The sequence below is a fragment of the Paraburkholderia sp. SUR17 genome (assembly GCF_029536165.1).
Classification (GTDB): domain Bacteria; phylum Pseudomonadota; class Gammaproteobacteria; order Burkholderiales; family Burkholderiaceae; genus Paraburkholderia; species Paraburkholderia kururiensis.
This window is the reverse complement of the sequence record NZ_CP120508.1, coordinates 1,660,105-1,775,447: the sequence shown is the minus strand read 5'-3', so window position 1 is coordinate 1,775,447 and position 115,343 is coordinate 1,660,105. Positions and strand designations below refer to the sequence as shown.

Here is a 115,343-nt window from a genome sequence, read left to right as displayed (position 1 = left end):
AACCGTGGCGCGCGTCGCCCTATCTGATGGCCCACGCAGCGCGGCCCGATATCCCTACCGCGCGAGAGGCGTTCAGGGCATCGGTTACCATAGCGGCACTTGCCGATGTTCGCTGGATCTCCCCTGAATTCTTCCCGATGACCTCCAATCTGCACGACCTTCCCGACAGCCCCTGCATCGGCGTCTGCTCGACGCTTTTCGACGAGGTCTGCAAGGGCTGCGGACGCACGGCCTCCGAGGTCTCGAACTGGGTCTTCATGAGCCGCGACGAAAAGCGCGCCGTCTGGGAACGCATCCAGCGCGAAGGCACGGCAATGCGCTTCAAGTACGACAAGCTATAGGCGCCTGTCGCCTCAGCAGAAACAAAAAAACGCCGGGTTTCCCCGGCGTTTTTGTTCCCCCCTGAACGCGCTCTGTGGCGCGTTTGCGTTGCGCCTGTCGGTCAAAACTTCATACCGACGCCCACGCCCACCACGAGCGGGTCGATGTGGAGCGTGCCAAGCGACGCGCCGTTGAGCGACGCATCCGTCTTCATCCAGATCTTCTTGATGTCCACGTTGGCGAAGATCTTCTTCGTCACCTGGATGTCGATACCGGCCTGCAGCGCCGGACCGAAGCTGTGGTTGCCAACGGAGATCTGCGAGCCGCCCGCATGCAACCCGTTGTTGTAGAAGAGCGTGTAGTTCACGCCGGCGCCCACGTACGGGCGAACCTTGCCGGCATGGTTGAAGTGGTACTGCAGCAGCAGCGTGGGCGGCAGCACGCCGACGCCGCCCAGGTTGCCGAGGCTCGACGTGACCTGATGGCGCGACGTGCCGAGAATCAGCTCGACGCCCAGGTAGTCACGGATCATGTAGGTGAAGTCGAGTTCCGGCACGATCGCGTTGTTCACATCGACGTTCAGCGCGGAAAGCGTATCGCTCGTGCGTGCATTCGGTTCGATGCTGATGGCGCGCAGACGTACCAGCCAGTCGCCGGCATGAATGCCGCCGCTGGTGGCGTCGGACACCGCGTCCGGCGTGGTGGTGGCGGCGTCTGCCGCGTTGGCCGCCGGGGCGGCGAATGCCGCGCCAAGCACACAGGCTGAAGCGGCAAGGGTCTTGATGAGCTTTTGCATGTCTTTCCCCGTGGTCAAAATGCCCTTGCATTCTGTAGGGCTTATTGCCACGGAGATTTGACGTTTATCAAGCCAGCGCAAACGCCCCCGATCGTGCGACAGCCGGTCGCGCCACGCCCGTCAGCAAGAGTTCAATGAGCTCGCGCACGCTGCGAATGGCGTTGCCGAACGGCAGCGACTCGCGGCCGCGGAAGAAGAGCCCATTGGCGACGTCGCCGCGCAGCGCGGCGGCAAGACGCGTGTCGATACAGAAGTGGCCGAACTTTTCCACGCCGTCGCGCAGGCCACACACCGAGAGGCATTCGAGCGCCGTGGGGCACGCATTCTTGATGCTGCCGATCTTGGCGCGAATGCGCGACTCGTTGCGCAGGTAGCGCGCGAGCCATGGCGTCTTCACCGCGCGCGCAGGCAGCCCCGTCACGCTCACGAACTCGACGATGTCTTCGGGACGCGCATCGGCCAGCACGCGCTTGAAGTTCGGATGCGCGTCGCCCTCCTCCGTCACGGCAAAAGGCGTGCCGACCTGCACGCCGTTCGCGCCGGCCGCCAGCCACTTGCGCACGGCCTCGTGGCTATTGATGCCGCCCGCCACGATCAACGGCACGTCTTCGCGACGCAGACCGAGCGACGTGAAAACCGGATCGAGCTCGGCGAAAATCCGCTCGAACGAGAAACGCTCGTCGTTCATTTCGGAAAGATTGGTCACGCCGAGGTGGCCGCCCGCGTGGGCGGGATGCTCGATGACGACCGCGTCCGGCAAGCGGCCCTTCTTCATCCACTTCTTGAGCACGAGCGCGATGCCGCGAGCATCCGAGAGAATGGGGATCAGCGCGATGTCGTGACCCTGCGTGAGGTCGGGCAGATCGAGCGGCAGACCGGCGCCCATCACAATGGCGTGGGCGCCGTTCTCGCAGGCCGCGCGCACGTAGTCGGCGTGCGCGCTCACCGCTTTCATCACGTTGACCGCAATCATGCCGTGGCCTTCCGAGAGCCGCTTCGCGCCTTCGATCTCGCGGGCGAGCGCGATCAGGTTCGCGCGCTCCAGCGTCTCGCGCCGCGGGTCCGCACGGCACATGTCGAGCAGATCCGGGTGATGGTGGCGCAGGTCGATGCTCGCAATCGTGCCGACCGCGCCTTCGCGCGCCACGCTGCCGGCGAGCCGATGAGCCGAAATGCCGACGCCCATGCCGCCCTGCACGATGGGCAACAGCGCGCGGCCGCGAATTCTGAGCGGCGCGAACGGGTGAGATGGAAACATGAGGGGTGCCCGCTTCTTTGGTGACGAAGCCGCCATGATCGCGTGACGCGACAGACGCGCTTTGCGCAAAATCAACGACTCATGCGGATGGGCGGAAAAATCGCCGGTTGTTGATCGACGTCATGTCGGCAACGGCGGCGAAACGGCGCGCTTGCCAGCTTTTTGGTGTATTGGAAGGCCGGGCGGCGCCCTGTGAGCGGCCGGTTCAGGCCGCCGGCCGCATCGTCGGAGACCGCTCCGCAGTCACCGTCGGCGCCGTGAGCGACGCGGGCGGCCGGATGGCCGTCACAGGCGCCAATACACGACGTTCACCTTCGCCAGGCCTCGATTTCCAGCGTGCGGTCCGCCGCCACCAGCCTCACCGGATCCGTGTTCTTCCACTGCGACTTCGGCACCAGCACGGACCATTCGCGACTGCCCGTGTCGCGGAAGAACGCCGCCACCCCCACGTAGTTCGCCGCATCGCCGATCGGTTCGGACACCTTGACCGTCTGCCACGGCCCGAGCGTCACGTCCCGGCTCCAGAGTGTTGCCGCCGTCAGTGCCTCGCTGCCTTCGAGCATCTGCGCGGGTGTCGCCGTGGCGAATGCCTTCCCGTCCTTCAGTTGGACGATGCGCAGCACGACCGGCAGCGGCACGCCGTGCGCGTCCGGGTTCAGCGCACCGCGCGCCGTGATCTCCAGGTTCATCTGCTCGACCTTCGTCTCGAACACCGCGCGTGTGACACTCACGGCGCCCCCCTTCACCGACTGCCACGTCCCGCATGCGGAAACCGTCAGCGCCAGGATCACGCCGGGTGTGTATCGCCTGATTGAAGTTGTCATCAGAATGCGGCTCCCTTCCAGTCGGTGCCCGGCCAGAGCGTTTCCTCGCCATCGACCGTCAGCACCAGTTGCACGGAATGCTGCAGGCTCGCGTAGCGCCCGAGGAAATGGGCCAGCACGTCGCCGAACAGCACGACATCGCCCGGTCCGTCGAAACCACCCGCATCGAGTTCGACATGGACGCGCACGACCGGCAACACGTCCCTGCGCCGGGTGGTCTGCTCCTGAGAGAAACGCACCGACCGGATCGCATCGATACGCCGCGAGATCGTGTCGTCGGACGCCCAGTCGTAGAGTTCGAGCACCTCGCGCAGCACCGGAGCGCCCTCCACGAGCATCCGGTTGAATTCGTTCGCGCCGTTCGCGGTGTAGTGGCCCAGCACGCGCCAGTCATAGCCCGGGTAGTCGCGCGGCGGGTACTGCGGCAGGCTGGGCGCGGTCAGGTTGCGTACCGATGCGATGCCGGTAAAACCGGTGACGGTCTCCGTGATCGTCACCTGCGCGAGCGCGAGGCGCGGCAGGCGGCCGTTGTTTGCGAGCGCGCGCACCATCACGTGGTGGTCGGGTTGGGGACGGTCCTCATCGCCGTGTGCGTCGCCATACGTCCCCGCCCACAGCTGACCAGCCAGCGTCACCCACAGCTCGCGTCCCACCGCGCCGTGGCGCGTCGCGGTATGGAAGTACCGCTCGGGGTTGTCGTAGCGCAGCATCCAGCCGCGATGCCGGAAGCTCGTGAATGGCGTGTAGGCATGCCGGGCGCTGCCCTCCGGGTCGGCGGCGGTCACCGTGAGCAGGTCGTAGGGCTCGACGTGATCCTCCAGCGCCGGATGCACGCGCACGCGGTGTTCGGTGTCGTGCCAGCCGGCGGGATGCAGCGGCAACGCGTCCACCTCGAACAGGTTGATTACCGGCGTGCAGAAGAGCCGGAAGCTGTCGCGGCCCACCGGCTGGTCGCAGGGCATGCGACCGTCCAGTTCGAACTCGAAGGTCAGGCGCGTTTCGTTCGCCGGCACCATTGCACTGTCGAAGCCGCACAGGTCGACGAAGTGGAATTTCTGCGGGAACACGAAATACTCGAGCAGTGTCTGTTCGCGATCGAGTGCCTCGTTGCGCGCGGCGTCCATGACTGGCCACAGCCGCGTGGGCGGACCGAAGCCTGACGGCTCGAAACGCACACCGTCGAGTGGCTGAAGCTCGCCGTCACGCACGGACGGCAAGCGCAGGCCGACCGACGCAACCTGGCGAGTAAGCGTCGCGTACAGGGCCGCGGCGGCCGCGCGCTCGCCGTGCAGATAGAAGCGGATACGCGACAGGTCCGCATGTTCGCGCTGGTCCCCGAACCAGAGGCCCAGCGTGAGGCGGATGACCGTGCGCCCGTCCGCACGGACCGCCACGGTTGCGTCCTCGATGGAGAGCGGCAGCAGGTCGACCGCCTGTGTCGTGCGGAACGGGCAGCGCACCCCGTCGGGCCCGACCGGCGCCGAGCGCACCACGGCCCCGGCCGGAATGCCCGCCGTCATCGAACCGCCGCGCTGGAGGGGCAAACACTCGATGATGGACAGCGACGGAACCGGGCGCGCCATGTGCCCGTAGAGATTGTCGAGCAGCCCTTCGGTGACTTCCGGCATCCCGTCGTCGAGCTTCATGCGCAGTCGCGCGACGAGCAGCGCGAAACCTTCACTGACTGCCCGGACCGGTCCGTCCTCCTCGCCTCGCGCCTGGCCTGGCTGCATGCCGAGACGTCGCGCCGCGTCGGGCTGGGCGCGTGCGAACTCGCGGCCAGCCTCGCGCAGATAACGCATCTCGGCATCGAAATAGCGCAGCAGCGGACTGGCCTCTTCCTGCTGGTGCGGTTTCCACGGCGCGCTCACGGCTGCAGCTCCGGTGGCAACGGCGGCAGCGACGGCAGGCCTGCGATCACGCCCGCACGGCCCGTCACGAAGATCCGCTCCGGCATCCGGAAGCCGCGCAGCTTCAGCAGTTCCAGCGGCCCGGCGCCCGCCTGTACGCGCAGCAGGTAGCGCAGTGGTGGAGGTGCATCGGGGTTCGTGACAGCACTGGCCACGCGGGCGACACTCGCAGCCGATGCGGCCTTCGCGTCATCGCCACCTGCCGGGCTGTTCCAGACCAGTTCGTAGCGCGTATCGTCGAGTGCCCTCACCTGGGCTTTTTCCAGCAGGCGCAGGAAGGCCCAGTCGCCGGTACTGTCGAACGCGATGCGCACGCCCGCGTTCAGCGTCTGCCACGTCAGCGACGCCTGGCCGTGCAGGCCGTCGCCCGGCCAGGCAAACGGCGTCCATGCTTCCTGCTGGTTGAAGTAGGCGACGCGGTGGCCGTCGACGGAAAGCTCCGTGCGCGTCACGCCCGGCGTGGACTGCGGCATGAGCGCGAAGCGGTAGCTGGCCTCGCCCTGCGCATAGAGACGTGCCCCCATCGGACCGGTCAGGCGCAGCATGGCGAGAAACTTCGGATCGAACTGCAGCGACTGCGGCGCGAGTTCGTTCGGCACCCACTGGTCGCCCTGCCGCTTCAGCACACCCGACAGCTCGACCTGGATGAAGCGGTTGACGAGCCCCGTATCGGGCCGTACGTAACGGCCAAATTCCGCAAACGATGCATCCGCCGCCGTCGGCGAGAACGGATAGCGCGAGGCGAACGTCGAGGCGAACGGGGCCGCGACACCCGCGCGCCATGCCTCGTTCAGGCTCGCGGCCGCGGGCTGCAAAACGGCCTCCCATGCCGCGTCGAGCGGCTGCACGAACATCGTCTGCCCGAACCCCGCCCACTGCGCGCCGAGACTCGCGGCGGTCAGCGCCGCGTCGTCGCGTGCCTGCGTGAGATCGGAGAGCTTGCCCTGGAACACGGCCTGCGCAAGCGCACGCGCCATCGCCTGCGCGTCCGGGCTCGACTGGATCTGCTGTAGCTTCAGGCGCACGGTCGTGTCGGCGGTCAGCACGCGCGGGAGGCTCACGCCGCTGAACGCGGCGGCATTCGTGCCATTGGCCGCCTCGCTATTCCCCGCGGCTGGCGGCGCCGCGTTTGCCGCGCCCATCAGCGCGAGCAGCGGACCGAACGTGCGGTCCAGCGGATTCACCACTGGCGCCTGCGTCGCGTTGCTGTCGCCGCCGTCGAACAGACCCTGCGCCCTGCGCACGAGCGTATCGGTGAGGGCCTGCGAGGGACGGCCCGCCTCGCCCTGATACTGCACCGACTTCATGACCGCGAGCAGCGGCGAGGTCTGTGCGTCGGTCAGGCGCGTGAGCTGGTCGATCACCGCAGAGAAGCTGTTGGCGGGCAGCCACTGGAAGCTGTTGAGCATGCCTGCCCATGCGGTCGTGTAGTCGGTGAAATAGCGCTCGCGCAGCCGCTTTTTCAGGGCGACCGCGCCCTGTCTTGCTTCCGCTTCGGCCTGCGCCGCCCCGACCGCGCCTTCCACGGTGGTGGCATTGACGCGCGCGATCGGCTGTTCGCCGGTCAGTACCCAGTCGCCTTCGACATGCTGGCCTTTCACGGCGTCGTCGATGGCCTTTTCGACCACGCCTTCCCAGGCCGCGCGCGTGAAGACGCCCGGCACCGTCTGCGTGGTCGTGAAGAGGCCGTGTGCGTCGGCGCCGGCCAGCAGCGTGGCGAGCGACACATCGGCGTACCGGCCGCGCGCATCGCCGAGCACGCGCTGGTAGAGCGCGTCGTCGCTGGCCGCGAGGCCGATCTGGTTCACGAGCGTCGAACGCATCTGCGTGACGAGCGGCGCCGACGCGTTGAGCCGCCACTCCGGATGCACCCTGAGGTGAGCGGACCAGAAGCCCGTGAGCTGCTGCGAGACGTCGAGCCATTCGCCCGCGCGCATGCCGGCGACCGCGGGCCACACCTCGAGCATCTGCGCCTTGAGGAATGGCGCGTCAGTGCGGGCTGGCGTGGCGAGCATGAGATAGGCCTTGAGGCGGCTGTAGGCGCGCTGTTGCGCGTCGTGGCTCTGCTGCTCGTCGGCACGGACCTGCGAGAGTTGGGCGAGTTGCCCTTCGAGCGCCTGCGCGACCGGCTGGCGCAGGTTGCGGATGGCGACGGTCTGGTAGGGCTGCCACAGTGCGGCGAGCAGGTTGTCGTTGCGCGAAAGGCCCGCACGCAGGTACCACGGGGCGCCGTGCTGCTGGCGGTATTCGAGTGTCGCTATGCGGTTCTGGAGGGCGAGCTGGGCACGCAGCGCATCGGGTGTGCCGGGGGTGGCCGCAAGTGCGGCCTCCGCAGCCGTCTGGGCGTCATGCACCAGCGCCCGGTTGCCGAGACCGGACACCATGAGCAGCACCGTCCACACAACGGCGGCGGCCAGCACGCATGTCGCGAGGACGTTGGGCCAGTACAGCCCGGTGCGGCGGCCGTGGTAGGCCGGCATCGAGGCGGCAATCTGTTTCCACACCGGGACCAGCGCCCGGGGCTGGAGCGGCGTGACGAGGCTCACGGGCGCGGGCTGGGCTGCCGGGGGCGTCCCGGTTCCCTGTCCGGTCGGATTCTCGCGATCAACGACCGGTACCGGCACGGGCGACGTGCCTTCAAAGACAGGCGCGAACACGACACCTGCCAGCGGTGCGCGCAGCCAGTTCGATGAGGCCAGTGCCCCGAGGCTCGCGGCGATGTGCCCTGCGTGGTCGCCGACATACTTCGAGACCTCCAGCGTCCACCTCATCCAGAGCGGCGCGCCTGCCTGCGACACGCCGATGTCGGCCGTCCTGCGTTGCACCTGGCCCAGCAACGCAGGCGCGCGGCCAGCCGACGCCTGTGCCTGCCTACGTGAACCGCCGGGCAGAAACGTACCCACTGGCTCGAACTGTTCAGGCGGGTGGCCCTGCGCCTCGACCGGATGCAGGAACGTGACGGGCGCGGCCCAGCGCAGCGCCGTGGCGATGGCCGACAGCCTGCGCGGCAGTTCGGTGTCCGGATCATTAGCGTGCGCGACATGCACGATGCCATCGACCGGCCGGTGCCAGCGCAGCCGCCGGATCTGGTCCAGCCACTTCGCTGGGTCGATGCCGTCCGGTGAGGCGTGCACGAGAACCGTTTCGCCTACCTGCATGACGGCCGCCTGCTTCAGGCCTGGCGCGACCTGTTCGACACGTTCGTCTGTACCGTTCACCAGCAGCCAGCGCAGGCGGCCGCGCCAGAACCAGCCGTGCGAGACGCGCAGTTCCTCGTACAGGCGTTGCAGACGTGCGTCGCGCCTGAGTGGCTTCGCGGCCTTCGTGTAATCGCCGGTCTCTCTCTCGAAAAGCCGTCCCGCGAAACCGTACGTCCCGGTCGCAAACAGTACGAGATGAATCACGACGACGATAGCGAAGATGGCAAGGATGGCAATGATCGCCTTCAGCTTCGGCTCGCCGGCGGCCACACCCACCATGTCGCCACGCACCGAGACGATGCCGATCGCAAGCAGGGCGACAACGAGAGCCGCAACGGGCAGGCCCCAGATCGCGAGGCGGCCCCGTGACGCCGGTTGCTCCATTGACGCTGCCGCCTCAAGCGGTTGCAGGGAAAGCCTGGGGTCTGTCATCGGTAATCCGGTTGTTATCGGTTGTTGCAGGCATGACGCGCAGGACTACGGACTGCAGGCCGTCGACGATCAGTTGCGGGCCATCGGCCGCACCGGCCTCGACAGCGGCGGCAACCGCCAGCCAGCCGTTCGCGTCGCCCATGTCGCCCACCACGCGATCGGGCCGAAGTTGCGCGTCGTCTTTCGCAATCGCGTCCATATGGGCAGCACTGAGCGCCCTGTCGCAGCCTTCGACGGGCCGGGCGATCCATGCGCGCACGAGCGAGGCAGAACCAGCCTTGCCCCAGACGGCAGCATTGGCAAAGCCGTATTCAGCCTCGCCATCAATCGCCCGGACAGGACGGTGCAGCAAGGCTGCGACCGTCACGGCTTCCGGTAGCCTGAAATAGCCCGGCGAGAGCAGCACCACGACGCAGCCCTCGGTGCTGCCCTCGGGCGGTCCCTTCTCATGCCAGGCCGTCGCCACCACGAGCAGCGGCCTCGCCTCCTTCGCATCGAGCCAGGCATCGGCGACCATCAGCCCGTTCGTAGCCGGCGATGCCAGCACAGCGAGCGGCGGCAGACCCCCGATGCGCAGGGCGTCGATGACCCGCGCAACATCCGCCTGCTCGCTGCCGGGGACACTCAGCACGCGGACCTGCGGCCACCATTGCCGTTCGTAGCACGCGAGCGCGCGCAGGCTGACTGCAAGCGGCTCCAGCGCCCTTGCGATCTTGAGCGTGAGAAGGGAGACCTGTGCCGGCACAGCTGGATCAGCGGTCTCTTCTTCTCCAGCAAAGCGGTCGATAACGACCGGCTCGTCAACCAGCCAGTCCGCCTCCTCGAAGCGGGCATGTTCGACAGGTTTCGAGCCAGCGCGCGGCACCTGTGAAGCGGGCAGCCGCATTTTGCTGGCCATGGCTTCGGCGAGCGTCTGTTCAACTGCTGCGCCAAGGGGCAGGCAGTACCCGATGCCCAGTACCTGGAGGGGCGTCTGTGCGGCGCGCAGCCGCTCTGCCAGCCACCGCTTACGAAACTCATTGCGCCAGTGGACGCGGTACCACAGCGCCTCGAAGCCGGCCCGTTCGATGGCAAACAGAAGTACGAACGCACCGTTAGGAAAACCAGCGAAACAGAGCCAGAACCAGGCGCCGCGCGCCGGTTCCCCCTTCGGCCAGAGCACCATCGCAATGGCAACGCCGGATACGTTGCAGGCAAGCCAGATGCAGAACCACCAAGGCCAGAACCTGGGGCGGCGGGGATAGGCACCCGGGCGTCCGGCAGCAGAAAGATCGACAGGCATTACGCGACGTTGAAGTTCATCAATGATGAAAGCAGCCTGCAGCCGCATGCACAGCGATAGTGGTGGAAGGCGACGACCCTGCCGTCCCGGTCGGGAAATTTCTCGTAACCCTCGGCAATCGTAGTGGGTCCGTGCTGCTCGCAGATCGCCTCGTCGCCCTTGCGGGCGAGCGGGCGGCCCATCACCTCGAACCACGGTGAGCCTTCTGTGACTTCGCCACCGTTTTCCAGCTTGTCGCCCTTGCGGATGGGGGATTTCATTTCGAAACCCAATTGAACAGCTTGCTGCACGCCTCATTGTCAATTGCAATTGACCTTCCAGTTTTTATTTCAATTACATCAATCTTAGAATCCGAGCCGCACTGACGCCGATCCACCGAAATATATTTTCCGTCAAGCGATATAACAGGGTTCATATCCGACGAACCCTCCTCTTCCAACGTGGACTTGCTGACCGCAGTTCTATAAAAACCTGGTTTTTTCACCAGATTTCTGTCGCTTCCAATTTTCGCGACAACCGCCAAAAAACACACGGGCGAAGCACTAACAGGGACCATGGACGCATAAATACCAGCTTTGATATTTATATCCGATAGAAATCCCACGTGCGGAGCCGCTCGCCGAACGTGAATAGGTACATCAGCCTTACAGTGGCTTAACTCAGCAACAGGAACGTAGGCAGTACCTGAGACAATAACTGCCTTGCCATCCGAGCTCAGCGTGACGTCAATCGGCTCTTCATCTATCAAACAATGAAAGTTCCCTGTCTCAGACTGCACAGACAAATTGAAATATCTCGCTCTGCTCGGTACACTACTATTGCAGTATGCGTACGCCGAGACAGTAAATAGAGCGATAAAGAGAAGAAAATTGTTTTTCACAGAAGAACCCCCTTGATCATGCGCGTAAACTTGATGCGATCGTCTATTCCAATAAGCCCGCCGTTGATACCTCTTGTCACCCCTCTTATCACATTTTCTTCTTTTGCCAGTTCAGCCGTAGTTTTCGGCATACTAAAACTATCACCGTCAATGGCACTGACAACTTCAGGTTTAAGGCAGGTTATGTACCATGCCCCAGAATCCAGGCAATTCTCCGGCACCGCCGCGACAACCTCAGGGTTATCAATACGGGCGGGAACTTTGGTCATCAGTACGCGATGTTTCGCGCGATATTGCGGATCACTCCACCACGACGCGGTAAAACTCGACTTGCGAATCCACGCTCGATAAACCCAGTAATCCGCGTAATTACTTCTGAAAGTGAGCTGTTTAAACCCACGACCCCTGAATTTCTGTGCATCCTCCTTATCACAATTACCACCCCTCCAGTCATATGAAGAAGCGATTAGACGACCAATTGAATTGTATTTGGCTGATCGATACCATGGATCGTCCTCAGATGGTATCGCGCCGTACCAATGACCAAGATCCCCCTCTGATTTCACCGACATTGGGTTTTTATGGGTACCGTAAACAGCAACTGACGTCACTTTACCTACCATGCTCGACTCCTGCATAGAACAGAGGAAACTTGATTCCACCGCCCCCTGCCCCAAAAAGTGCGCCTGCCTAAGGTAATTAGACATCCCGTATTTTCGCAGAGAAAAATTCAGCGGTTTTCTGTACTTTTCTCGGATGACGTCCGCGTTGTGAGACATGTGGTTGTTTGAATAAACCAATGCGAACTCGTCCTTCGAGAACCACGCACACTTCCTGAAGTGCCGGATAAACGCGAGCGGATGGAAAAACCAGAGCTTCTCTCCAGCAGGCAACCCCGTCACGTCCCAGAACTGAAGTTCCTCGAGGTACTTCAGAAAATCCTCGTAGCCCTTTCGGTTGCCGTGATAGAACCCGCCCTCGTCGAGCAGCTTCGCGAAGCGCGTCTCGTTGTGCGTGCTATCCCATTCGCTCGGTGCGTTGCAGATGAATCCGCGCAGGGCTCGACGTACCTCCTCGTGGCCCTTCACGTAGTACGAAAGCGCGTCCGCCTTCTGGACTTCGGTGGCTTCTTTCACTACTGCGGGCTGCTCGTTGGCCGCAGCGTCCCTGACGAGCTTCTTCAACATGTCGACATCGCACAACCCGTCACTGCCGAAGGGCGTGTTGCCGTCGCTGATCTTCTGCCAGCCCATGAAAGACGGGAAATCCGCATCGGACAGCTTTCCGATCGCCGCATTGTTGATATCGATATAGCCCGACTGCCCCGCCGCGTAGGTGATCTGCACCCACGTGGCACACGCCGCCCCTGAGAGGGTCGCAGGCACTGAAAGAATGCGCCCGAAGCGCAGCATCTCGTATCCGTCGCTGGGGCAGGCTTCGTAGAGCGCTATCGCGCGATGGTACAGATCGTATTCGTAGTCCTTTTCCTCGACCGGCTCTGGCGTCAGAAGCGTGCGCGAGCCGTCCGCCGCCACGCTCCAGACATTGGTGTACTTCGCTCCCTTGCTGAAGTACATCTCGACGACCAGCGGCAGCGGGTTTCTGTCCGTTCGCCCCGCCTTGAAAGCGATGCCGTGGAGTTTGCCGTGCGCGTCCGCCCCCGGCGGCAAGGCGTAAAACTGCTGCCCCGCAGGAATGGTGAACCAGGTATGCCCCCAGCAGTCCTGGGTTGTCGCCGCCGCTGGCGACGCCACTCCGAGTTGCGTGTGCCCGAAATACGCATCGAAATCGCCCGGCGTCATGAATATCTCGAAATGCATGTAGGTGACGCCCTGATAGCGGCCGAGAAAACCCAGCACATCCTTGCGCCGCACCTTCTGGCCATTCCCCTTCGCCGCAGGCGTGACCTTGCCCCGGGTATCCGGCCCGGACGACTTTTGCAGGAACGCCGGTAGCCGGGCTCCGTCGTGTCCGAACGTGTGGTATTCAGCCAGCGGCAGCAGGTGCATGTAGAGCGAATAGAACGTCAGCGTGCGTCCGTCGCCGGTTTCGCTCGAGTGCCTGAGCAGCACGAAACCCGCATTGCCGTTGCCGTCATCCATCGCGTGCTGGCAGACGCGGTATGCCACCACCTCGCCGTCGGCGATGGCATGGACCGGGCCGTGCATGTCCGGCGCAAGATGGGCGCCGCAATGCCAGCTCCGGTCGGCTGCAACCGGATAGATGCCGTGCGCCAGCTCGAATTTGTCGACGGCATCCATCATGGGGTCAGGCCTGGACGCGTCACTGGACGTCAGGCCCGATGCGGGCAGAAAGGGTGGGCTGATGATCATGACGTGTCAGTTCGTATGGGGAGGACGGTCGTTGACCTTGAGGTCGCTTTTCGGCAGGACGGGCAACTGCGCGGGCACGTTATCGGGACCAACAAACGTGAACGACGCCGCCTTGACCGTGAACGCACCGGGGCAGTGGAACGTCATGTTGCCGCCCTCGATCACGAGCGAAGCGCCGCCGCTGTTGAGCGTGATCTTCGATTTCGCCGCCACCTGCACGTCCGCGTTCTCGCTGGCAATGCGTAGCTGCTTCTGCGCGAAGAGATCCATGCCGTCGGTAAGCGCGGCTGCCGTGAACCTGCCTTTCGCTGCGGTCAGATTGATACCCAGCTTGTGCGCGCACAGCGAGATCAGGTCGCCCGCTGCCATGCGCAGACGCCTGACGACACTCATGTCCATGTCCCTGCCCGCCGTGACGATCACGCTTTCGCCCGCCGAGTGCTGCACCGATTTCGGCGTCACGAACACCATGCCGCCCGGCGCGCTCGCGAGCAGCCCCGCGTCGCGAAGCTGGTTCAGTCCGTCAAGCAACGCCGTCTGCGTGGCACGGTCGGCCGCATCAGCGCCGGCCTGCCTGGTCGCCATCGCCAGATCCGTCACGCGCTGCAGCGCCGCCTTGAGCTGGGCGATGGCAGCCGGCATCTCCAGGTGCGGCGTATCCGCCCCGGCGGCCGCGTCCGCCGTGAGGAACAGACCCTTCGCCGCGCGCACCGTGCCCCAGCCTTTGGTCGTGATCTCGAAGCCTTCGCCACGCGGAAGCTTTTTGCTGTTGAGCAGATACCCCTGGTTGAACGCCGCCTGGCTGTACACCGTTGCAATGCGCGCGCTCTCCTTGCCGCGCAGGTCGTTGAACACGATCTCCGCGCCGAGCAGCGGCGAGCGCCAGATGGCATAGCTGAACAGGGCATCGTCGCCGCGCACCACGTCTGGATGCGAGTAGTCGTGCAGCGCGCCGCTGATGTGCAGCCGGTCCACGTCCCCGTGAGCCGCTTCGAGCATGACCTCCGTGCCGGGCAGTAGCGGCGAGTGGAAACCGCCCTGGTACGACGACGAGGGACGCAGCAGTCGCAGGTGCAGCAGCCTGGTGCGGGCATTCGCCGGTCCCCGCAGGAACTTCGGCAGAACCGGATAGCGGCCATACTCGTCGAGAAACGCGTAGGGGGCAGAGTCCAGGGTTGTCACGACACCGACCACCGGGCCGTTCAGGAATCGCCAGTCCCGCTCGTAGTCGAAGCGCGGACGGTAGGCCAGATGCCCAGGCATCGCCTTGAAGCGGGTATAGGCCGGGTCTGTGCGGCTGCCCTTCATCCTGAACGACGTCACCACGAAACCGTACCCGGCGCCCGGCATCTTCGTGTTGGTCAGCCTGATCACCACGCCCGGTGCGATGCCTTTCGCGTCGCTCGCGCCGGCGAACGTCACCTGACGCGCGATCTGCTCGTCGCGCCGCGTCTGCGCGAGCGCTTCGCCCTGCTGCCGGGTGAGATGAAACTCCGCACTGCGGCTGATCCGGCCGAACACCGACTGGTCGCCGTCTCCGGAAGAGATGTTCCCCGTGGCCTGCAGCGGGTCCTCCGGCGTGCGGTAGTTGCGCTCCCACAGCTCGATCGTGGCCGGTACCAGCGTGCGCTGCCCGTGGACCTCCTGGGCCGCCTCGTGCCAGTTGCTGTGCAGGCCCGAACCCGCCAGCAACGGCAAGTTGATCGAACGGATATAGGCGCGCGGATTGTCCGCGAACACGAGAATGTCGAGCAGCCCGTTCTCGCCGCGCTCCTGCCGGTAGAACCAGAAGATCCCCTTGCGCTTCGCGTGACGTGCGATGAAAGCCCACACCGACTCCTCGTACATCACCACCTGCTGCATCTTTTCCTGGGGACCGTCCAGGTGGAACTCGACATCGAAGGCATCGATGTTCTGGCCGTCGACCAGCTTCGTGCGGACCAGCTCCTCGAACGTGACATCCTGAAGCACATCGGAGTGCACCATGCGCTTGCCGAGCGCTGCAAAGCGCGGCTCGATGCGCAGTTCGTAGGCCGCCTCGTCGCGGCTCGTGCGGATGCGCTTCCAGCGCGTCACCACGCCGTTGAAGGTAGCCGCGGCATGATCGACTGGCGTGGCCCAGGTGGCCGACGGCACTGCTGCGCGCTCGTCGATCTGCAGGCCCGCGCGCCGGCCAACGTAGTCGCTGCCGTCGATATCGAGCCGCGGCGACGTGACCGTCACACTGACCACGTAGTCCTTGCAGAAGCCGCCGCGCACCTTGAAGTCGAGCACATCGAGATCGTGCTCCTGAGCGCCGATCCACAGCCTGAGATGCTGGGTCAGCCGCGCGCTGGGGTGAAGCAGCGCATCGGTAAAACGCTTTGCGGGAGTATTCATTCCGCGCATCCTCGTCCGGTTTAAAAGAGCGATGCGAAGCAGATTAATTCGCACGCTATTAAGCCGGATAACCGTATCAGAAGCGGACTGAGATATTGTCACTAATGGTCAATAAGCTCCGCCGGCATTTAAAGACGCGTAGCGATTTCTGGCGCAGCCGTGCTCGATGCATAAAAGAAATGCATTCTTCTGTGATGGAGCAGTTGCCCGGCCCCGACGTGGCGCCTCATGGCGGCCTCAAGCCGCCTCGCGCCGATGCGCAACGTCAGCCACGGCGTGGCAGCGCATATCGGCCTATCGGCGCGCAACAAGATCGCGCCTGAAATAAAAATGGGCACGCAAAGCGTGCCCATTTTTTATTGGTAGAAGTTGGCGCGATGGCCTGGCATTTCGCCGGCGCCGTAACGCTTACTGCACACCCTGACTAGCGAGGAAATCCTCGTAATTGCCGCCGAAGTCATTCAGCTTGCCGTCCGTACGCACTTCGATAATGCGGTTCGCAAGGCCGCTCACGAATTCGCGGTCGTGCGAGACGAAAATCAGCGTGCCTTCGTACTGCTCCAGCGCGATCTGAAGCGACTCGATGGACTCCATGTCCATGTGGTTGGTCGGCTCGTCCATCAGCAACACGTTGTGACGGCCCAGCATGAGCTTGCCCCAGATCATGCGACCCTTCTCGCCGCCCGAGAGCACCTTCACGGACTTGCGGATGTCGTCGGCATTGAAGAGCAGCCGGCCCAGCGTGCCGCGCACGGCCTGGTCGTCGTCGCCTTCCTTGCGGTACTGGTCGATCCACTCCATGAGCGTGACGTCGTCCGGGAACTCCTCGTAGGTGTCCTGCGGCATGTAGCCCACGTTCGCGTTCTCGGCCCACTTGATGGAACCGCCGTCGAGCGCCAGATTGCCCTGCAATGCGCGCAGCAGCGTGGTCTTGCCCGCGCCGTTCTCGCCGATGATCGCGATGCGCTCGCCCGGCTGCACGCTCAGACTGAAGTTCTGGAAGATCGTGCGGTCGTACTTCTTGGTGATGCTTTCGGCCACCACGACGATGTTGTGCAGCTTCTTTTCGAACTCGAAGCGGATGAACGGGTTCTGCCGCGACGACGGCTTGAATTCCTCGATCTTGATCTTGTCGATCATCTTCAGGCGGCTCGTGGCCTGGCGTGCCTTCGACTTGTTGGCCGAGAAGCGGCGCACGAAGTCCTGCAGTTCGGCCACGCGCTCCTTGGCCTTCGCGTTCGCGGCGACCTGGCGTTCGCGCGCCTGGGCCGAGGCCAGCATGTAGTCGTCGTAGTTGCCCGGATAGATCTTGAGCGTGCCGTAGTCCATGTCCGCCATATGCGTGCAGACCTGGTTCAGGAAGTGCCGGTCGTGGGAGATGATGATCATCGTCGAGTTGTACTCGTTGAGGATGTCTTCCAGCCAGCGGATCGAATTGATGTCGAGGTTGTTGGTCGGCTCGTCGAGCAGCAGCACGTCGGGCTTCGAGAACAGCGCCTGGGCGAGCAGCACCCGCAGCTTCCAGCCCGGCGCCACGTTGCTCATCGGGCCGTTGTGCAGGTCGCCGGCAATACCGATGCCGAGCAGCAGTTCGCCCGCGCGCGCTTCGGCGGTGTAGCCGTCGTATTCGGCGAACTTCGCTTCGAGCTCGGCGGCGTGCATGTAGTCGTCGTCGGTGGCTTCGGGGTTCGCGTAGATCGCGTCGCGCTCGGTCATGGCGGCCCACATTTCGGTGTGGCCCATCATCACGACGTCGAGCACGCGCACGTCTTCGTACGCGAACTGGTCCTGGCGCAGCTTGCCGAGGCGCACGTTCGGCTCGAGCATGACGGTGCCGGAAGACGGCTCGAGGTCGCCGCCCAGGATCTTCATGAAGGTCGACTTGCCGCAACCGTTCGCGCCGATCAGGCCATAGCGGTTGCCTTCGCCGAATTTGACCGAGATGTTCTCGAACAAGGGCTTCGGCCCGAATTGCATGGTGATGTTGGCGGTAGACAGCACGGCGTGTCCTTTGGTCCTGTGGTGCTCAGAAAATGCCCTGGGAGGGATGCCCCGGGAGGTGCTAGATGGGGTGTTACAGCAGGGTGATCGACGGATTGATCACGCGTTCGTCACGGGTCTATCACGGCTCTACCACCGTCCCCGGCCCGTTTCAAAGGGCAAACGAGGCAGATCGACGAAAAACCCGTGATTTTAGCAGGTTATGGGGTCGTGGGGTGCCGTGGGCGGCGCGCCCGGTTTTCCTGGGGGCGGATGTTCGCGCGATTCGCCGACCCGATTCGCCGACCCAATTCCCGCCCTTGATCCCCACCCTTGATTCCCGCCCTCGATTCACGGGGCCGGATGCGCTTCCGGCTGCGTCGCGGCCCGCCCCTTTTAGCGGCGGTGCCGCAGCCTCATTGTGGCCCCGTGGCCCGCCCCCTGCCCGCCTTCACATGGTACGCGGCGTCTGCAGCACGTCGATGAATGCCGACAGATCGGCTTCTCCCAGCCCCATCGCCGCACCCAGCCTCAGAAGCTGCTGCACCGTCCCCGAGACCGGCATCGGCGTGCCTGTGGCCGCCGCTGCGGCGGCGATCGTCTCCACGTCCTTCTGGAACGTTTTCAGCGCACCGATGGGCGCGAGGTCGCGTTGCGTCATGCGTGGCACGAAGGTCTGGAGCAGCGCCGAGTCGGCCCAGCCGCCCGCAAGCGCTTCGGCGAGCTTCGCGGCCTCGATGCCGCTGCGCTGCGCGAGACTCACGGCTTCTGCGATCGCGGCCACCGTGGCGGTCACGATGGCCTGATTGCACAGCTTCGTGGTCTGCCCCGCGCCGCTGCCGCCCATGCGCGTGATGCGCGCCGCGTAGGTCGCGACGAGCGGCATCACAGCCGCGACGTCGGCCTCGTCGCCACCCGCCATCACGGCGAGCGAGCCGGCCTGCGCGCCCGCCACGCCGCCTGACACGGGTGCATCCACCCAGCCCACGCCGGCCTCTCTCGCGCGTTCGGCAAACGTGCGGGTGGCGGCGGGCGGAATGCTCGAATGGTCGACGATCAGGCGTACGCGTGAGGCTGCTGACCCATGCGCCCGCAGGGCGCTTCCACTTTGTCCCAGCAGAGCGCTTCCACCCTGCCCCGGCAGGGCTTCCCCGCCTTGCGCCGGCAAAGCCGCGCCCCGGCCGCCCCGCGAACCCGTGTGGTCAGCAACGGGCACCAGTCCCAAGGAACCGAGCACGCCTTGCTCGCCGAATACGACCGCCTCCACGGCCGCCGCGTCCGCGACGCAGAGCAGCACGACTTCGGCGCACGATGCCAGTTCGCGCGGCGTGGCGACCACCTGCGCGCCCTCAGGCGCAAGCGCCTCGGCCTTTTCGCGCGTGCGGTTCCAGACGTGCACCGCGTGCCCCGCACGCAGCAGATGACGAATCATGGGCGCGCCCATCAGCCCCGGGCCGCAAAAACCGATGTCCACGTTCGAAGTCCTCCTCAAGTCGATCCCGTATCAGCGGGCGACCATCATACCGGCGCGACATCGCGGTCGCACTCGGTGTGCGGCCGCGTCTCCCCGCGTCTCCCCGCGTCTCGCCGTGTGCTCGTGGTGTGCTCGTGGTGCGCAGTCTTGCTGCTCCGCCTGCCGCCCTGCCAGCTCGTCCCGCGACGCCGTTCGAGGTCCCCCGTGTCGAGCCGGGCCCGGGCATGCGTCCTGCGCCAGTCGCAAAACGCAACACGCGAACGCGCAAGGCACAAACACGCAAGCCCGCCTCGCCATCATTCCCCGTTGCCTATACTCGTTTTGAACCGACCGCGAGGAGCACACCATGGACGATCATGTCTACAAGCAGATCGAGCTGACCGGCTCGTCGACCACGTCGAGCGACGACGCCGTGCGCTGCGCCATCGAGCGCGCATCGAAAACGCTGCGCAACCTGCACTGGTTCGAAGTGACGGACACGCGCGGGCACATCGAGGGCGACCGCATCGTGCACTGGCAGGTGACGATCAAAGTGGGTCTGCGCATCGAGGAATGAACGGCAGGAATGGTACGAATGGCGAAAGAGAAAACGGCTCGGCTGGCAGGCAGCACGCCGTTTGAAGCGTTCGCAAACGCCGAGGGAAGCGGCCATCCAAGGCTGGCCGGTGGAAAGATGCCAGCCTGAGCGACCCGGCCGCGTCGCCGGCCTGATTTCGCGGGTCCGCGCCCGGCTAAAACGGGGCGCCTTGGGCCTGTCCGGTCAGTCGCTGCTCACGGCTCCGCTGCCGAGCTCCCCGGCCCGCAGCGGAGTCCGCGCCTTACGCCGATTTACTTCGGCAACGCCCCATCCACACCCTCGACATACCAGTTGAGCCGCTGCAGGTCCGCGTCGCCGAGCGTCTTGCCCGCCGGCACCTTCACCGCGCCCGACTGGTCCTTGATCGGGCCCGTGAACACGTCCCACTTGCCGCTTGCCAGCTGGGCGCGCTTCGCGTCCACGTCCTTGATGGCATTGGCCGGAATCGCGCCCGTGTTCAGGTCTTCGAAGTTGACGGCCTTCTGCGGAATGCCCCACCAGACCGGATCGTTCTTCCACTTGCCGTCCAGCACCTGCTGGATCGCCGCCGTGTAGTAGACGCCCCAGTGACCCACCACCGAGCCCAGGTGCGCGTCAGGCCCGAACTTCTTCATGTCCGAGTCCCAGCCGAACGCGTGGACCTTTTTTTCCTCGGCCGTGGCGAGCGTCGCACTCGAATCGGTGTTTTGGAGCAGCACGTCGGCGCCCTGCCCGATCAGCGTTTCGGCGGCCTGCTTTTCCTTGCCCGGATCGAACCAGCTGTTGATCCAGATGACCTTCGTGTGGATCTTCGGATTCACCGACCGCGCGCCGAGCGTGTACGCGTTGATGTTGCGCACCACTTCGGGAATGGGCACCGAGGCGACGAAGCCGAGCGTGTTGGTCTTCGTCACGTAGCCCGCGGCCACGCCGGCTAGATAGGCGCCCTGGTACATGCGCACGTCGTAGGTGCCGAAGTTCGGCGCCTTCTTGTAGCCCGTGGCGTGCAGGAACACCGTGTCGGGGAAGTCCTTCGCGACCTTCAGCTCGAAGTCCTGATAGCCGAAGCTCGAACCGATGATGACCTTGTTGCCCTTCGAAGCGAGGTCGCGGAACACGCGCTCGGAATCGGCCGACTCCGGCACATTCTCCACGCGCGTCACCTTGATCTTGCTGCCGAACTTCGCTTCGGCTTCCTTGGACCCCTGGTCGTGCGCGAAGGTCCAGCCCGCGTCGCCTGGGTTGCCGAGATAGACGAAGGCGACGCCGGGCACGTCGGCAGCCTGCGCCGGTGCCTGCAGCCCCACGGCGCCGACGAGCGCCGCAGCCGATGCGAATGCGGTCAGCAGTGTTCTTTTCATCTTGTTTCTCCTGTTGTGTAGCTGTCGTTCAGATTCAAAACGGTGAAAGCGGTCAGAACCGTAAAAGCGGTATCGCCGCGCGCCTCATCCCGCCGCAAAAAAGGGCTTGCCGAGCGAGGCCGGCGCGTTGAGGCGAATCGTGGTCGGGTTACGCGAAATCAGCACGAGCACGACGATGGTCGCCACGTAAGGCAGCATCGCGAGGAACTGGGTGGGCACCGCCACGCCAACGCCCTGCGCGTAGAACTGCAGCCCGTTCACGGCGCCGAAGAGCAGCGCGCCCACGAGCAGTCGCCCGGGTCGCCACGTCGCGAACACCACGAGCGCGAGCGCGATCCAGCCGCGGCCGGCCGTCAACTGCTCCTGCCACAAGTGCAGTTGCACGATCGAGTAGTAGCCGCCCGCGAGCCCCGCCATCGCACCGCCGAAGAGCGTTGCGCCGTAGCGCACGCCGATCACGGGAAAGCCGACCGAATGCGCGACCTGCGGCGACTCGCCCACCGAGCGCAGCACGAGCCCCGCGCGCGTGCGATAGAGGAACCAGGCGACGAGCGGGAACATCAGGAACGCCAGGTATTCGAGCGGACGCAGGCTGAAGAACGCCGCGCCCAGCACGGGAATCTTCTCGAGGCCCGGAATGGGCCAGGCGGCAATGGTCGCGCTCACCGCAGCCGACGTGTAGGGCTTGCCGACGTAGGCCGAGAGCCCGATACCGAAGATGGTCAGCGAAAGCCCCGTGGCCACCTGGTTGGCGAGCATCGTGAGCGTGAGGAAGCCGAACAGCAGCGCCATCGCCATGCCCGCGCCAACGGCCGCGAGCACGCCGAGCCAGGGCTCGCCTGTCACCGTGGTCACGGCGTAGCCGCTCACGGCGCCCATCAGCATCATGCCTTCCACGCCCAGGTTGAGCACCCCGGACTTTTCGGTGACGAGTTCGCCGATGCCCGCGAACATGAGCGGGATGGCGGCGAGGACGGCGCTGGAAACGAGTGCGCTGGCTTGTGGAATGTCCATGACGAATCGCGTGGCAAAAGCGGGTTACGGAAGCGGGTTACGAAAGCGTGTTGGGGTTATCGGGCGATGCCGCATTGCGCGTTGCTGCCGGCTTCACTGCGCGTGCGTCACCGCATGGCGGCGCCGCACCACGCGGTAGTTGACGAACAGGTCCGCGCCCAGCAGGCAGAACAGCAGCAGCCCCTGGAACACGCCCGAAAGCGCCTGCGGCAGCTGCATCGAGGTCTGCACTGCCTCGCCGCCCAGGTACAGCAGCGCCATCAGAAGACTCGCGAGCACGATGCCGAGCGGATGCAGGCGGCCCACGAACACCACGATGATCGCGGTGAAGCCGTAGCCAGGCGACCACGTGGCCTGCAACTGGCCGATGGGCCCGGCGATCTCGCCCATGCCCGCAAGGCCCGCCAGGCCGCCGCTCGCGAGCAGCGTGGTCCAGATCGCCTTCTTGTCGGAGAAGCCCGCGTAGCGTGCCGCGAGGGGCGCGAGCCCGCCCACGTCCATGCGGTAGCCGGCAAAGCTCTTGCGCATGAAGAGCCAGACGAGCGGAATGGCTGCCAGCGTGACGAAAATCGATGCGTTCAGGCGCGTGCCGCGCAGCCATTTGATGTGCCAGTCGCCGCCGAAGGTGGGGTACAGCGCGTCGCCGCTGAACATCTCCGAGAGCGGGAAGTTCATGCCTTGCGGGTCGCGCCAGGGGCCGCTCACCAGAAACACGAGCAGTTGCGTCGCGACATAGGTGAGCATGAGGCTCGTGAGAATCTCGTTGGTGTTGAAGCGGGTCTTGAGGAACGCGGGAATCGCGGCCCACAGCATGCCGCCTGCAATGCCCGCGAGCATCATCGTGGGCAGGATCCACCAGCCGCTCGACTGATCGAAGTAGATCGCCACGCCGCTCGCCGCGATGCCGCCCAGCAGCATCTGCCCTTCCGCGCCGATGTTCCAGACGTTCGCGCGATAGCCGAGGGCGAGCCCGAGGCCGATCAGACACAGCGGCGACGCCTTGAGCAGCAGCTCGCACCAGCCGTTCACGGACGAGATGGGCTCGATGAAGAAGGCGCGCATCGCTTCGCCGGGATCGCGGCCCACGAGGCCGAAAATCAGAAAGCCGATGGCGAGCGTGAGCAGCGCCGCGACGAGCGGCACCGCGAGCTGCATGGCGCGCGACGGCGTGGTACGGGCTTCGAGTCGGTAGGCAAACGTCATGGTGCGTGTGGTGAGGCGTGGTTCTGTGTTGTTGTCGATGCCCGCATGCCGCGGCGGATGGCGCGCAGCCTGCGAGGCGGGGTGCGCCGCGCCGTTACGCGTGCGCCGGTTCGCCCGAGCCGCCCGGCACCGCGTTCGCGCGCTCGCCGAAGAGCCCGGCCATCCAGCGGCCAATCTCTTCCGCATTGGTGTCGCCCGTGCGGCGCACCGGCGACAGGCGCCCACGCGCGAGCACGGCGATGCGGTCGCAGATGTCGAACAGTTCTTCGAGTTCCTCCGAGATCACGAGGATCGCCACGCCGCTTGCCGAGAGATCGAGCAACTGCTGGCGAATGAACGACGCCGCGCCGACGTCGACGCCCCACGTGGGTTGCGCGACCACGAGCACCTTCGGCACCTGCAAGATCTCGCGGCCCACGATGAACTTCTGCAGATTGCCGCCCGAGAGACTTTGCGCGAGCGCGTCCGGGCCGCCGCAGCGCACGTCGAACGAATCGATGCAGCGCTTCGCGAAGTCGCGCATGGCACGCGTGCTGACCCAGCCCGAGCGCACCATCTTCTGGCGGTGCGCCGTGAGGAGCGCGTTCTGCGCGAGCGACATCGCGGGCACAGCGCCGCGCCCCAGCCGCTCTTCGGGCACGAAGGCGAAACCGAGCGCGCGGCGCGCACCGGCCGAAAGCTTGCCGGCAGCCTTGCCGCAGATCGTCACGGCGTTCGCGTCCACGCCGCGGCGCTCGCCCGAGAGCGCCGCGAGCAACTCCGCCTGGCCGTTGCCCGACACGCCGGCGATGCCGAGAATCTCGCCCGCGTGCACGGCGAACGACACGTCTTCGAGCGAGGTGCCGAACGGGTCGTCGCTGGCCGCCGTCAGGTGCTTCACGTCGAGCAGCACGTCGCCTGGCGTATGCGCGCGGCGCGTGTAGTCGGGCAGCGAGTGGCCCACCATCAATTGCGCGAGTGATGCGTGCGTTTCCTCGCGCGGTTTGACGTGCCCCGTTACGCGGCCGCCGCGCATCACCGTGGCCGTATCGCAGAGCTCCTGGATTTCGTCGAGCTTGTGGCTGATGTAGAGAATGCTGCAGCCCTCGGCCGCAAGGCGCCTGAGGGTTTCGAAAAGCTTGCGAACAGCCTGCGGCGTGAGCACGGAAGTGGGCTCGTCCATGATGAGCAGACGCGGGTTCTGCAGCAGGCAGCGCACGATCTCCACGCGTTGCCGCTCGCCGACGGTGAGGCTGTGCACGTGGCGCTGCGGATCGATGTCTAGCCCGTATTGCGCCGACACCTCACGAATGCGACGCGCGAGCGCCTTGAGATCGAACGGCTCGTCGAGCGAAAGCGCAATGTTCTCGCCCACCGTCAGTGTTTCGAACAGCGAAAAATGCTGGAACACCATGCCGATGCCGAGGCGCCGCGCCGCGGCCGGGCTCGCGATCTCGACGCTCTCGCCTTCCCAGCGGATCTCGCCCGCATCCGGGCGCACAGCGCCGTAGATGATCTTCATGAGCGTGCTCTTGCCGGCGCCGTTCTCGCCGAGCACGGCGTGAATCTCGCCGGGCGCCACCGTGAGCGTCACGTCGTCGTTGGCGAGCACCGCGGGGTATTGCTTCGTGATGCCCGCGAGCGCAAGCCTGGGCGGGGTGGCCGTGACGGTGGCCGCGCCTGCGGGGCCGCGTGAAGATGAATCGCTCATGTGTTTCCGTATTACGTAGTGACTACGAGGCGAACCGGGCTGCAAACTGGCTGCGAACCGGCTGCAAACCCGGGCTGCAAACCGCGCGGCCGGCTGGACCAACGGCCGCGCGGCACGCCGTGCCGCCGGTGACGATACCCGATCAGGCGGGCGCCAGTCGAGCCTTCAAAAATGCCGGGAGACCGCGCCAGCCGTGCCTTTGCGGGTAACTCTCCCTTGACGGCCTTTTCTGTCCATACTAAAAACGATATACCCACCCCACCGTTCGATCAGCCAGCCCATATAGTCCGGAGAGTCCATGAGTCAGCAACGCGAGGCGATCGACACGTACCTGTTGCGCGTCCTGCACACCCTCTTGATGGAGCGCAGCGTCACGCGCGCGGCCGTCAAGCTCAACCAGTCCCAACCCGCCATCAGCGCCGCGCTGCGCCGCCTGCGCGACATCACGGGCGACCCGCTGCTCGTGCGCGGCAAGTCCGGCATGGTGCCCACCGAGTACGGTCTGCGCCTGCTCGAACCCGTGCAGAACGCGCTGCGCGAAATCGAGCGCATCCGCTTCCAGCAGCACACGTTCGACCCGGCCACGTCGATTCGCTGCTACCGGATCGGCTGCCCCGACTACCTCAACGTCCTGTTCGTGCCCACCGTGATCGAGCGCTTCCGGCTGGCCGCGCCCAATGCGACGCTCGAATTCCACTCGCTCGGCCCGGCGTTCGACTACGAACTCGCGCTGGAAGACGGCAAGCTCGACATCGTGGTGGGCAACTGGCCCGAGCCGCCCGAGCAGCTGCACCTCTCCAACCTGTTCGTCGACCAGATCGTGTGCCTCATGAGCAACACGCACCCGTTCGCGCGGCGCGGCACGCTCACGCTCGACCAGTACCTCAACGCGCCGCATCTCGCGCCTACGCCCTATTCCGTGGGCCAGCGCGGCGCGATCGACGTGCATCTGGCCCGCGAGCGGCTGAAGCGCCACGTGGTCGTCACGCTGCCGTACTTCAATCTCGCGCCCTACGTGCTCGTCAAGTCGGACCTGATCTTCACCACCACGCGGCTCTTCGCGGACCACTACGCGAAATTCCTGCCGCTCACCGTGGTGCCGGCGCCGCTCGACTTCCCCCCCATGCAGTACTACCAGCTCTGGCACGAGCGCTGCCATTACTCCGACGAAGTGCGTTGGCTGCGCGGGCTTGTTGCCGAAGCTACGCGCGCGTTGATCGAGAAGGCTTGAGCGGGGCGGCCGGCGTTCTGTCGCCGGTTTCTGCCGCGCTTTCTCTGCGCTTCGTCTGCTTCGTCTCGACTGTCTGCTTCCTCTCGTCTGCCTGCTTTCGCCGGCCTTCTTTCGCCGGCTTCCCTTCTACCCAGCCGCAGCCGCCAGTTCGGCGGCCAGCCGGTTGTGCCGCTCGATCACGGGCCCCAGCTCCACCGTCTGCAGCACGCCATCCTTCACGACGATGCGTCCGTCGATCACGCTCAGCGCCACCTGCGACGGCGCGCAGAACACAAGCGCCGCCACCGGGTCGTGCAGCGCGCCGGCAAAGAGCGGCTGGCGCAGGTCGAACGCCACGAAGTCGGCAGCCATGCCGGGTGCGAGCGCGCCGATGTCATCGCGGCCCAGCACGCGCGCCCCGCCCAGCGTCGCGATGTCGAGCGCCTCGCGGGCCGTCATCGCGTCCGGCCCGAAGCCGACGCGCGCGAGCAGCAGCGCCTGGCGCGCCTCGGCCACCATCTGCGCGCCGTCGTTGGAGGCGGAACCGTCCACCCCCAGCCCGACCGGCACGCCCGCGCGCCGCATCCTGCCGACCGGCGCGATGCCCGACGCGAGCCGCATGTTCGAGCACGGACAATGCGCGACGCCCGTGCCCGTGCGCGCAAAGAGCGCAATGCCCGCGTCGTCGAGCTGCACACAGTGCGCATGCCAGACGTCGTGGCCCACCCAGCCGAGGTCTTCCGCGTACTCGGCCGGCGTCATGCCGAATTTTTCGCGGCTGTAGGCCACGTCGTTCACGTTCTCGGCCAGATGCGTATGCAGCGAGACGCCGTAGTGCCGCGCCAGCGTCGCGGACTCGCGCATCAGATCGCGGCTCACCGAGAACGGCGAGCACGGCGCCACGACCACGCGCAGCATCGCGTAGCGCCCGTCGTCGTGGTACGTCTCGATCAGACGCTGCGTGTCGGCGAGAATCGCGTCTTCGCGCTCCACCACCGCATCGGGCGGCAGACCGCCGTCTTTCTGCCCCACGCTCATGCTGCCGCGGCTCGCATGAAAGCGCATGCCGATCCGTTGGGCCGCGGCGATGCTGTCGTCGAGCCGGCTGCCGTTCGGGTAGAGATAGAGGTGGTCGCTCGACGTGGTGCAGCCCGAGAGCAGCAGTTCGGCCATCGCCGTGAGCGTGGACACCTCGATCATCTCCGGGCTCAGGTTGGCCCAGACGCGGTACAGGCTCGTGAGCCAGCCGAACAGCTCGGCGTTCTGCGCAGCCGGCACGGCGCGCGTCAGGCTCTGATACATGTGGTGATGCGTGTTGACGAGCCCAGGAATCACGATGTGCCCGCGCAGGTCCAGCACCTCGTCGGCGTCGGCGGGCAGCTCGTTCGTGGGTCCCACGGCGACGATGCGGTTGCCTTCGACGTAGAGGCCGCCGTCGCGTATCTCGCGCCTTGCGCCATCCATCGTGACGAGCATGTCCGCGTGTTTGACGAGCAGCGTGCGGGCGGCGCGCGGCGCGCCCTTGCCTGCCGGTGATGCAGTCAAAGGCGCGGCGTGTTCGCCTGCCGTGTTCGTGTGCGCGGCCTGTATCCGCTGTTCAGCCTGTCCTGCCGGTTCTACCGGTTCTGCCTGTCCCTCTTGCGTCCTGCGCCCGTCCTGCTGCATTGCCATTCGCGTCTCTCCCGTCCGTGTGCGCCCGCCGTTCATTTCATGTGGCGCGGCGCCTGAAAGGCTGTCCGAACGCAATGCCCGGCACGCACCGTGCCGACGCGTTCCGCTCTGAACGCCGCTGGCCCGGTTACCCGGCGTGCCGCCGTCTTCGGGACGCGCAGCCGTGCTGCGCATGGCATAACCTTCGACGGCCAAAATTGCACTGGCAATGCGCGCCGCTGCGATACCCGCCCTCAGCGTGGCGATATAACGGCCAATTTTGGTGCCGGTACGATCGGCAGCAGGGGGCGATCCGTGCCGCTTTCCTGCTCTGCCGCGCGGCGCACGGGCGCGGCCCACATGCTGCTGGCATTATCTTTCCTATCGCTTGCCCGCAGAGCCGGCGATCGTTCATAGAATCACCCTCACGGCGCTCGCATCGATCCGCCGACGGGTATGTAGCCACTGACGTGGAGCCTCGATCCGCCGCCAGTAGTTCTGGATCGGATCGGGCTGCCGCCGAAACCTCGCACACAGGTCGAACCGACACAAGGAAATCTGCGAATGGGCAAGCTCACTACCCACGTGCTCGACACCGCCAACGGCCGTCCCGGCGCGGGCGTCAAGGTCGAACTCTTCGCGCTCGCGGGCGACACGCGCCGCGCGCTGAAAACCACCACCACCAATCACGACGGGCGCTGCGACGAACCGCTGCTCGAAGGCGCCGCGCTCGTGGCGGGCGAGTACGAACTCGTCTTTCACGCGGGCGACTATTTCGCCGCCACGGGCGCGCAACTGCCGCAGCCGCGCTTCGTCGATCGCGTCGTGCTGCGCTTCGGCATTGCCGATGCCAACGCGCATTACCACGTGCCGCTGCTCGTCTCGCCGTGGTCGTACAGCACGTATCGGGGCAGCTGACGCCGTCACGCAGGCGCCGCTTCCGTGTGCGAGCGCCGCAGCACGCGTTCATCGATCAACCCGCACGACCGGAACCGAAAGCCTGCACGCGCGGCTAAGCCGCCTCATGGCATGAGCCGTTCCGGCATAGAAAGAATCAGGAGTGGAGGCGTTTCATGGAAGGCTTTATCACCGACTGGCTGAACCTCGCGATCCGCTGGCTTCACGTGATCGTCGCGATTGCCTGGATCGGCGAGTCGTTTTACTTCGTCGCGCTCGACAACAGCCTCAAGCCGCCGAAAGACCCGCAGCAACGCCGGCGCGGCGTGTTCGGCGAACTCTGGCACGTGCATGGCGGCGGCTTCTACAACATGCAGAAGTACACGGTCGCGCCGCCCGAAATGCCCGACGACCTGCACTGGTCGAAGTGGCCGTCGTACACCACGTGGATGTCGGGCTTCGCGCTCTTCACGGTGCTCTACCTCAGCGCGCCGAACACCTACCTCATCGACAAGAACGTGCTCGACATGGGCCCCGTGGTGGCCATCGCGTCGGCGCTCGGCTTCCTGATGGCCGGCTGGATCGTCTACGACTCGCTGTGCCGCGTGCTCGGCAACCGCGACAAGGTGCTGGGCGTGTGCGTGGGGCTCTACGTGCTGGCCGCTGCATGGCTCGCCTGCCATGTGTTCGCGGGGCGTGCCGCGTATCTGATCGTGGGCGCGATGCTCGCCACCATCATGTCCGCGAACGTGTTCTTCGTGATCATTCCCGGGCAACGCAAGATGGTGGACGCCATGCTCAAAGGCGACACGCCGAACCCTGTCTACGGCAAGCGCGGCAAGCAGCGATCGGTGCACAACACGTACTTCACGCTGCCCGTGGTGTTCGCGATGCTCTCGAACCACTACGCGATGACCTACACGCACGCCTACAACTGGGCCGTGCTCGCCATCATCATGCTGGCCGGCGCGCTGATCCGTCAGTTCTTCGTGATGCGCCACCGCGGCCAGGTGCTCTGGTATCTGCCGGTGGGCGGCGTCGCGCTGCTGGCGGCTGCGCTTGCATGGACGTTGCCGCGCCCAGTGGTCCCGCAGGCCGAAGCGGCCAACGCGCCGAAGGTGCACCTCGCCGACATCGCCCCGATCCTGCAACAGCGCTGCGTGGCGTGCCATTCGGCACACCCAACGCTCATGGGCAGCGCCCCGGCCGGCGTGATGTTCGACACGCCCGCGGAGATTTCGCAGAACGCGCAGCGGCTGTACCAGCAGGCGGTGACCTTGAAGGCGATGCCGCTCGGCAACGTCACGCACATGACCGACGAAGAACGGATGAAGATCGCGGCGTGGTTCCAGGGCGGCGCGGTGCAGTAACCAGGCGGGAGATGGGCTGTGGCTGTGGCTGTGGCTGTGGCTGTGGCTGTGGCTGTGGCTGTGGCTGTGGCTGTGGCTGTGGCTGTGGCTGTGGCTGTGGCTGGCGCAGTCCAGCGCTGCCACGGTCGGACGGCCCGGCAATCGTGCGATGGTGCGCGATTGCCGGGCTTTTTTGATTGCGGGCGCGGGTTAATGGCCGATGGCGCGGGTAATGGCTCAGGCCCGCCGTTCATCGTCCATCGTCCATCGTCGATCGCTCGCCGAGCTTGCGATGCTCGTGGTGTGCGACGTTGTCGCGAGAGAGGCGTAGAGCGATCGCGAACGCGTCTTCGCGTGCCGCACAGGCAAGATCGGCATGGGCATCGTCCGCTGACCCGACATCGTTCTTCAACGTCCCGATACGACAAAGCCCGCGGCCGATACAGCCGCGGGCCCTTCTTCCATCCGCGAAAGCAGCGCTATCGCCTGTTGCCGCCGGGTCCGACGCAGCGATCGCTCAACGAACCACTGCCCTCAGCGCCTCTTCCGTCAGCCACAGCGATTCCTCGAGATCCTGCTCGTTCAGATTGAGTCCGTCGCCGCCGCGATCCACGACGATGAAATCGCTCACCTCGCCGAGCGCGATCAGCGGATGGTGCCAGACGCCCTTCGCGTAGTTCACGCCCTGCCAGCCGCTCGTCACGAAGGCGCGAATGCCGCGCGGGTCGAGCACGCCCGCCGGCGCCACGACGACAAGATACGGCCGGTCGTTCATCGGCACGAACGCCTGCGAGCCGAGCGGATGACGCTCCAGCATCGTCACCTCGAAGGGCAACTGGCGCGGCTGGCCACGAAAGAGATTGACGAGCGGGCGACCGCCCTCGTCCGCCACGTCGATCTTCGCGAGGTCGTGATAGCGGATCGTGGTGCCCAGGTTGATGGGAACCTGCTTCGCGCCCTCGAGTTCGATCACGTCGCCGAAGGGCGCGAACGCGGCGCGCGTGAGCGGCTCGATCGCGAGTGTCTTCATCGTTGCTGTACTCATGCCAGCGTGCCCCACAGGCGCAGACGCGAAACGCCGCCGTCCGGAATGATGTTGAAGCGCACGTGCGTGACGGGGCCGAGCGCCGCCAGCTCCGCTTCGAAATAGTGCTGCGCGTCCATCTGCAATTTCTGTTCGTCGAGCAGCACCGGCCAGAACATGGCCTGGGTGACAAGCGAGCTGTCGGTGCCGCCCGTCACGCGCGCGGCCTGGATCGAGCAGCGGTCCGGATAGTTGCCCTTGAAGTGCGCCGTATCCACTTCGACCTTGCGGATCACGCCGGGCTGCGCGAGCGCGATGATGGTCCAGTCGTTGCCCGGTTCGCGGCGGCGGCGTGTTTCCCAGCCGTCGCCCATGTTCACGCCGCGGCCCGGCATCAAAAGGTTCGAGGCCGCGCCGAAATGCTGATTGTTCACGGCCACCACGTAGGCGCCGTTTTCCATGGCGGCGAGGTCGAACAGTTCGCTGCGGCTCGCGCCCGCCCAGTCCACCTGCGGCTGTCCATAGACGCGCAGCCGCGCAATGCCGCCGTCGGGATAGATGTTGACGCGCAGGTGCGTGAAAGCGCCCGTGTTCGTCACGTCGACGTAGTGGTGGCTGTTGCCCTGAAGGGTGGTGGACGGCACGATCTCGGTCCACTGCGTAGCGGCGCCTGGCGCCCCGTCGGCCACACAAGCGGCCTCGATGGATGCCGCGGGTGGGAAGTTGCCGGTGAAGTGGCTCGTATCGATGTCGAGGCCCTTGATGACGCCCGGCCGCGCGAGCTTCACGATGCACCAGTCGTAGCCTGCCGTGCGCTTTCGGCGCGTCTCCCAGCCGTCCATCCATTTGCCGTGCTCGTCGTACTTGCCCGGAATGAAGACGGCCGGCTCGGGATTCAGCATGCGGTCCTTCGGCGCGAAGAAGTCGTCGCTCGCCTCCAGCGCCGCCGCGCCGAGGCGCGGGTCCGCGAGATTGACGTAGCGGCGCGTGAAATCGGGCGCGTTGGGATCGAGAGTCGGGAGTGCCATCGTTGTCTTCCTTGGGTGTGTCTGTGTCGGGAAATGCCGTCTGTGACGACGGTCGGATGTGTGTGGTGTCAGGCCCGCGTCGCCGGCTCGTCGATGAGTTCGTCGAGCCTGAAGCGCGCAATGCGATAAACCTGGTCCAGACTCGCGCGCAGTTCGTCGGCGCGGCTGTTGTTCACGCGCGCTTCGAAGTTCGCGATGATGCCGTGCCGGTCGTAGCCGCGCACGGCCAGGATGAACGGGAAGCCGAATTTTTCGCGGTAGGTGCGGTTCAACTGCTGAAGCCGGTCGAACTCTTCCTGCGTGCATTGATCGAGTCCGGCGCTGCTCTGCTCGCGCGTGGATTCGGCCGTCAGTTCGCCGCGCACCGCGGCCTTGCCCGCCAGTTCCGGGTGCGCGTTGACGAGCGCGAGTTGCTTCGCCTCGCCCGCCGCTTCCACGGCCTTCGACATCGCGCGGTGCAGCGCCTCGATGCTCGCGAACGGTCGCTCGCCCGCTACGGCCTCGGGCACCCACGGCGAATGCTCGAAGATGCCCGAGAGCGCGGTGACGAACGCGCGGACAGGCAACGCATTGATCTGGTCGAGGGTATGGCGCATGGCCTTCATGCCGCGGCTCCGCGGCCCGTCTGCGCATACGGATGCCGTTCGCGCCAGTGGCGCGCGATGTCGACGCGGCGCGTCACCCACACGCGGTCGTGCTGCTCGATGTGATCGAGAAAGCGCTGCAACGCGCGAAAGCGCCCCGGGCGACCGAGCAGCCGGCAATGCATGCCCACCGACAGCATCTTCGGCGCTTCGTCGCCCTCTTCGTAGAGCACGTCGAAGGCATCTCGCAGGTAGGTGAAGAAATGGTCGGCGGTGTTGAAGCCCTGCGGGGTGGCGAAGCGCATGTCGTTGGTGTCGAGCGTGTACGGCACGATGAGTTGCGGCACCTTCGCGCCGCCCGTCACGTCCACCTCCATCCAGAACGGCAGGTCGTCGCCGTAGTAATCGGAGTCGTAGAGAAAGCCGCCGTATTCGGCAACGAGCCGGTGCGTGTTCGGGCTGTCGCGCCCGGTGTACCAGCCGAGAGGCCGCACGCCCGTGACGCGCTCGATGGCCTGCATGCCGAGCCGCATGTGTTCCGCTTCGCGCTCGGGCGCCATGTCCTGATAGTGAATCCAGCGATAGCCGTGACACGCAATCTCGTGGCCCAGCTCGACGAACGCCTTCGCGACCTCGGGGTTGCGCTCCATCGCCATGCCCACGCCGAACACCGTGAGCGGCAGGCCGCGCTTTTCGAACTCGCGCAGAATGCGCCACACGCCGGCGCGCGAGCCGTATTCGTAGATCGACTCCATGCTCATGTGGCGCGAGGGATACGCTGCTGCGCCCACAATCTCGGAAAGAAACTGCTCGGATGCCGGGTCGCCGTGCAGCACGCAGTTCTCGCCGCCCTCTTCGTAGTTCAGTACGAACTGCACCGCAACGCGCGCGCGGCCGGGCCAGTCGGCCTGCACGGGATAACGGCCATAGCCGGCCAGATCGCGGGGATAGTGAGAGTCGAGTGTCATGATGGAAGGCAAGTGTCGAAACGGAAGAAGGCGGTGCCCGGCGGGACGTGATGCCTATGCGGGGCCCGTGCGATGCGTGGATATCGGCCGCCTTCAGGACCGGACCAGTGTAGCGAAAACAATCCGGAGCGCCCATACAGCGGGCGAGATAGTGCCCGTCAGCAGCGATGTATGTGCAGTGCGCAAAAACCGGCGTGGCCTGGGGTGTGCTCGGTCTGCCTCTGCCATGCATCGCATCGCGCTCTCGCGCTGTGCTCGCGGCGTGCTCGCGGCGTGCATCACGTACGTTCGTTGCGCGCCATCGCCAGCCTCTCGCGGCCACCGCCATGCCCCCCGCTGTCAGCCGAACTGTCAGCCCAACTCTCAGCCGAACCGGTACGCCGTCTTCGGGGCCTCCATGTCGGGCAAGCCGTCGTCGCCGGGGCTGAAGCGTTCGAGTTCGCCGTCGTAACGCTTCGGAAGCGGCCGCGCAAAGTCGCCGCGCTTGGCCGTGGCGAGCCGCAACGCGACGAGCGCTTCGGCCCATTTCACCGCGGCCGTTACGCCTTCCACCACCGGCACGCCCACAGCGTCTTCCACGTAGGCGCACAACTCGGCCATGCCGGCACAACCGAGCACGATGGACTCGGCGCCGTCTTCGTCGATTGCGCGGCGGCATTCGTCCACGATCAACTCGCGTGCCGCCGAGCCGGGACGGTCCAGATCGAGCACGGCGACGTCGGTTGCGCGCACGTTGCGGCAAAAGCGCCGCATGCCGTAGCGCTCGGCCAGATGCCAGGCCATCGAACGCGTGCGCGCCAGCGTCGTCACCACGGAGAAGCCCGGGGCCAGCACGCTCGCCGCGTGCATCGCGGCCTCGGCAATGCCGATCACCGGACCACGCGCCAGTTCGCGCGCGGCGTACAGGCCTGGGTCGCCAAAGCAGGCGATCACGTAGGCGTCGAAGCCCTCGCGTTCGCCTGCGGCCACCTCGGCGAGCAGGCCTGGCGTGGCCATGGCCTCGTCGTAATAGCCTTCGATGGAAGGCGGCCCCATGGTCGGACAGACCGCCACGACCTCGGTGCCCGCCGCGGCGACCTCGCGCGCGCAGCGGCCCATCGCATCGGTCATGCGCTGTGTGGTGTTCGGATTAATGAGCTTGATGCGCATGGTGACTCCCAAGGTTGAACGATCAGCGTGCGGCCGCCAGCGCCCGATAGAAAACCGCGCCGAGCGCCGCGCCGATGAACCACGAAAAATTCGCGAGGTTATCGAGATGCGGCACGAGCACGCAGGCCACCGCAATCAGCGCCGCGGGCAGCAGCGCGGCCACCGCCCGGTAGTTGACGCCATTGCGATACCAGTACGCGCCGGTGGGCGACACGGTGTAGAGATCGCCCGTTTCGATCTTCTGGCGCTTGACGAGATAGAAGTCCGTCACGAGCACGCCATAGAGCGGCCCGATGAAGCTGCCCAGCACGTCGAGCGTGTAGTGGATCACGGCCGGGTTGTTGAAGAGATTCCACGGCGTGATGAAGACGGAGGCCACCGCCGCCAGCATGCCGCCCGCGCGCCAACTGATGAGACGCGGCGCGACGTTCGAGAAGTCGAATGCCGGCGAGACGAAGTTCGCGACGATGTTGATGCCGATGGTGGCGATGGTGAAGGTCAACGCGCCCAGCACCACGGCCGTGGGCTGATCGATGCGGCCTACTGTTTCGACGGGGTCGGTGATCAGCTGGCCGAACACGGGCAGCGTGGCCGACGTGGTCACCACCGTCACGAGCGAGAACGCGAGGAAGTTGACGGGCAGCCCCCAGAAGTTGCCGCGCTTCACGCTGCGAAAGCTCCTGCCGTAGCGCGAGAAGTCGCCGAAGTTCAGCATCGGCCCCGAGAAATACGAGACCACGAGCGAGATGGCCGTCACCATGACGGGCAGCACCTCCATGCCGTGATACTTCACGCCGCCCAGGTTGATGCCGATGTTGTTCCAGCCCGCGCGCCACACCATGTAGCCCGCGAGCACGAACATCACCACGTAGACGGCGGGGCCGGCGAAGTCGATGAACTTCTTGATGGTCTCCATGCCGTTCCAGAACACCAGCGCCTGCAAAACCCAGAGCGTCATGAAGCCTGCCCAGCCGAGCGCGGAAAGACCTGCGAAGCCATGCCGATGCATGTCGGCATACGGCATCAGTTGCGGGAAGAACTTGAGCACGACGATGACGAGCGCGCTCGACGCGAGATAGGTCTGGATGCCGTACCACGCCACCGCGATGAGCCCGCGGATCACCGCCGGAATGTTCGCCCCGAGCACGCCGAACGTCGCACGGCAGGCCACGGGATACGGCACGCCATGCATCTGACTGGGCCGTGCGATGAGGTTGCACAGTACGTTCACGATGCCGATGCCCACGAGCAGCGCAATCAGCACCTGCCAGCTCGTGAGGCCGAGCGCGAAGAGGCTGCCCGCGAACACATAGCCGCCCACGCTGTGCACGTCCGACATCCAGAACGCGAAGATGTTGTAAGCGCCCCAGGTCTGGTGACGCAATGGTGCGAGGTCGTGGTTGTAGAGACGCTCGCTGTAGCCTGCGGGCACCAATACGTCGCCGCCCTCGCCTGCGTCGGACGCCGTGGCGTCGTCGTAAGCGGATGTTGCCGGCGCGCTTTGCGCCGCACTGAACTGAGCCATGACTCCTCCTCCGTGAGATGGAAACGCCGGTCGCTCTGCTACTCGCCTTGTGTCATGCCTTGCATGACGTCTTGCGTCATCGGCGGGCAGGCGGCGTTGTGCTGCATCCCTCATGCCAGTTGCCGGCGGGTTGCCGGCGGGCTGCCAGATGAGCGCCAGCGGAACGGCATGGGGCGCCACGGTGGTCTGCGTACTTTCCGTACGGCGTTTGTGTCGACGCGGCGAGACCGTGGCGCTCGCCTCGACGTTGGTACTGGCCGGGATTCGTTTCAGTGCGCGGCGCACCACGTGCAGGCACGCCGGCGCCAACGGTGAAGCCTGCGGCGGTGTGTCCTCTCGTGCAGGCGCCGTTATGGTTGGTATCTTAGGATGGACATAAAGATTGTCAACAATTTTTGGGTGGGGTTTTCGAGGAGATGGCCTGGCATGGTTTGGCCGCAGCGAGCGGGAATCAGTACCGTTTCCCGGCTTGATCGCCGCAAGACAGGTCCCATGCGCGGTGCGCGATGGTTCCGTGGAGCGCCCCGCTTCGACCCAACGTCCTCAGATGCCTCTATTTTTTGTCAACAAAATCGAAGCCGGTTGTGCCCAGCGGGCCGACAAGCCAGGCAACATGGGCGCAGTGGTGGCAGTTCACCTCCGGCGAAGGCGGGCGCCCGTCTCTGCGTCATTCAGACTCAGTTCTCGTCCCTGACCGGGCCGGATAATGATGTTTTGCGTTATCGCGATGGAATCGCCCGGAGAACACGCATGGCCAAGGTATTTCCGCTGCACCCGCTGCATCCGGAGCGAATCTGCTGGGGCTGCGATCACTACTGCCAGGCGAGCGACATGCGCTGTGGCAACGGACAAAGTCGCACCCAGCATCCGGCCGAATTGCTCGGCGACGACTGGTACGAACACGGCGATTGGGGACTCGATGTCAGCCCCGGCGACAAGTGCGTGAAATCCAGCAGCGGCAGTACCACGAACCAGGCGCGTAATCCTGCGCCGGACGTACCGCGGTAAATCCACCCCGCAGCCGCCCGCGCGAGATGGCTTGGCTTCGTTGTCGCGCCGAACCTGAAAAAAGCGACCTGAAAAAAAAGCGGGCCCTCCTGAACCGGGCCCGCTCCGCCTGCGCTTCTCCGGGGTGCGCCGCCCCCCGCCGCCCCTCTTATCCCAGGTGCGGATAACCGCTCACCGCCAGCCTGAACCCCTCGGCATCGGCATCGAGCCTCGCCGTTGCGCCCACGGGCAGTGTGACCATGTCGGCGATGTGGCCGAACGGCAAGCCCGTCATAACCGGAATGCGCACCACGGCGCGCACCTGCTCGATCATGGCCGCAAGGTCGTAGCCATTGTCGTAGTCGAATGCTTTGCCGCCCGAGAAATCGCCCAGCACGAGCGCCTGCTGGCGCGCCAGGATGCCCGCCAGGTGCAGCTGATAGATCATCCGTTCGACGCGAAACGGCTGCTCGTTGACGTCTTCCAGAAACAGAATGCCGCCTTCCACGGGCGGCATGTACGGCGTGCCCACCAGCGACGACATCACCGCCAGGTTGCCGCCCCACAGCGTGCCTGTGACGCTCGCAGACTGCACCTGCGGCGCCGCGACTTCGAGCGTGAAAGACGGCTTCGACAGCGCCTCCCAGAAATGCTCCATCGTGAACGGGCTCAGTTCTTCGGCGCCGAAGTCGCTCGCGAGCATCGGGCCGCCGAATGTGACCAGCCCGGCGCGCGCGAGCAGCGCAAGCTGGATCGCCGTGAAATCGCTATGACCGACGAGCGCGACCGGCTGGCCGCGCAGCCGCCGCTGCAAGCCTTCGTAGTCGAGCCCGTGCAGGATGCGCACCGCGCCATAACCGCCGCGCACGGCGAGCACGACGTCGGGCAGCGGCTGCGAGGTGTCGGCAAGGCGGTTCAGTTCCGCGGCCCGTTCGCCGTCGGTGCCCGCGAAGCGCTGATAGCGCCGCGCGAGCGCCTCCATTCCCTCTACGCGATGCCCCTGCGCGCGCAACCGCTCGACGGCCCGCGTAATAGCGTCGGGGTCGTGCGGGTAGCCCGAGGGGGCGATCAGCGAAATGGTGCGGGCCTGAGCGGTCATGGCAGTCATGGCAGGAAGCAGTTCGATCTTCGTCGTGGTTCAGGAGGGCAGATTGGTACGGGACGCCTGAACGGCGCCCGCCGCCCGCGCCTCGCGGCTTGCGCGCCGCCGCTCGGCAAAGAACGTGCGCAGCGCTTCGCCACATGCGTGCCCGAGCACTCCGCCCGTCACCGTGGTGTGGTGGTTGAGCTGCGTATTGGCAAAGGCATCGACGACGCTGCCGCACGCGCCCGTCTTCGGGTCCCGTGCGCCGAACACCACGCGCGCGATCCGCGCGTGCATGATGGCGCCGGCGCACATCAGACACGGCTCCAGCGTCACGTACAGTTCGCAGCCCGGCAGGCGGTAGTTCCGTTGCGATTCGGCGGCGGCCCGCAGCGCGACCATTTCCGCGTGCGCGGAGGGATCGTGCGTGCCGATGGGATGGTTGAAGCCTGTCGCGATCACTTCGTCGCCGCGAACCAGCACGGCGCCGACCGGCACCTCGCCGGCCGCCCGCGCTTCTTCGGCAGCGGCGAGCGCGAGCGTCATGAAGTGGAGATCGCGTTCGGAGACAGGCTCGGGATTGCCCGTGAAAGGATTCGTGGGCGTGGATGGCGCCGGTTCATCCGGCGTGTTGCCTGCACCGGCGCCCGCGCCGGCACATGCGCGAGGCGTATTCGAAGAAGCGCACGCGCCGAGCCCCTCTGACGTATCGGCCGAGCGGGACGCGTCGGGCACGACGCTCACAGCGGTCTCGCTTCCAGGGTCTCGCCGCCGTCACGGCGGTCTTCAAGCGCACGGTCGGCGCACGGCTGTTCCGTGCTCGCGGCATCGCCGTCTGCCACGACGCGCTCGGACAGCCGCTCGGCAATGCGCCGGCAATACTCGCGCGGCAGAACCATGGGGCCGCCGCGCAGCGATTCGAGCGCCATGTCGAGCGCCAGCATTCTCGCCTCAAGCTGGCACCGCGCGGCGCGATCGCTCACCGCGTCCAGTTCGTCGCGCAGATCGCGCAGTGCGCGCAGCTGTTCGACGGCGGGCGGAACGAAACCGGCGTTCTTAAGAATGCGGTTCGCGACACGCACTTCCTCGGGCACGAGCAGGTCGTCGTCGAACGCCTGCGGCTGGCCGGTTCCCGGCAAATCGTCGAACTCGCCGCGCGCGGCTGCGGCGGCAATACGTTGTTCGACGAGAGCATCAAGCAATTTCATCTGCGATCCACGGCGTTGCGGCCCGGGCATTTTATCAGGCTGTTCACAAAACATTCACGGCGCATGGCGGCTCTTCGTCGAAGGTTCCTTCGGCTCGCCGGCACACCTGCCGACACGGCCACTCGGGCCGAGTCCTTACTGCGCGAGCCTCCACCGGCCCAGCACCACATGCCGGCGCTGGCCGATCAGGCTGTGCACGAGCAGAAACTCGCTCACCGTCCAGGCAATGGGCGGTTTAACAGGGAAGTCGCTCGCGCCGTTGTCGCCGCGCGCGAGCGTCAGGTGAGGCGTATAACCGGACGCCGATCCGACCCGAAAACCCACGTCCCTGAGCGCGGTGCCCAGCGCCTCATGCAGCAAGGCGCAGCCGATCACGCCCTCGCCGCCCGTCAGCACGAACGGATGCCGCGACTGCTCCGGCGAGAAGCGGGTCGCCGCGTCGAACGAGACGTTGAACTGCCGCATCGACACCGCGGTCGCGGCGGCACTCGCACGCGCGACGACGTCGTTCGGCACGCCCGCGTAGACGCCCAGCTCATGCAAGGTGACGTGCAGCAGCGGCACGGGAACCGGCACGCCCGCAAGCCCGCGCTGCCCGTGCCCAGTGAATAGCCGCTGCACCAGCGCAGCAACGCGCGCGGCGGCCTGCGCGTCGGGACGTAGCAGGAACAGCAGGCGGTCCGTGGGGGCCGGCATGGGCACCTCGAAACCGGGCAAGGCGAACTGCCCCGGCATCGGCAAGCGCGAGCCCAGCGACCGGGCGCGGGCCGGCGGGCGGCGCACCGTCATGCCGACACCGGGACCGGGACCGAAACCGGTACCGAAGCCGGCGTCGCCGCCGGCGCGGCGATCAACGCGCGGATGCGCTCGGCGTCGTCGGGCGTGGCGGGGTTGTAGACCATCATCGTGAGATCGGGATGGCCGTCCACGGCGAACGACGAGAACTCGAGCGAGAGCAGACCGGCCACGGGATGCCGCAGTTGCTTCGAGCCCTCGCCGTGCGTGCGCACGTCTTTCTCGCGCCACATGGCCACGAATTCGGGGCTCGATGCGCTCAACTCGGCGACCAGCGCCTCGACGTTCGCGCTTTTGTTGGCATTTGCGCCCGCCCGGCAGACGCCCGCGCGAAACGTCGCAAGAAGAAAGCGCGCCACGCCCTCCCAGTCGAGTTGCGCTTCGCGCACCCGCGGGTTGCCGAAGAAGAGCCGCAAGACGTTGCGCTGGTGGGCCGCAAGCGACGCGTAATCCGTCAGCACCGATGCCGCCGCGCGATTCCACGCGACGATGTCCCACGTCGGCGTCTTGACGACGGCCGGGCTGAGTTCGAACGCATCGAGTACGCGCTGCAGCCGCGGCGTCACGCCGCTTGCTTCGTAGCGCACCGCGGGCGGGCGGCCCTGGGCCAGCAAAAACAGGTGTTCGCGCTCCACCGGCGTGAGCAGCAGCGCGCTGGCGAGGCGCTCGAGCACCTCCGCGGAAGGCGCGCCGCCGCGCCCCTGCTCCAGCCACGTGTACCAGGTCGCACTGACGTTGGCGCGCAGCGCGACTTCCTCGCGGCGCAAGCCGGGCGTGCGGCGGCGGGTGCCCGAAAAGCCCAGCGCCGCAGGGTCGAGCCGTGCGCGGCGGTCCTTCAGGTAGTCGCCCAGCAGATTGGGGGGTGGGTTCTGCGTGCTCATGCTGTTAGTCCGTATACCTGTAAAACGCCACGACTTCACCACGTGACGCGAACGCGCGAGAGTGCCTGCGTACCCCAACCAGGAGAATTGGCTATGCGCGTGTTTGTTACCGGCGCGACCGGATTTGTCGGCTCCGCTATTGTGCGGGAATTGCGGGATGCGGGACACGACGTGCTCGGGCTTGCCCGTTCGGAGGCCGGCGCGGCGTCGCTCGTCGCGGCCGGCGCCCAGGTCCACCGCGGCTCGCTGGAAGATCTGGACGCCCTGCGCCGCGGCGCGGCGGCCGCAGACGGCGTCATTCACACGGCGTTCAACCACGATTTCTCGCGGTTCGTCGAAAACTGCGAGCTGGACCGCCGCGCCATCGAGGCGATCGGCGATGCGCTGGCGGCCTCGAACCGGCCGCTCCTCGTCACCTCCGGTCTCGCGATGCTTGCACACGGCCGCGCCGCCACCGAGGACGACGTGCCGCCGCCCCGCTCCGAAAACTACCCGCGCGTGTCCGAAGCCGCCGCGAGTGCGTTCGTGGCGCGCGGCGTTCGCGCCTCGGCGGTCCGTCTGGCGCCTTCCACGCACGGCGCGGGCGATCACGGGTTCGTGCCGCGCCTCATCGCGATTGCACGCGAAAAAGGCATCTCAGCCTACGTGGGCGAAGGGCTCAACCGCTGGGCCGCGACGCACCGCTTCGACGCCGCGCGGGTGTTCCGGCTCGCGCTGGAACGGGGCGCCGCAGACGGCCCGTTTCACGCCGTCGCCGAGGAAGGCGTGCGGTTCAAGGACATCGCAGAAGTGATCGGGCGGCGGCTCGGGATACCGGTTGTTTCGCTGTCGCCGGCAGAAGCCGCTGAGCATTTCGGCTGGTTCGGGCGGTTTGCGGGCGCGGACATGTTGGCGTCGAGCGAACGCACGCGCCGTGTGCTGGACTGGACGCCGACCCAGCCGGGGCTGATCGACGATATGGAAGCGACGTACTTCGGCTAGGGGCGCAGGCCCTTACCCTTAACGCAGGGCCTTAACGCACCTTAGCGCAGGCCCTTAGCACAGCCCCTTAACTCACGTCATGGCGCCTGCACTAGCGGTCAGCGCCGGGTTCCCGGCGCCCCGCTCGCAAGCCGCCGCGCCTCAAAAAACAAACCGGGCCGGGCATCGAACCCGGCCCGGCCCCACCACCACCACCGAGCTTCGCTCAAGCTTCGTCCAGTTGCCCCTCGATGCCTTCGAGCGCGCGTTCGCGCTCTTTCGTGAGGCCGCCGATAGGCGGTCCGCTGAAGCTCTTGCGCACGCCGCCCACGTACCAGATGGCGAGCAGCACCACGAGCAGCGCGACCATCACGTAGATCACTTTCTCGTTGGGCGGCTGGATGCCGACATACGCGAGCACGAGTGCACCGAACACGGCGGCCACGGCGAACGGTTTCGAGAGCCAGCCCAGCTGGAACGGGCCTTTTTCGGTCCACGTGCGGCCTTCGGCCAGGATGCCCGCCGCTGTCGGCATCGCGTACGAGACGAACAGGAACACCGCGCTGCCAGCGCTCAGCACCGTGAACGCGTCGCCGTACAGCGTGACGAGAATCGCGAGCGCGGCCGACACCCAGATCGCCGTGCCCGGCGTGCGATGCGCGGCGTTCACCTTGCGCAGCCACTTCGAGCCAGGCAGGCCGCCGTCGCGGGCGAACGCGAACATCATCCGCGAAGTCGAGGTCACTGCGGCGAGGCCACAGACGTAGTTGATGAAGAACATCAGCAGTTCGATCACGATGCGCAGCGGCCCCGGAATCGGCGCAAGGATGGCCTGGAAGAAGCCGGTGCCCTGCTTCACCGCGGCGCCAATGTCGGGCATCACGAGAACGAACGCACAGACCATCACGTAGCCGAACGTGGTGGACCAGAACACCGACCCGATGATGCCGCGCGGCACGTTGCGCGCGGCCTCGTGCGTTTCTTCGGAGGTATGCGCGGAGGCGTCGAAACCCGTGATCGTGTACGCCGTAAGCAACAGGCCCGAAAGGAACGCGAGCGCCATCGTCTGCTTCGGCCAGGCGCCGCCGTCCACGCCGGTGAAGTTGGTGAAGGTGTAGAGGCGGGAGAGGTCCACCTTCACCGGCGAAAACGCCAGCAGCGAAATCACCAGCACCACCGTCACGACGAAGATCAGGTATCCCGACAAATCGGTGATGCGGCTCGTGATGCGGATGCCGCGATGATTGAGAAACGCCTGCGAAGCCGTGATGACGGTAAGAAAGATCGTCTGCGACCACCAGCCGAGCGAATCCGGATTCACGCCGAACATGGGTGCGATCAGCGTGCGGAAGAACGGATCGTAGGTGCCGTAGTTGATGGCGGCGACCACGAACACGAGGCCGAGCAGATTGAGCCACGCGGTGAGCCAGCCCCACGTCTTGCCGCCGAGAATCGAGCTCCAGTGGTAGAGGCCGCCCGCCGTCGGGAACGACGATGCGATCTGCGCCATGGCCGCGGCCACGACGAGCGCGAACACCGAACCGAGCGGCCAGCCGAGCCCGATCGATGCGCCGCCCGCCGCCGACAATCCCATCTGGAACGACGTAATGCCGCCCGACAGAATGCAGATCAGCGAAAACGAGACCGCGAAATTGGAGAACGCGCCCATGCGGCGCGACAGCTCCTGCGCGTAGCCCATCTTGTGCAGGAGCCTGACGTCGTTGTCGACCGGCTCAGCCGGTTGCACGGCCGGGTTGATATCCATGATCGATCCTTTGTTCGAGATTTGGGGCAGTGCAACTGCAATGGGAACAGCCTTGAATTGATGCTTCTTCGTTGCCGCTGATGCTTCGTTGCCGCGCGAACGGTCAAGACCGTTCAGGCCGCGGTAAAACAGTTGTCGACGTAGAGGTGCGCGCCGTTGATGAAAGACGCGTCGTCGCTCGCGAGGAAGAGCGCCGCCTGCGCCACCTCCTCCGGCGCGCAGAGCCGCCCCTGCTGCACCGAGAGCGCGGCCTCGCTTGCGTCGAAGCCGTATTTCGTGAGCGCACTCATTTCGCGGCGGCCGTGCGGCGTGTCGATGAAACCCGGGTTGACCGCGTTGCAGCGTATGCCGCGATCCCGATACTCGACTGCAATGGCCCGCGCGAACATCGCGCAGGCGCCTTTCGTCGTGCAGTACAGCACTTCGAGCGGCGTGGCCGCGACCGACGAAATCGACGCCGTGCAGACGATCGAACCGCCGCCGTTCACGAGCATGTGCGGCAGCACCGCGCGCGTCATCATGAACATGCTCTTCACGTTGACGTCCATGAGCCAGTCGTAGTCGTCGTCGGTGGTGTCGAGGAACGGCTTCACCACGATGCTGCCCGCGTGGTTGAACAGCACGTCGATGCGGCCGAAGCGCCGCGCGACGCCGGCCACCGCCGCGTCCACGGCAGCGCGCTTTGCGACGTCCGCTGTGAACAGTTCGGCCACACCGCCCGCGGCCCGGATCTGCGCGACCACTTCTTCGCCCGCATCGGCATTGATGTCGACAAGCGCGACCTGGGCGCCCTCGCGGGCAAAGAGCCGCGACGCCGCGCCACCCGCGCCCGTTGCCCCGCCCGAAACGATGGCGATCTTGCCCGCCAGCCTGCCCGGGCGCATTGCGGCGCCCTCCGTGTGTTCGCCTGCCGCTACGCTCATGCAATGCCTCCTGTTACTCCATTGGGTTCCGTTGGGCACAACGCTGGGGTCACGATAAGCAGCCCAAATCGTAGCCACTATCCAAAATTGGCAAAAAAAACATTGCGCCCCGGGCCTGTGGCCGAGGCGTGACGGACCGGCGCCGTGCGGCGCGACACGGGTGCGTAACGCTACCCATAACGCCACCCGTAACGCCACGCATCCGGCGTTTCACCCATACAGCGCGCATTTTTTTCACTTACACTGGGCCGGCCGGATGCCTGTCGCCCGCCCGCTTCCGGGGTTGGCACCAGTTTCCCTGCGGTCCTCGTAGTGCCCCGCAGCTTCCCTACCCGCGCCGGAGAACGCCATGCAGACGTGCGCCTCGACCCGCGCCACCGTCGACATCCGCCGCTGCCGCAACGTCGACGAACAGGCGCTGCTGCTCGACGCCTGGAACCAGACCTACTGCCAGATCTCGCGCGGACCGTTCGACGGCTCCGTGAGTTCGTTCGTCGCGGGCGGCGTGCGCGTGCTCGTCGAGCGCCTGAACCGCACGGTGTATCAGCGCGGGGCGGTCGCACCGGGGCGCATCGCGATCGGCGTGCCGTTCCAGCTGGAAGGACACGCGCTGCTGTGCGGCCAGCCGAGTCACCGCGACGGCCTGCACGTGTTCTCGGGCGACGGCGGCTTCGAGTTCCTCTCGCCGGACCGGCATGTGGTCGTGAATCTGGAGATCGAGCCGAACGCGATGGCGAGCCTCCTCGCACGCGAACAGATCGGGGCGCTCAAGGCGCGACTCGGCACGCATGCCACGGTGCTGAACATCGATCCTCTTCACTTGCAGACGTATCGCGCCACGCTGAAGACGATGCTCGATGCGGTCACCGCGCAGCCCGCGCTGCTGGACGACGCGGGCGCGGTGGATTCGTTCGAGCGGCACGCCATCTTCGGGCTCGCCGAGATGCTCGCGGCAACACCGGACGACGCCCCCGCGCGAAGCGCTTCTCCCGCCGCGGCGCGAATCTCCCGGCACTGGCAACTGGTGCGCGCGGTGCGCAACGTCGTGGAGGAATCGCCAGACTGCCCGTTGTCCGTCGCGGAACTCTGCGCGCGCTTTCACGCGAGCCGCCGCACGCTGCAATACGCGTTCGAGGAAACGCTGGGCGTGAATCCCTCCGCCTACATCCGCGCGGTGCGCCTCGGACGCGTGCGGCGCGAGCTGCGCGGCGCGCGATCCGTGACTGAGGTCGCAACGCGCTGGGGCTTCTGGCACTTCGGGAATTTTTCGGGCGAGTATCGCGAGCAGTTCGGCGAATTGCCGTCGGAGACGTTCAAGCGGGAGAACCGGTGCTGACGGCGTGGCGCCTACAACCGGCGAGGCGCTTCGACACGGCTTCTGAACGCGATACCAACGCCAGACATCAGCCTTGTTCGAACGAGACGGCTCAGGGCGCAATCCAGCTGTGAATCCAACCGTCGCCCTGACGCACATAGCGCGCCCGCAGCGGGCGCTCCGCTGAAAGATCGAGCCAATCCAGACGCGCGGGGCGAACCTCGACGACGCAGAAATGCTTGAGGCCCTCGTCGGGCCCCGGAACACCGTGTGCATCGTGGGCCGTGCCGAGCGCATCGTCTGCGTGGCTCATCGGCGTTCCGGGCGCGAGCCGCGTCCGGTAGGCGATCAGGTCGTGGTCGGGACTGGCGCGCCACGCATCGAGTTGCGCTTGCCCGTCGCGAACGATCCGGGTTTCACCGAACACCCGGATCTGCCGGCTCTGAACGGGATCCACGCCGACGAGCGCGATGCGCGGCTCCCGGCTCAGTTCGGCAATCTTCGGCGAGCGCAGGTCCGTGTGGAACGTGAGCACGTTCTTCTGCTCACTCACACCCCGAAGCAGCACGGTACGCACATTCGGGGAACCGTCGAGGCCGATCGTCGCGGCCTGCATCACCTTGAACGGCAGATCTTCTTCGCGTACAGCGGCAGCGAGGTCATCCCAGATTCGGGCGTAAATCTGTTCGAGCGTCATCGGGCGGGTTCCTGGCGCGTTCCTGGCGGGCTCCTGGCGGGGTCCTGACAGACCGGCCCCGGCGTTCACACAGAACCGGGCGTCAGAAAGAGAAAGCACACCGGATGCCCGCGAAGTTCTGCCTGCCCCGCTGCGGCTCTGGCAGACAGGCTCCAAGGCTCAGCTCAGAACGTTGGCTGTCTCGCAACACAAACCCTCCGCCCGCATCAAGCCGCCGCACGACGCCCGAGCATAGCCATCGCGACGAACCCCGCCGCGCCCGCGACGAGGGCCGCTGCCGCGACCCCCAGCGCCGGCGTGAACGATCCGAAGCGCGCGGTCAGCGGCGCTGCGACGAGCGGCCCGAGAATCTGCCCGACGCCGTACGACGCGGTCGCATAGCCCATCAGCCCGGTCGCACGCGTGCCGTGCAGGCGCCGGGCATCGCGCATGGCGAACAGCGTGATCGCGGTAAACGGCAGTCCGAGCAAGGCGCTGCCCACCGAAAAGCCCGCCGCGTTCGGCCACACGATGCCGGCCGCGATGCCGAGTGCCTGCGTCGCGCAGCCGGCGGCAAGCAGCAGCCGGTTGTCCCAGTGCGCGGGCAGCCGCGCGGCGGCAAGCGCGCCGACGATCAGCGCCGCGCCGAACATGGGCCAGAACAGGTCGGGCCACGGCGAGCCGGCCGGCAGGGCGGCGCGCGCGATCACGGGCAGGAACGTCGCCGTGATGATGTAGCCGAAGCCCGGCATTCCGTACAGCACGACCAGCCCGATCGCATCGGCGCGATGGCGCCGCGGGTCCGCGGCGGGCGCGGCGGCAGTGGTCACCGCATGCGGCGTGGCGGCGGACGACTGCACGGCTGCGACATGCGGCGTTGCGGTGAACGCAGGCGTGCCCGCGACACTCGGCTTTGCCCCGAACGCAGGCGTGCCCGCGACATTCGGCGTTGCACCGGACGCAGGCGAGCCCGCCACAGGCGCGCTCCCGAACGTGCGCCAGATCGCGATCGACAGCACGGCCGACAGCGCGGCAAATCCCAGCCAGCCGGGCGCTGCGCGATGGCCCTCCAGTGCGCGGCCGATCAACCCCGTCAGCACGATGCCGACACCCGGCCCCGCATAGATGACGCCGCCCCATTCGGGCGCGTGCAGTTCGGCAAGGCGCCGCAGTCCCCATTGCGACACGAACACGAAGGTCCACGCGCTGACCACGCCCGCAACGAAGCGCACCACGAGCCACACCGCCAGCAGATGCCCGACGCCCATCGCGGCGGTAAGCAGAACCGTCGCCGCGAGCCCGAAGCGAATCATCCGTGCGGGCGCCATGCGCAGCGCCGCGCAACTGACCGCCCCCGCGAAATAGCCCGCATAGTTCGCCGACGCGAGCCAGCTGCCGGCCTTCAGGCCGACAGACCCGTCGGCCAGCATCAGCGGCAGCAGCGGCGTGAACGCAAAGCGCCCGACACCGAGCGCCACCGCGAGCCCGACCATGCAGGCGAGCGCGGCGGCGCCGGCGCGGCGGTCGGTCTCGTCGGCGGAAAGCGCGCGGGCGGCGGCGGGCGGAGCTTCGGAACGGGCCATGGTGCGAGCGGCCGCGCGGGAAACGCCGGCCGGAACGGAGAGGGGAACGCGTCGATCGTAGCTTGACCCGGCATTCTCGGAAAATGAATAATCGAGAATCCATCCATCGCATGGAGAGAACAATGGATCTGGCGGCACTGGCGATTTTCCGGGCGGTCGTGCGCGAGAACGGCGTGACGCGTGCCGCGGCGAAACTCAACCGCGTGCAGTCGAACGTGACGACGCGCATCAAGCAACTCGAGGAGGACCTGGGCGCGGCGCTCTTCGTGCGCGACGGGCGCCGGCTCGTGCTGACGCCCGCCGGCCACACGCTGCTGCCGTATGCGGAGCGTCTGCTCGCACTCGCCGACGAAGCGCGCGACGCGGTGCGCGAAGACACGCCGCGCGGGCGGCTGCGGCTCGGCACGATGGAAAGCACGGCCGCAAGCCGCCTGCCGGCCGTGCTGGCGCGCTATCACCACGCGTGGCCGGAGGTGTCGCTCGAACTCGTGACCGGCACGACCGGCTGGCTGGTCGACAAGGTGCGCGACTTCGAGATCGACGCCGCGCTGTTCGCGCGGCCGCCCGCGCCGGACACGCTGCCCGATACGTTCGAGACGGTGCCGATCTTCCGCGAGAACCTCGTGCTGCTCACGCCGCGCGGCCATCCGCCGGTTCGCACGCCGCGCGACGTGATCCCGTCGACGCTGATCGCGTTCGAGCGCGGCTGCACGTACCGCAAATACGTCGAGCAATGGTATGCGGCGCATGGGATGAAGCCCGCGCGTGTGCTGGAACTCGGCTCGTACCACGCAATCGTCGCGTGCGTCGCGGCCGGTGCGGGGATCGCGGTGGCGCCGCGCTCGGTGCTCGATCTTCAGCCGGAGACGGAGAACGTCGTACAGCACGCGATTACCGGGTTCGGCGAGATCGATACGCTGCTCGCGTGGCGGCAAGGGTATGCGTCGTCCGCGCTTGCCGCGCTGCGCGACGCACTCGCCGAGGCCGCCCGGCAACCGGATGGCGCCGCGAAGCCGGCCGCTGCTGTGCCGGCGTGAGGTGTTCGCGCATGAGGGCGCCGGTGCGCTGCGTCTGCTCCGGCAGCTTCAACGCATAGGTAATCTGTTCCTCGGTGAACTTGCGCTTCTTCACAGCATGACCTCCTGGTCTTGATGACAACGTCATGCCGGAATTTTCCACTTCCAAATGGGATAGTTTTGTGGGTCAGGGTCATTCGGCAGGTCACACCGCCCGCCTCGATTCATCCGTGGCAGTCAACACTCCCGAGATTTCCTTCAATTGCCGTCGAGCGATCATGCTGTCGACGGCCTGCTCAAGGACGCTTCGAACCTGACTGCTTGTGTTGCGGATGCCAAACCCACGTGATACCGCCTGAACGACCTGCTCCCGCGTGGCGCCAAAGCTCCTCTCAATCAGTTGAAGAGTGGCGACTTCGATCTCCGCCGGCGGTAGCATATCGGCTCGACGAAGGGCAATCGTATTAACCCCCGAACGATCACGAGGCACCGGGACGTGGTTCGGCGTCGACAGGAACTCTCCGGAACGCGTAATCCGGCCCATCGTTACCGCAACATCAATGGATCGCCCGACCACATCTTCAATCCGGACACCGGCCCGCTTCAAACCCCACGCTTCCCGCATCCGGGTAATGACGTGGTCGCGATGCACAGGCCCCTCCACCTGGACTGCCTGGACCACCAACTCCGTCAACGCGCCCTGTGGCGCTTCGTGCAGTTCGCCGGTGAGATGGTTCGGCCGCAGCAAGGTCACTTCTTCGTAGGGTGCGAAACCGGCAGCGTCTTCCTTGTCCGTTACCGTCTCCCGCTCTACATAAGGCGCCTCGATATCCAGTTGCTCGGAAAGCACAGCATCTTCCCGCAACTCATCGAACTCAGACTTGAGCGCTTCAATGCGACGAATCAAAACGTCCAGTTGTTCGATCGGGCGCTGGAACCAGTCAGTGCTCCATATCCGGTGGATGGTCCAGCCGTGCTCCTCCAGGATGGCCTGCCGCAGCCGATCGCGATCCCGGGCCGAGCGGGCACTGTGGTATGCAGCACCATCGCATTCGATACCCAGTAGAAATCGGCCGGGGCGTTCGGCGTCGAGGACAGCCAGATCGATGAAGAAGCCAGCCAAACCTACTTGTGTCTGGACTTCGTAACCTCTCGCCCGCAATGCGTTGGCCACCTGTTCCTCAAACACGCTGTGATGATCGCGCCCCGTGACCTCCGCCATCGGCAGGCGCCCCGTGCGGGCATACTGGAGAAAAATCCGGAACGCGTTGACCCCTGCCCGCTCCGCCGCATAGGCCGGATCAATGTCTTCATCCGTCATGGACGCAAACACGTCGCATCGCTGCTTGGCGCGGCTAATCAAAACATTCAGGCGTCGCTCGCCGCCTGCCGTACCCAGTGGGCCAAACCGCATCGGCACTCGGCCGTTAGGCACGGATCGGCCATAGCCGACAGAGATAAAGATGACATCGCGCTCATCGCCCTGAACGTTTTCCAGATTCTTGACGAAGAACGGTTCCGAACGATGCGCCTTGAAGAACTCCTCAACGTCCGGTGACAGCTCGCGGCGCAGAAGTTCGAGTTCGTCAATGATGGCGCGGCGCTGGGCAGCGGAGAAAGCTGCGACTCCCAAGGAGAGCTTCGGGTAGGTGCGCGCATGAGCAATGATCGCCTGTGCCACTGCTTTCGCCTCGATCAGGTTATTGCGCTTGTTGCCCGCATCGAACAAACCTTCGTGGACGTGATGGAATCGCAGGCCCCTACCACCCTGTGCCGTGTAAGGGCTAGGCACGATGTAAAGTTTGTTCTCATAGAACTGACGATTGCTGACCGCAATCAGTGACTGGTGACGGCTCCGATAGTGCCAGCGCAACATCCGGGCAGGCAGGCCACGAGCTGCGAACAATCCAAGGATGCTCTCAATATCTGCGACTGCGGTCGCGCCTTCGTCATCCTCGTCTTCGTTGCTCGAGGTCATCTTGGCAAAGAAGGCGGTGGGCGGTAACTGCTTGGGGTCACCAACGACGACGACCTGCCTTGATCGCGCGATTGCACCCAAAGCATCAACGGGCTGAATCTGACTGGCTTCGTCCATCACCAGCAAGTCGAACTCCATACTTCCCGGCACGAGAAACTGCGCAACAGATAGCGGGCTCATCATGAAAACTGGCTTGAGCGCTCGTAAAGCTGGCCCAGCCCGCTCCACAAGCTTGCGCAACGAAATGTGCCCCTTCTTTTTCTGAATTTCCCCCCGGAGCACTCCTAGCGGCCCGAGCGCGCCACCATCGCGAGGTGGAACGTTCTGGTAATGCGCCTGTACCACTTCCGAGCTCGCGGCAATAATCCGCTGCCGATCCAGCGAGGCAAACTCCTGCACAAGACGTCCATGCGTGGCCCCATCGAACCGGGCGAGATCTGGTTGGAGACGAACCATGCGCGCATAAGTTGCCTCGAAATAGGCCATCTCAAATGCCGTGGCCAATGCTGCCGGCGCAAGTCGGCCGTCATCGAGGCGAGCAACCAGATCACCGCAACCCTGAGTCCGGGCCCGTGCCGAGCGATCCCGGTAGTTCACCCAGCGGAAGAGCTGTTCGTGTTCCTCGCTCCAGCGCCGCAGGCGCCAAACAATAACTTCAAGCCGTGCATCCGGAATCGTGCCGCCAATGGACGCTTCCAGGTCCAATTGGAGTTCGTCAGCCAACGCCTTGAGGCTGCTTTCGATAAGCCCTTGGGATTCCGTCAGCACTCTGGCACGAGGTACCAAATGCTCTCGCTCGCTGATCCGGCCGGCTAGAGCCCGGATGTCCGGGTTCTGTCCGATCCAGTCCGCGGCGGATTTGAGCACGGCCCAGTTGGACTGTTCTGCCTGCCACGCACTGTCGAATGCTGCCTGCCCCAAAGTTAAACCTTCGCGCACGGCCTGACGATCGCGTTGACCAGCGGCCAGCGCTTCCAGTAGAGAACGGGTTTTACCGGCGTCAGAGACTGACGCGGAGAATAGCGCGCCGGCGGCTGAATGCGCGCTCGTATATCGCATTGCGAGTTGGAGCAGGGAACTCAAATCGGCACGCTCCACCGCTGCCACGTCGCCGAATACCGGCCCTCGAACCGCCCCCAGGTCTTCCCAGACTTCTCGTAGTCCGTGTTCGATCTGCAGGCAAACGGACGACAGTTGCCTGGCGCGCGCCGCCACTTCCGTTTTTTCCGGGCTGCGCGCGGCGATCAGCCGGGGCTCGGCACCTAACCCCTTCAGAGACCGCATCCACTCGACCAACGCCAACAGCGGTGCTGACTGCGATCTGGCGCCACGCCAATCGTCGCCAAACGCGCTGCGTCCAAAAGCATCTTCGGCGTCGATGATCTTCTTCGCGTCCTGCCCCTTGGCCAAGGTATCCAGCAATCCCAGCACCATGGGTAGGGGCTGATTTGGGGTTGCCAGAACCGATTCGACCAACCGACGGGCTGCACGCCATTCACCGCTTAAATGACGGAAGACGCTTGTGCCGCGTGATGCCAAAGTTGCGCGTGCGGGAGCTAAGTTGAGGGCCCACGCCATCTCGGTCAACTGCGACCCAATGGCGATCTTGGCGGCATCGAGGTCGGCCACGGCTTGCGCGAGTTCACCGGCCCGCTCAATCCCATCACTCCATAGGTCCGACGCGAAGGTTTCCGGGCTGGCGGGCGGCGCCGATCCCACACGCTCACCGATGCGCGCCAGCATCTGGAAGTCTTCAAACGAGGACCCTGCCTCCCGCCCCAGTTGACGAGCGAGCGCCGCCGCTTCGCCCAACAAACGGGGAAGTTCTTCGGCTAGCCGGGCGAGGCGCTGGAACTGCTCCTCATTGAAGGTCTCGGGAAGCTCCGTGAAGGCACGGAGCGTGTCGCCCACGTCGATGTCCCATGCATTCCCAACAACTCGGTCAGCCAAAGCCTCTCGTTGTGCTGCATACCGTTGCCCAAGCTCGAGCAAGTGCTGGATGGGATCGGGATTCCGCCAGGCAGCATGTCCCATGGCCAACGCGGAGAGTATGGGTGCCACCGCGATGCGCTGGAGCAGTTCCACCATCGGAGGAATGTCAGACAGCCGAAGTGGCGGCGTGAGTTCCAGAAGCTCCGCGGCAACGGCGAACTGCTGCTGCTCCGCCACGACCCGATGCAACAACTGCTGAACGCGTGCGACCAGACGCTCGGCATCCATCGGTGAAATCGCAGCCAGCCCCACACCCACCCAGGCATGATCAGCTGGCCGACCAATTTCAATCACGCGGCTAGCCAAATCAGCCAGCAAACTCCGGCGCGCCGCGAAACCATCTTTGCCCCACTCCTCTGGGGTCTCCAGTTGAATGTCGTTGGGACGTTCACCCTGTTCGCGAAGACGAACCAGGTGCCCAATCACCTGGAACGGAGATAGCTCCGATTTCGAATCGACGGCGTGCAGATTCCTGGCATGGGCGTTGAGGCTGTCGCGCGCTTCGGTCAGACGTGCGAACAGGCTTCCCGGATCCGCTACCTTAGGAGCGCCCAATTCCCACGTTCGCCGAAGCTCGTCCAGTACCGCGCGCTTGTTGGCTTTGTTACTGTGCAGTTCCAGGCATGCGTCGCCGACGCCTTTATCATCGAGACGGCGTTTCACAACATCCAGTGCAGCCATTTTTTCGGCCACAAAGAGCACACTCTTCCCGTCCTTGACCGCGGCGGCGATGATGTTGGCGATCGTCTGACTTTTACCTGTACCCGGCGGCCCCTGGATGACCAGGTTCTTGCCTCGTCGCACTTCATGGATTGCCAACGCCTGCGAACTGTCGCAATCCAGGATATGAAGCATTTCCGATGGCGGGATCAGCCCATCGATGTTGGCGTCCTCATGGGCGAGGTCTTCACCGTCGGCAAAACCATCTGCTAACAGTGAGCGAATCAGCGGACGGTCAGCGATCGTGGCATCTTTGGGCCAAACTGCTTGATCCAGGTCCCGGTACATCAAGAACTTCGCGAAGGAGAAAAAACCCACCGACATATGGTCGGTGAGCACTTCCCACGTGTCCTTGGTTTCAACGCTCTTTCGAACCAGCTCCATATAATCGAGTGGCTCAAACGTATCATTCGCCTCAAAAGCTGGCATGCGAAGCGCATGCACTCGATCGAGATAAGCTTCGAGCGACAGGTTCGACGCAAAGTCCTCCTGCCTGACTTTCAAATTGAAGCGTTCGCCCGCGTTGCCGCGATCCAGCTGAACGGGGATCAATAGAAGCGGCGCATACCGAATGTTCTCCGCGTTATTCGGATCGACCCACTTCAGGGCGCCGATCGCCAGGAAAAGCACGTTGACGCCCTGCTCTTCCTCCAACGTACGTGCATCCAGATAAAGTTCCAGCAGGCGCTTCTGGAGACCCTTGCTGGTCAAACGTGTTTGCAGACGCGTGTCGGCATGCCGGCGCAAAACACCCCGCTCGTCAGTGCTGTTGTCTTCGGGCTGCGCCAATTCGTCGATCTCATCGAGTTCGGTCGGCGCCTTGTCCGAAGCAGCTTCTACTGAGGCTTCGTCAGCGCCCTCCCGCATCGGATCCCCGGTTTCCGCGGCGCGCCCTGCCAGGAACGAGAAAGTCTTCCCCTCTCGGACCAACAGCCGAAAAATCTCTCCCGCTTTCTCATCGATAATCTCGATGGAGCGACCTCCCCGAGCACCTCGGGGCATATTAAGCAGGCGATTGCGCGCTGATAAATCGAGTAACTCGATGCGAGCTCGCTCCAGCTTTTCAACAAGCGGCAAGTTACTCTGAAAAATGGACTGATCTTCACCGGCCGCAGTCGCGGCTTGCCCCCGTACTGATTCCATGAATCCCCCGGTCCTTTTTGCCTTCTTGTTATTCGAAGGCCCCTTTTCGACGAAGACTATAACCCTTCTTTGAGAACGAAACGCCAGCGATCCCAGAAAAATTGTGACGGGGACGTCTTGAACCATACGAATGAAGCGGGTACGGGTTCACACCGTCTCCATTCATCCCCTCATACTGATGCTCCGATTGGCATGACGAGTGTGAAGAAAAGCCGCAGCATGCGGCTTTTCTTCAGTTGACCAACTTTCCGCTACTACTGAATTGTCCAAAATTTCCGTCGGTACACGCGTCGTGGACAGCAGGAATTGTTGTACGAGCTTGCCCACGACCGAGAACCCCATTCTGGAAGCCCCAGCATGCAATTCCGACGCTGACGGGTAATGCTCAGAAAGGACTGCGAAGTGCAAATTCGGTGAGCATCGATGCTGGTTTTCGTGGTTGGTACAACTTTTACCGTCACCAACCACAAGCCCTCGATGTGCCCGCAAACCCGCGCCACGCCCAGCTTTCTGGAAAAAATTTTACCGTCACGCCCGAATCGCGCTGTCGGTAGATTATCGAGTCCGGATAATGAATGAGATGGATACCGTCTGTTTTGCCATCATCTTGTGACGCAGACATCCTTGGCTGTCTCCGGAATCGCCGAAAAATCCTTTTATATTCAAAGACTTGAAATATACGCCGGAACAAGTAAAAGTTTCGCGCGAAATTTCAAGTCATTGATTTCATTATAATTTTTTTACCGCCTACTCCCACTCAATCGTCGCCGGCGGTTTCCCCGAGATGTCGTACACCACGCGATTGATCCCGCGCACCTCGTTGATGATCCGGTTCGAGACGCGCCCCAACAATTCGTGCGGCAGGTGCGCCCAATGCGCGGTCATGAAGTCGAGCGTCTGCACCGCGCGCAGCGCCACCACGTATTCGTAGGTGCGGCCATCGCCCATCACGCCCACGCTCTTTACCGGCAGGAACACCGCGAACGCCTGGCTCGTGAGGTCGTACCACGACTTGCCGGTTTCCTTGTCGATGGTGGTGCGCAGCGTTTCGATGAAGATCGCATCCGCGCGGCGCAGCAGGTCCGCGAAGTCGCGCTTCACTTCGCCGAGAATGCGCACGCCGAGGCCCGGACCCGGGAACGGATGGCGGTACACCATCTCGTGCGGCAGACCAAGCTTCACGCCCAGCTCGCGCACCTCGTCCTTGAAGAGTTCGCGCAGCGGTTCGAGCAGCTTGAGGTTCAGCGTTTCTGGTAGACCGCCTACGTTGTGGTGGCTCTTGATGGTGTGCGCGGCCTTCTTGCCCTTGCCCGCGGACTCGATCACGTCCGGATAGATCGTGCCCTGGGCAAGCCACTTCGCATCCTTGAGCTTGCCCGCCTCGGCCTGGAACACCTCGACGAATTCAGCGCCGATGATCTTGCGCTTCGCCTCCGGATCCGTCACGCCCGCGAGCTTCGACAGAAACGCCTCGCTCGCGTCCACATGAATGACCTTCACGCCGAGGTGGTCGGCGAAGGTCGCCATGACCTGTTCGGCCTCGTTGAGGCGCAGCAGACCGTGATCCACGAACACGCACGTGAGCTGGTCGCCAATCGCGCGATGCAGCAGCGCGGCAGCGACTGACGAATCGACGCCACCCGACAAGCCCAGAATGACGTGCTCGTCGCCCACCTGCTCGCGAATCTTCGCGACGGCTTCGTCGATATAGTGGCCCATCTCCCAATCCGCCTTCGCACCCACGATGCCGAGCACGAAGCGTTCGAGCATCGCGCGGCCTTGAACCGTGTGCGTGACTTCAGGGTGCCACTGCAGGCCGTAGAAATGACGCGATTCGTCGGCCATCGCGGCGATCGGGCACGACTCGGTGGAGGCCATCAGCCTGAAGCCTTCGGGCATTTCCGTGACCTTGTCGCCGTGGCTCATCCAGACTTTCAGCATGCCGTGACCTTCCGGCGTGCTGAAGTCTTCGATGCCTTCCAGGAACTTCGTGTGGTTGCGCGCCCGGACTTCGGCGTAACCGAATTCACGCACGTGACCGCCGTCCACCTTGCCGCCCAGCTGCTCGGCCATCGTCTGCATGCCGTAGCAGATGCCGAGCACGGGTACGCCGAGTTCAAACACCGCTTGCGGGGCGCGCGGCGTATCGGTTTCGGTGACCGAATTCGGGCCGCCCGAAAGGATGATGCCCTTCGGCGCGAACTCGCGGACGAAGGCGTCGTCGACGTCGTACGGATGGATTTCCGAATACACGTGGGCTTCGCGCACACGTCGTGCAATCAGCTGGGTGACTTGCGAACCGAAGTCGAGAATCAGGATCTTGTCGTGCATGGCAGCGGACGGAATCTAAGAAAGAACGGATACAAAAAACCGCGCACGATGCGCGGCATGGATTTCAGTGCGTACTTTTCAGTGCGTAGTGCCGGGCGCGGACGGATTGCGACTGCTTTGGAGCGGGCCGAGTCTTTCGCGTGGCGTCAGCCATGGAACGGCGGCCGCGGGGCGCCCGCGGCCTCCCTGCGGGCTTCGTCGCGGGCTGCGCTGGTGGTGCTTCCAGCCGCCGTCGTCTCGCTCGCCGCCCCCTGGCCGGCCGCTGCACTCGCCCTTTCCTGCGTCTCGTCGCGCCCCGCGGCAGCGGTGAGACCGGGTTCGACAGGGTGGCCGGTAGCCGGACTCACAGGCGCTTCGCTCATGGTTGCCGAAGGGCCTGGCGCAGCGCTCGCCGAGTGATAAACGGGCGCCGGTTCGGGGCGAGCCGGCTCGACTACGGCGGGCTCAACCCGATAGCGTGCGGCATTGAATGCGGGCTCACTTCCGCTGACGGCAGGCGCGCTTTGCGGCGCCGGCTTCGCAGAACGGGCAGCCGTCGCGTCTTCTGCCACGCGTGCCTTCTCGCGCCTGCGTACGGCCGAGGCCAGCCGCACGCTACCCAGTCCGAGTACGAGCAACCCCACAGCGGCGAGCCCGGCCACGAGCTGTCCGAATCCCGTCAACGACGGCGTATGCAGGCCGATCAGCCAGACCAGCATCACCACGCCGCTCAGCCACTCGACGTGCCCCGCCACCTTGGCCACCGTAGACGTCATCGCCCCGTCGATCGACGCATGCAAGGCGAGCCAGGCCAGCCCGACGAGCGCGACGCCGAACGCCTGGCCGACGAACGCCGGCTGCGGCTGCACGAGCTGCAAGGCGTTGTAGAGCGACGTCCAGGGCGTAAGCAGAAACAGCACCCCGAACGTCAGCAGCAACAGCGCATCGACAATCAGCACAGCGCGCAGCAGTGGCTTCATTGGCGTCAGTCCACGTGGTAGTTCGGCGCTTCCTTGGTGATCTGCACGTCATGCACGTGCGACTCGCGCATGCCCGCCGCCGTGATTTCGACGAATGCGGCCTTCTCGTGCATTTCCTCGATAGTGCGGCAACCGCAGTAGCCCATGCTGGCTCGCACGCCGCCGATCAGCTGGAACAGGATCGCGTTGACCGAGCCCTTATAGGCGACTCGACCTTCGATGCCTTCCGGCACCAGCTTGTCGATGTTGGCGGAGTTGTCCTGGAAGTAGCGGTCCGCGGCGCCGTCCTTCATCGCACCTACCGAACCCATGCCGCGGTACGACTTGTACTGACGCCCCTGGTACAGGAACACGTCGCCCGGCGACTCTTCGGTGCCCGCCAGCATGCTGCCCATCATCACGGCGTTCGCGCCGGCCGCGATGGCCTTGGAGACGTCGCCCGAGTAGCGCACGCCGCCGTCCGCGACCACCGGCACGCCGGTGCCGCGCAGCGCGTCCGCAACGTTCGCGATTGCGCTGATCTGCGGCACGCCCACGCCCGCCACGATGCGCGTCGTGCAGATGGAGCCGGGGCCGATGCCGACCTTCACTGCGTCCGCGCCGTATTCGACGAGCGCCTTCGCGGCGTCCGCAGTGGCGATGTTGCCGCCGATCACCTCGACCTGCGGGTAGTTCTTCTTGACCCAGCGCACGCGTTCCAGCACGCCTTTGCTGTGGCCGTGCGCCGTGTCGACGACGATGACGTCCACGCCGGCCTGCACGAGCAGTTCGACCCGCTCTTCGTTGTCCGGGCCCACGCCGACCGCAGCGCCGGCGCGCAGCTTGCCGTGCTCGTCCTTGCAGGCGGCCGGGTGTTCGGTTTGTTTGGTGATGTCTTTGACCGTCATGAGGCCGCGCAGCTCGAACGCGTCGTTCACCACGAGCACGCGCTCCAGACGGTGGCTATGCATGAGCGACTTGGCTTCGGAAAGCGGCGCGCCTTCCTTCACGGTGACGAGCCGCTCGCGCGGCGTCATGATCGTGCGCACCGGTTCATCGAGGCGGGTTTCGAAGCGCAGGTCGCGGTTGGTCACGATGCCGATCAACTGTGCGCCTTCGACCACCGGAAAACCCGAAATGCCATGCTGCTGCGAAAGCGCCATGACGTCGCGCACCTTCATCTGCGGCGGCACGGTGATGGGGTCGCGCACCACGCCCGACTCGAAGCGCTTGACCTTTGCGACTTCGCGCGCCTGCTCGGCAGGCGTGAGGTTCTTGTGGACGATGCCCACGCCGCCCTGCTGCGCCATGGCGATGGCGAGCCGCCCTTCGGTCACGGTGTCCATGGCTGCGGACACGAGCGGGATGTTCAGGGAGATGTTGCGGGTCAGGCGGGTCTTCAGGCTGGTGTCGCGCGGCAGAACGTCGGAGAAGGCCGGGACGAGGAGCACATCATCGAACGTGAGTGCTTTCTGGATCAGACGCATGGCAAATCCTATAGGCGCAAAAGCAGATTATACGCGATACCTCCCCGGTTTTCACTGCACGAACAGCAGCTTAGCGACGTTTTGCCGAAATTTTTTGAGGTGTCCGGCGCGAAAAATTCGCTTTGCGGTTCGCCTGCCGTTCGATCGGTTTTCGTTTTTGCGTTCGGTCGCAACCGGCCCGTTGCAGGATCGAACAAGACCGCGCGCCGCCCATACTGTTAAGCTGCGCGCCTCGTTTGACCGTTTCCGGGATTCCAGATGCAGCGCGGTGTGATGTACGGCGTTCTCGCCGGTGCGTTATGGGGCATGGTGTTTCTCGTACCCCGTCAATTATCGGATTTTTCGCCCTTCCTGCTGAGTTCGGGCCGCTACGTGATGTACGGGTTCGTCTCGCTTGCGGCGCTGCTGCCGATGATCCGCACCGTACCGGGCCGCCTCACGCGCGAGGATCTCGTCGCACTGGTCAAGCTCGCCGTGGTCGGCAACCTGCTCTATTACCTGCTGCTCACGGGTGCCGTCCACATGGTCGGCATCGCACCGTCGTCGCTGATTGTCGGCGTGTTGCCGGTGAGCGTGACCCTGCTCGGCCGGCGCGACCACGGCGCCGTGCCGCTTTCACGCCTCGTCTGGCCGCTCGCGATGGTGGTGGCGGGCATCGTCTGCATCAACGTTGACCTGTTCTCCACGGGCGGCACGGCGAGCGACGCAGCGGGTCACGACACGCTGACGAAACTCGCCGGCATCGCCTGCGCGGTGGGGGCGCTTGCGTGCTGGACCTGGTTCGCAGTCGAGAACGCACGCTGCCTGCGGCGCATCCAGCATTTCAGCGGCAACGAATGGTCGGTGCTGTGGGGCGTGGTGACGGGCGCGCTCGGCCTCGTCATGTGGGGCGCTATCGCGCTACTGCCCGCCGGCACCGTGCAGACGGCGCTGCCGACACCGCGCTGGCATCTGTTCTGGGCCTTGAATCTCGGGCTCGCGATCGGCGCGTCGTGGCTCGGCAATGGGCTATGGAACGCGGCGTCGCGGCGGTTGCCGCTCACGCTCTCCGGCCAGTTGATCGTCTTCGAGACGCTCTTTGCGCTGCTCTACGCGTTTATCTACGACCACCGGCTGCCGCGGCCGCTCGAGATTGCCGCCATCGTGCTGCTGGTGGCAGGTGTGAGCTGGTCAGTCCGCCAACACGGAAACGAGGATGGGGGCGACGGGCAGTCGATCGAGGAAAAGGCGCAAGCTGCGGCGCATTGATGATGCACGGATCGCGCTCTGAAGACGCACGGCGCGAGGCGGGACTGAAGGAGCGCTGGAAGCGCTCCGTAGGCGGCGCGACCTGCCCGCTTACCGCGAATCCTTGGGCAACCATTTGCGCCCTTCGATCGAGCCTTCGCGGCGCGTTTTGTCGACGCGCCGCTGACGGGCCAGCTTCGGATCGACGATCAGCGACCGGTAGATCTCCACGCGGTCGTGATCGGCAAGCGGCGCGTCGAGCGGCTTGAGCTTGCCGAACACCCCGGTCTTCTGCCGCGTGAGGTCGATGTCAGGGTGTCGCGACAGAATGCCGCTCGCGTCGAGCGCGTCGCGCAGCGTGGCGCCTTCGGGAAGGTCGACGGTGAGGAGTGTCTGCGCGTCGGGCAGCGCGTAGCAGACGTCGATGGTGAGCCGCTTGGTAGTCATGCCGCGCTCACGCCCGCCCGTAGCGCTGATCCGCGCGCTTCACGAACGACTCCACGAACGTGTTGGCGATGTGATTGAAGACGGGCCCGATGATCTTCTCGAGCACGATGCTCGTGAATTCGTAGTGCAGCGCGAATTCGATCTTGCAGGCGTCGGCGCGCAGCGGCGTGAAGCGCCAGTAGCCCGTGAACTTGCGAAACGGGCCGTCCGCGAAGTCCATGTCGATGCGCGTGGGCCGTTGCTGCGTGTTATGCGTGGCGAAATGGAGCTTGATGCCCTTGAAATGGATGTTGATGCGCGCCTCCATTCCGTTTTCGTCCTTGTGGCGAATTTCCACGCCACCGCACCAGGGCAGGAAGTTGGGGTAGTCGGCAACGTCGGTGACGAGGTCGAACATCTGTTCCGCCGAATGGCGTATCAACACGGTTTTCTGGACATCAGCCATAAATGCACGGCAGGCGGCGAGGATTGGGCAGCAGCGACGGGCCCGCGCCACGATTGCCGGCCCGCTTTGCTAAAATCACAATTTTAAACGAGTTGGGCACTTTCCATATTTCATGAGCATCATCGACAACAGGAAGGCCTTCTTCGATTACTTCATCGAGGAACGCTACGAGGCGGGGCTCGTGCTGGAAGGATGGGAAGTCAAGGCGATACGCGCGGGCCGCTCGCAGATCAAGGAAGGCTACGTGGTGATTCGCGACGGCGAACTGTTCCTGATCGGGGCGCACATCAGCCCGCTGCCAGAAGCGTCCACGCACATCAAGCCCGACCCTGTCCGCACGCGCAAGCTGCTTCTGCACGGCAACGAGATCAGCAAGCTGATCGGCAAGGTGGAGCAACGTGGCTACACGCTCGTGCCGCTGAACTTCCACTACAAGGGCGGCCGCGTGAAATGCGAGATCGGCCTCGCGAAGGGCAAGAAGCAGCACGACAAGCGCGAGACGGAGAAAAAGCGCGACTGGGAACGCGAAAAGGCGCGGCTCATGCGCACGCCGGGCTGAACGTCGTCGAAGCCGCCCTCTTTCCGGGCGGCAAGCCGTACAACGCGGCGCGAATTGCCGGACACCCCCCGCAAAACAGCACGGCCCGCAACATGCGGGCCGTTTTGCATGGCGAAGGCTCCAGCGCGGTTAGCTGCCGCGCACCTCGCTGCCTTTGCCCTTCACGATGGTGAGCGCCGAGGCGATCATCGATCCCATGTCGGCCAGATTGCCGGGCACGATCAGCGTGTTGCCCTGCTTCGCGAGATTGCCGAACGCGTTCACGTACTGCTCGGCCACCTTCAGGTTGACGGCTTCCATGCCGCCTTCGGACTGGATCGACGCGGCGATTTTCTGGATGGCCTGCGCGTTCGCCTCGGCCACCGCGAGAATCGCTGCCGCCTGCCCTTGCGCCTGGTTGATCGCCGCCTGCCGCTCGCCTTCGGACTTCTGGATCGCCGCTTCGCGCGCGCCCGCGGCCAGGTTGATCTGTTCCTGCTTGCGTCCCTCGGATGCGGCGATCAACGCCCGCTTCTCGCGCTCCGCGGTGATTTGCGCCTGCATGGCGTGGAGAATTTCCTTCGGCGGCGTGAGGTCCTTGATCTCGTAGCGCAGCACCTTCACGCCCCAGTTGGAGGCAGCTTCATCGAGCGCGGACACCACGCTGTGATTGATGAAATCGCGCTCCTCGAAAGTCTTGTCGAGTTCGAGCTTGCCGATCACCGAGCGCAGCGTGGTCTGCGACAACTGCGTGATGGCGAAGACGAAGTTGCTCGATCCGTACGACGCCTTCATCGGGTCCGTCACCTGGAAGTACAGCACGCCGTCCACCTGGAGCTGCGTGTTGTCGCGCGTGATACAAACCTGGCTCGGCACGTCGAGCGGAATCTCCTTGAGCACGTGCCGATAGGCCACGCGGTCGATGAACGGCAGCACGAAGTTGAGCCCCGGCGTCAGCGTGGCGTGATAGCGCCCGAGCCGCTCCAGCACCCATGCATGCTGCTGCGGCACGATCTTGATGGTCTGCGCGATCAGCACCACGACGATCACGAGCACGATCAGCCCGACGACTGGTATTTCCATGGTTGTTCTCCGTTTGTTGTGCTGCGCTTTTTCTATTGCGCCCCGTCAGGCGGGCGACCCATGCTTGCGCGCCGCGACGACGAGGCAACTGCCGCGCAGCGCGGTGATCTCGTAGAAGTGCGCGTCCTCCGGTTCGCCCGGCGCGAGCTCCACGTCCCACTGCGCGCCGCGGTACATCGCCCGTGCCGGACGGTCGCGCCAGGCCGTCACCGTGAGCGGCGACCCGATGTCGATATTGACGTCCGGATTGTGCGCTGCGTCTTTGCGCCGCAGCCGCCCGAAGCGCGAGCGACGCAGCGCCAGCACGGCGACGAGCGCCACCAGCGCAGCCACGGCGAGCTGCACTTCGACTGGCGCGCCGCTCCACTGCGCGAGCCCCGCGGCAATGAAGCCGAGCGCGATCATCAACAGATAGAACGTGCCGCTCATCAACTCCAGCACGATCATCGCCCCCGCGCCGACCCACCAGAACAGTCCGTGAATGGCCACGACGATCCCCCCAAACGAAAACACCCCGGATTGACCGGGGTGTTATAGCACGTGTTGCAGCACGAATCGGGCGCTTTCTTCGCCGCGGCGTTCGGCAAGCGACAGCACTTGCCGAACGCTGCAGGTGCGCTCGTGAATTACTTCGCCTGGGCGAGCGCCTGCCACGTTTCGATGACCGTGTCCGGATTCAGCGAAATCGAGGCGATACCCTCGTCGGCGAGCCACTTCGCGAAGTCCGGATGGTCCGACGGCCCCTGGCCGCAGATGCCCACGTACTTGTCGAGGCGGCGGCAGGTGTCGATGGCGCGCTTCAGCATGAACTTCACCGCGGGATCGCGCTCGTCGAAGTCCACCGCCAGCAGTTCCATGCCCGAATCGCGGTCGAGGCCGAGCGTGAGCTGCGTGAGGTCGTTCGAACCGATCGAGAAGCCGTCGAAGTGCTGCAGGAATTCTTCGGCCAGAATCGCGTTGGACGGCACTTCGCACATCATGATGAGACGCAGGCCGTTCTCGCCGCGCTTGAGACCAAACTTCGCGAGCAGACCGACCACGCGCTCCGCCTGACCGAGCGTACGCACGAACGGCACCATGATCTCGACGTTCGTCAAGCCCATCTCCTCGCGCACGCGCTTCAATGCGATGCACTCCATCTCGAACGCCTGCGCGAAGTCTTCCGCGATGTAACGCGACGCGCCGCGGAAGCCCAGCATCGGGTTTTCCTCGTCCGGCTCGTAACGCGACCCACCGATCAGCTTCTTGTACTCGTTGGACTTGAAGTCCGACAGACGCACGATGACGGGCTTCGGATAGAACGCGGCCGCGATCGTCGCAATGCCTTCCGCGAGCTTGTCCACGTAGAACGCACGCGGCGACGCATGGCCGCGCGCCACGCTTTCCACCGCCTTCTTGAGATCCGCGTCGACGTTCGGATACTCGAGAATCGCCTTCGGGTGCACGCCGATGTTGTTGTTGATGATGAATTCGAGACGCGCAAGACCCACGCCTTCGTTCGGCAGTTGCGAGAAGTCAAACGCGAGTTGCGGATTGCCGACGTTCATCATGATCTTGACCGGCACCGGCGGCAGCTCACCGCGCTGCACTTCGGTCACTTCGGTTTCGAGCAGGCCGTCGTAGATGCGGCCTTCGTCGCCTTCCGCGCACGACACGGTAACGAGCGAGCCGTCCTTCAGCACGTCGGTTGCGTCGCCGCAACCCACCACGGCCGGCACGCCGAGTTCGCGCGCGATGATGGCCGCGTGACACGTCCGGCCGCCGCGATTCGTGACGATCGCCGAGGCGCGTTTCATCACCGGCTCCCAGTTCGGGTCGGTCATGTCGGCCACCAGCACGTCGCCGGGCTGCACGCGTTCCATTTCGGACGGATCGTGAATCACGCGCACGCGGCCCGCGCCGATCTTCTGGCCGATGGCGCGGCCCGTGGCAAGCACCGGCGACTGGCCTTTGAGCTTGAAGCGCTGCTCGATCTTGCCGTGCGACTGGCTCTTCACCGTTTCAGGGCGCGCCTGCAGGATGAAGATCTTGCCGTCGCGGCCGTCCTTGCCCCACTCGATGTCCATGGGACGCTGGTAGTGCTTTTCGATGATGACCGCGTACTTCGCCAGTTCGATGACGTCGTCGTCCGTGATCGAGAAGCGGTTGCGCTGCTCGTGCGGCACGTCGACGGTCTTCACACGGCCCGGCTCGCCTGGCTGCGTGAATTCCATCTTGATCAGCTTGGAGCCGATGGAGCGGCGGATGATGGGCGACTTGCCCTGCGCGAGCGTGGTCTTGAAGACGTAGAACTCGTCCGGATTCACCGCGCCCTGCACGACCGTTTCGCCCAGGCCGTAGCTCGAGGTGATGAACACGGCCTCTTTGAAGCCCGATTCGGTGTCCAGCGTGAACATCACGCCCGCCGCGCCCACGTCCGAGCGCACCATGCGCTGCACGCCGGCCGACAGGGCGACCTCCGCGTGCGTGAAGCCCTTGTGGACGCGATACGAGATGGCGCGATCGTTGTAGAGCGACGCGAACACGTGCTTCATGCGGTCGAGCACGTCTTCGATACCGACCACGTTGAGGTAGCTTTCCTGCTGACCGGCGAACGACGCGTCGGGCAGGTCTTCGGCCGTAGCCGACGAGCGCACGGCAAAAGACAGCTCGCCGGGCGAACTCTTTTGCAGCGTGTCGAACTGGGCGCGAATTTCCTCTTCGAGACGAGGTTGCATCGGCGCAGCCACGATCCACTCGCGGATTTCCTTGCCCGCGGCGGCAAGCGCCTTCACGTCGTCGACGTCGAGCGTGTCGAGACGTTTCGCAATACGTTCGGTGAGGTTGTTGTGTCGGAGGAAGTCGCGGAACGCGAGCGCCGTGGTGGCGAAACCGGTCGGCACGCGCACACCGGCTTCGGCGAGCTGACTGATCATCTCGCCGAGCGACGCGTTCTTGCCGCCCACGATTTCCACGTCGGTCATCCGCAACTGTTCGAACGGAACTACATACGCCTCATCCTTTGCGACGTTAACTGCGTTAGTCATACAAGCCCCTAAGTGTGAAAAAAATGCTCGATTGCGCAAGTGGGCTTACGCGCGACAGGCTCATTGGAAGCGTGTCGCACCTTGCGCAACCTGTTGGAGAAGCAATCGCCGGCGGCGGAGGTCTTGCAGCCGCTGCTACTGGCGACCCTCCAGCGCTATGCCTTGCGGGGAGCCGGCAAAGCCGGCTGCGATAGCACGATGAAGCGCAAGATTCGCCGAAATTACCGCGAGTCTGTGCATATTTGCGACAGAACGACGCGGGATCGACGGCAATTCGGCGTGGTTCGCCTGCAATTGCTTATCCAACAGGTTGCCGCTATTCTACCGTGCCGAGTGCCGAAATGTGTCAGCCGGCACGAACAACGCCTCGAATGGGTGCACGAACACGATCCCTCGCGTTCATGGCCTTCAAGGCGCGGCCTTCGGGCCGATCCTTCTCCTTGCCACACCGGGCGCTGCCGCGCTTGACGTTTTAGCTTCTACCGATGCCGCCCACCGTATTCATCGTCTCCGACGGTACTGGAATCACTGCCGAGACCTTCGCGCATTCCATCCTCTCCCAGTTCGATCAGAAGTTCCGCCTCGTGCGCGTGCCGTTCGTCGACTCTACGGAGAAGGCCTACGTGACCGTCGAAAAGATCAACGAATCGGCGATTCACGACGGCCGCCGGCCAATCGTCTTCACGACGCTCGTGAACAGCGGCTCAAACCAGATCGTGAAGGGATCGAATGCGCTCGTGCTGGACATGTTCCAGACTTTCGTCGAACCGCTCGAGCAGGAGCTTGAACTCAAGTCGAGCCACGCGATGGGCCGCGGCCACCAGAACGCGGACACCGACGAATACAAGAACCGCATCGAGGCGATCAACTTTTCGCTCGCCCACGACGATGGGCAGTCGAACCGCAATCTGACGGATGCCGATGTGATCCTCGTCGGCGTGTCGCGCAGCGGCAAGACGCCGACCAGTCTCTATCTCGCCATGCAGTACGGCGTGAAGGCTGCCAATTACCCGCTGATTCCCGAAGACTTCGAACGCGGCAAGCTGCCCACGCCGCTGCTCGCGCACCGGACGAAGATCTTCGGGCTCTCCATCGACCCGCAACGCCTCTCCGAAATCCGCAACGAGCGGCGCCCGGGCAGCAAGTACGCGGCGCTGGAAAACTGCCGCTACGAGATCAACGAAGCCGAAGCGATGATGCGGCGCGAAGGCATCAAGTGGCTCTCGTCGACGCACAAGTCGATCGAGGAAATCGCCACCACCATCCTGCAGGAAATCAGGCTGGACAAGCCGGCGTACTGACCGCCGCCCGAAGAAGCGTGCTCATTCGCGGTGCCGCTGCTGGCGGCACTGCTCGAAGAGACACACGGCCGCCGCCGCCGCGACGTTGAGTGACTCCATGCCGCCTGGTTGCGGAATGGTCATCCGGTAAGCCGCAACCTGACGCCACGCCGCCGATACCCCCGCCCCTTCGTTGCCGAACACCCACGCAAGCGGCCCGGACAAATCACTGTCGTAGATCGCCGCGCTGCCGTGCGAGTCCGTGATCGCCACCGGTACGTCGAGCCGCTCGATCAGTGTGGACGTCTCCACGTCCTCGTGAATCTTCATCAGAAAATGCGCGCCCATGCCGGAGCGCAACACCTTGGACGACCACGCGTACGCGGTGCCGGGACCGCAGAAGACATGCTGGATGCCGGCCGCTGCCGCGCTGCGCAGAATCGAACCCACGTTGCCCGCATCCTGAATGCCGTCGAGCACGACGCAGGTCTGCGCCACGCGCTCGGGCATCTCGGGGACAAGCCGGTCGACGAGCAGCAGCAACCCCACGCCGTTCACGACATTGGATAACTGGCCAAAGAGCGCATCGGGCAGCGTCACGACTTGCTGTGGATCGATGCGCGCGATGATTTCCTGCGCCTCGTCATGGCGCAGCGCCCCTTCGGTCACGATGCAGGTCTGCGGCTGGCCTGCCGCGTCCAGGTAGGCTCGCGCGAGATGAAACCCTTCGAGCAGCGCCTGGCCACTGCGCCGCTGCTGATGAGTCGAGCCGGCCAGCGCCTTCAGGCGTTTGTAGAGCGGATTGTCGCGCGAGGTAAGCGTTTTCACGGGCTTTCACGAGGGCGCCCACAAGGCTCTGGTGGGCGCGCGGCAAGAAGATGGGACGAAGAAACAGCGCCGATGCGGCGCCGAGGTAATTCAGAACGGTGCGGTACCGTCGTCCGGCTGGGGTTGCGCTTGTGACGGGCGCTGCCGTTTGGCTACGCCGGCGAGGCCATCAGCCGACGCGACGGCAAACGCATCGTCCAGATCCGCGTCGCCTGCGGAAACAACCGCCGACACAACGTTTTCGCGGCCCGGCACCACCAACGACAGGCCGTGCAGCGCGTAGGCCTCGCGCACCGGCGCAAACGACCGCCGGTGGTGCTCGCACGGGCCATGCTCACGCAGCGCGGCAAGGTGCTGCGGCGTACCGTAGCCCGCATGAGCGTCGAAGCCGTACATCGGGAAGGTTTCGTGCAACTCCAGCAGCATCCGGTCGCGCGTGACCTTCGCGAGAATCGACGCGGCCGAGATGGAGGGCACGAGCGCGTCGCCGCCGATCACGGCTTCGCTTCGCACCGCGAGCACGGGACACCGGTTGCCGTCGATGCGCGCGAGCGTCGGCGTCACGCCGAGACCTTCCACGGCGCGCTTCATCGCGAGCATCGTGGCGTGCAGGATGTTCAGCGTGTCGATTTCCTCTACCGATGCCGACGCCACGCAATACGCCACCGCTCGCGTCACGATCTTCTCGTAGAGCGCTTCACGCTTTTTTGCGCTCAAGACCTTCGAGTCGTCGAGGCCGCGAATGGGTCGCGCGCGATCGAGAATGACCGCAGCCGCCACCACGGGACCGGCGAGCGGCCCACGGCCCGCTTCGTCCACGCCGCAGACAATGTCTTCCGGTGCGTTGAACTCGAGCCCCGCCTGAGTCGCGCGGCCACCGGTTTTCCGGCGGCCCGTCATGCGCGCCTCCTGCGCTTTTCGACAATGCCCGCCACGACTTCGGCAGCACGCTGCGACGTGTTCTGCTTCAGCACGCGATGCATCTCCGTGAAGATTTCCTTGAGCGTGCGACGGTTCGCGTCGTCGCGCAACTGGGTCAAGGTGGCATCCGCGAGCGCTTCGGGCGTCGCGAAATGCTGAAGCAGTTCGGGCACGACGAAGCGCCCCGCGAGAATGTTGGGGAGCCCGACGTAAGGCAGATACCCCTGGCGGCGCATGATCTGGCCCGTGAGCCAGGGCACCTTGTACGAGATGACCATCGGCTTCTTCAGCAGCGCCGCTTCCAGCGTGACCGTACCGCTCTTCACGAGGATCGCGTCGGCGGCCGTCATGGCGACCTGCGACTGGCCGTCCACCACCGTGAGCGCGAGCCCAGGATGTGCGTCGACGAGCGGCTGCAGCAGCGCGCGCAGCGCCGGCGTGGCCGCCGGCATCACGAAGCGCACGCCGGGCTCGCGTTGTTGCATGAGCGCCATGGCCTCGAAGAACGTAGGTCCGATCAGGCCGATTTCCGAGCGTCGGCTGCCGGGCAGCACGGCGATGACGGGACCGCTCTCCGGCAGGCCGAGTACGCGACGCGCGCCTACCGTGTCGGGTTCGAGGGGAATTTCGTCGGCGAGCGGGTGGCCCACGTACGACGCGGCCACGCCCGCCTTCTCGAGAATCGCGGTCTCGAACGGGAACACGCATAGCATGTGGTCCACCGACTTCGCGATCTTCTTGATACGGCCACCGCGCCACGCCCAGATCGAGGGACACACGAAATGAACCGTGGGAATGCCCGCTTCGCGCAGCGGTTGCTCGAGGCCGAAATTAAAGTCGGGCGCATCGACGCCGACGAACGCATCCGGCGGGTCGGCCAGCAGTTGCCGCTTCAGCTCGTTACGGATGCCGAGAATCTCGGGGATGTGCCGCAGCGCCTCGACGTAACCGCGCACCGTCAGCTTCTCCATGGGCCAGTGCGCCTCGAAGCCCTCGGCGATCATGCGAGGGCCGCCGATGCCGTAGTACTGCGTCGTGCCTTCGAGGCGCCCTTGCAGGCCCTTGAGCAGCGACGCGGCCAGCAGGTCGCCGGACGGTTCGCCGGCCACCATCGCGAGCCGCAGCGGACGGGTCTGCAGCGCCATCGCCTAGCGGATGATGCCGCGTTGCGACGCTTCGACGAAGTCGACGAACGCCTTCACCGGCGCGTCGCCGTCGCCGCCCGCCGAGGCGAGTTCGCGTAGCTGCACCTTGGCCTCTTCGAGCGACAGGCCATTCTTGTACAGCAGACGGTAGGCCGAACGCAGCGCCGAGATCGCATCGGGCGAAAAGCCGCGGCGACGTAGCCCTTCGACGTTGATGCCGTGCGGTTCAGCCTTGTTGCCCGCGGCGATGACGAACGGCGGAATGTCCTGCACGAGCGCCGAAGCGCCGCCCAGCATGGAATGCGCGCCGATGCGCACGAACTGGTGCACGCCCGACATGCCGCCCACCACGGCGTAGTCTTCCACGATCACGTGCCCCGCCAGTTGTGCGTTGCTCGACATGATCACGTTGTTGCCGAGCCGGCAGTCGTGTCCGACGTGCACGTACGCCATGATCCAGTTGTCGTCGCCGATGACGGTGACGCCCGTGTCCTGAATCGTGCCCGTGTGGAGCGTGGTGAATTCGCGAATGGTGTTACGGTCGCCGATCACGAGCCGCGTGGGTTCGCCCTTGTACTTCATGTCCTGAGGGCGGCCGCCGACCGACGCGAAATGGCCGATCCGGTTGTCCACGCCGATCGTGGTGTGCCCTTCGACCACCGTATGCGAGCCGATCGTGGTGCCCGCGCCAATCGTGACGTTCGCGCCAACAACCGCATACGGTCCGATTTCGACCGTTTCGTCGAGCTGCGCGCCCGGCTCGACGATCGCAGTGGGATGAATCCTGCTCATGCGTCCTCGCTTCTCGTTCTGCTGCTTCTCGTTCTGCCAACTCGCGCCCTGCCCGTGCAGGCCCTTGGCAGCCGTTGTCGCAGCCGCCTTTACTTGCCCGGCTCGACGTTCTTGACCGTGCACATCAGCTCGGCTTCTGCCGCCACGACGCCATCCACCTCGGCGCGCGCCTTGAACTTCCAGATGCCGCGCAGGTAGCGCTCGAACGTAGCGTTCAGAATCAGCTGGTCGCCCGGCTCCACGACGCGCTTGAAGCGCGCACCGTCGATGCCGACGAAGTAGTACAGCGTGTTTTCTGGATCCTGCGGCGCCTCGGCGAACGTGAGGAGCGCCGCCGTCTGTGCGAGCGCCTCCAGAATCAGCACGCCGGGCATGACCGGACGCGACGGGAAATGCCCCATGAAGTACGGCTCGTTGATCGAGACGTTCTTCAGCGCCTTGATGCTCTTGTGCGGCTCGAGCTCGAGCACCCGGTCGACGAGCAGGATCGGATAGCGATGCGGCAGCAGCGTGAGAATCTTATGGATGTCGAGATTGATCTTTTCGGTGCTCATGGTGTTTCTGCTCACGCATTGACTGCGCGGTGATGACTGCGGAAAGGCTCATGCGGCCGGGGAACACGCGGTTCCCGCGACCTCCGCTCGTTGGCGGGACGGCGCGGCTGCGCCGTCGCTTACGTTTCGTCCGGCGTCTTCGCGGCCGCAGCCGCTTCGAGCGCCTTGATCCGGTCGCGCAGCTTGTCGAGATTGCGCATCAGCGCGGCGCTGCGGTTCCAGTCGGCGTGATCCACGGCGGGGAACGCGCTCGTGTACATGCCCGGCTTCAAGAGCGACTTGGACACGCCCGACTTCGCCGTGACGATCACATAGTCCGCCAGCGTCACGTGACCCGCGATGCCGACCGCGCCGCCGATCATGCAATGCCGCCCGATCGTGGTGCTGCCCGCGATGCCGGCACAGCCGGCGATCACGGTGTACGCTCCGATGCGGCAGTTGTGACCGATCTGCACGAGGTTGTCGATCTTCACGCATTCTTCGATCACGGTGTCCGCCATCGCGCCGCGGTCGATCGTCGTGTTCGCGCCGATCTCCACGTCCGGCCCGATCGCGACGCCGCCCACTTGCGGAATCTTGACCCAACTGCCCGTGCGCGCGTCGCCCTCGCCCGTGAAGTCAGGGGCGAAGCCGAAACCGTCCGAGCCGATCACGGCGCCCGCGTGAACGATCGCGCGCTCGCCGATGCGGCAGCCGTAATACACCGCCACGTTCGGATACAGATGCGAGCCTTCGCCAATCTGCGTGCCGCGCCCGACGAACACATTCGCGTCGAGACGCACGTTCTCGCCGATCACAGCGCCCGCTTCGACCGTCACGTTGGGCCCGATCACCGCGCTCGCGGCAATCTTCGCCGATGCATCGACCGTGGCGGAAGGATGCACGCCCGGCGCCACTTTGGGCGCGGCGAGGTCGATGAACGCCTGCGCCACGCGAGCGAAATAAGCGTAGGGATTCGGCGTGACGATGAAGTTACGGCCTTCGCGGGCCGCGAGCTTCGCGAGGTCGTCGGCCGAGATGAGGACAGCGCCCGCCTGGGTGGTCTCGACCTGCGACAGGTACTTCGGGTTCGCGAGGAACGCCAGTTGAAGCGGGCCAGCCTGATCCAGCGGAGCCAGGCTGCCCACGCGATGCGACGGGTCGCCGACTACTTCACCGCCGAACCGCCGGACGATTTCCTCGAGCGTAAATGCCATGGTGCGCGTACTGCTCCTGCTTTTCAGTTGGCGTTGCCGCCCGACGCCGCAAGCGCCTTGAGCACCTGGTCGGTAATGTCGATGCGCGGGCTCACGTACACCGCTTCCTGCACGATCAGGTCGTAGTGCTGCTGCTCGGCAATCTGCTTGATCACCTTGTTCGCACGGTCGAGCACCGCGGCGAGTTCTTCGTTGCGCCGCTGATTCAGGTCTTCACGGAACTCGCGCTGCTTGCGCTGGAAGTCCGTATCGAGCTGCGACAGGTCGCGCTGCTTCTGTGCGCGGTCTGCGGCCGACAACGACGTGCCGTTCTTGTCGAGCGAATCGGACATCGACTTCAGGCGCTGCGCCATGTCCTGCAGATCCTTGTCGCGCTTCGCGAACTCGGCCTCGAGCTTGCTCTGCGCGGCCTTGGCGGGAGCGGATTCGCGCAGGATACGGTCCGAATTGACCGCCGCAATCTTCGCTTCCTGGGCGTGGGCTGCGGCGCTCACACCCAAGGCCGCTGCCAGCGACAGGGCCCAGGCCACACGTTTGAAAGACATACCCGTTAGCAAAGTCATCCTCTCGATTAGAACGCCGTCCCGATCTGGAACTGGAACTTCTGATACTGGTCGCCCGTGTGTTTCACGAGCGGGAAGCCGAGGCTCAGCTTGAGCGGGCCGATGGGCGAGATCCACGCGAGGCCGACACCGTAGCCGTAACGCAGACCGTTCGCACCGATGCTGTTGCCTTCCGTGCCCCAGACGTTACCGCCGTCGAGGAAGGTGAACACACGCAGCGTGCGGTCATAGCCGGTGCCCGGCAGCGGGAACGTCAGCTCGATGTTGCCCACCAGCAGCTTCGAGCCGCCGATCGGGTCGTTCGTCTTGGCGTCGCGCGGACCCAGCGAGCTCGGCTCGTAGCCCCGCACCGAACCGATACCGCCCGCGTAGTAGTTCTTGAAGATCGGGTACGGCTTGCCGCCGAGGCCGTTGCCGTAACCGCCCTGGAAGTTGAAGCCGAGCACGAAGCCGCGCGCAAACGAGTAATAGTACTGCGCCTGGATATCGGCCTTGTAGTACTGGGTACCCGCGATCGGCGTGCCGTACTCCGCGTTCGCCTGCGTGAAGTAGCCGCGGCTCGGCACGAGCGCGCTGTCGCGCGCGTCACGCGACCAGCCGAGCGTGAGCGGCACGTTGCTCGACACGCGGCCGAAGTTGTTCACGTAGTCGATATAGCTTTGCGGCGTGGCCGAGTCCACGTCGAGGCGGTTCTGCTCGAAGCCCGTGCCGAAGTACACCGTATCGACTTCCGAGAACGGGATGCCGAACTTGAGGTCGGCGCCGGCCGTGATGATGCGGAAGCTCGAATTGGTCGAGTAGTAGAGCGGCTGGTACGTGCGGTAGTAGACGTCGGTAATGCGCTTGATGCCGTCCACCGTGAAGTACGGGTCGACCTGCGTGACCGTCAGCGTGCGGTAGCTGCGCGCCGTGTTGACGTTGACCGAGAGGCTCGTGCCCGAGCCGAACACGTTGTCCTGCGAGACGCCCGCCGAAAGCACCACCTTGTCCGTGGACGAGAAGCCCGCGCCCAGCGTGATCGCGCCGGTCGGCTTTTCCGTGACCTTCACGTCGACGTCGACCTGGTCTGCGGTGCCTTCCACGGGGACGGTGGTGACATCCACGTCCGTGAAGTAGCCGAGACGATTGATGCGGTCCTTCGACAGTGCGAGGCGGTTCGAATCGAACCACGAGCTTTCGAGCTGGCGCATTTCGCGACGCACCACTTCGTCGCGCGTGCGCGTGTTGCCGTTCACATTGATGCGGCGCACGTAGACGCGGCGGCTCGGGTCCACCTGCAGTGTGAGGTCGACCTTGTGATGTTCCTGATCGATCTGCGGCACCGCGTTCACGGTCGCGAACGCATAGCCGTATTCGCCGAGCTTGTCGACGATGGCCTTTGTCGTGGCCTGCAGCTTTTCGGCCGAGAAGCGGTCGCCCGGCTTGATCTTGACGAGCTTGTTGAGCTCCGCCTCGCGGTCGAGCAGATTGCCCGCGAGCTTGATGCTCGACACCGTGTACGGCTCGCCCTCATGCACCGTGATGGTCAGGTACATGTCCTTCTTGTCGGGCGAGATGGAGACCTGGGTCGACTCGATGTTGAATTCGAGGTAACCGCGGTTCAGGTAGTACGAGCGCACGTTCTCGAGGTCGCCCGTGAGCTTTTCCTTCGAGTACAGGTCGTTCTTGGTGTACCAGGAGAACCAGTTCGGCGTGGAGAGTTGCATCTCGTCGAGCAGCGTGCTCGACTTGAACGTCTTGTTGCCGATGAAGTTGATCTGGCGAATCTTCGCGCTCGGCCCTTCCACCACGGCGAACAGGATCGCAACGCGGTTGCGGTCGATCGGCGTGACCGTGGTCGTGACCTCGGCGGCGTAGAAGCCGCGCGTAAGGTACTGGCGCTTCAGTTCCTGCTCGGCGCGATCCACGAGCGCCTTGTCGTAGTAACGACCCTGCGAGAGACCCACCGAGCGCAGCGCCTTGGTGAGGTTGTCCTTGTCGAACTCGTGCAGACCGGAGAAGTCGATGGTGCCGATCGCGGGCCGCTCGGCCACCTGGACGATCACGACGCTGCCCTCGGTGGCAATCTTCACGTCGTTGAAGAAGCCCGTCGCATAGAGCGCGCGGATGGCTTCGGAAGCCTTCTCGTCGGTGAACGTCTCGCCTTGCTTGATGGGCAGGTAGGAAAACACGGTGCCGGGTTCGACGCGCTGCAGCCCCTCGATCCGGATGTCCTGTACCACGAAAGGTGTCGTTGCGTGTGCCACCAGTCCATGCGCCGCAAACGCTGCGGCAACAACCGTTTTCGGAACCAAGCGATGAGGTCTAAACAACGTGCTTCCCCAGTATGTATAGCTGCATCAGACCGGACGGCTGTCGCTGGACGCCGCCGGACTTCTTTAAAAGTGGATTAAACGAGCCAGATCGTTAAAAAGCGCAATCGCCGACAAGGCGACGATGCAGGCAAGCCCCGCTCTCTGGAGTACCAGCTGCCAACGATCGGAAACGGCTTTGCCCGTTACAGCCTCAACCAGATAATATAACAGATGCCCCCCGTCCAATACCGGAATTGGTAGCAGATTAAGCACGCCGAGGCTGATGCTGACAAGGGCCAGGAACGACAGGAATGCAGAGGGACCGAGGCGTGCGCTCTTGCCCGCGTAGTCGGCAATCGTCACCGGACCCGAGAGATTCTTGAGCGACGCTTCGCCCGTAATCATGCGGCCGAACATCCGCAGCGAGTAGATCGCGATGTCCCAGGTGCGCGTGGCGCCCAGGCGAACGCTCTCGATCGGCCCGTAATGAACGTCCACCGAAGGTGCGTCTGTGGCAAGCGCCGCGCCGATGCGGCCTACGCTCTGGCCGGTTTCGTCATCGCGCTGCGACGCGGGCACGACGGTCAGTTGGCTTGTTGGCTGGACCGGCACGGCGGCGGCGGCGCGCGCGCGCTCCCCGCTCTTGTTTGCGGCGTCGCTCGCACCCGCTTTCTGCTGCGTTTGCTGCGGCGCACCGTGCTCCACCTCCAGCACCACCGGCTTGCCGGCGTGCGCCTTCACATACGCGATGAAGCTTTCCGCGCTGTCCACGGGACGACCGTCCATGCGGCGCAGCGTGTCGCCGGCCGCAAGCCCCGCCCGCTGTGCCGGGCTGCCCGGCTCGACCGCCGCCACGCGCAGCGTCGCGCCACCCACGTCGAAGCCGAGCTTCGACATGAAGTCGTCGTCGAGATCCTGACTGGAGAGGCCTGCAAGGTTGACCGGGAAGTCATACGTGCCCTGTCCGTCACGTGCCGACAGCACCACGCGCTCGTGGTCGAGCGCGGCACCCAGCAGCTTCCAGCGCAGATCGGTCCACGATCGCACCGGCTCAGCCTGCGCGCCGTTGGCATCGCGGATGGCAACGATCTTCTCGCCGCCTTCGAAGCCGGCTTGTGCCGCAACGGTCCCTGCGGGGGGGGCGGCTACGATGGCGACGGGCTCCGTCACACCCGTTGCGAACACGGCCGCGAACAAGACGATGGCAAGCAGGAAGTTGGCAAACGGCCCCGCCGCAACGATGGCGATCCGCTTGCCGACGGCCTGGCGGTTGAAGGCACGCGGCAGGTCTTCAGCGGGAATCGGCACCGCGTCCTCGACCACCTCGCGCTCGTCGAGCATCTTGACGTAGCCGCCCAGCGGCAGCGCCGCCACCACCCACTCGACGCCCGTCTTCTTGCTCACCCAACGCGCGAGCGGCTTGCCAAAGCCGATCGAAAAACGCAGTACCTTGACGCCGCACAAGCGCGCGACGCTGTAGTGGCCATACTCGTGAACGACCACGAGCACGCCGATCGCAACGATGAAGGCGACCAGTTCGGTGAGCAGATTCATAAGCGCCTCACTGCGCCACGCGCTCCAGATGGCGCGCGCCGGCAGGCAAACCGTCGATGAACGATGCCGCTGCCCGGCGAGCCGCCGCGTCGGCATCCAGCACATCGTCGAGACTCGTGGCCCGCCGGTTCGGCAGCGCGTTGAGCACGGCGTCGACAGTCTGCGCGATAGCCATGAAGGAAATGCGGCGCGCGAGGAAAGCGTCGACCGCGACCTCGTTGGCCGCGTTCAGCGCGGCGCTCGCCACGCCGCCCTCGGCCAGCGCCTTCATGGCGAGCGCGAGACACGGGAAGCGCTCGTAGTTCGGCTTCTCGAACGACAACGTCGCGATTTCGGCAAGGTCGAGCTGCGCGACGCCCGAATCGACGCGTTCCGGAAACGCGAGCGCATGCGCGATCGGCGTGCGCATATCGGGGTTGCCGAGTTGTGCGAGCACCGAACCGTCGGCATACGAGACGAGTGAATGGATCACGCTCTGCGGATGGATCAGCACGTCGATGCGCTCACCCGGCAAACCGAAGAGCCAATGCGCCTCGATGACCTCGAGGCCCTTGTTCATCATCGTGGCCGAGTCGACCGAAATCTTGCGGCCCATCACCCAGTTCGGATGCTTGCACGCCTCTTCCGGCGTCACGTTGGCGAGCGTGGCGGGTTCGCGTGTACGGAACGGACCTCCGGACGCGGTCAGGATGATCTTCGAGACGCCGCCGTGCAGCGCCGCCTCGCGCGGCAGACACTGGAAGATCGCGTTGTGCTCGCTGTCGACGGGCAGGAGCACTGCATGGTGATCGCGCACGGCATCCATGAAGATGGCGCCGGACATCACAAGGGCTTCCTTGTTCGCGAGCAGGATGCGCTTGCCCGCGCGAGCAGCCGCAAGCGTGGGAGCGAGGCCCGCCGCACCGACGATCGCCGCAACTACGGTATCGCACCCGTCGCTCTTCGAGACGTCGACGAGGGCCTGCGGGCCCCATGCGACTTCGGTCTTGCTTCCCGCGGCGCGCAGCTTCGCTTCCACCCGCGCCGCGGTTTCGGCGTCGCCGACAACCGCCACCTCGGGCGCGAAGCGCAGGCACTGCTCGACCAGCTTGTCGCCGTTGCCGTGCGCCGTAAGCGCGTAGACCGAGAAACGTTCCGGATGCCGCGCGACGACGTCGAGCGTGCTGTCTCCGATCGAGCCCGTGGAACCGAGCAATGTCAGTCGTTTTTGCATGATTCTTTCTCTAGCCGACGCTGCGGCCGACGATAAGCATGGCCAGCGGCAGCACCGGAAGCAGTGCGTCGATACGGTCGAGGACGCCGCCGTGCCCCGGCAGAAGGCCGCTGGAGTCCTTCACGCCTGCCTGGCGCTTGAGCAGCGACTCGAACAGGTCGCCCACCACGCTGAATGCGACCAGCACCGTGAGCGCGAGGAGCGCCCGGACAGGGCCCGCGTGCGCGAAGAGCGTTGAATAAAGGGTCGGCTCGAACGCGTGCAGTGTCGCGGCGGCCGTCGAGATGACCATGACCGCGAGCCAGCCGCCCGCGGCGCCTTCCCAGGTCTTGCCGGGACTGATGGCGGGCGCCAGCTTGTGGCGGCCGAAGGCCTTACCCGAGAAGTATGCGCCGATATCGGCGAGCCAGACGACGAGCAGCAGCGACAGCACGAACGCCACGCCGGCTGCGCGAGCCGCTACGAGCGCATGCCAGCAGGCCGCGAACAGCACGAGGCCCGCGACGAACAGGAACGGCCGCCAGGCCCCCTCGGCAAGCGCCGGCTTGCGCACCAGCGTATAGGGTCCGGCGATCACCCAGAAGATCGCGGCCGCTTCGAAGAGCGGCCGCGTATCGGAGAGGCGCGTGCTGGCCACCACGGCGAGGCCGGCGACCACCGCGTACAGCACGGGCACCACACCGCCTGCCTTCAGAAGCCGTGCCCACTCCCAGGCGGCGAACACCACGACGAAGCCGATCAGCGCACCGAACGCGCCGATGGGCGCAAACAGCGTGACCGGCAGGAAGACAGCCAGCAGAACGAGTGCCGTGATGACACGGGTTTTTAGCATGGAAGAGGATCGACGTTTTGCGATTGCGGCTCCAGCTGCGCACTGGTGCGACCGAAGCGCCGCTCGCGCTCCGCGTACGAAGCGATGGCGTGGCCGAGCGCATCCGCGTCGAAATCCGGCCAGTAGGTGTCGGTGAAGTAGAACTCGGTATAGGCGAGTTGCCAAAGCAGGAAGTTGCTGATGCGCTGCTCGCCGCCGGTGCGAATGAAGAGATCGGGCTCGGGCGCGTAGGCCATGGCCAGATGCTGGGCGAACGTGTCTTCGTTGACCGGCACCACATTGCCCGTTTGCGCCGCCTCTTCGACCAGTTTCCTCGTCGCCTGCATGATGTCCCAACGGCCGCCGTAGTTGGCTGCAATGGTGAGCGTGAGACGCGTGTTGCGGGCGGTTTTCGTTTCCGCGCGGCGGATGAGGTCCTGAATGCGGGCGTCGAACATCGACAGATCGCCCACCACACGCAGCCGGATACCGTTTGCATGGAGCTTGCCGATCTCGCGTTCGAGCGCCGTGACGAACAGACGCATCAGGAACGAGACTTCGTCGGTCGGACGGCGCCAGTTCTCGGAGCTGAACGCGAACAGCGTCAGGTACTGGACCCCGCGGCGCGCGCACGCTTCCACCGTGGCGCGTACCGCGTCGACGCCCCGCGTATGACCGGCGACGCGCGGCAGCCGGCGCTGCGTCGCCCAACGGCCGTTGCCGTCCATGATGATCGCGATGTGACGCGGGACAGCAGTCACATCAGGCACGCGAACGGTTGAGCTGGTATAGGTCATGGCCGTCGGACTCAAACTGCTTGGGGAACGGAAAACACTGGCGCAAAGAAAGCCCGACGGCCTCAGACCGTCATGATTTCCGCTTCTTTGGTCTGCACCATCTTGTCGATCTCGGCGACGAAGCGGTCCGTGAGCTTCTGGATCTCGTCGCCGGCGCGACGCTCGTCGTCTTCCGAGATTTCCTTGTCCTTGACGAGCTTCTTCAGTTGCTCGTTGGCGTCGCGGCGCAGATTACGCACGGCGACCTTCGCCGTTTCGCCTTCGCTCTTCACGACCTTGGTGAGTTCGCGGCGGCGCTCTTCCGTGAGCGCGGGCATCGGCACGCGGATCAGGTCGCCCTGAGAGGCCGGGTTCAGACCGAGATCCGATTCGCGAATCGCTTTCTCGACCACCGGCACCATCTTCTTTTCCCACGGCTGGACGCCGATCGTGCGGGCGTCCACGAGCGTGAGGTTCGCGACCTGGGAGATGGGGACCGGCGAGCCGTAGTAGTCGACCTGGATGTGATCCAGCAGACCGGTGTGGGCGCGGCCCGTGCGGATCTTCGACAGATCGTTCTTGAATGCGTCGATCGAGCGCTGCATCTTTTGCTCGGCGCCCTTCTTGATGTCAGCCACAGCCATTTTCTAACCTCCGAACCATCATAACGTGCGGACCGGCCAGCGCGCCGCTGCGGCAGCTTCAAGCCTCGCCGGACCCGCGTTCGAGCCTTCTCGCGTGACCGAGAGTTTACACGTGGACGAGCGTGCCCTCGTCGTCGCCCTGAACGATCCGCTTGAGCGCGCCCGCCTTGGTGATCGAGAACACGCGGATAGGCAGCTTCTGGTCGCGGCACAGCGCGAACGCCGTGGCGTCCATGACCTGCAGGTTGCGGCTGATCGCCTCGTCGAACGTAATCGTCGTGTAGCGCGTCGCCGCAGGGTCCTTGCGCGGATCGGCCGAGTACACGCCGTCCACCTTGGTTGCCTTGAGGACGACCTCGGCGCCGATCTCCGAGCCGCGCAGCGCCGCCGCCGTGTCGGTGGTGAAGAACGGGTTGCCCGTGCCGGCCGCGAAGATCACGACCTTGCCCTCTTCCAGCTGGCGAATGGCGCGCGGACGGATGTAGGGCTCCACGACCTGGTCCATGCGCAGCGCGGATTGCACGCGCGCTTCGATGCCCGCGTGACGCATGGCGTCCTGCAGCGCGAGCGCATTCATCATGGTGGCCAGCATGCCCATGTAGTCGGCCGTCGCGCGGTCCATGCCGGCCGCGCCGCCCGCCACGCCGCGAAAGATGTTGCCGCCGCCGATCACGACCGCGAGCTGCGTACCGAGCTTCACGACCTCGGCCACGTCCGCCACCATTCTTTCGATCGTTGCGCGATTGATGCCGAAAGCATCGTCGCCCATCAGAGCTTCGCCGGAGAGTTTGAGCAGAACGCGTTTATAGGCAGTGGGCATGGAGGTATCCAGATCGCGCGGAAAGGGACAATAACTTGAAACTGTAGGGGTGAAATACTGATTCGGGCAAGCGCCGCCAAATTTGCCCCGGCACGCGCACAGGGTGCGCGCAACCGTCGATCGGCGCGCCGGCGGGGATGGCCCGTGGCGCGCCTTGCGGCGCTGCCGGCCGCAGCGAGGTCTTGCCCCGCCGCGGGTTACGACAGACTGCGGGACTACTTATTGTTGCTTTGCAGCAGCGACCTGCGCCGCCACTTCGGCAGCGAAGTCGTCCTGACGCTTCTCGATGCCCTCGCCCACCACGAACAGGGCGAACTGCTGCACGCTCGAGCTGCCGGCCTTGAGCATCTGCTCGATCGTCTGCTTGTCGTTCTTCACGAACGGCTGGTTCAGCAGCGACACTTCCTTCAGGTACTTCTGCACGCTGCCGTCCACCATCTTCGCGACGATCTCGGCGGGCTTGCCCGATTCGGCGGCCTTCTGTTCGGCGATGCTGCGCTCCTTGGCGATCAGGTCCGCCGGCACGTCGTCAGCCGACAGCGAAACCGGCTTCATGGCGGCGATGTGCATGGCGACGTCCTTGCCGACCTGTTCGTCCGCACCCGTGTACTCGACGAGCACGCCGATGCGCGTGCCGTGCAGGTAAGCGGCCAGCTTGTTCGCGGTTTCGAAGCGCACGAAGCGGCGGATCGACAGGTTTTCGCCGATCTTGCCGACCAGTGCGAGACGCACGGCGTCCACGGTCTGACCGTCGAGCGGCAGCGCCGACAGCGCGGCCACGTCCGCCGGATTCTGGGTAGCCGCCAGTTCGGCGACCTTCTTCGCGAACGCGTTGAAGTCGTCGTTCTTGGCGACGAAGTCGGTTTCGCAGTTCAGTTCGACGAGCGCGCCGACGTTGCCGCCGATGTACGACGCCACCACGCCTTCAGCCGTCACGCGCGACGCAGCCTTGCTCGCCTTGTTGCCGAGCTTCACGCGCAGCAGTTCTTCAGCGCGGGCCATGTCGCCGTCGGCTTCGGTCAGCGCCTTCTTGCATTCCATCATGGGCGCGTCGGTCTTCGCGCGCAGTTCTGCCACCATGCTTGCGGTAATTGCCGCCATCATTCGCTCCTTGCAATCTGACTGTTCACGCCGCCCGCACTTCGATACGGGTGGCCGGAATTCGTTTCGCAGCGACACATTTGTTACACGTGCCGCGCGGCTGGGACCGCCCTGGTGGCGGCCATTCTTGCCGTCCGGTCTGTTGTGGCGCGGAGCAATCTCGCGCAGCACCACAGCTTAAAAAAAGGGGGCCTGTAGAAAGCCCCCTTTTTTGCCGGACACGGGGCAGCTTACGCTTCCGCGTTGACCTCGACGAACTCGTCGCCGTCATCGCCGCGCACGGCCTGGACGACTTCGTTCACGGCGTTCGCGCGCCCTTCGAGGATCGCATCGGCCACGCCCTGGGCGTACAGTGCGACAGCCTTGCTGGCGTCGTCGTTACCCGGGATCACGTAGTCGATGCCTTCCGGCGAGTGGTTCGTATCGACCACCGCGATAACCGGAATGCCCAGCTTGTTCGCTTCCGTCACGGCGATCTTGTGATAGCCGACGTCCACCACGAAAATCGCGTCGGGAATGCCGCCCATGTCCTTCACGCCGCCAATCGACTTCTGCAGCTTGGCGATCTCGCGTTCGAACAGCAGCGCTTCCTTCTTGCTCATCTTTTCGAGCTCGCCCGCCTCGACCGACGCTTCCATGTCCTTCAGGCGCTTGATCGAAACCTTCAGCGTCTTGAAGTTGGTCAGCATGCCGCCGAGCCAGCGCGCGTTCACGAACGGCATACCGGCGCGCTGCGCTTCTTCAGCGATAATGTCGCGCGACTGACGCTTCGTGCCGACGAACAGGATGGTGCCGCGATTGGCTGCCAGCTGACGCACGTACTTCAGCGCGTCGTTGTACATCGGCAGCGTCTTTTCGAGGTTGATGATGTGAATCTTGTTGCGATGGCCGAAGATGAACGGGGCCATCTTGGGGTTCCAGAAGCGCGTCTGGTGACCGAAGTGGACACCGGCTTCCAGCATTTGGCGCATGGTGACTGCCATGAAATTCTCCGCGAGGGTTAGGTCTTAAGCCGGCTGCCGTATCGGCGGCAAGCCTGCCCTGCCGGGCGAAGCTTGCACGACGACACCCTGGGTGCGCCGGCTTGCGAATGTGCTGCGGCGTGGGTCAAGCGACGCCGGGATTTCCGGCAGACCACCTTTCACACTTGCAGCGTCAGGTCCAAGCCACCCCACCGTGTTCTCCGGATTCATCGAGCCCGCCTTTCGGCCAGCCCGCAATCCGGGAAAACCGGGAGCGACTTAGCCAATAAGTATAGCACGCGACTGTTTCACGACTCAACCCAAGGCCAGCATGCCGCGGCATGACCTCCCAGCGGACGGATGGCCGATCACCTCCTTTCATCGCCTTAGGTGACGGGGTCCGCCGCCCTTTCCAGGCTTGCCAAACCTCTGCGGCACGGCGCGTTAGGTGCGATAATTGCGTTTTATTGCCGTTTAGCCAGCAAATGCTGAGCTCCGCCATGGCCATTACGATCAAGAACGAACACGACATCGCGCAGATGCGCGTTGCCTGCCGCCTCGCAAGCGAGGTGCTCGACTACATCACGCCGTTTGTCGCAGCCGGTGCCACCACCGGTGAACTGGACCGCCTGTGCCACGAGTACATGCTCAATGTCCAGGGCACCGTACCGGCGCCGCTCAACTATCAGCCTCCGGGCTATCCGCCGTACCCGAAGGCGACTTGCATTTCCGTCAACGACGTGATCTGCCACGGCATCCCCGGCGACAAGACGCTCAAGAACGGCGATGCGCTCAACATCGACATCACCGTGATCAAGAACGGCTATTTCGGCGACACGAGCCGCATGTTCATCGTCGGCGAAGGGTCCATTCTCGCGAAGCGCCTCGTTCAGGTCACCTACGAGTGCATGTGGCTCGGCATCGACCAGGTACGCCCCGGCGGGCATCTGGGCGACATCGGCCACGCGATCCAGCGGCACGCCGAGAACAACGGTTACAGCGTGGTGCGCGAGTACTGCGGCCACGGCATCGGTACCGTGTTCCACGAAGACCCGCAGGTGCTCCACTACGGTCGCCCGGGCACGGGCATCGAACTTCAGCCGGGCATGATCTTCACCGTGGAGCCGATGATCAACGCCGGCCGCCGCGACATTCGCACCATGCCCGACCAGTGGACGGTCAAGACCAAGGACCGCAGCCTCTCGGCGCAATGGGAGCACACGGTGCTCGTCACGGAAACCGGGTACGAGGTGCTGACGGTCTCGGCCGGCACGCCCGCGCGCCCCGACATCGTCGCCGCGGCCGCCTGAGCGGCCTTTCCGCTCAGCGCCTGCTGCCCCCGCTCCCGGTCCTCCGTCCTCTGTCTCGACACGCCCGCCCATGAGTGTTCCCGCTGTCGCCCTTCCCGATACGTCTTCGCTCAGGACGGACTACAAGGCGGCCAAAGCCGCCCTGCTCGAGCGGTTCCGCACCGCCACCAACGTCGATGCCCTGATGCGGGCGCTCGCGCGTCTCACTGACGACACGCTGCGCCGCGCCTGGCAAGCCTGCGAGCTGCCAGACGCGCTGACGCTCGCCGCCGTCGGCGGATTCGGGCGCGGCGAACTCGCACCGCATTCGGACGTCGACATTCTGGTGTTGCTGCCCGACGACCCGCCGCACGTGGAGGCGCGCATCGAGCGCTTCATCGGCCTTGCCTGGGACCTCGGGCTGGAACTGGGCAGCAGCGTGCGCACGGTGTCGCAATGCGTCGAGGAAGCCGCGAACGACGTCACGGTACGCACCTCGCTGCTCGAAGCGCGGTTCATCACAGGCAGCGCCGGTCTCTTCGACGACTTCTCGCACTGCTACCACGCCGGGCTCGATCCGCGCGCGTTCTTCCAGGCGAAGGTGCTGGAAATGCGCCAGCGCCACGCGAAGTTCCAGGACACGCCTTACGCGCTCGAACCGAACGTGAAGGAAAGCCCGGGCGGCCTGCGCGACCTGCAACTGATCCTCTGGATCACCCAGGCCGCGGGCTTCGGCAGCAGCTGGCGCGAACTCGACCAGCGCGGGCTCATCACCGGCCGCGAAGCGCGCGAGCTGCGCCGCAACGAGCGTTTTCTCAAATCGCTGCGCGCCCGGCTGCATGTCGTTTCGGGACGCCGCCAGGACATTCTCGTATTCGACCTGCAAACGCCCGTGGCCGAGAGTTTCGGCTATCGCGCGAGCGGGGCGAGGCGTGCCAGCGAGCAGCTGATGCGCCGCTACTACTGGGCCGCCAAGGCGGTCACGCAGCTCTCGACCATCCTGATCCAGAACATCGAGGCCCAGCTCTTCCCGAAGACGAGCGGCATCACGCGGGTGCTCTCGGACCATTTCGTCGAAAAGCAGGGCATGCTCGAAATTGCCAGCGACGACGTGTTCCAGCGCGAATCGCATGCCATCCTCGAAGCTTTCCTGCTCTACGAGAAGACGCCGGGCGTGAAAGGCCTGTCGGCACGCACGCTGCGCGCGCTCTACAACGCACGCGACGCGATGGACCAGCACTGGCGCCGGGACCCCGAAAACCGGCGCCTCTTCATGGAAATCCTGAAGGCGCCCGAGGGCATTACGCACGCCATGCGTCTCATGAACCAGACGAGCGTGCTGGGCCGCTATCTGCTGAACTTCCGGCGCATCGTCGGCCAGATGCAGCACGACCTGTATCACGTCTACACGGTCGATCAGCACATCCTGATGGTGCTGCGCAACCTGCGCCGCTTCGCCGTGCCGGAACACGCGCACGAATATCCGTTCTGCAGCCAGTTGATCGCCAACTTCGAGCGGCCCTGGGTGCTCTACGTGGCGGCGCTCTTTCACGACATCGCGAAGGGCCGCGGCGGCGATCACTCCATGCTCGGCATGGCCGACGCGCGGCGTTTCTGCAGGGAACACGGCATCGAAGGCGACGACGCAGCGCTCGTGGTCTGGCTCGTACAGCACCACCTCACGATGAGCCATGTCGCGCAGAAGCAGGACACGAGCGACCCGGAGGTGATCCGGCGCTTCGCGGAGCTGGTCGGCACCGAGCGCCGGCTCACGGCGCTTTACCTGCTGACGGTCGCCGATATCCGCGGCACGAGCCCGAAGGTATGGAACAACTGGAAGGGCAAGCTGCTCGAGGACCTGTATCGCGCAACGCTGGCCGTGCTCGGCGGCGCCCGCCCGGACGCGCACTCGGAGCTCAAGTCGCGCCAGGAAGAGGCGCTTGCGCTGCTGCGGCTCGAAACCGTGCCCGAGCACGCGCATCGTGCGCTCTGGGATCAGCTCGACGTGGGCTACTTCCTGCGCCACGACGCAGCCGATATCGCGTGGCAAACGCGTGTTCTGTATCGCCACGTGCAGGCGGAGGCGCCCGTGGTGCGCGCGCGCCCGTCGCCGATCGGCGAGGCGTTGCAGGTGCTCGTCTACCTGAAGGACCGCCCTGACCTCTTCGCCGGCATCTGCGCGTATTTCGACCGCAACGGCCTCTCGGTGCTCGACGCGCGCGTGAGCACCACGAAACACGGCTACGCGCTCGATAACTTTCTCGTCGCATACACCGAAGGCGACGTCCACTATCGCGACATCGCGAACCTCGTGGAGCAGGAGCTGACGGCGCGGCTGGCCGCTCCCGGCACGCTACTGCCCGAGCCGTCGAAGGGGCGCCTGTCGCGCCTGTCGCGCACCTTCCCCATTACGCCGCGCGTCGACCTGCGGGCCGACGAGCGCGGTCAGTACTACATCCTTTCCGTGTCGGCCAACGACCGGCCGGGCCTTCTCTATTCCATCGCGCGCGTGCTGGCCGAGCACCGGGTCGGCGTCCATGCGGCGCGGATCAACACGCTCGGCGAACGCGTCGAAGACGTGTTTCTGCTGGACGGACACGGGCTGTCCGACAACCGGCTCCAGATTCAAGTCGAAACCGAGCTGCTGCGCGCGATCGCAGTCTGAAAAAATCCATGCGAGTCAAACTGACAGCCAAGCATCCGCGGCCGACGGCGCCCGAGCGCGCCCCCGTTCGTTCCGGTAGCGCAACCGCGCGCAAACCCAGCCGCCCGGCCACGACGACTCCGTCTGGGGCTGGCGCAGGCGCACCGAAATTTGCCGGCGCAAAACGCGGCGCGGGCACGGCAACCGGAACGGGACCTCGATCGGGCTCGAAGCCCGGCGCAGCCGATGCGGGCGGGAAACGGCCTCGGCCGGCCGCAAAGGCTTCGGCAGGGACCGGCGCAAAATGGGGCGACCGCGCGGGCGATCGCAGGAATGACCGGGGAACGGTTCGATCGGCCGGCGCAGCCGATGCGGCACGCGAGGGTGGACGCAATCGCACAGCCACAGGGCCGGGCGCGCCACGCGCATCGGGGTTTGGGCGCTCCGACGGGAAATTCAAGACTCGTACAGAAGCAGGCGGAGATCGCCCATCGCGGCCCCGCGCGGGCGCTGCGTCGGATCAGCCGACAGGAGCTGAACGCCGACGCGCCGAAAAGTCAGGGTTTGGACCAGCCGGCGAGCGCAGACCGCGCGGCCCAGCTCGTGAAGCCGAGGGTGCCTACCGTGCCACGAACCGCAGAGCCGAAGATTCGCGCGGGCCAACGCGCGACGCCGAGGGTGCGCGCCGGGCTGTCCGGCGAACGGACGGACCGCGAACCGACGCGGCACGCAGGACGGACGGCGTGCGCGGCTCGGCGGCAACGGACCGCCCTCGCCGCGCGTCCTCTTCAGCGCCTTCATCCTCGCCCCGGCGCGACGAACCGGCGCGAGGCTTCGGCGGGGGCGGCCGAAGGTCGGACACGCCTGCACGAGACGCCGAATCGCGCACTGGTCGATTCGAGCGCTCGCCACGCGCCGGCTCCTCGGGCGCAGATCACGCCGGGCGGCCCTATGCGAAGCCCGTGAAAGGCGCGTATCGGGAGGACCGTCGGGAAGGTGGCAACCGCGGCGGCGACCAACGAAGCAACCGCGACCGCGGCGCGCCCGCGGCAGGCAAGCCTGCCCGCCGACCCTCTACTCGAGCCGAGGCGGTGCCCGCGAAGGCGAAGCCCTCGCCTCGTCCTGAAGCCGTCCGCTTCCATGAAGACGAGCCGGGCACGCTGCGCCTGTCGAAGCGCATGTCGGAACTCGGCCTGTGTTCGCGGCGGGAAGCCGACGAGTGGATCGAGAAAGGCTGGGTGCTCGTGGATGGCGTGCTCGTGGATACGCTCGGGGCCAAGGTGCGCCCCGAGCAGCAGATCGAGATCAACCCGGCGGCGCGCGCAGCCCAGGCGCGCCAGGTAACGATCCTGCTGCACAAACCGGTTGGCTTCGTCTCCGGACAGGCCGAGGACGGCTACCCTCCTGCGGCGACGCTCGTCACGCCCGCCAATCACTGGGACGGCGACCGCTCCGGTATCCGCTTTTCGCCTTTGCATCTGCGCACGCTCGCGCCCGCAGGCCGCCTCGACATCGATTCGACTGGTCTGCTCGTGCTGACCCAGGACGGCCGCGTCGCAAAGCAATTGATCGGCGAACAGTCCGACGTCGACAAGGAGTACCTCGTGCGCGTGACGTACGGCGACTTGAGCACCGACATCGACCAGCACTTCCCGGCGGAAAGTCTCGCGATGCTGCGTCACGGCCTTGCGCTTGACGACGCCCCACTCAAGCCGGCTATGGTCAGCTGGCAGAACGGCGAACAGCTGCGCTTCGTGCTGCGCGAAGGCAAGAAGCGGCAGATTCGCCGCATGTGCGAGCTGGTAGGCCTGAAGGTGGTAGGCCTCAAACGCGTGCGGATGGGCCGGGTGACGCTGGGCGCGCTGCCGCAAGGCCAATGGCGTTACATGACGCCGGACGAATCGTTCTGACCGTTCCCAAGGCGCGCAGCAGGCAACGAGCCCTGCTGCGCGCCGGTCACACCCATCACATCAATCGTCCTGACCCGGATCGAGGTCTGGAAACAGGACATCGGTAAAACCGAACTTCGAGAAGTCCGTGATCCGCATCGGGTACAGCTTGCCGATCAGGTGATCGCATTCGTGCTGCACCACGCGTGCGTGAAAACCCTCTGCGACGCGATCGATCGGCTTGCCGAACTGATCGAAGCCTTCGTAGCGGATCATCGAGAACCGGTTCACCATCCCGCGCAGGCCGGGCACCGAGAGGCAGCCTTCCCAGCCTTCCTCCTGATCCTGCGACACCGGATGGATGATCGGATTGATGAGCACCGTTTCGGGCACAGGCGGCGCGTCGGGATAACGCTCGTTCTGGCCGAAACCGAAAATCACCACCTGCAAATCGACGCCGATCTGTGGTGCGGCAAGCCCGGCACCGTTCGCATCGTGCATGGTGTCGAACATATCGGCGATGAGCTCATGCAGCTCGGGCGTGTCGAAATGATCGACCGGGCGCGCGATGCCGAGCAGGCGCGGATCGCCCATTCTGAGAATTTCGCGAATCATGGCGTGTGACCCTCCAGCAGCTTGCGCATACCTTCTTCGTCGAGTACGGGAACGCCGAGTTCCTCGGCTTTCGCGAGCTTGCTGCCCGCGTCCGCACCTGCGACCACGTAATCCGTTTTTTTCGACACCGATCCGGCCACCTTTGCGCCCGCGGCCTCCAGCATTTCCTTCGCCGCTTCGCGCGTGAGGGTCGGCAACGTGCCCGTCAGCACCACCGTTTTGCCGGCCAGCATGCCTTGCGGCGCTCTGGGCGCAGGCGGCCCTTCTGCCCAGGTCACCCGACCCGGCGCCCGCAGTTGCTCGATCACGGTGCGGTTGTGCTCCTCGGCAAAGAACTGGTGAATCGACTCGGCCACCACAGGACCTACGTCGTTCACCTCCAGGAGTTCTTCCACCGACGCGTTCATGACGGGATCGAGCGAACCGAAGTGCTTCGCGAGGTCTTTCGCCGTGGACTCACCCACATGACGGATACCGAGTGCGTAGAGGAACCGCGCGAGCGTCGTCTTCTTTGCCTTTTCGAGCGAATCCAGCAGATTCTGCGCCGACTTGTCCGCGAAGCGATCGAGCGCTGCGAGCGTGGAAAAGCCGAGGCTGAACAGGTCGGCCGGCGTACGCACGAGGTTCTGTTCGACAAGTTGGTCGATCACCTTCTCGCCCAGACCATCGATGTCCATGGCGCGACGCTGCGCGAAATGCCATAGCGCCTGCTTGCGTTGCGCTGGGCAAAAGAGTCCGCCCGTGCAGCGCGCGATGGCCTCGTCGGGCAGCCGCTCGATGCGCGAGCCGCATACCGGGCAATGCGTGGGCATAACGAATGCACGCGCGTTAGCGGGACGCCGATCCAGCACCACGCTCACCACTTCCGGAATCACGTCGCCAGCGCGCCGCACCACGACCGTATCGCCGATGTGGATGTCCTTGCGGCGCACCTCATCCTCGTTGTGCAGCGTCGCATTCGTGACCGTCACGCCGCCCACGAACACCGGCTCGAGGCGCGCCACCGGCGTAATCGCGCCCGTGCGGCCTACCTGCACGTCGATGGCCAGGAGCTTCGTCAGCGCTTCCTGGGCAGGAAACTTGTGCGCGAGCGCGAAGCGCGGCGCGCGCGAAACGAAACCGAGCGTGTCCTGCTGGTCCCGGCGGTTCACCTTGTAGACGACGCCGTCGATGTCATACGGCAGGTTGTCGCGCTTCTCCCCGATCGCGCGAAAGAAGCCAAGCAGTCCTTCCGCGCCCTGCACCACACGCCGCTCGCTGTTCACGGGCAACCCGAGGTCCACGTACCAGTCGAGCAGTTCGCTGTGGGTCGCGGGCATCTCCATGCCATCGAGCACGCCGATGCCATAAGCAAAAAACGATAGCGGACGGTGCGCCGTGATGCGCGTATCGAGCTGCCTCAAGCTGCCCGCCGCAGCATTGCGCGGGTTTGCGAATTCGCGCTGCCCCGCCTCGCGCTGACGCTCGTTGAGGCGTTCGAAGTCACGGCGGAACATCAGCACTTCGCCCCGCACGTCGAGCACCCTGGGAACGCGCTTGCCCTTGAGCTTGAGCGGAATGGAGCGAATCGTGCGGACGTTCTCGGTGACGTTCTCGCCCGTCGTGCCGTCGCCTCGCGTAGCGGCCTGCACGAATTGCCCATCGACATAGCGCAGCGAGATGGCGAGCCCGTCGAATTTCAGCTCACACGCGTAATCGGCGTGAGCTACATCGAGTGTCTCGCACACGCGCCGGTCGAACGCGACGATGTCCTCGTCCTCGAAACCGTTGTTCAGCGACAGCATGGGTGCGTCGTGCACGACGGGCTCGAAACCGCTCGCCACCTCGCCGCCCACACGCTGGGTAGGCGATTCCGGCGTGATCAGATCCGGATGCTCGGCCTCGATCTGCTGCAGCTCGACGAACATCCTGTCGTACTCGGCGTCCGGCAGTTCCGGCTGATCGAGCACGTAGTACGCGTAATTCGCGCGTTCGAGCTCGTTGCGCAGCCATGCGGCGCGCTCGGCAGCGGATGCGTGGACGGGTTCGCGGGCAGTCGTTCGGGCCATGCTGTGGGCAGGTTCGCAAGGAAATTGAGTCGTCAGATTATCGCAGGAAGCCGCCGCCGTGGCATCGGCCAAAAGGACAGCTTCACGCTCTGGGTGCGGGCCGCTATTGTCTCTTCGTACGTGCGGCGGCGAGCACTACCAGCGATCGACAGCGCTTCGCGAACACGCCGGATGAAAGCGTGTCACGGGCCGGCTTAACGGGAAAGCGCCCAGCCTGTCAGGCTCGCAACGACCTGTGCAGCAACCGAGCGCCGGAGCCTGCCGCCGCCCACCGTTTGCGGTGAGCGGGCCATGAAGATGCAAAGGAGGGAATAGAGTGAACCGACTGCTGGCGTTACTGACTGAAAAGCCGTCGCGTGGCCGCGGAGCCAGCGGGAATGCCGGCCTGCTCCAGCTTCGCGTAGAGCGTCATCAGCTGCTTTTCAATGGCAAGGAACGCGGCCTCGGGCAGCGGACGGCGCTGGTCGTCCACCACGCGCCCGCCAATGCGCTCTGCGAGCGACTTCGCGTAGTCGCACATCAGGCGGAACGGCAGGATGTCCTCGTCGGCCACCGGTACGTCGAGCACCAGCGTGATCATCTGGCCACCCTTGTAGGTGAGGTCGTCGCGCAGGAAGTTGGTGTCGCCGAACTGCAGCATGAACACGGGGCTTTGCTTCGCGTCGAGCTTCACAAAACGTGTGCCATCGCGCGAAAGCAGCAGGCCGTCTTGGGAAGCGACCGCCTGCACGTAGTTGGCCGACCACGGCGCGCCGTCCGACATCACGTTGATCGAGAGTTGCGCGTCGCACTGTGCAGCGAAGCCATCCAGTTCGCGTGCCATCGATACGGTCTCCATCATGTCGGGAAACTCGGGTGCCGCGTCGAGCGCATCGGCGAATTGCTGCACGCCCGAAACGAACTCGGAGAACTCCAGTTCGTTGAGCGGCCCGTTGCGGTTGGCAAGCTGCGCTGCTGCGCGCAGTTCTTCATAGCGCACGCCGTTCTGCAGCAGTTCCCAGGCGCCGTCGCCCTCCGGCTTGCCCTCGATATGCACGGGCTTGCTGCCGGCCCGGCGAAGCCGCTGCGCAAGCGGAATGATGCGCTCGCCCGGTACGGAGCCCGCAAGCCGGATCGGCACGATGCAGTCGATGCGGCGATCCACCACAGCCGGCGGCGCAGCAGAAATAGTCGTGGCGGCGGGCAGCACCGGTTCGGTGCGTTCGTCATCGCTTTCGGCAGACTGCGGTTCGACAAAGCCGCCATTGGGCGACGTGGTCTCCGCCTGAATATCGGCGGGCGTATCGAGCGGCGCCGCCGCTCCGAAGCCCGGCTCGATGCGCTCTTCCGCTTCGTCGCCCTGGCCGCCCGCCAGCGTGGGCTCGCGGCGCGTCACCGGCTGCGCGGGCTCGATGAACGGGCTCTGGTTCTCGTGATCTTCGCGGGCCAGCGTTTCCGCCGTCTCGGCCGGCATCGGCCTCGGCATTCTGCGGCGCACCTTCGCTGCCTGCCAGGCGTTGTACGCCACCACGCCCGCCACCACCACGGCACCCGCGCCGGTCAAACCGAGGGTCAACTCGTCCATGCATGCTCCATCAGCAATTCTTCTTCGAGCGATGCGCCGCACAAGGCATCGTCTGCGATGCGGCGCGGCGACCGTCCGGCACAGCGCTGCGCCGCCCGTCCGCCATGCGCGCCCGCGCGGCGCTCGCCAATCAAACGTTATTCTGGGCGAAACCAGCAGCCGTTTCCATGTCGACCGCGACGATACGCGACACGCCCTGCTCCTGCATCGTCACGCCGATCAACTGCTGCGCCATTTCCATCGCAATCTTGTTGTGCGAGATGAACAGAAACTGCGTCTTGTCCGACATCGCGCGCACCAGGTTGGCAAAACGTTCGGTATTCGCGTCGTCGAGCGGCGCGTCCACTTCGTCGAGCAGACAGAACGGCGCCGGATTCAGCTGGAACATCGCGAACACGAGCGCCGTGGCCGTGAGCGCTTTCTCGCCGCCCGAGAGCAGATGAATGGTCGAGTTCTTTTTGCCCGGCGGCTGCGCCATCACCTGCACGCCGGCGTCGAGAATCTCGTCCCCCGTCATCATCAGCCGCGCCTGGCCACCGCCGAAGAGTCGCGGGAAAAGCTCGCCGAAGTGGCGATTCACCTCGTCGAACGTGCCTTGCAGCAGCGTGCGCGTTTCCTGATCGATCTTGCGGATCGCGTCTTCGAGCGTTTCGATCGCGCTCGTCAAGTCAGCGGACTGCGCATCGAGGAAGGTCTTGCGCTCCTTCGCCGCAGCCAGTTCGTCGAGCGCGGCCATGTTGACCGGCCCGAGTGCCGCAATCGCGTTGTTGATGCGCGTCACTTCGCCCTGCAGATACGACGGCTTGAGATCCGGCGTGAGCTTGGCCTGCAGCGCGGCTTCGTCCACGCCGGCGGCCTGCAGCTGCTCGACGTACTGCTCGCCGTTCAAACGCGCGGCCTGCTCTTTCAGCTGCAATTCGGTGATGCGGTCGCGCAGCGGCTGCAGTGCGCGCTCGGCGGTGAGGCGCGTTTCGTCGGCCTGACGCAGCTTGGCCGTCAGATCGTCGAGCTCCATGCGCGCCAGGCGCAATGCCTCTTCCTTCTGCGAACGAATATCGAGCGCGTCCTGCAGACCGGTGTGTGCGGTCTGCTCATTGATCGTTTCGAGTTCCGCACGGGCGTCCTCGAGCGAAGCTGCCACCCGCTCGCTCTGCTCGTGCGCCACCTGGATGCTGCGCCGAAGCTCGTCGATACGGTTGGCCATGTTGCGCGCGGCAAAGCGCGCGTCGTTCGCGGCGCGCTCCAGGTCGCGCGCCGCACCACGCGCAGCGGTCAACTCTTCGTCGAGCGCTTCGAATGCGAGCTGGTTGTCTTCGTAGCGGGCCTGCAACTCGGCGAGCTCTGCGTCGTGACGCTCGAAATTCGCTTCCGACTCGGCCCGCAGCCCACGCTGCTCTTCAATCTGTGCAGCGATTTCTTCGCGTTCCTCGCGAATCTGCGTGCTGCGCGCCGTGTAGCGCTCGTGCGCCTGGGTGAGCTTCAGTACATCCAGCTGCAGCGCGTGCACGCGCTGCGTGGCGCGTTCGGCCTGCGCGCGCACGTCGGCGAGCGCCTGGGCCGCTTGCGTATGCGCTGCTTCGGCGCGGATCGCTGCGGCCTTCGCCTCGTCGGCAAGCAGCGCCTGGGCGCGCACCTGGCGCGTGAGGTTCTCGATTTCCTGCTGCCGCGCGAGCATACCGGCCTGCTCGGAATCGGCCGCATAGAGCTGCACGCCCACGCGCGTCACCACGTGACCGGCCTTCACGACGAAGGCGCCGCCCTCGGGCAACTGCGAACGCTGGGCGAGCGCTTGCGCAAGGTCGTCGGCAACGAACACCTGGCCCAACCAGTCGTTGAGCACCGCACGCAGCCCCGCGTCGTCGATACGCACGAGCGACAGCAGCGGATTCAGCGCCGCCGTTGCCGCCACCGGCTGACCGGCCACAGGCGGGGAATAGAACGCGAGCTTGGCGGGTGGCGCGTCGGTAGCGAACGCCTTCACCCAGTCGAGATTCGAGACTTCGAGCGCCGCCAGCCGCTCGCGCAGCACCGCTTCGAGCGCCGTTTCCCAGCCAGCCTCGACGTGCAGCTTCTTCCACAGGCGCGGCAGGGTGGCGAGTTCGTGCTTCTCGAGCCACGGCTGGATCTTGCCCTCGGTCTGGACGTTTTCCTGGAGCTGCTTCAACGCCGCAAGACGGGCTTCAAGCTGGTGGATCTGTGCGCTTTCGGCCTGCACGCGCTCATGGGCGGCGCGGCGCTCGGCGTCGAGACGCGGCACCGTTTCCTGCGCTTCTGCGAGCTGGTCCTGGGCGTCACGCAGAATTTCCTCGTGCTCGGCGAGTTGCATGCGCAGTTCTTCGAGCTGCGCCTCGTCCGGGGCGTCGAGACCACTTGCCTCGGCCTTCAACCGCTCCTCGCGCTGCTGAAGCTGTTGCAGCATCTGATCCGCGTTGCGCTGGTGGGCAGCTTCCAGCTTGATAGCCTGCTCGGTTTGCGCGATGCCCGCGCGCTCGTCGTTGAGCTGCCCCTGGGCGTCACGCCAGCGCGCTTCGAGCGCGGGCAGCGCGTCGTGCTTCGCGGCGGCGTCATCCTCGGCGAGCGTCGCTTTTTCCTCGGCGATCGCGAGCTGTTCTTCGGCGTCTTCCAGGTCGCCCTGGGCCTTCTGGGCCTGCGCGAGCCATTGCTCGCGCTGCGCCGTGAGCGCTGCGATCTGCGCCTGTGCCCGGTTACGCGACTCGACAATGAACTTGATCTCGGCTTCGAGCCGACTCACCTCGGCGTTGGCTTCGTAGAGCGCGCCCTGTGCGCCCTGCATCGCGTCGGTCGCGGAGTAATGGGCGACGCGCAGCGTTTCGAGTTGCGCCTCCACTTCGCGCAGCTGCGCGGTGTGCGCTTCGAGGTCGATCTGCGCTTGCTCGATGGCGCGCTGCTGGCGCTGCTGCTCGCTCGCCGCCTCGTTCTTGCGCAACAGCCACAAGAGGCGCTGTTTCTCTTCGCCATCGGACTGCAGTTCGCGAAACTTCGTGGCCACCACGGCCTGGCCCTCGAGCTTGTCGAGGTTCGTGGTCAGTTCGCGGATGATGTCTTCGACGCGCGTGAGGTTCTCGCGCGTGTCGTGCAGCCGGTTTTCCGTCTCCCGGCGGCGCTCCTTGTACTTCGACACGCCCGCGGCCTCTTCGAGGAACACGCGCAGCTCTTCGGGCTTCGCCTCGATGATGCGCGCGATCATGCCCTGGCCGATGATCGCGTACGCACGCGGCCCGAGACCGGTGCCGAGGAAGATGTCCTGGATGTCGCGGCGGCGCGCCGGCAGGTTGTTGATGTAGTAGCTCGACGTGCCGTCGCGCGTCAGCACGCGCTTGACGGCGATCTCGGCATACTGGCCCCACTGGCCCGCGGCGCGGCCGTCCGCATTGTCGAACACGAGTTCGACGCTTGCGCGGCTGCCCGGCTTGCGCGCAGTCGAGCCGTTGAAGATCACGTCCTGCATCGACTCGCCGCGCAGTTCCGAGGCGCGCGACTCGCCGAGCACCCAGCGCACGGCGTCGATGATGTTGGACTTGCCGCACCCATTAGGACCGACCACGCCGACGAGCTGGCCCGGAACCTGAAAATGCGTGGGATCGACGAATGACTTGAAGCCAGCGAGTTTTATCGAGGTCAGACGCACGGCGATATCGCTGATTTATAAGGGATTGAAAACTGGATCGCGCCCCGTGCCGGAACGCGGCGCCGCCGGTGCGGCGCGCGTTTTCCGTTGACGGAGCGCCATACGGATACGCCGCAGGCACGCGAGACAGCGCACCTGCGGCGGGTAGCGGCAATCATACCATCGCGCGTGATCGATTCCGACGCGGCGTGCGCCCGTCCGGACCGCTTTCCGGCTCGTGCCGGTCTTCGGTGTCCTGTTCGCCGCCCGGCCCGTCGCCCTTCTGGTCGCCCTTCTGCTGGCCCTGCTGCTGACCCGTATCGCGATGTATCCAGCTCGAAAGCAGCGAGGCGAGCACGATGCACGCACCGCCCGCCCATTCGCGCGGGCCCGGCACTTCGCCGGCGAAGAGCCACGCAGTGAGCGCGGTCACGACGAGTTCGAACAGCATGATGATGGATGCGCGATTAGCCGGCACGCGAGCGAGCCCGTACTGGACGAGCATGTTGTTCGACGCCAGCACGAACCCGAGCGCCAGCACGAGCAGTGCCGCGATAGCCAGATGGCCACCCGCGGGCGGCGCAGGCATCGGCTCGAACAACGACGCACAGGCGCTGAAGAGCGCGGCGCCGCCGAAGATCGTCGCCGTGCGCATCTCGGGTTTCATCTGCGGCAGCACCCGGCTCGCCTTGAGGATCAACACGTTGCTCATGGCAAAGCCCATGCCGCCGGCGAGGCCGCCCCATTCCGCCGCGTTGGCGGGCACCGGCAGGCCGGCCTGCGGCGACCACAGCATCAGCATCGCGCCGCCCAGCGACAGCGCCGCGAGACCGGCGCCGCCCCACGTCAGCCGCTCGTGCAGGATGAAATGCGCAAAGAGCGCGGTCCATGCCGGCGTCAGATAGAAGAGCAACAGCACCCGCATTACTTCGCCGTGAATCGAGCCCCAGACGAAGCCGAGGTTGGTCACGCCGGCCGCGAGCCCGAGCGCCGGCAAGATCCAGTGCCACCGCACGCTCGCAATCGCGCGACGGCGCAGCGCGAGCACGAAGAGGCAGCCGGCGGCGCTCGTCGCCGCGCTCGCGGCGGTGCCTGTCACGCCGAGGGACGCCAGCATGCGCAGCGGGTACCAGACCATGCCCCACACCGAAGCGCCCAGCATGATCGCGAGCGTGGGCCAACTGGTGGACCAGCTCGCGGCACCGTTCGTCGGCGTGTTCGGGCGCGCGTTTGTGCGCGTGTCTGAACGAATCCGGTCATTCATTGCGGCCAACCTTCGCGGCCTTCCGCTACCTGACCGTGGTCCACACTCTCATTGCTCGGTAACGTCAATCTGCATCCTTTCGTGTCTTCGTGTTTTCGCGGAGCATTCCGGGCGGCGTACCGCCTTGACTGGCTGGCCCAACCTCTCGCGTGCCCGGCACTCCACGCTATAATCGCCTGCTTGAAGTTCGCCGCAGCAACCGCACGCCTCGCGGCTCGCTGCATCTGCGTCGGGCCGGCTTCCATGGTGGCCGGCGCGTACCTCGCTCACCTGTCGCTGTACGTCTTCGATCAGCCCTGATCCGCCAAGTGAACCCGCTCCTCGACACCCTTCAGTCCTATCCCTTCGAAAAGCTGCGCGCGCTCTTTGCCGACGTCACGCCGCCGCACGACCTGCGCCACATCAGCTTCGGCATCGGGGAGCCCAAACATCCTACGCCCGCGCTTGTGCGCGAGGCAGTGATCGCTTCGCTCGACGGCCTGTCGGCCTATCCCGCTACGGCAGGATCGGACGCGCTGCGCGAGACCATCGCGCGCTGGGTCACGCAACGCTACGGCCTGCCGGCTGTCGATGCGAAGACGCAGGTGCTGCCGGTTTCCGGCTCGCGCGAAGCGCTCTTCGCGCTCGCGCAGGCGGTGGTCGATCCGACCGCTGGTGTCAAGGATCCCGCGAAACGGCCGATCGTACTCTGTCCGAACCCGTTCTACCAAATCTACGAGGGTGCGGCGCTGCTCGCGGGTGCCGAGCCGTATTTCGCCAACAGCGATCCGGCGCGCAATTTCGCCTGCGACTACTCGGCCGTGCCCGACGACATCTGGGCGCGCACCCAGCTGCTTTACGTCTGCTCGCCGGGCAACCCGACGGGCGCGGTGCTCACGCTCGACGACTGGCGCGAACTCTTCGCGCTGTCGGACCGGTACGGCTTTGTGATCGCTTCCGACGAGTGCTATTCGGAAATCTACTTCGACGAGAACGCCCCGCCGCTCGGCGGACTCGAGGCGGCACACCGGCTCGGGCGCGGATTCGATCGTCTCATGATGCTGTCGAGCCTCTCTAAGCGCTCGAACGTGCCCGGCATGCGCTCGGGCTTCGTCGCGGGCGATGCCGCCATTCTCAAGCCGTTCCTGCTCTACCGCACCTACCACGGTGCGGCGCTCTCGACGGTCTGGCAAAGCGCCAGCATCGCCGCATGGAACGACGAGGCGCACGTGCGCGAGAACCGCGCGAAGTATGTGCAGAAGTTTTCCACGGTCACGCCGATGATCGCGGATGTCCTCGACGTGCGCATGCCCGACGCCGCGTTCTACCTCTGGGCGAACGTGGCGCGCACTGGCCTTTCGGATACCGCCTTCGCCCGGCAACTGTACGCCGACTATAATGTGACGGTTCTGCCGGGCTCGTATCTCGCACGCACCGCACATGGCGTCAATCCAGGGCGCGATTTCGTCCGTCTGGCGCTCGTCGCCGGCGTCGACGAATGCGTCGAGGGCGCGAGGCGGATCGTTTCGTTCTGCCGCGCGCTTTGCGCGGCGAGCTAAGCCGATCCGAGACGCACCGGGTACGGTCGAGGCGCCGGACACCGGCCGCGCGCGGCGCTACGGCACCGCACAAGCGGCGCCCCTGCAGCCAACGGCGAGGCGCCACGCTTCTCTTCCACTGTCTTTCACTTCCAGCAACCACGAACATGTCGCAACAACTTCAGCAGATCATCGACACCGCCTGGGACAACCGCGCCGAGCTGTCGCCGAAATCGGCCTCTCCGGAAGTGCGTGACGCCGTCGCGCACGCCATCGAACAGCTCGACCGCGGCACACTGCGCGTCGCCGAAAAGAAAGAGGGCCAGTGGATCGTCAACCAGTGGCTGAAGAAGGCGGTGCTGCTGTCGTTTCGCCTGGAAGACAACGTGCCGATGCCGGCGGGCGGCTACTCCCAGTTCTACGACAAGGTGCCCTCGAAGTTCGCCAACTACACGGCCGAAGACTTCGCTGCGGGCGGGTTTCGCGTCGTGCCGCCCGCCATTGCGCGGCGCGGCTCGTTTATCGCGAAGAACGTCGTGCTGATGCCGTCGTACACGAACATCGGCGCTTACGTGGACGAAGGCACGATGGTCGACACGTGGGCCACCGTCGGTTCGTGTGCGCAGATCGGCAAGAACGTGCACCTGTCGGGCGGCGTGGGCATCGGCGGCGTGCTGGAGCCGCTGCAGGCCAACCCCGTCATCATCGAGGACAACTGCTTCATCGGCGCGCGCTCGGAAGTGGTGGAAGGCGTGATCGTCGAAGAGAACTCGGTGATCTCGATGGGCGTCTACCTCGGCCAGAGCACCAAGATCTACGACCGCGAAACCGGCGAAGTGACCTATGGCCGCATTCCGGCGGGCTCCGTCGTGGTGGCGGGCAACCTGCCGTCGAAGGACGGTTCGCACAGCCTCTACTGCGCCGTGATCGTGAAGAAGGTGGACGCGAAGACGCGCGCGAAGGTCGGTTTGAACGAACTGCTGCGGGGCGACTGAGATGGCCGCCGGCAAAACGGTCGTCTACGGCATTCCGAACTGCGACACGGTGAAGAAGGCGCGCGTGTGGCTTGAAGAGCACGGCGTCGCGTTCGAGTTCCACGACTTCAAGAAAGCCGGCGTCACGGCGCCGCTTCTCAAGGGCTGGTTGAAGCAAGTGCCGCTCGACACGCTCGTGAACCGGCGCGGCACGACGTGGCGCGGCCTCGACGACGACGCGAAGGCCGCGGCGCAGAACGAGGCCGGCGCGATCGCGCTGATGATCGAGAAGCCCTCCGTCATCAAACGCCCGGTGGTAGTCGTGGACGGGCACGTGAAAACGCTCGGCTTCTCGGCCGACCACTATGCGGCGCTCTTCGCCTAGCGCGGCGGCGCTTTGGCGCCGTCTGTAACCCATGCTGTTGCCGGCCCGCGGGCCGGCAATTTTCTTATCGGAAGCCTCGTTCCCATGTCCGGCACCCTCGCCCTTACCGAACAGCTGATTGCCCGCGCATCGGTCACGCCCGACGATCAGCACTGCCAGCAGATCCTGATCGAGCGCCTCGCGCCGCTGGGCTTCGCGTGCGAAACCATCGAGTCGCACGGCGTCACCAATCTCTGGGCCGTCAAGCGCGGCACCGACGGCGCCAACGGCAAGCTGCTCGCCTTTGCGGGCCACACCGACGTCGTGCCGACCGGCCCGCTCGAACAATGGCGTTCGCCGCCGTTCGTGCCCGCCATTCGCGACGGCAAGCTCTACGGTCGCGGCGCCGCGGACATGAAGACGTCGCTCGCCGGTTTCGTCGTGGCAAGCGAAGAATTCGTGGCGGCACATCCGCAGCATCGCGGCTCCGTTGCGTTCCTCATCACGAGCGACGAGGAAGGCCCGGCCACGGATGGCACCGTCAAGGTGGTCGACCTGCTCGAAGCGCGCGGCGAGCGGCTCGACTACTGCATCGTCGGCGAACCCACCTCCACGGCCATGCTCGGCGACGTCGTGAAGAACGGCCGGCGCGGCTCGATGAGCGGCAAGCTCACCATCAAGGGCGTGCAGGGGCATATCGCGTATCCGCACCTCGCGAAGAATCCCGTTCATCTGTTGGCGCCGGCCTTGGCCGAACTCGTAGCCGAACGCTGGGACGACGGCAACGAATACTTTCCGCCCACCACGTGGCAGGTGTCGAACCTGCACAGCGGCACGGGTGCGAGCAACGTGATTCCAGGCCACGCCGACGTGCTCTTCAACTTCCGCTTCTCGACCGCGAGCACGGTGGAAGGACTGCAGCAGCGCGTGCACGCCATTCTCGACCGCCATGGGCTCGACTACGAGCTTCAATGGACCGTGAGCGGCCTGCCGTTCCTCACGCCGCGCGGCGAGTTGTCGAGCGCGCTCGAGAAGGCGATTCGCGACGAGACCGGTGTCACCACCGAACTCTCCACCACGGGCGGCACCTCGGACGGCCGCTTCATCGCACGCATCTGCCCGCAGGTGGTCGAATTCGGGCCGCCGAACGGCAGCATCCACAAGATCGACGAGCATATCGACGTAGCCTTCGTCGAACCGCTCAAGAATGTCTACCGGCGCGTGCTCGAACAGCTGATCGCCTGATGCGACCACGCACGCCGACACGACACGAGGAGTCCACCATGCCGCATCCGCTTTGCGCCACCTTCCAGACCGTGCGCGACCTGCTGCGTTACGCGGTCACACGTTTCAACGAAGCCGAACTGGCGTTCGGCCACGGCACCACGAACGCCTACGACGAAGCCGCGTATCTGATTCTCCACACGCTGCATCTGCCGCTCGACCTGCTCGATCCGTTTCTCGACGCGCGCCTCACAGCCGAGGAAACGACGACCGTGCTCGGCGTGATCGAGCGCCGCGCCACCGAGCGCGTGCCGGCCGCCTACATCACGCACGAAGCATGGATGCACGGCGTGCGCTTTTACGTGGACGAGCGCGTGATCGTGCCGCGCTCGTTCATCGGCGAGCTGCTGCAGGACGGCTTGCAGCCCTACGTCGAAGACCCGGAACTGGTCGGCGCGGTGCTTGAACTTTGCACGGGCTCGGGTTGCCTCGCCGTGCTCGCCGCCCACGCGTTCCCGAACGCGGACATCGATGCCGTGGACCTCTCGGCGCCGGCGCTCGAAGTCGCGGCACGCAACGTCCATGAGCACGACCTCGACGAGCGCATCTCGCTCTTTCAGGGCGATCTGTTCGCTCCGCTGCCCGAGCGCCGCTACGACGTCATCATCACGAATCCGCCGTACGTCAACGCGGAATCGATGCAGACGCTGCCCGCCGAGTACCGGCACGAACCGGAAATGGCACTCGCGGGCGGTGCCGACGGCATGGACATCGTCCGCCGCATCATCGGCGAGGCGCGCCGCTGGCTGACAGACGAAGGCGTGCTCGTGGTCGAGATCGGTAACGAGCGCGCGAATGTCGAAGCGGCGTTCGGCGGGCTCGATCTGGTCTGGCTGCCGACGAGCGCCGGTGACGACAACGTGTTCCTGATCCAGGCCGCGGACCTGCCGGGCTGAACGAGGCCGAGTGACCGGCCGACGCCCGACGACCGCTGGGTCCGAGCGGCCGCGCTACCACGTGATGCATCGCCGCGCCTTCTGTCCGGGCACAAGTGGTCTCGACAGCCGCGGCGCAACACCATCCGGTAAGATGGGCGGGCCTGCGCGCCAGCCGGTGCGCAGCGGTTCAGGAGTCCCTGTACGCCGGTATGCAATTCGATCTGCTCCATCTCGGCACATTCGTCGCGCTCGCGCATATCCTCGGCGTCATCGCGGCGTGCCACGCCATCCTCAACACCCGCACCTCGCAAGGCGCAATCGCGTGGGCCGTCTCGCTCACGGCGATGCCCTACTTCACGCTGATTCCCTATCTGTTCCTCGGCCGCAGCAAGTTCGAGGGCTACGCCGACGCCCGGCGCCTGCGCAACGAATCGCTGCGCTCGCGCGCTCATCCGCCCGAGTGGGATTCGATGGGCTCGTCGGGCGCCAAGCCTGCCGACGCGCTGGGGACGAGCGTGATCCGCTCGTTCACGCGTCTCGGCGGCATGCCGTTCCTGCCGGGCAACAGCGTGCGCACGCTCGTGAACGGCGACGCGACGTTCGCGGCCATCCTCGAGGCAATCGGCGAGGCCGAGCGCTATGTGATCGTGCAGTTCTTCATCGTGCGCGCCGACGCGCTGGGCGAGATGCTCAAAGACGTGCTGCTCGCCTGCGCGAAACGCGGCGTACGCGTGTACTTCCTCTATGACAGCATCGGCAGTTTCGATCTGCCGCATCGCTACGTGTCCGCGCTGCGCGCGGGCGGCGTGGAGGTGCACCCGTTCGCGACAAACCGGCGCTTCGTCAACCGGTTTCAACTCAACTTCCGCAATCACCGCAAGATCGTGGTGGTCGATGGCGCGCGCGCCTTCGTGGGCGGCCACAACGTGGGCGTCGAGTATCTGGGCGCAAACCCGAGGCTCTCGCCGTGGCGCGATACGCACATCGAAGTGCGCGGTCCCGCGGTTGCGAGCATCCAGTTCGTATTCACCGAAGACTGGTACTGGGCTACCCAGCAGTTGCCGCCGCTTGACTCGCCGCCTGCCACGCACAGCGACGACATGCATTGCCTCGTGCTGCCGAGCGGCCCGGCGGACCGCCAGGAAACCTGCTCGCTCTTTTTCGTGGAAGCGATCAATGCGGCGCGCAAGCGCATCTGGATCACGACGCCCTATCTCGTGCCCGACGAAGCCGTGTTCTCGGCGTTGCGGCTGGCCGTGCTGCGCGGCGTGGACGTACGCATCATGATCCCCAGCCGGCGCGACCACTACGTGGTGTTCGAAGCCTCGAAGCTCTACGCCTGGGACGCGATACGGGCAGGCATTCGCATCTTTCGCTACCGGCCGGGCTTCCTGCACCAGAAGGTGGTACTGATCGACGACGTGGCAGCCGCGGTCGGCAGCGCGAATCTCGACAACCGGTCGTTCCGCCTTAACTTCGAAATCATGGTGCTGACCGTGGACCAGGCCTTCGCCGCCGAGGTGGAGGCCATGCTGCAGCACGACTTCGACGAAGCGTTCGAGATCGATCGTACCGAGTACCGCAATGCGCCCGCGTGGCGAAAGATGACCATGCACGTGGCGCGGCTCTTCGCGCCTATCCTTTAGCGGCGCAAGCAGGCTCGGCGCGCCGCTCGCGCTACAGCAGCTTTTCGATATCGGCCGCGATGGATTCGGGCTTCGTGACGGGCGCGTAGCGCTTTACGACGTTGCCGTTGCGGTCGACCAGAAACTTGGTGAAGTTCCACTTGATCGCTTCGAGCCCAAGCAGACCGGGCGCCTCTTCCGTGAGGAAACGATACAGCGGGTGCGCGCCCGCACCATTCACGTCGATCTTGTCGAACATCTGGAACGACACGCCGTAGTTCTTTTCGCAGAAGCTGCCGATCTGCGCCGCGTCGCCCGGCTCCTGCTTGCCGAACTGATTGCACGGAAAACCGAGCACCGCGAGGCCGCGCGCCGCGTATTGCTCGTGCAGTTGCTGCAGACCGGCATATTGCGGCGTGAACCCGCATTCGCTCGCCGTGTTGACGATCAGCATCACCTTGCCCTGATAGCGCTCGAGGCTGACCGGCTCGCCGTTCAACGCGGCAGCCGAGAACGAGTAGATCGAAGTCATCTGTGCTTTCCTCGCAAAAAAGTAGCGCCAGTCTAAGCGAAAAGGCCCGCGCGCGCGCCTGGCCGTCCGGCCGATCCTCCGAGCGGGTAGCACAGTCTAGAATAGCGTTTTTGTCAGCGCCGGGCCTCGTTGTGATCCGCTTTAACCAGTTCAGTCTTACGCGCGGCACGAAGCCGCTTTTCGATCAGACGTCGTTCACGCTGAATCCCGGCGAAAAGGCCGGGCTCGTCGGCGCGAACGGCGCCGGCAAATCGACCTTGTTTGCCGTGTTGCGCGGCGAACTGCACGCGGACGCCGGCGACTTTTCGATACCGCCTTCGTGGCAGATCGCTCATGTCGCTCAAGAAACGCCGGCAGTCGACAAAAGCGCGCTGGACTACACGCTGGACGGCGATGCGGCACTGCGCGACATCGAAGCGCGTATCGCAGCGGCATCCGCCGCCCACGACGGCACCGCCGAAGCGGAAGCCCACGCTGCCTTCGCGGACGCGGACGGCTACACCGCGCCGGCTCGCGCCGAAGCGCTGCTGTTGGGCCTCGGCTTCACGCTCGAACAGACGCGCCAGCCGGTCAGCAGCTTCTCCGGCGGCTGGCGCATGCGCCTGAACCTCGCGCAGGCGCTGATGTGCCGCTCGGACCTGTTGCTGCTCGACGAGCCCACCAACCACCTCGACCTCGACGCCATCGTGTGGCTGGAAGAGTGGCTACGCCGCTATCCCGGCACGCTGGTCGTGATCTCGCACGATCGCGAGTTCCTCGATTCGGTCTGCAACGTCACGCTGCACCTCGAGCAGCGGCAGATCAAACGGTACGGCGGCAACTATTCGCAGTTCGAGATTCTGCGCGCGCAGCAACTCGCCTTGCAGCAAAGCGCGTACGAGAAGCAGCAGAAGACCGTGGCGCACCTGCAGAGCTTCATCAACCGCTTCAAGGCGAAGGCGACGAAGGCCCGCCAGGCGCAGAGCCGGGTGAAGGCGCTCGAAAAGATGGAACTCATCGCGCCGGCGCACGCCGCTTCGCCGTTCACGTTCGAATTCCGCCAGCCCGATTCCGCACCGAACCCCATGATGGTGATGGAAGGCGTGCGCTGCGGCTATCGCGCGGCGGACGGCGGCGAAATTCCCATCGTCGAGGGTGTGACGCTTTCCATCCAGAACGGTCAGCGCATCGGTCTGCTGGGCGCGAACGGCCAGGGCAAGTCGACGCTGATCAAGACACTGGCCGGCACGCTCGCGCCGCTTGCGGGCGAGTTGCGCACGGGCAAGGGGCTGCAGATCGGCTACTTCGCGCAACATCAGCTCGAAACGCTGCGCCCGAGCGATTCGCCGCTCCAACATCTCGCGCGTCTCGCGCCGGACACGCGCGAACAGGAACTGCGCGATTTCCTCGGCAGCTTCAACTTCGCGGGCGACATGGCCACCGCGCCCATCGCGCCGTTCTCGGGCGGCGAGAAGGCGCGCCTCGCGCTCGCGCTCATCATCTGGCAGAAGCCGAATCTGCTGCTGCTCGACGAGCCGACCAATCACCTCGACCTCGAAACGCGTCATGCGCTCACCATGGCGCTTGCGCAGTTCGAAGGCACGCTGATCGTCGTCTCGCACGACCGTCACCTGCTGCGCGCCACCACGGACGAGTTCATGCTCGTGGCGAAGCATCGCCTGCAACCGTTCGATGGCGATCTCGACGATTACCGCAACTGGCTGCTCGAGCATGCCGCGCAGCAACGTGCCGCGCTCAAGGCGAGCGAGGCGCCGCAAGCGGCGGCCGAAGGTTCGCAGAACCGCAAGGACCTGCGGCGCCAGGAAGCCGAAACAAGGCAGAAGCTGTCGCAGCTGAAAAAGCCCCTGCAGACGCGCATCGCGAAGATCGAAAAGGAAATGGATTCACTCAACGCCGAAAAAGCCTCGCTCGATGCGTTCGTTGCCGATCCCGCGAGCTACGAAGCACAGCACAAGGCCCGGCTGACCGAGGCGATCCGTCGGCAGGGTGAGGTGGCCGGGCAGATCGAAGCACTGGAAGCGCAATGGCTCGATGCGCACGAGGAACTGGAGCAGATCGGTTAACGAACGGCGCGAGCCGGCCGCGTCATATGGCGCCCGGAGCACGCCCCATCGTCGTCGACAAGGAGATTGAGAGTGCCGTCTCCCGCTGTACTACAAGGCTTGCGCGTGCTCGATCTGACGCGCCTGCTGCCCGGCCCCGTCGCCACGTTACGGCTCGCGGAACTGGGCGCGGACGTGCTGAAAATCGAGGCCCCGGGTGCCGGCGACGACGCCCGGGTGATGATGCAGAGCGCCGCAGACCGGGTAGCGGGCCGCCCCGGCGCGTTCTACCGCATCGTCAATCGTGGCAAGCGGGAAACGCGGCTCGACCTGAAGTCGGAAAGCGGTCGCAACGTGCTGAAGGCGCTGGCTCGCGACGCGGACGTGCTCGTGGAAAGTTTTCGCCCCGGCGTGATGGCACGGCTCGGCCTTGGCTACGACACGCTGCGCGAGGTCAATCCGAAACTCGTCTATTGCGCCATCACGGGCTACGGTTCGAGCGGGCCGTTCGCACGTCGCGCCGGCCATGACCTCAACTACGTGTCCTATGCCGGCGTACTGGACCAGCTTGCCTCGAGCGACGGCACGCCCGTACTGCCCAACTTCCAGATTGCCGATCTGCTGGGCGGCGCGCTCAGCGCGGTGACGCAAATTCTCGCGGCGCTCTGGCACGTATCGCGCGGCGGCGAAGGCCGTTTCCTCGACGTATCGATGACGCACGCCACCTACGCCCACAACATCGTCGCGCAAATCGCGCTCGCCAACGACGAAGAAGAAGGTCCAAACGCGGGCGGCAGCCTGCTCAACGGCGGGGTGCCCTGCTACAACCTGTATCGAACGCTCGATGGGCGTTGGCTTGCGGTTGGCGCGCTGGAACTGAAGTTCTGGGAGACGCTGTGCGCGGCAATCGATCGGCCCGAATGGGGCACGCGGCACTGGAGTCTCGGGCAGGCCGTTGGCGGTGCCGACGCCGCCGCGCTCACGCGCGAACTGGCCGGCGTGATTGCCAGCCGGACACTCGAGGACTGGTCGAAGCTGCTGGAGCCGCTCGACTGCTGCGTCTCGCCGGTGCTCACACCGGCGGAAGCCGCACGGCATCCGCTCTTCACGAGCCCGACGGCGGAACAACCGGATGCAGAGAAAGCCCCAGAAGCGCGCACCGCGGCACAGCAGGAAAAGACGAGCAACATACGAACGCCGCTCGCAGGGCCGCAACGGCAAGACAAGTGTTGAACAGGCGTCAAGTGTGGTGCCTGAACCGGCGAACTCGGTGACACCCAGAGGCGTGTTCCGCGCTCAGGCCTCAACGCCGTGGCAAGGTCTGCCGTGGTTCGCGCTCGTCGTCGTAGAGCCGATGCTTACGCCCTTCCACGTGGCGCGCGATGGTGCTGCGCACTTCTGCAGCCGTCACGTGTTCCGCGACGACGCGCCGGGAAATCTGACCATCGCTGTCAATCCACTCGACGATGCGGCATGCGCCGCCCCACGGCTGACGGATCGGATCGGACACGCGGCAGCCGCGCACCACGACGGCGCATTGGCCCACGGATTCATGAGACTGTTTCAAGGCACCACCCTTCCCGCTCGAAACGGAATGCAGACCGAATCGAGCATAGGGAAAAGAGATGTCTCATGGGTTACAGCGTCCACGGCGTCCGTTACAGCCGATTACGGCCACAAAGCGTCCGCAAGGCGAGGGACAACATAGCGCTCGACTCAAAACGGCTCGCAGCCGAACACGGCCCGATTGCGCCTCGCGATCCGCTATTCGAACTCGCGCACGCGGTCGATAGCCTGCTCGATGCGCTCGACCGCGATGACCTGAAGGCCGTCGATCGGCTGCTTCGGCGCATTGGCCTTCGGAATGAGCGCGCGCGAAAAACCAAGCTTCGCTGCTTCCTTGAGCCGCTCCTGCCCGCGGGGCGACGGCCGGATCTCGCCCGCCAGCCCCACTTCGCCGAACACGATGAGGCCCTTCGGCAACGGCTTGTTGCGCATCGACGAATGAATGGCGAGCAACACGGCAAGGTCGGCGGCGGGCTCGGTAATCTTCACGCCGCCCACCGCGTTGAGAAAAACGTCCTGATCGAAACACGCAATGCCCGCATGCCGATGCAGTACCGCGAGCAGCAGCGCGAGCCGGTTCTGTTCGAGGCCGACCGCGAGCCGCCGCGGATTGGGCACGTGCGCCGTATCCACGAGCGCCTGGATTTCCACGAGCAGCGGCCGCGACCCCTCTTGCGTGACGAGGACGCACGAGCCAGGCACGGTTTGCTCGTGCTGCGAAAGAAACAGCGCGGAAGGATTCGCGACCCCCCGTAAGCCGCGCTCGGTCATGGCGAACACGCCCAGTTCGTTGACCGCGCCGAAGCGGTTCTTGAATGCGCGCACAAGGCGAAACGACGAATGCGTGTCGCCTTCGAAGTACAGCACCGTATCGACGATGTGCTCCAGCACACGCGGCCCCGCCAGATTGCCCTCTTTCGTGACGTGCCCGACCATGATGATCGCGGTACCCGACTGCTTGGCTAAGCGCGTGAGTTGCGCGGCACATTCGCGCACCTGTGCGACGGATCCCGGCGCCGACGAAAGCGCCTCGGAATAGATGGTCTGGATCGAATCGATCACGGCGACGTCGGGCCGTTCGGCCTCGATGACGGCCTGAATTTTTTCGAGCTGGATTTCGGCGAGCAACTGAAGGTCGCTCGCCTTCGCCCCCGGCTCCAGCAGCGCGAGCCGTTGGGCGCGCAAGGCGATCTGCGCGCCGGATTCCTCGCCGCTCACGTACAGCGCACGGCGCTCGCTTGCAATCTGCGCGAGCGATTGCAGCAGCAACGTCGATTTGCCGATACCCGGGTCGCCACCGATCAGCACCACGCCGCCTGCCACGAGACCGCCGCCCAGCACGCGGTCGAACTCGCCCACGCCGGTGGTGAAACGCGGCACATCGGAGGCTTCGATATCGGCGAGCCGCTGCACCGTCGCAGTCTTCGCGAGCGACTGGAAGCGCCTTGTGCCGGCCGGCTCAGCGACGGTTTCGACGAGCGTGTTCCACGCGCCGCAGGCGGGGCATTGCCCTTGCCACTTCGGCGCCTGCCCGCCGCACTCGGTGCAGGTGTACAGCGTCTTCGGTCGGGCCACGCGTTATTCCGCCCGCACCGGCACACGCGGCGCGATCGCGCACATCAGCTCGTAACCGATCGTGCCGCACGCTTGCGCCACGTCGTCGATGGGCAAGGCATTGCCCCACAGCTCGACGCGCGTGCCCACGTTCGCGTTCGGGCACGGCGTGAGATCGACAGTGAGCATGTCCATGGAGACGCGGCCCACCACCCGCGTGCGCACGCCGTCCACAATAATGGGCGTGCCTTCCGGCGCGATGCGCGGATAGCCGTCCGCGTAGCCGCAGGCGACCACGCCGATGCGCATGGTCTCGCGCGCCTTGAAGGTCGAGCCGTAGCCCACGGTCTGCCCTTTTGCCACGGTCTGCACGGCGATGAGTTCGGAAGCGAACGTCATGGCCGGCTGCAGGCCCACGCCGTCGATCGCGGCGTTCACGCCCGATGGCGATGCCCCGTACAGAATGATGCCGGGGCGCACCCAGTCGAAGTGCGCCGACGGGTGCCAGAGCGTGGCCGCCGAATTCGCGAGGCTGCGCGCACCCGCAATGCCTTCGGCGCCGCGCTCGAACGCCTCCATCTGGTAGCCGATGCCGCGCTCGCTGTCGGCGTCGGAGAAATGGGTCATCAACGTGATCTGGCCGATGCCCGCGCAGGCACGCACGCGCTCCCATGCCGCACGGAAACGCTCGGGCGTATAACCCAAACGGTTCATGCCGCTATTCATTTTCAGCTGGATATTGACCGGCTTCGACAAACGCGCCATTTCGAGCATGCGCATCTGCTCGTCCGAATGAATGGCGGTGGTGAGGCTATAGCGATCGATGACGTCGATATCCGTCGGACGAAAGAAGCCCTCGAGCAACAAAATAGGCCCAGCCCAGCCCAGCTCACGCAACTTCACCGCTTCTTCCAGGTCGAGCAATCCAAAGCCGTCGGTTGCGCGAAGCCCCGGGAACGCACGCGCGAGCCCGTGACCGTAGGCGTTGGCTTTCACGACAGCCCAGATTTTCGACTTGGGCGCGCAGCGGCGCACGACGGCGAGATTGTTGGCAAGAGCGGCGGTGTGAATCGTGGCTGAGAGGGGACGCGGCATGGGAAGTTTTCGTAAAGACGCTTTCAAATCAGGAGCTTACAATGCGTTTTCAGCGCCTGGAAGTCCGCCGGATGGTGCGGCTGAGGTATCTGCTAGTCCGAATGCCGCTATTTTCGTGATATAAAGCCGTGCGCACAACCCATTTCGATCGTAATAAGCCCGGATGCCTTACAGCCGTCCGGGGCGGACGGACGGCAGAGAGGACAGCATCGCATCATCAGATGAGAAAAGGCTTTTACACCATCATGGCCGCGCAGTTTTTTTCTTCGCTGGCCGACAACGCGCTTCTGATCGCTGCCATTGCTCTGCTCAAAGATCTCCACGCTCCGAACTGGATGACGCCGCTGCTGAAGCTGTTCTTCGTGCTGTCGTACGTCGTCCTTGCTGCGTTCGTGGGAGCGTTTGCCGATTCCCGGCCCAAGGGCCGCGTCATGTTCATCACGAACACGATCAAGGTCGTGGGCTGCCTGATGATGCTGTTCGGCACGCATCCGCTCTTCGCCTATGGCGTGGTGGGCTTCGGCGCAGCGGCCTACTCGCCCGCCAAGTACGGCATTCTCACCGAACTCTTGCCGCCTGACCGGCTCGTCGCCGCGAATGGCTGGATCGAGGGCACCACGGTCGGCTCCATCATTCTCGGCACGGTGCTGGGCGGCGCGCTGATCAGCCCGCACATCGCCTCGCACGTCATCCGCTACACGCCGCCTTCCATCAACACGCCCGCCGAAGCGGCGATGTTCGTGATCATGTCGATCTACGTCATCGCGGCGCTCTTCAATCTGCGCATTCCCGACACCGGCGCCCGTTATCCGAAGCAGGAGCGCGGGCCCATCAAGCTCGTCACCGATTTCGCCGACTGCTTCCTCGTACTCTGGCGCGACAAGCTGGGCCAGATCTCGCTGGCGGTCACCACGCTTTTCTGGGGCGCGGGCGCCACACTGCAATTCATCGTGCTCAAGTGGGCCGAGGTCTCGCTCGGCATGTCGCTCTCCGAAGGGGCTCTCCTGCAGGCCGTGGTGGCGGTCGGCGTGGCGGCCGGCGCGATGATCGCCGCAGCGCGCATCCCGCTCAAGAAGTCGCTGTCGGTGCTGCCCGTAGGCATCATCATGGGCATCGCGGTCATGCTGATGGCGTTCTACACGCGCGACTTCTTTCCGCCGCACTGGAACATCTCCGTCGGGCGGCTGCACGTGCCGGTCTATCTGCTGATCGCCTACGTATTCCTGATGTTCGTGGGCAGCCTCTCCGGCTTTTTCGTGGTGCCGATGAACGCGCTGCTCCAGCATCGCGGGCACGTGCTGCTCTCGGCCGGCCATTCGATCGCCGTGCAGAACTTCAACGAAAACCTCTCCGTGCTCGTGATGCTCTGCCTCTATGCCGTGCTCGTCTGGCTCGACGTGCCGGTCGCGCTCGTCATCGTGCTGTTCGGCACCTTCGTGTGCCTGATGATGTGGCTCGTGATGCGGCGCCACCAGGCAAACCAGCGCGCGTTCGATTCGGTCGCGCTCATCGGCGAAGTGAAGCACTGATCGGGCAATCCCACGCCCTCTCGCTGTCATGAATCATCCCATTTCCAATGTGCTCACCATCGCCGGGTCCGACTCCGGCGGCGGCGCCGGCATCCAGGCCGACCTGAAAACCTTCTCCGCGCTCGGCGCGTACGGAGCAAGCGTGATTACGGCGCTCACTGCGCAGAACACGCGCGGCGTGACGGGCGTCCACGCGCCGGAGCCGGCGTTCGTCACGGCCCAGCTCGATGCCGTGTTCGACGACATCCGCATCGACGCAGTCAAGATCGGCATGCTGGCGAACGCGGCTATCGTGCGCGCGGTCGCGGCCGCACTTGCACGCTATCGGCCGCCCTGCATCGTGCTCGACACGGTGATGATCTCGAAGAGCAATCACGCCTTGCTCACGGCCGACGCGGTCGCCGCATTGCGCGACGAACTGCTGCCGCTCGCCGACGTGGTGACGCCGAACCTGCCCGAGGCGGCCGCGCTGCTTGGTGAAGCGACGGTGACCGACGAAGCCGGCATGGTGCGCCAGGGCGAAGCCCTGCGGGCGCTGGGCGCACGCGCTGTGCTGGTGAAGGGCGGGCATCTGGGTACTGACCAGAGTCCCGACTGGTTCGTGCAGGAGAGCGGCACACTGCGCCTGGGCGGTGCACGCGTGCCGGTCAGGAACACGCACGGAACGGGCTGCACCCTTTCGTCGGCAATTGCGGCACTCGCGCCGCAGCGCGACAGCCTGGCCGCAGCGGTAGCCGACGCCAAGCAATATCTGACGGGTGCCATCGAAGCGAGCAGCCGGCTCGATGTCGGCCACGGCGTGGGACCCGTTCATCACTTCTATCGCTGGTGGTGACGCGCGAAAGCGCGTAGCACGTCACCGGCGCGCGAATGCCTGGGCGTGGCGCGGCCACTCGTCCGGCACGATAAAACCGCGTGAGCGCTCCGTGTAGGTGCCGCTCGCGTCGCGCGCGAACGCGGCCACCATTGCCGGACCGGCTTTGCCTTCAAGTTGTTGGGTCAGTGTGTGGCTGTCGACGAATGGCATCTGCCCTTCGTTGTCATGATGCCGGCGCGGCGCCAGCCACTCGAGCCGGGACAGCACACGCCAGGCCGTGGCGTGGCCCGACGCAAAGCGAGGCCAGTCGGCGTGTGTCGTCCACCAGCCGCGTGCATGATCGGGC

Annotated in this window: 92 protein-coding genes (1 of these 92 running past the window's edge); 25 read left to right on the top strand and 67 right to left on the bottom strand. The window is 65.3% G+C overall.

The genetic code is table 11. The features are described from left to right. Positions 1–137: 137 nt before the first annotated feature. Positions 138–341 carry a DUF1289 domain-containing protein gene (locus tag P2869_RS07855; RefSeq protein ID WP_277597944.1) on the top strand — a complete coding sequence of 68 codons (204 nt, stop codon included), beginning with the start codon at positions 138–140 and terminating at the stop codon, positions 339–341. A 101-nt stretch (positions 342–442) separates the two neighbouring features. On the opposite strand, the gene P2869_RS07850 is transcribed toward P2869_RS07855, so the two are convergent. The 12 genes from P2869_RS07850 to P2869_RS07795 form a co-directional block, all read right to left on the bottom strand. Next, positions 443–1,117, bottom strand: coding sequence for an OmpW family outer membrane protein (locus P2869_RS07850; protein WP_126879363.1), 675 nt, complete (start codon positions 1,115–1,117; stop codon positions 443–445). A 67-nt stretch (positions 1,118–1,184) separates the two neighbouring features. Continuing rightward, positions 1,185–2,375 carry a nitronate monooxygenase family protein gene (locus P2869_RS07845; protein WP_017775960.1) on the bottom strand — a complete coding sequence of 397 codons (1,191 nt, stop codon included), beginning with the start codon at positions 2,373–2,375 and terminating at the stop codon, positions 1,185–1,187. A 308-nt stretch (positions 2,376–2,683) separates the two neighbouring features. After that, on the bottom strand, positions 2,684–3,199 hold the full coding sequence (gene tssJ / locus P2869_RS07840) for a type VI secretion system lipoprotein TssJ (protein WP_277597943.1): 516 nt from the start codon (positions 3,197–3,199) through the stop codon (positions 2,684–2,686). Further along, the gene (tssF, locus tag P2869_RS07835; protein WP_277597942.1) at positions 3,199–5,070 is read right to left on the bottom strand and encodes a type VI secretion system baseplate subunit TssF; all 1,872 of its coding nucleotides are present in this window, start codon (positions 5,068–5,070) and stop codon (positions 3,199–3,201) included. The genes tssJ and tssF overlap by 1 nt, the downstream gene beginning before the upstream one ends. Next, positions 5,067–8,741, bottom strand: coding sequence for an ImcF-related family protein (locus tag P2869_RS07830; RefSeq protein ID WP_277597941.1), 3,675 nt, complete (start codon positions 8,739–8,741; stop codon positions 5,067–5,069). The genes tssF and P2869_RS07830 overlap by 4 nt, the downstream gene beginning before the upstream one ends. Continuing rightward, complete coding sequence (locus tag P2869_RS07825; protein WP_277597940.1) at positions 8,707–10,023, bottom strand: hypothetical protein; 1,317 nt, start codon at positions 10,021–10,023, stop codon at positions 8,707–8,709. The genes P2869_RS07830 and P2869_RS07825 overlap by 35 nt, the downstream gene beginning before the upstream one ends. Continuing rightward, positions 10,023–10,283, bottom strand: a complete 261-nt coding sequence (locus tag P2869_RS07820) for a PAAR domain-containing protein (RefSeq protein ID WP_277597939.1) — start codon at positions 10,281–10,283, stop codon at positions 10,023–10,025. The genes P2869_RS07825 and P2869_RS07820 overlap by 1 nt, the downstream gene beginning before the upstream one ends. Further along, on the bottom strand, positions 10,280–10,771 hold the full coding sequence (locus P2869_RS07815; RefSeq protein WP_277597938.1) for a hypothetical protein: 492 nt from the start codon (positions 10,769–10,771) through the stop codon (positions 10,280–10,282). Before P2869_RS07815 ends, P2869_RS07820 begins: the two co-directional genes overlap by 4 nt. 128 nt (positions 10,772–10,899) lie before the next feature. Next, on the bottom strand, positions 10,900–13,167 hold the full coding sequence (locus tag P2869_RS07810) for a peptidase M23 (RefSeq protein WP_277597937.1): 2,268 nt from the start codon (positions 13,165–13,167) through the stop codon (positions 10,900–10,902). Positions 13,168–13,242: 75 nt separating this feature from the next. Beyond that, positions 13,243–15,615, bottom strand: coding sequence for a type VI secretion system tip protein VgrG (locus tag P2869_RS07805; RefSeq protein ID WP_277597936.1), 2,373 nt, complete (start codon positions 15,613–15,615; stop codon positions 13,243–13,245). 408 nt (positions 15,616–16,023) lie between these two features. Next, entirely contained in the window at positions 16,024–17,616 is a 1,593-nt protein-coding gene (locus P2869_RS07800; protein ID WP_017775968.1) for an ABC-F family ATPase, read from the bottom strand. A 430-nt stretch (positions 17,617–18,046) separates the two neighbouring features. Beyond that, on the bottom strand, positions 18,047–19,069 hold the full coding sequence (locus tag P2869_RS07795; RefSeq protein ID WP_277597935.1) for an NAD(P)-dependent oxidoreductase: 1,023 nt from the start codon (positions 19,067–19,069) through the stop codon (positions 18,047–18,049). 346 nt (positions 19,070–19,415) lie between these two features. Between P2869_RS07795 and P2869_RS07790 the strand changes: the two genes are divergently transcribed. Further along, positions 19,416–19,625 (top strand): dodecin, encoded by a 210-nt coding sequence (locus P2869_RS07790; RefSeq protein WP_277597934.1) that lies wholly within the window; start codon positions 19,416–19,418, stop codon positions 19,623–19,625. Positions 19,626–19,897: 272 nt separating this feature from the next. Here the strand turns inward: P2869_RS07790 and P2869_RS07785 are convergent, their stop codons facing one another. The 4 genes from P2869_RS07785 to P2869_RS07770 all read right to left on the bottom strand — a co-directional run bounded on the left by P2869_RS07785 (position 19,898) and on the right by P2869_RS07770 (position 24,893). Beyond that, positions 19,898–20,986 carry a BMP family ABC transporter substrate-binding protein gene (locus P2869_RS07785; RefSeq protein ID WP_017775972.1) on the bottom strand — a complete coding sequence of 363 codons (1,089 nt, stop codon included), beginning with the start codon at positions 20,984–20,986 and terminating at the stop codon, positions 19,898–19,900. Positions 20,987–21,070: 84 nt separating this feature from the next. Further along, on the bottom strand, positions 21,071–22,000 hold the full coding sequence (locus P2869_RS07780; protein WP_277597933.1) for an ABC transporter permease: 930 nt from the start codon (positions 21,998–22,000) through the stop codon (positions 21,071–21,073). 93 nt (positions 22,001–22,093) lie between these two features. After that, entirely contained in the window at positions 22,094–23,203 is a 1,110-nt protein-coding gene (locus tag P2869_RS07775) for an ABC transporter permease (RefSeq protein ID WP_277597932.1), read from the bottom strand. 94 nt (positions 23,204–23,297) lie between these two features. Then, a complete protein-coding gene (locus P2869_RS07770) occupies positions 23,298–24,893 on the bottom strand; it encodes an ABC transporter ATP-binding protein (protein WP_277597931.1) in 1,596 nt (531 codons plus the stop codon). A gap of 298 nt (positions 24,894–25,191) precedes the next feature. On the opposite strand from P2869_RS07770, the gene P2869_RS07765 reads away from it, so the two are divergent. After that, positions 25,192–26,124 carry a LysR substrate-binding domain-containing protein gene (locus tag P2869_RS07765; RefSeq protein WP_017775976.1) on the top strand — a complete coding sequence of 311 codons (933 nt, stop codon included), beginning with the start codon at positions 25,192–25,194 and terminating at the stop codon, positions 26,122–26,124. 126 nt (positions 26,125–26,250) lie between these two features. Here P2869_RS07765 and P2869_RS07760 read toward each other — a convergent pair whose 3' ends face one another. Then, complete coding sequence (locus tag P2869_RS07760; protein WP_277598073.1) at positions 26,251–27,579, bottom strand: 8-oxoguanine deaminase; 1,329 nt, start codon at positions 27,577–27,579, stop codon at positions 26,251–26,253. Between the two features lie 738 nt (positions 27,580–28,317). Between P2869_RS07760 and uraH the strand changes: the two genes are divergently transcribed. Together uraH and P2869_RS07750 are read left to right on the top strand one after the other, a co-directional pair. Further along, entirely contained in the window at positions 28,318–28,671 is a 354-nt protein-coding gene (gene uraH / locus P2869_RS07755) for a hydroxyisourate hydrolase (RefSeq protein ID WP_017775978.1), read from the top strand. A 155-nt stretch (positions 28,672–28,826) separates the two neighbouring features. Continuing rightward, positions 28,827–30,020: a urate hydroxylase PuuD gene (locus P2869_RS07750; protein WP_277597930.1), complete on the top strand. Its 1,194-nt coding sequence runs from the start codon at positions 28,827–28,829 to the stop codon at positions 30,018–30,020. A gap of 496 nt (positions 30,021–30,516) precedes the next feature. Here the strand turns inward: P2869_RS07750 and P2869_RS07745 are convergent, their stop codons facing one another. The 6 genes from P2869_RS07745 to P2869_RS07720 form a co-directional block, all read right to left on the bottom strand. Continuing rightward, on the bottom strand, positions 30,517–31,029 hold the full coding sequence (locus tag P2869_RS07745; RefSeq protein ID WP_277598072.1) for an ureidoglycolate lyase: 513 nt from the start codon (positions 31,027–31,029) through the stop codon (positions 30,517–30,519). An 11-nt stretch (positions 31,030–31,040) separates the two neighbouring features. Then, positions 31,041–32,051, bottom strand: a complete 1,011-nt coding sequence (gene alc / locus P2869_RS07740; RefSeq protein WP_277597929.1) for an allantoicase — start codon at positions 32,049–32,051, stop codon at positions 31,041–31,043. Between the two features lie 68 nt (positions 32,052–32,119). Then, the gene (uraD, locus tag P2869_RS07735; RefSeq protein WP_277597928.1) at positions 32,120–32,656 is read right to left on the bottom strand and encodes a 2-oxo-4-hydroxy-4-carboxy-5-ureidoimidazoline decarboxylase; all 537 of its coding nucleotides are present in this window, start codon (positions 32,654–32,656) and stop codon (positions 32,120–32,122) included. Next, entirely contained in the window at positions 32,653–33,603 is a 951-nt protein-coding gene (puuE, locus tag P2869_RS07730; RefSeq protein WP_277597927.1) for an allantoinase PuuE, read from the bottom strand. The genes uraD and puuE overlap by 4 nt, the downstream gene beginning before the upstream one ends. 363 nt (positions 33,604–33,966) lie before the next feature. Continuing rightward, positions 33,967–34,752 carry an aspartate/glutamate racemase family protein gene (locus P2869_RS07725; protein WP_277597926.1) on the bottom strand — a complete coding sequence of 262 codons (786 nt, stop codon included), beginning with the start codon at positions 34,750–34,752 and terminating at the stop codon, positions 33,967–33,969. Positions 34,753–34,774: 22 nt separating this feature from the next. Then, positions 34,775–36,277: an NCS1 family nucleobase:cation symporter-1 gene (locus P2869_RS07720; protein ID WP_277597925.1), complete on the bottom strand. Its 1,503-nt coding sequence runs from the start codon at positions 36,275–36,277 to the stop codon at positions 34,775–34,777. A gap of 750 nt (positions 36,278–37,027) precedes the next feature. On the opposite strand from P2869_RS07720, the gene P2869_RS07715 reads away from it, so the two are divergent. Next, the gene (locus P2869_RS07715; protein WP_126879714.1) at positions 37,028–37,285 is read left to right on the top strand and encodes a DUF3079 domain-containing protein; all 258 of its coding nucleotides are present in this window, start codon (positions 37,028–37,030) and stop codon (positions 37,283–37,285) included. A 148-nt stretch (positions 37,286–37,433) separates the two neighbouring features. Here P2869_RS07715 and ldcA read toward each other — a convergent pair whose 3' ends face one another. The 5 genes from ldcA to P2869_RS07690 all read right to left on the bottom strand — a co-directional run bounded on the left by ldcA (position 37,434) and on the right by P2869_RS07690 (position 41,232). Then, positions 37,434–38,363, bottom strand: coding sequence for a muramoyltetrapeptide carboxypeptidase (gene ldcA / locus P2869_RS07710; RefSeq protein ID WP_277598071.1), 930 nt, complete (start codon positions 38,361–38,363; stop codon positions 37,434–37,436). A gap of 39 nt (positions 38,364–38,402) precedes the next feature. Continuing rightward, positions 38,403–39,092, bottom strand: a complete 690-nt coding sequence (gene tadA / locus P2869_RS07705; RefSeq protein ID WP_277597924.1) for a tRNA adenosine(34) deaminase TadA — start codon at positions 39,090–39,092, stop codon at positions 38,403–38,405. Continuing rightward, a complete protein-coding gene (locus tag P2869_RS07700; protein WP_277597923.1) occupies positions 39,089–39,556 on the bottom strand; it encodes a DnaJ family domain-containing protein in 468 nt (155 codons plus the stop codon). The genes tadA and P2869_RS07700 overlap by 4 nt, the downstream gene beginning before the upstream one ends. Before the next feature lie 135 nt (positions 39,557–39,691). Continuing rightward, positions 39,692–40,345 carry a 2'-5' RNA ligase family protein gene (locus P2869_RS07695; protein ID WP_277597922.1) on the bottom strand — a complete coding sequence of 218 codons (654 nt, stop codon included), beginning with the start codon at positions 40,343–40,345 and terminating at the stop codon, positions 39,692–39,694. After that, entirely contained in the window at positions 40,342–41,232 is an 891-nt protein-coding gene (locus P2869_RS07690) for a helix-turn-helix transcriptional regulator (RefSeq protein WP_277597921.1), read from the bottom strand. Before P2869_RS07690 ends, P2869_RS07695 begins: the two co-directional genes overlap by 4 nt. 93 nt (positions 41,233–41,325) lie before the next feature. Here P2869_RS07690 and P2869_RS07685 point away from each other — a divergent pair, with 93 nt between their 5' ends. Continuing rightward, positions 41,326–42,213: an SDR family oxidoreductase gene (locus P2869_RS07685; RefSeq protein WP_277597920.1), complete on the top strand. Its 888-nt coding sequence runs from the start codon at positions 41,326–41,328 to the stop codon at positions 42,211–42,213. A 205-nt stretch (positions 42,214–42,418) separates the two neighbouring features. On the opposite strand, the gene P2869_RS07680 is transcribed toward P2869_RS07685, so the two are convergent. Then, the gene (locus tag P2869_RS07680; protein WP_017777660.1) at positions 42,419–43,957 is read right to left on the bottom strand and encodes an amino acid permease; all 1,539 of its coding nucleotides are present in this window, start codon (positions 43,955–43,957) and stop codon (positions 42,419–42,421) included. A 113-nt stretch (positions 43,958–44,070) separates the two neighbouring features. Beyond that, positions 44,071–44,880, bottom strand: coding sequence for an SDR family oxidoreductase (locus tag P2869_RS07675; RefSeq protein WP_277597919.1), 810 nt, complete (start codon positions 44,878–44,880; stop codon positions 44,071–44,073). A 349-nt stretch (positions 44,881–45,229) separates the two neighbouring features. Between P2869_RS07675 and P2869_RS07670 the strand changes: the two genes are divergently transcribed. Further along, positions 45,230–46,216, top strand: coding sequence for a helix-turn-helix domain-containing protein (locus tag P2869_RS07670; RefSeq protein ID WP_017777658.1), 987 nt, complete (start codon positions 45,230–45,232; stop codon positions 46,214–46,216). 91 nt (positions 46,217–46,307) lie between these two features. Here the strand turns inward: P2869_RS07670 and P2869_RS07665 are convergent, their stop codons facing one another. Together P2869_RS07665 and P2869_RS07660 are read right to left on the bottom strand one after the other, a co-directional pair. Further along, the gene (locus P2869_RS07665) at positions 46,308–46,892 is read right to left on the bottom strand and encodes a pyridoxamine 5'-phosphate oxidase family protein (protein ID WP_199540117.1); all 585 of its coding nucleotides are present in this window, start codon (positions 46,890–46,892) and stop codon (positions 46,308–46,310) included. A gap of 206 nt (positions 46,893–47,098) precedes the next feature. Further along, positions 47,099–48,454: a YbfB/YjiJ family MFS transporter gene (locus tag P2869_RS07660; protein ID WP_277597918.1), complete on the bottom strand. Its 1,356-nt coding sequence runs from the start codon at positions 48,452–48,454 to the stop codon at positions 47,099–47,101. 122 nt (positions 48,455–48,576) lie between these two features. Here P2869_RS07660 and P2869_RS07655 point away from each other — a divergent pair, with 122 nt between their 5' ends. Continuing rightward, entirely contained in the window at positions 48,577–49,491 is a 915-nt protein-coding gene (locus tag P2869_RS07655) for a LysR family transcriptional regulator (RefSeq protein WP_277597917.1), read from the top strand. A 184-nt stretch (positions 49,492–49,675) separates the two neighbouring features. Here P2869_RS07655 and P2869_RS07650 read toward each other — a convergent pair whose 3' ends face one another. The 4 genes from P2869_RS07650 to guaB form a co-directional block, all read right to left on the bottom strand. Next, positions 49,676–55,303 carry a DUF3320 domain-containing protein gene (locus tag P2869_RS07650; protein ID WP_277597916.1) on the bottom strand — a complete coding sequence of 1,876 codons (5,628 nt, stop codon included), beginning with the start codon at positions 55,301–55,303 and terminating at the stop codon, positions 49,676–49,678. A gap of 747 nt (positions 55,304–56,050) precedes the next feature. After that, positions 56,051–57,634 carry a glutamine-hydrolyzing GMP synthase gene (guaA, locus tag P2869_RS07645; protein ID WP_017778163.1) on the bottom strand — a complete coding sequence of 528 codons (1,584 nt, stop codon included), beginning with the start codon at positions 57,632–57,634 and terminating at the stop codon, positions 56,051–56,053. Between the two features lie 146 nt (positions 57,635–57,780). Beyond that, positions 57,781–58,593: a hypothetical protein gene (locus tag P2869_RS07640; protein ID WP_277597915.1), complete on the bottom strand. Its 813-nt coding sequence runs from the start codon at positions 58,591–58,593 to the stop codon at positions 57,781–57,783. A 5-nt stretch (positions 58,594–58,598) separates the two neighbouring features. Beyond that, positions 58,599–60,059: an IMP dehydrogenase gene (gene guaB, locus P2869_RS07635; RefSeq protein ID WP_017778161.1), complete on the bottom strand. Its 1,461-nt coding sequence runs from the start codon at positions 60,057–60,059 to the stop codon at positions 58,599–58,601. A 258-nt stretch (positions 60,060–60,317) separates the two neighbouring features. Here guaB and P2869_RS07630 point away from each other — a divergent pair, with 258 nt between their 5' ends. Beyond that, positions 60,318–61,307: a DMT family transporter gene (locus P2869_RS07630; protein ID WP_017778160.1), complete on the top strand. Its 990-nt coding sequence runs from the start codon at positions 60,318–60,320 to the stop codon at positions 61,305–61,307. Positions 61,308–61,397: 90 nt separating this feature from the next. On the opposite strand, the gene P2869_RS07625 is transcribed toward P2869_RS07630, so the two are convergent. Further along, positions 61,398–61,733, bottom strand: coding sequence for an RnfH family protein (locus P2869_RS07625; RefSeq protein ID WP_277597913.1), 336 nt, complete (start codon positions 61,731–61,733; stop codon positions 61,398–61,400). A gap of 7 nt (positions 61,734–61,740) precedes the next feature. Continuing rightward, on the bottom strand, positions 61,741–62,178 hold the full coding sequence (locus P2869_RS07620) for a type II toxin-antitoxin system RatA family toxin (protein WP_026122123.1): 438 nt from the start codon (positions 62,176–62,178) through the stop codon (positions 61,741–61,743). A gap of 112 nt (positions 62,179–62,290) precedes the next feature. Between P2869_RS07620 and smpB the strand changes: the two genes are divergently transcribed. Next, positions 62,291–62,737 carry an SsrA-binding protein SmpB gene (gene smpB, locus P2869_RS07615; RefSeq protein ID WP_017778157.1) on the top strand — a complete coding sequence of 149 codons (447 nt, stop codon included), beginning with the start codon at positions 62,291–62,293 and terminating at the stop codon, positions 62,735–62,737. 129 nt (positions 62,738–62,866) lie between these two features. On the opposite strand, the gene P2869_RS07610 is transcribed toward smpB, so the two are convergent. The 3 genes from P2869_RS07610 to ppsA form a co-directional block, all read right to left on the bottom strand. Then, on the bottom strand, positions 62,867–63,799 hold the full coding sequence (locus tag P2869_RS07610) for a stomatin-like protein (protein ID WP_017778156.1): 933 nt from the start codon (positions 63,797–63,799) through the stop codon (positions 62,867–62,869). Positions 63,800–63,844: 45 nt separating this feature from the next. Then, positions 63,845–64,288, bottom strand: a complete 444-nt coding sequence (locus P2869_RS07605; protein WP_277597912.1) for an NfeD family protein — start codon at positions 64,286–64,288, stop codon at positions 63,845–63,847. 137 nt (positions 64,289–64,425) lie between these two features. Continuing rightward, positions 64,426–66,825: a phosphoenolpyruvate synthase gene (gene ppsA, locus P2869_RS07600; protein ID WP_026122121.1), complete on the bottom strand. Its 2,400-nt coding sequence runs from the start codon at positions 66,823–66,825 to the stop codon at positions 64,426–64,428. A gap of 485 nt (positions 66,826–67,310) precedes the next feature. Here ppsA and P2869_RS07595 point away from each other — a divergent pair, with 485 nt between their 5' ends. Next, complete coding sequence (locus tag P2869_RS07595) at positions 67,311–68,126, top strand: pyruvate, water dikinase regulatory protein (RefSeq protein ID WP_017778153.1); 816 nt, start codon at positions 67,311–67,313, stop codon at positions 68,124–68,126. Positions 68,127–68,147: 21 nt separating this feature from the next. On the opposite strand, the gene P2869_RS07590 is transcribed toward P2869_RS07595, so the two are convergent. From P2869_RS07590 to rpsB, 16 genes are all read right to left on the bottom strand, one after another. Then, complete coding sequence (locus P2869_RS07590; RefSeq protein ID WP_277597911.1) at positions 68,148–68,933, bottom strand: RNA methyltransferase; 786 nt, start codon at positions 68,931–68,933, stop codon at positions 68,148–68,150. Positions 68,934–69,023: 90 nt separating this feature from the next. Continuing rightward, positions 69,024–69,833 carry a ribonuclease HII gene (gene rnhB / locus P2869_RS07585; RefSeq protein WP_017778151.1) on the bottom strand — a complete coding sequence of 270 codons (810 nt, stop codon included), beginning with the start codon at positions 69,831–69,833 and terminating at the stop codon, positions 69,024–69,026. Further along, positions 69,830–70,999, bottom strand: a complete 1,170-nt coding sequence (lpxB, locus tag P2869_RS07580; RefSeq protein ID WP_017778150.1) for a lipid-A-disaccharide synthase — start codon at positions 70,997–70,999, stop codon at positions 69,830–69,832. The genes rnhB and lpxB overlap by 4 nt, the downstream gene beginning before the upstream one ends. A 3-nt stretch (positions 71,000–71,002) precedes the next feature. Next, entirely contained in the window at positions 71,003–71,791 is a 789-nt protein-coding gene (gene lpxA, locus P2869_RS07575; RefSeq protein ID WP_017778149.1) for an acyl-ACP--UDP-N-acetylglucosamine O-acyltransferase, read from the bottom strand. Positions 71,792–71,880: 89 nt separating this feature from the next. After that, positions 71,881–72,345, bottom strand: coding sequence for a 3-hydroxyacyl-ACP dehydratase FabZ (fabZ, locus tag P2869_RS07570; RefSeq protein ID WP_017778148.1), 465 nt, complete (start codon positions 72,343–72,345; stop codon positions 71,881–71,883). 119 nt (positions 72,346–72,464) lie between these two features. Next, positions 72,465–73,541, bottom strand: a complete 1,077-nt coding sequence (lpxD, locus tag P2869_RS07565) for a UDP-3-O-(3-hydroxymyristoyl)glucosamine N-acyltransferase (RefSeq protein ID WP_126875649.1) — start codon at positions 73,539–73,541, stop codon at positions 72,465–72,467. Positions 73,542–73,564: 23 nt separating this feature from the next. Then, on the bottom strand, positions 73,565–74,098 hold the full coding sequence (locus P2869_RS07560; protein ID WP_026122120.1) for an OmpH family outer membrane protein: 534 nt from the start codon (positions 74,096–74,098) through the stop codon (positions 73,565–73,567). Positions 74,099–74,112: 14 nt separating this feature from the next. Then, positions 74,113–76,416 carry an outer membrane protein assembly factor BamA gene (gene bamA, locus P2869_RS07555; RefSeq protein ID WP_126875650.1) on the bottom strand — a complete coding sequence of 768 codons (2,304 nt, stop codon included), beginning with the start codon at positions 76,414–76,416 and terminating at the stop codon, positions 74,113–74,115. Positions 76,417–76,482: 66 nt separating this feature from the next. Continuing rightward, positions 76,483–77,952: an RIP metalloprotease RseP gene (gene rseP, locus P2869_RS07550; protein WP_277597910.1), complete on the bottom strand. Its 1,470-nt coding sequence runs from the start codon at positions 77,950–77,952 to the stop codon at positions 76,483–76,485. A gap of 7 nt (positions 77,953–77,959) precedes the next feature. Then, positions 77,960–79,165, bottom strand: a complete 1,206-nt coding sequence (locus P2869_RS07545) for a 1-deoxy-D-xylulose-5-phosphate reductoisomerase (RefSeq protein ID WP_277597909.1) — start codon at positions 79,163–79,165, stop codon at positions 77,960–77,962. 10 nt (positions 79,166–79,175) lie between these two features. Then, positions 79,176–79,997: a phosphatidate cytidylyltransferase gene (locus P2869_RS07540; RefSeq protein ID WP_277597908.1), complete on the bottom strand. Its 822-nt coding sequence runs from the start codon at positions 79,995–79,997 to the stop codon at positions 79,176–79,178. Beyond that, complete coding sequence (uppS, locus tag P2869_RS07535; RefSeq protein ID WP_026122117.1) at positions 79,991–80,773, bottom strand: polyprenyl diphosphate synthase; 783 nt, start codon at positions 80,771–80,773, stop codon at positions 79,991–79,993. Before uppS ends, P2869_RS07540 begins: the two co-directional genes overlap by 7 nt. 62 nt (positions 80,774–80,835) lie before the next feature. After that, positions 80,836–81,396 carry a ribosome recycling factor gene (gene frr, locus P2869_RS07530; protein ID WP_017778140.1) on the bottom strand — a complete coding sequence of 187 codons (561 nt, stop codon included), beginning with the start codon at positions 81,394–81,396 and terminating at the stop codon, positions 80,836–80,838. A gap of 106 nt (positions 81,397–81,502) precedes the next feature. Next, entirely contained in the window at positions 81,503–82,216 is a 714-nt protein-coding gene (gene pyrH, locus P2869_RS07525) for a UMP kinase (protein ID WP_017778139.1), read from the bottom strand. Between the two features lie 219 nt (positions 82,217–82,435). Further along, complete coding sequence (tsf, locus tag P2869_RS07520) at positions 82,436–83,317, bottom strand: translation elongation factor Ts (RefSeq protein ID WP_199541536.1); 882 nt, start codon at positions 83,315–83,317, stop codon at positions 82,436–82,438. Positions 83,318–83,547: 230 nt separating this feature from the next. Beyond that, positions 83,548–84,300: a 30S ribosomal protein S2 gene (gene rpsB / locus P2869_RS07515; RefSeq protein WP_017778137.1), complete on the bottom strand. Its 753-nt coding sequence runs from the start codon at positions 84,298–84,300 to the stop codon at positions 83,548–83,550. 479 nt (positions 84,301–84,779) lie between these two features. On the opposite strand from rpsB, the gene map reads away from it, so the two are divergent. From map to P2869_RS31095, 3 genes are all read left to right on the top strand, one after another. Then, a complete protein-coding gene (map, locus tag P2869_RS07510; protein ID WP_026122116.1) occupies positions 84,780–85,589 on the top strand; it encodes a type I methionyl aminopeptidase in 810 nt (269 codons plus the stop codon). Between the two features lie 70 nt (positions 85,590–85,659). Beyond that, a complete protein-coding gene (locus tag P2869_RS07505) occupies positions 85,660–88,233 on the top strand; it encodes a [protein-PII] uridylyltransferase (protein ID WP_277597907.1) in 2,574 nt (857 codons plus the stop codon). A gap of 1,070 nt (positions 88,234–89,303) precedes the next feature. Further along, on the top strand, positions 89,304–90,122 hold the full coding sequence (locus P2869_RS31095; RefSeq protein WP_325101067.1) for a pseudouridine synthase: 819 nt from the start codon (positions 89,304–89,306) through the stop codon (positions 90,120–90,122). 60 nt (positions 90,123–90,182) lie between these two features. On the opposite strand, the gene def is transcribed toward P2869_RS31095, so the two are convergent. The 5 genes from def to P2869_RS07475 all read right to left on the bottom strand — a co-directional run bounded on the left by def (position 90,183) and on the right by P2869_RS07475 (position 99,118). Beyond that, a complete protein-coding gene (gene def, locus P2869_RS07495) occupies positions 90,183–90,716 on the bottom strand; it encodes a peptide deformylase (protein ID WP_017778133.1) in 534 nt (177 codons plus the stop codon). Further along, on the bottom strand, positions 90,713–92,764 hold the full coding sequence (gene ligA, locus P2869_RS07490; RefSeq protein ID WP_277597905.1) for an NAD-dependent DNA ligase LigA: 2,052 nt from the start codon (positions 92,762–92,764) through the stop codon (positions 90,713–90,715). The genes def and ligA overlap by 4 nt, the downstream gene beginning before the upstream one ends. A gap of 334 nt (positions 92,765–93,098) precedes the next feature. Beyond that, on the bottom strand, positions 93,099–94,328 hold the full coding sequence (locus P2869_RS07485) for a cell division protein ZipA C-terminal FtsZ-binding domain-containing protein (protein ID WP_277597904.1): 1,230 nt from the start codon (positions 94,326–94,328) through the stop codon (positions 93,099–93,101). Between the two features lie 130 nt (positions 94,329–94,458). Continuing rightward, positions 94,459–97,977: a chromosome segregation protein SMC gene (smc, locus tag P2869_RS07480; protein ID WP_277597903.1), complete on the bottom strand. Its 3,519-nt coding sequence runs from the start codon at positions 97,975–97,977 to the stop codon at positions 94,459–94,461. A gap of 154 nt (positions 97,978–98,131) precedes the next feature. Next, complete coding sequence (locus tag P2869_RS07475; protein ID WP_277598070.1) at positions 98,132–99,118, bottom strand: DMT family transporter; 987 nt, start codon at positions 99,116–99,118, stop codon at positions 98,132–98,134. A gap of 410 nt (positions 99,119–99,528) precedes the next feature. Between P2869_RS07475 and dapC the strand changes: the two genes are divergently transcribed. The 6 genes from dapC to cls all read left to right on the top strand — a co-directional run bounded on the left by dapC (position 99,529) and on the right by cls (position 105,883). Continuing rightward, positions 99,529–100,758: a succinyldiaminopimelate transaminase gene (dapC, locus tag P2869_RS07470; protein WP_277597902.1), complete on the top strand. Its 1,230-nt coding sequence runs from the start codon at positions 99,529–99,531 to the stop codon at positions 100,756–100,758. Positions 100,759–100,904: 146 nt separating this feature from the next. Beyond that, on the top strand, positions 100,905–101,732 hold the full coding sequence (dapD, locus tag P2869_RS07465; RefSeq protein WP_277597901.1) for a 2,3,4,5-tetrahydropyridine-2,6-dicarboxylate N-succinyltransferase: 828 nt from the start codon (positions 100,905–100,907) through the stop codon (positions 101,730–101,732). Position 101,733: 1 nt separating this feature from the next. Continuing rightward, on the top strand, positions 101,734–102,096 hold the full coding sequence (locus tag P2869_RS07460; protein ID WP_017778125.1) for an ArsC family reductase: 363 nt from the start codon (positions 101,734–101,736) through the stop codon (positions 102,094–102,096). A gap of 84 nt (positions 102,097–102,180) precedes the next feature. After that, positions 102,181–103,320, top strand: coding sequence for a succinyl-diaminopimelate desuccinylase (gene dapE, locus P2869_RS07455; protein WP_277597900.1), 1,140 nt, complete (start codon positions 102,181–102,183; stop codon positions 103,318–103,320). A 38-nt stretch (positions 103,321–103,358) separates the two neighbouring features. Next, entirely contained in the window at positions 103,359–104,255 is an 897-nt protein-coding gene (gene prmB, locus P2869_RS07450; protein WP_277597899.1) for a 50S ribosomal protein L3 N(5)-glutamine methyltransferase, read from the top strand. 191 nt (positions 104,256–104,446) lie between these two features. Continuing rightward, the gene (gene cls, locus P2869_RS07445; RefSeq protein ID WP_199541526.1) at positions 104,447–105,883 is read left to right on the top strand and encodes a cardiolipin synthase; all 1,437 of its coding nucleotides are present in this window, start codon (positions 104,447–104,449) and stop codon (positions 105,881–105,883) included. Positions 105,884–105,914: 31 nt separating this feature from the next. Here the strand turns inward: cls and P2869_RS07440 are convergent, their stop codons facing one another. After that, on the bottom strand, positions 105,915–106,394 hold the full coding sequence (locus P2869_RS07440) for a glutathione peroxidase (protein WP_017778121.1): 480 nt from the start codon (positions 106,392–106,394) through the stop codon (positions 105,915–105,917). A gap of 131 nt (positions 106,395–106,525) precedes the next feature. Between P2869_RS07440 and P2869_RS07435 the strand changes: the two genes are divergently transcribed. Together P2869_RS07435 and P2869_RS07430 are read left to right on the top strand one after the other, a co-directional pair. Then, complete coding sequence (locus tag P2869_RS07435; RefSeq protein ID WP_126875866.1) at positions 106,526–108,457, top strand: ATP-binding cassette domain-containing protein; 1,932 nt, start codon at positions 106,526–106,528, stop codon at positions 108,455–108,457. A 72-nt stretch (positions 108,458–108,529) separates the two neighbouring features. Beyond that, entirely contained in the window at positions 108,530–109,669 is a 1,140-nt protein-coding gene (locus P2869_RS07430; RefSeq protein ID WP_277597898.1) for a CaiB/BaiF CoA-transferase family protein, read from the top strand. 70 nt (positions 109,670–109,739) lie between these two features. Here the strand turns inward: P2869_RS07430 and P2869_RS07425 are convergent, their stop codons facing one another. The 3 genes from P2869_RS07425 to alr all read right to left on the bottom strand — a co-directional run bounded on the left by P2869_RS07425 (position 109,740) and on the right by alr (position 112,651). Next, the gene (locus P2869_RS07425) at positions 109,740–110,003 is read right to left on the bottom strand and encodes a DUF2866 domain-containing protein (protein ID WP_026122114.1); all 264 of its coding nucleotides are present in this window, start codon (positions 110,001–110,003) and stop codon (positions 109,740–109,742) included. Between the two features lie 197 nt (positions 110,004–110,200). Then, a complete protein-coding gene (radA, locus tag P2869_RS07420; protein WP_126875665.1) occupies positions 110,201–111,577 on the bottom strand; it encodes a DNA repair protein RadA in 1,377 nt (458 codons plus the stop codon). 3 nt (positions 111,578–111,580) lie between these two features. Further along, positions 111,581–112,651, bottom strand: coding sequence for an alanine racemase (gene alr / locus P2869_RS07415; protein ID WP_277597897.1), 1,071 nt, complete (start codon positions 112,649–112,651; stop codon positions 111,581–111,583). Between the two features lie 221 nt (positions 112,652–112,872). Here alr and lplT point away from each other — a divergent pair, with 221 nt between their 5' ends. Together lplT and thiD are read left to right on the top strand one after the other, a co-directional pair. Next, positions 112,873–114,180, top strand: a complete 1,308-nt coding sequence (gene lplT, locus P2869_RS07410; RefSeq protein ID WP_017778115.1) for a lysophospholipid transporter LplT — start codon at positions 112,873–112,875, stop codon at positions 114,178–114,180. Between the two features lie 28 nt (positions 114,181–114,208). Then, positions 114,209–115,015: a bifunctional hydroxymethylpyrimidine kinase/phosphomethylpyrimidine kinase gene (thiD, locus tag P2869_RS07405; protein WP_277597896.1), complete on the top strand. Its 807-nt coding sequence runs from the start codon at positions 114,209–114,211 to the stop codon at positions 115,013–115,015. 21 nt (positions 115,016–115,036) lie between these two features. Here thiD and P2869_RS07400 read toward each other — a convergent pair whose 3' ends face one another. Continuing rightward, positions 115,037–115,343: the 3' end of a DUF1853 family protein gene (locus P2869_RS07400; RefSeq protein WP_277597895.1), read on the bottom strand. 875 nt of this gene lie beyond the right edge of the window; 307 of the gene's 1,182 nt are visible here — the last part of the coding sequence; its start codon lies off the right edge, out of view; the stop codon is at positions 115,037–115,039.

Bases quoted from the DNA above. Each gene is read 5' to 3' on its own strand.
- P2869_RS07765 (WP_017775976.1), top strand. From the start codon at position 25,192: ATGAGTCAGCAACGCGAGGCGATCGACACGTACCTGTTGCGCGTCCTG.
- P2869_RS07780 (WP_277597933.1), bottom strand. From the start codon at position 22,000: ATGGACATTCCACAAGCCAGCGCACTCGTTTCCAGCGCCGTCCTCGCC.
- P2869_RS07485 (WP_277597904.1), bottom strand. From the start codon at position 94,328: ATGGACGAGTTGACCCTCGGTTTGACCGGCGCGGGTGCCGTGGTGGTG.
- tssJ (WP_277597943.1), bottom strand. From the start codon at position 3,199: ATGACAACTTCAATCAGGCGATACACACCCGGCGTGATCCTGGCGCTG.
- rnhB (WP_017778151.1), bottom strand. From the start codon at position 69,833: ATGACGGGCCGCCGGAAAACCGGTGGCCGCGCGACTCAGGCGGGGCTC.
- smpB (WP_017778157.1), top strand. From the start codon at position 62,291: ATGAGCATCATCGACAACAGGAAGGCCTTCTTCGATTACTTCATCGAG.
- P2869_RS07595 (WP_017778153.1), top strand. From the start codon at position 67,311: ATGCCGCCCACCGTATTCATCGTCTCCGACGGTACTGGAATCACTGCC.
- ldcA (WP_277598071.1), bottom strand. From the start codon at position 38,363: ATGACCGCTCAGGCCCGCACCATTTCGCTGATCGCCCCCTCGGGCTAC.
- uppS (WP_026122117.1), bottom strand. From the start codon at position 80,773: ATGACCTATACCAGCTCAACCGTTCGCGTGCCTGATGTGACTGCTGTC.
- P2869_RS07770 (WP_277597931.1), bottom strand. From the start codon at position 24,893: ATGAGCGATTCATCTTCACGCGGCCCCGCAGGCGCGGCCACCGTCACG.
- lpxD (WP_126875649.1), bottom strand. From the start codon at position 73,541: ATGGCATTTACGCTCGAGGAAATCGTCCGGCGGTTCGGCGGTGAAGTA.
- P2869_RS07660 (WP_277597918.1), bottom strand. From the start codon at position 48,454: ATGGCCCGTTCCGAAGCTCCGCCCGCCGCCGCCCGCGCGCTTTCCGCC.
- P2869_RS07625 (WP_277597913.1), bottom strand. From the start codon at position 61,733: ATGACTACCAAGCGGCTCACCATCGACGTCTGCTACGCGCTGCCCGAC.
- tsf (WP_199541536.1), bottom strand. From the start codon at position 83,317: ATGGCGGCAATTACCGCAAGCATGGTGGCAGAACTGCGCGCGAAGACC.
- P2869_RS07540 (WP_277597908.1), bottom strand. From the start codon at position 79,997: ATGCTAAAAACCCGTGTCATCACGGCACTCGTTCTGCTGGCTGTCTTC.
- pyrH (WP_017778139.1), bottom strand. From the start codon at position 82,216: ATGCCCACTGCCTATAAACGCGTTCTGCTCAAACTCTCCGGCGAAGCT.
- rpsB (WP_017778137.1), bottom strand. From the start codon at position 84,300: ATGGCAGTCACCATGCGCCAAATGCTGGAAGCCGGTGTCCACTTCGGT.
- P2869_RS07790 (WP_277597934.1), top strand. From the start codon at position 19,416: ATGGACGATCATGTCTACAAGCAGATCGAGCTGACCGGCTCGTCGACC.
- alc (WP_277597929.1), bottom strand. From the start codon at position 32,051: ATGGCACTCCCGACTCTCGATCCCAACGCGCCCGATTTCACGCGCCGC.
- P2869_RS07760 (WP_277598073.1), bottom strand. From the start codon at position 27,579: ATGCTCGTCACGATGGATGGCGCAAGGCGCGAGATACGCGACGGCGGC.
- P2869_RS07715 (WP_126879714.1), top strand. From the start codon at position 37,028: ATGGCCAAGGTATTTCCGCTGCACCCGCTGCATCCGGAGCGAATCTGC.
- dapE (WP_277597900.1), top strand. From the start codon at position 102,181: ATGTCCGGCACCCTCGCCCTTACCGAACAGCTGATTGCCCGCGCATCG.
- P2869_RS07725 (WP_277597926.1), bottom strand. From the start codon at position 34,752: ATGCGCATCAAGCTCATTAATCCGAACACCACACAGCGCATGACCGAT.
- P2869_RS07825 (WP_277597940.1), bottom strand. From the start codon at position 10,023: ATGCCTGTCGATCTTTCTGCTGCCGGACGCCCGGGTGCCTATCCCCGC.
- P2869_RS07680 (WP_017777660.1), bottom strand. From the start codon at position 43,957: ATGGATATCAACCCGGCCGTGCAACCGGCTGAGCCGGTCGACAACGAC.
- ligA (WP_277597905.1), bottom strand. From the start codon at position 92,764: ATGGCCCGAACGACTGCCCGCGAACCCGTCCACGCATCCGCTGCCGAG.
- P2869_RS07750 (WP_277597930.1), top strand. From the start codon at position 28,827: ATGGAAGGCTTTATCACCGACTGGCTGAACCTCGCGATCCGCTGGCTT.
- P2869_RS07620 (WP_026122123.1), bottom strand. From the start codon at position 62,178: ATGGCTGATGTCCAGAAAACCGTGTTGATACGCCATTCGGCGGAACAG.
- P2869_RS07855 (WP_277597944.1), top strand. From the start codon at position 138: ATGACCTCCAATCTGCACGACCTTCCCGACAGCCCCTGCATCGGCGTC.
- frr (WP_017778140.1), bottom strand. From the start codon at position 81,396: ATGGCTGTGGCTGACATCAAGAAGGGCGCCGAGCAAAAGATGCAGCGC.
- P2869_RS07850 (WP_126879363.1), bottom strand. From the start codon at position 1,117: ATGCAAAAGCTCATCAAGACCCTTGCCGCTTCAGCCTGTGTGCTTGGC.
- guaA (WP_017778163.1), bottom strand. From the start codon at position 57,634: ATGCACGACAAGATCCTGATTCTCGACTTCGGTTCGCAAGTCACCCAG.
- lpxA (WP_017778149.1), bottom strand. From the start codon at position 71,791: ATGAGCAGGATTCATCCCACTGCGATCGTCGAGCCGGGCGCGCAGCTC.
- P2869_RS07655 (WP_277597917.1), top strand. From the start codon at position 48,577: ATGGATCTGGCGGCACTGGCGATTTTCCGGGCGGTCGTGCGCGAGAAC.
- P2869_RS07640 (WP_277597915.1), bottom strand. From the start codon at position 58,593: ATGAAGCCACTGCTGCGCGCTGTGCTGATTGTCGATGCGCTGTTGCTG.
- P2869_RS07690 (WP_277597921.1), bottom strand. From the start codon at position 41,232: ATGAGCACGCAGAACCCACCCCCCAATCTGCTGGGCGACTACCTGAAG.
- cls (WP_199541526.1), top strand. From the start codon at position 104,447: ATGCAATTCGATCTGCTCCATCTCGGCACATTCGTCGCGCTCGCGCAT.
- P2869_RS07610 (WP_017778156.1), bottom strand. From the start codon at position 63,799: ATGGAAATACCAGTCGTCGGGCTGATCGTGCTCGTGATCGTCGTGGTG.
- P2869_RS07820 (WP_277597939.1), bottom strand. From the start codon at position 10,283: ATGAAATCCCCCATCCGCAAGGGCGACAAGCTGGAAAACGGTGGCGAA.
- P2869_RS07745 (WP_277598072.1), bottom strand. From the start codon at position 31,029: ATGAAGACACTCGCGATCGAGCCGCTCACGCGCGCCGCGTTCGCGCCC.
- P2869_RS07810 (WP_277597937.1), bottom strand. From the start codon at position 13,167: ATGATGGATGCCGTCGACAAATTCGAGCTGGCGCACGGCATCTATCCG.
- P2869_RS07700 (WP_277597923.1), bottom strand. From the start codon at position 39,556: ATGAAATTGCTTGATGCTCTCGTCGAACAACGTATTGCCGCCGCAGCC.
- rseP (WP_277597910.1), bottom strand. From the start codon at position 77,952: ATGAATCTGCTCACCGAACTGGTCGCCTTCATCGTTGCGATCGGCGTG.
- uraD (WP_277597928.1), bottom strand. From the start codon at position 32,656: ATGAAGGCCATGCGCCATACCCTCGACCAGATCAATGCGTTGCCTGTC.
- P2869_RS07720 (WP_277597925.1), bottom strand. From the start codon at position 36,277: ATGGCTCAGTTCAGTGCGGCGCAAAGCGCGCCGGCAACATCCGCTTAC.
- uraH (WP_017775978.1), top strand. From the start codon at position 28,318: ATGGGCAAGCTCACTACCCACGTGCTCGACACCGCCAACGGCCGTCCC.
- thiD (WP_277597896.1), top strand. From the start codon at position 114,209: ATGAATCATCCCATTTCCAATGTGCTCACCATCGCCGGGTCCGACTCC.
- alr (WP_277597897.1), bottom strand. From the start codon at position 112,651: ATGCCGCGTCCCCTCTCAGCCACGATTCACACCGCCGCTCTTGCCAAC.
- P2869_RS07695 (WP_277597922.1), bottom strand. From the start codon at position 40,345: ATGACGGTGCGCCGCCCGCCGGCCCGCGCCCGGTCGCTGGGCTCGCGC.
- P2869_RS07475 (WP_277598070.1), bottom strand. From the start codon at position 99,118: ATGCTGGGCGCTTCGGTGTGGGGCATGGTCTGGTACCCGCTGCGCATG.
- map (WP_026122116.1), top strand. From the start codon at position 84,780: ATGGCCATTACGATCAAGAACGAACACGACATCGCGCAGATGCGCGTT.
- P2869_RS07805 (WP_277597936.1), bottom strand. From the start codon at position 15,615: ATGAATACTCCCGCAAAGCGTTTTACCGATGCGCTGCTTCACCCCAGC.
- def (WP_017778133.1), bottom strand. From the start codon at position 90,716: ATGATTCGCGAAATTCTCAGAATGGGCGATCCGCGCCTGCTCGGCATC.
- guaB (WP_017778161.1), bottom strand. From the start codon at position 60,059: ATGCGTCTGATCCAGAAAGCACTCACGTTCGATGATGTGCTCCTCGTC.
- P2869_RS07665 (WP_199540117.1), bottom strand. From the start codon at position 46,892: ATGACGCTCGAACAGATTTACGCCCGAATCTGGGATGACCTCGCTGCC.
- P2869_RS07505 (WP_277597907.1), top strand. From the start codon at position 85,660: ATGAGTGTTCCCGCTGTCGCCCTTCCCGATACGTCTTCGCTCAGGACG.
- P2869_RS07460 (WP_017778125.1), top strand. From the start codon at position 101,734: ATGGCCGCCGGCAAAACGGTCGTCTACGGCATTCCGAACTGCGACACG.
- P2869_RS07670 (WP_017777658.1), top strand. From the start codon at position 45,230: ATGCAGACGTGCGCCTCGACCCGCGCCACCGTCGACATCCGCCGCTGC.
- P2869_RS07685 (WP_277597920.1), top strand. From the start codon at position 41,326: ATGCGCGTGTTTGTTACCGGCGCGACCGGATTTGTCGGCTCCGCTATT.
- lplT (WP_017778115.1), top strand. From the start codon at position 112,873: ATGAGAAAAGGCTTTTACACCATCATGGCCGCGCAGTTTTTTTCTTCG.
- dapD (WP_277597901.1), top strand. From the start codon at position 100,905: ATGTCGCAACAACTTCAGCAGATCATCGACACCGCCTGGGACAACCGC.
- P2869_RS07830 (WP_277597941.1), bottom strand. From the start codon at position 8,741: ATGACAGACCCCAGGCTTTCCCTGCAACCGCTTGAGGCGGCAGCGTCA.
- P2869_RS07545 (WP_277597909.1), bottom strand. From the start codon at position 79,165: ATGCAAAAACGACTGACATTGCTCGGTTCCACGGGCTCGATCGGAGAC.
- prmB (WP_277597899.1), top strand. From the start codon at position 103,359: ATGCCGCATCCGCTTTGCGCCACCTTCCAGACCGTGCGCGACCTGCTG.
- P2869_RS07675 (WP_277597919.1), bottom strand. From the start codon at position 44,880: ATGAGCGTAGCGGCAGGCGAACACACGGAGGGCGCCGCAATGCGCCCG.
- puuE (WP_277597927.1), bottom strand. From the start codon at position 33,603: ATGACACTCGACTCTCACTATCCCCGCGATCTGGCCGGCTATGGCCGT.
- P2869_RS07630 (WP_017778160.1), top strand. From the start codon at position 60,318: ATGCAGCGCGGTGTGATGTACGGCGTTCTCGCCGGTGCGTTATGGGGC.
- fabZ (WP_017778148.1), bottom strand. From the start codon at position 72,345: ATGAGCACCGAAAAGATCAATCTCGACATCCATAAGATTCTCACGCTG.
- P2869_RS07775 (WP_277597932.1), bottom strand. From the start codon at position 23,203: ATGACGTTTGCCTACCGACTCGAAGCCCGTACCACGCCGTCGCGCGCC.
- P2869_RS07785 (WP_017775972.1), bottom strand. From the start codon at position 20,986: ATGAAAAGAACACTGCTGACCGCATTCGCATCGGCTGCGGCGCTCGTC.
- ppsA (WP_026122121.1), bottom strand. From the start codon at position 66,825: ATGACTAACGCAGTTAACGTCGCAAAGGATGAGGCGTATGTAGTTCCG.
- P2869_RS07845 (WP_017775960.1), bottom strand. From the start codon at position 2,375: ATGTTTCCATCTCACCCGTTCGCGCCGCTCAGAATTCGCGGCCGCGCG.
- P2869_RS07440 (WP_017778121.1), bottom strand. From the start codon at position 106,394: ATGACTTCGATCTACTCGTTCTCGGCTGCCGCGTTGAACGGCGAGCCG.
- P2869_RS07650 (WP_277597916.1), bottom strand. From the start codon at position 55,303: ATGGAATCAGTACGGGGGCAAGCCGCGACTGCGGCCGGTGAAGATCAG.
- lpxB (WP_017778150.1), bottom strand. From the start codon at position 70,999: ATGGCGCTGCAGACCCGTCCGCTGCGGCTCGCGATGGTGGCCGGCGAA.